The 98623-nt window shown below is 56.2% G+C and carries 84 protein-coding genes (1 of these 84 running past the window's edge); 22 read left to right on the top strand and 62 right to left on the bottom strand.

The genetic code is table 11. From position 1 onward, the window contains the following. Window positions 1–151 precede the first annotated feature (151 nt). The 8 genes from TU81_RS15450 to TU81_RS15415 all read right to left on the bottom strand — a co-directional run bounded on the left by TU81_RS15450 (window position 152) and on the right by TU81_RS15415 (window position 8639). Window positions 152–1003 (bottom strand): urea carboxylase-associated family protein, encoded by an 852-nt coding sequence (locus tag TU81_RS15450; RefSeq protein WP_038982186.1) that lies wholly within the window; start codon window positions 1001–1003, stop codon window positions 152–154. Window positions 1004–1018: 15 nt separating this feature from the next. After that, window positions 1019–1672 (bottom strand): GntR family transcriptional regulator, encoded by a 654-nt coding sequence (locus TU81_RS15445; protein ID WP_048395909.1) that lies wholly within the window; start codon window positions 1670–1672, stop codon window positions 1019–1021. Between the two features lie 74 nt (window positions 1673–1746). Then, on the bottom strand, window positions 1747–3021 hold the full coding sequence (gene fabF, locus TU81_RS15440; protein ID WP_048395907.1) for a beta-ketoacyl-ACP synthase II: 1275 nt from the start codon (window positions 3019–3021) through the stop codon (window positions 1747–1749). A gap of 32 nt (window positions 3022–3053) precedes the next feature. Continuing rightward, complete coding sequence (locus tag TU81_RS15435) at window positions 3054–3848, bottom strand: SDR family NAD(P)-dependent oxidoreductase (RefSeq protein ID WP_038982183.1); 795 nt, start codon at window positions 3846–3848, stop codon at window positions 3054–3056. 207 nt (window positions 3849–4055) lie between these two features. After that, complete coding sequence (locus TU81_RS15430) at window positions 4056–4391, bottom strand: ComEA family DNA-binding protein (RefSeq protein ID WP_048395905.1); 336 nt, start codon at window positions 4389–4391, stop codon at window positions 4056–4058. Between the two features lie 112 nt (window positions 4392–4503). Next, window positions 4504–6498 (bottom strand): polysaccharide biosynthesis protein, encoded by a 1995-nt coding sequence (locus TU81_RS15425; RefSeq protein WP_048395903.1) that lies wholly within the window; start codon window positions 6496–6498, stop codon window positions 4504–4506. Window positions 6499–6606: 108 nt separating this feature from the next. After that, window positions 6607–7629 carry an MraY family glycosyltransferase gene (locus TU81_RS15420; protein ID WP_048395902.1) on the bottom strand — a complete coding sequence of 341 codons (1023 nt, stop codon included), beginning with the start codon at window positions 7627–7629 and terminating at the stop codon, window positions 6607–6609. Further along, entirely contained in the window at window positions 7626–8639 is a 1014-nt protein-coding gene (locus tag TU81_RS15415; RefSeq protein WP_082157852.1) for a UDP-glucose 4-epimerase family protein, read from the bottom strand. Before TU81_RS15415 ends, TU81_RS15420 begins: the two co-directional genes overlap by 4 nt. Window positions 8640–8920: 281 nt before the next feature. On the opposite strand from TU81_RS15415, the gene TU81_RS15410 reads away from it, so the two are divergent. From TU81_RS15410 to TU81_RS15380, 7 genes are all read left to right on the top strand, one after another. After that, window positions 8921–10018 (top strand): DegT/DnrJ/EryC1/StrS family aminotransferase, encoded by a 1098-nt coding sequence (locus tag TU81_RS15410; protein WP_038982179.1) that lies wholly within the window; start codon window positions 8921–8923, stop codon window positions 10016–10018. Continuing rightward, window positions 10015–10962 carry a glycosyltransferase family 2 protein gene (locus TU81_RS15405; protein WP_038982178.1) on the top strand — a complete coding sequence of 316 codons (948 nt, stop codon included), beginning with the start codon at window positions 10015–10017 and terminating at the stop codon, window positions 10960–10962. Before TU81_RS15410 ends, TU81_RS15405 begins: the two co-directional genes overlap by 4 nt. Beyond that, entirely contained in the window at window positions 10955–11908 is a 954-nt protein-coding gene (locus tag TU81_RS31035) for a WxcM-like domain-containing protein (protein WP_048395900.1), read from the top strand. The genes TU81_RS15405 and TU81_RS31035 overlap by 8 nt, the downstream gene beginning before the upstream one ends. Next, window positions 11908–12321: a GtrA family protein gene (locus TU81_RS15395; protein WP_048395898.1), complete on the top strand. Its 414-nt coding sequence runs from the start codon at window positions 11908–11910 to the stop codon at window positions 12319–12321. Before TU81_RS31035 ends, TU81_RS15395 begins: the two co-directional genes overlap by 1 nt. Before the next feature lie 81 nt (window positions 12322–12402). Then, complete coding sequence (locus tag TU81_RS15390) at window positions 12403–14514, top strand: hypothetical protein (protein ID WP_193387883.1); 2112 nt, start codon at window positions 12403–12405, stop codon at window positions 14512–14514. A gap of 89 nt (window positions 14515–14603) precedes the next feature. Further along, window positions 14604–15959 carry a hypothetical protein gene (locus TU81_RS15385; RefSeq protein ID WP_048395893.1) on the top strand — a complete coding sequence of 452 codons (1356 nt, stop codon included), beginning with the start codon at window positions 14604–14606 and terminating at the stop codon, window positions 15957–15959. Window positions 15960–16105: 146 nt separating this feature from the next. After that, window positions 16106–17806, top strand: coding sequence for a hypothetical protein (locus tag TU81_RS15380; RefSeq protein ID WP_048395892.1), 1701 nt, complete (start codon window positions 16106–16108; stop codon window positions 17804–17806). Between the two features lie 507 nt (window positions 17807–18313). Here TU81_RS15380 and TU81_RS15375 read toward each other — a convergent pair. From TU81_RS15375 to mtnA, 25 genes are all read right to left on the bottom strand, one after another. Beyond that, entirely contained in the window at window positions 18314–20350 is a 2037-nt protein-coding gene (locus tag TU81_RS15375) for an acyltransferase family protein (RefSeq protein ID WP_048395891.1), read from the bottom strand. A 711-nt stretch (window positions 20351–21061) separates the two neighbouring features. Beyond that, window positions 21062–22186, bottom strand: a complete 1125-nt coding sequence (locus TU81_RS15370; RefSeq protein WP_048395889.1) for a glycosyltransferase family 4 protein — start codon at window positions 22184–22186, stop codon at window positions 21062–21064. Further along, window positions 22187–22825 (bottom strand): acetyltransferase, encoded by a 639-nt coding sequence (locus TU81_RS29620; protein ID WP_082157851.1) that lies wholly within the window; start codon window positions 22823–22825, stop codon window positions 22187–22189. Continuing rightward, window positions 22822–24444, bottom strand: coding sequence for a glycosyltransferase (locus TU81_RS15365; RefSeq protein ID WP_231983816.1), 1623 nt, complete (start codon window positions 24442–24444; stop codon window positions 22822–22824). Before TU81_RS15365 ends, TU81_RS29620 begins: the two co-directional genes overlap by 4 nt. Window positions 24445–24461: 17 nt before the next feature. Beyond that, entirely contained in the window at window positions 24462–26753 is a 2292-nt protein-coding gene (locus tag TU81_RS15360) for a glycosyltransferase (RefSeq protein ID WP_048395888.1), read from the bottom strand. Beyond that, window positions 26743–27504 (bottom strand): ABC transporter ATP-binding protein, encoded by a 762-nt coding sequence (locus TU81_RS15355; protein ID WP_048395887.1) that lies wholly within the window; start codon window positions 27502–27504, stop codon window positions 26743–26745. Before TU81_RS15355 ends, TU81_RS15360 begins: the two co-directional genes overlap by 11 nt. After that, window positions 27501–28283, bottom strand: coding sequence for an ABC transporter permease (locus TU81_RS15350; RefSeq protein WP_082157849.1), 783 nt, complete (start codon window positions 28281–28283; stop codon window positions 27501–27503). The genes TU81_RS15355 and TU81_RS15350 overlap by 4 nt, the downstream gene beginning before the upstream one ends. A gap of 95 nt (window positions 28284–28378) precedes the next feature. Beyond that, complete coding sequence (locus tag TU81_RS15345) at window positions 28379–29464, bottom strand: DegT/DnrJ/EryC1/StrS family aminotransferase (protein ID WP_048395886.1); 1086 nt, start codon at window positions 29462–29464, stop codon at window positions 28379–28381. Between the two features lie 10 nt (window positions 29465–29474). Next, window positions 29475–30569: a GDP-mannose 4,6-dehydratase gene (gene gmd, locus TU81_RS15340; RefSeq protein ID WP_038982169.1), complete on the bottom strand. Its 1095-nt coding sequence runs from the start codon at window positions 30567–30569 to the stop codon at window positions 29475–29477. 101 nt (window positions 30570–30670) lie between these two features. Continuing rightward, on the bottom strand, window positions 30671–32044 hold the full coding sequence (locus tag TU81_RS15335) for a phosphohexomutase domain-containing protein (protein ID WP_038982168.1): 1374 nt from the start codon (window positions 32042–32044) through the stop codon (window positions 30671–30673). A 150-nt stretch (window positions 32045–32194) separates the two neighbouring features. Beyond that, complete coding sequence (locus TU81_RS15330; RefSeq protein WP_038982167.1) at window positions 32195–33637, bottom strand: mannose-1-phosphate guanylyltransferase/mannose-6-phosphate isomerase; 1443 nt, start codon at window positions 33635–33637, stop codon at window positions 32195–32197. A 378-nt stretch (window positions 33638–34015) separates the two neighbouring features. Next, window positions 34016–34903, bottom strand: a complete 888-nt coding sequence (rfbA, locus tag TU81_RS15325) for a glucose-1-phosphate thymidylyltransferase RfbA (RefSeq protein WP_038982166.1) — start codon at window positions 34901–34903, stop codon at window positions 34016–34018. Continuing rightward, the gene (gene rfbD / locus TU81_RS15320; RefSeq protein WP_038982165.1) at window positions 34900–35793 is read right to left on the bottom strand and encodes a dTDP-4-dehydrorhamnose reductase; all 894 of its coding nucleotides are present in this window, start codon (window positions 35791–35793) and stop codon (window positions 34900–34902) included. The genes rfbA and rfbD overlap by 4 nt, the downstream gene beginning before the upstream one ends. Next, window positions 35790–36866, bottom strand: a complete 1077-nt coding sequence (gene rfbB, locus TU81_RS15315; protein WP_038982164.1) for a dTDP-glucose 4,6-dehydratase — start codon at window positions 36864–36866, stop codon at window positions 35790–35792. The genes rfbD and rfbB overlap by 4 nt, the downstream gene beginning before the upstream one ends. Window positions 36867–37092: 226 nt before the next feature. Beyond that, window positions 37093–37332: a LapA family protein gene (locus tag TU81_RS15310; protein ID WP_038982163.1), complete on the bottom strand. Its 240-nt coding sequence runs from the start codon at window positions 37330–37332 to the stop codon at window positions 37093–37095. A gap of 24 nt (window positions 37333–37356) precedes the next feature. Continuing rightward, window positions 37357–37653, bottom strand: a complete 297-nt coding sequence (ihfB, locus tag TU81_RS15305) for an integration host factor subunit beta (RefSeq protein ID WP_007899751.1) — start codon at window positions 37651–37653, stop codon at window positions 37357–37359. Window positions 37654–37803: 150 nt separating this feature from the next. Then, the gene (locus tag TU81_RS15300) at window positions 37804–38082 is read right to left on the bottom strand and encodes a hypothetical protein (protein WP_038982162.1); all 279 of its coding nucleotides are present in this window, start codon (window positions 38080–38082) and stop codon (window positions 37804–37806) included. A gap of 458 nt (window positions 38083–38540) precedes the next feature. Continuing rightward, window positions 38541–40232 carry a 30S ribosomal protein S1 gene (gene rpsA, locus TU81_RS15295; RefSeq protein WP_030128738.1) on the bottom strand — a complete coding sequence of 564 codons (1692 nt, stop codon included), beginning with the start codon at window positions 40230–40232 and terminating at the stop codon, window positions 38541–38543. Between the two features lie 120 nt (window positions 40233–40352). Next, complete coding sequence (gene cmk / locus TU81_RS15290) at window positions 40353–41042, bottom strand: (d)CMP kinase (protein WP_038982161.1); 690 nt, start codon at window positions 41040–41042, stop codon at window positions 40353–40355. Next, window positions 41039–43246 carry a bifunctional prephenate dehydrogenase/3-phosphoshikimate 1-carboxyvinyltransferase gene (locus tag TU81_RS15285; RefSeq protein ID WP_038982160.1) on the bottom strand — a complete coding sequence of 736 codons (2208 nt, stop codon included), beginning with the start codon at window positions 43244–43246 and terminating at the stop codon, window positions 41039–41041. Before TU81_RS15285 ends, cmk begins: the two co-directional genes overlap by 4 nt. 28 nt (window positions 43247–43274) lie before the next feature. Beyond that, window positions 43275–44387 (bottom strand): histidinol-phosphate transaminase, encoded by a 1113-nt coding sequence (gene hisC / locus TU81_RS15280; RefSeq protein ID WP_048395884.1) that lies wholly within the window; start codon window positions 44385–44387, stop codon window positions 43275–43277. Between the two features lie 12 nt (window positions 44388–44399). Continuing rightward, complete coding sequence (gene pheA, locus TU81_RS15275) at window positions 44400–45494, bottom strand: prephenate dehydratase (RefSeq protein ID WP_007899727.1); 1095 nt, start codon at window positions 45492–45494, stop codon at window positions 44400–44402. Then, complete coding sequence (serC, locus tag TU81_RS15270) at window positions 45494–46579, bottom strand: 3-phosphoserine/phosphohydroxythreonine transaminase (protein WP_038982158.1); 1086 nt, start codon at window positions 46577–46579, stop codon at window positions 45494–45496. Before serC ends, pheA begins: the two co-directional genes overlap by 1 nt. A gap of 279 nt (window positions 46580–46858) precedes the next feature. Next, window positions 46859–49528 (bottom strand): DNA gyrase subunit A, encoded by a 2670-nt coding sequence (gyrA, locus tag TU81_RS15265; RefSeq protein ID WP_038982157.1) that lies wholly within the window; start codon window positions 49526–49528, stop codon window positions 46859–46861. Between the two features lie 426 nt (window positions 49529–49954). Continuing rightward, on the bottom strand, window positions 49955–51031 hold the full coding sequence (mtnA, locus tag TU81_RS15260; RefSeq protein WP_038982156.1) for an S-methyl-5-thioribose-1-phosphate isomerase: 1077 nt from the start codon (window positions 51029–51031) through the stop codon (window positions 49955–49957). 109 nt (window positions 51032–51140) lie between these two features. On the opposite strand from mtnA, the gene TU81_RS15255 reads away from it, so the two are divergent. The 5 genes from TU81_RS15255 to TU81_RS15235 all read left to right on the top strand — a co-directional run bounded on the left by TU81_RS15255 (window position 51141) and on the right by TU81_RS15235 (window position 56067). Continuing rightward, a complete protein-coding gene (locus TU81_RS15255) occupies window positions 51141–52475 on the top strand; it encodes a TRZ/ATZ family hydrolase (RefSeq protein WP_048395882.1) in 1335 nt (444 codons plus the stop codon). Window positions 52476–52532: 57 nt separating this feature from the next. Further along, a complete protein-coding gene (ubiG, locus tag TU81_RS15250) occupies window positions 52533–53231 on the top strand; it encodes a bifunctional 2-polyprenyl-6-hydroxyphenol methylase/3-demethylubiquinol 3-O-methyltransferase UbiG (protein ID WP_038982154.1) in 699 nt (232 codons plus the stop codon). A gap of 4 nt (window positions 53232–53235) precedes the next feature. After that, window positions 53236–53907, top strand: a complete 672-nt coding sequence (gene mupP / locus TU81_RS15245; protein WP_038982153.1) for an N-acetylmuramic acid 6-phosphate phosphatase MupP — start codon at window positions 53236–53238, stop codon at window positions 53905–53907. A gap of 117 nt (window positions 53908–54024) precedes the next feature. Next, a complete protein-coding gene (locus tag TU81_RS15240) occupies window positions 54025–54765 on the top strand; it encodes a YciK family oxidoreductase (RefSeq protein ID WP_007899713.1) in 741 nt (246 codons plus the stop codon). A 375-nt stretch (window positions 54766–55140) separates the two neighbouring features. Further along, the gene (locus TU81_RS15235; protein ID WP_038982152.1) at window positions 55141–56067 is read left to right on the top strand and encodes a GGDEF domain-containing protein; all 927 of its coding nucleotides are present in this window, start codon (window positions 55141–55143) and stop codon (window positions 56065–56067) included. Window positions 56068–56207: 140 nt separating this feature from the next. Here the strand turns inward: TU81_RS15235 and TU81_RS15230 are convergent, their stop codons facing one another. The 7 genes from TU81_RS15230 to TU81_RS15200 all read right to left on the bottom strand — a co-directional run bounded on the left by TU81_RS15230 (window position 56208) and on the right by TU81_RS15200 (window position 64120). After that, a complete protein-coding gene (locus TU81_RS15230) occupies window positions 56208–56969 on the bottom strand; it encodes a TenA family transcriptional regulator (protein ID WP_390176088.1) in 762 nt (253 codons plus the stop codon). Between the two features lie 77 nt (window positions 56970–57046). Continuing rightward, entirely contained in the window at window positions 57047–59506 is a 2460-nt protein-coding gene (locus TU81_RS15225) for an EAL domain-containing protein (RefSeq protein WP_048395878.1), read from the bottom strand. Window positions 59507–59704: 198 nt separating this feature from the next. Beyond that, window positions 59705–61522: an ABC transporter ATP-binding protein gene (locus TU81_RS15220; RefSeq protein ID WP_048395875.1), complete on the bottom strand. Its 1818-nt coding sequence runs from the start codon at window positions 61520–61522 to the stop codon at window positions 59705–59707. Further along, window positions 61515–62117 (bottom strand): DsbA family protein, encoded by a 603-nt coding sequence (locus tag TU81_RS15215; RefSeq protein ID WP_173667543.1) that lies wholly within the window; start codon window positions 62115–62117, stop codon window positions 61515–61517. The genes TU81_RS15220 and TU81_RS15215 overlap by 8 nt, the downstream gene beginning before the upstream one ends. Window positions 62118–62156: 39 nt before the next feature. Continuing rightward, window positions 62157–63098 (bottom strand): oxygen-dependent tRNA uridine(34) hydroxylase TrhO, encoded by a 942-nt coding sequence (gene trhO / locus TU81_RS15210; protein WP_048395873.1) that lies wholly within the window; start codon window positions 63096–63098, stop codon window positions 62157–62159. A 188-nt stretch (window positions 63099–63286) separates the two neighbouring features. Continuing rightward, the gene (locus TU81_RS15205; protein WP_008005913.1) at window positions 63287–63586 is read right to left on the bottom strand and encodes a BolA family protein; all 300 of its coding nucleotides are present in this window, start codon (window positions 63584–63586) and stop codon (window positions 63287–63289) included. Window positions 63587–63598: 12 nt separating this feature from the next. Next, window positions 63599–64120, bottom strand: coding sequence for a DUF2059 domain-containing protein (locus TU81_RS15200; protein ID WP_038982146.1), 522 nt, complete (start codon window positions 64118–64120; stop codon window positions 63599–63601). 192 nt (window positions 64121–64312) lie between these two features. On the opposite strand from TU81_RS15200, the gene TU81_RS15195 reads away from it, so the two are divergent. Further along, complete coding sequence (locus TU81_RS15195; RefSeq protein ID WP_048395872.1) at window positions 64313–65707, top strand: class II fumarate hydratase; 1395 nt, start codon at window positions 64313–64315, stop codon at window positions 65705–65707. Window positions 65708–65837: 130 nt separating this feature from the next. Here the strand turns inward: TU81_RS15195 and TU81_RS15190 are convergent, their stop codons facing one another. Next, window positions 65838–66800 carry a DMT family transporter gene (locus tag TU81_RS15190; RefSeq protein WP_048395870.1) on the bottom strand — a complete coding sequence of 321 codons (963 nt, stop codon included), beginning with the start codon at window positions 66798–66800 and terminating at the stop codon, window positions 65838–65840. 201 nt (window positions 66801–67001) lie between these two features. Here TU81_RS15190 and TU81_RS15185 point away from each other — a divergent pair, with 201 nt between their 5' ends. Further along, the gene (locus tag TU81_RS15185) at window positions 67002–67196 is read left to right on the top strand and encodes a DUF6316 family protein (protein WP_038982143.1); all 195 of its coding nucleotides are present in this window, start codon (window positions 67002–67004) and stop codon (window positions 67194–67196) included. A gap of 128 nt (window positions 67197–67324) precedes the next feature. Here the strand turns inward: TU81_RS15185 and TU81_RS15180 are convergent, their stop codons facing one another. After that, window positions 67325–68509, bottom strand: coding sequence for a thiolase family protein (locus TU81_RS15180; RefSeq protein WP_048395867.1), 1185 nt, complete (start codon window positions 68507–68509; stop codon window positions 67325–67327). Window positions 68510–68614: 105 nt separating this feature from the next. Next, entirely contained in the window at window positions 68615–70138 is a 1524-nt protein-coding gene (gene pap, locus TU81_RS15175; RefSeq protein ID WP_038982141.1) for a polyphosphate:AMP phosphotransferase, read from the bottom strand. 232 nt (window positions 70139–70370) lie between these two features. Between pap and mnmC the strand changes: the two genes are divergently transcribed. The 5 genes from mnmC to TU81_RS15150 all read left to right on the top strand — a co-directional run bounded on the left by mnmC (window position 70371) and on the right by TU81_RS15150 (window position 77719). Continuing rightward, window positions 70371–72353: a bifunctional tRNA (5-methylaminomethyl-2-thiouridine)(34)-methyltransferase MnmD/FAD-dependent 5-carboxymethylaminomethyl-2-thiouridine(34) oxidoreductase MnmC gene (mnmC, locus tag TU81_RS15170; RefSeq protein ID WP_048395865.1), complete on the top strand. Its 1983-nt coding sequence runs from the start codon at window positions 70371–70373 to the stop codon at window positions 72351–72353. A gap of 122 nt (window positions 72354–72475) precedes the next feature. Next, entirely contained in the window at window positions 72476–74248 is a 1773-nt protein-coding gene (locus tag TU81_RS15165) for an N-acetylglutaminylglutamine amidotransferase (RefSeq protein WP_048395863.1), read from the top strand. 3 nt (window positions 74249–74251) lie between these two features. After that, the gene (gene ngg / locus TU81_RS15160; RefSeq protein ID WP_048395862.1) at window positions 74252–75997 is read left to right on the top strand and encodes an N-acetylglutaminylglutamine synthetase; all 1746 of its coding nucleotides are present in this window, start codon (window positions 74252–74254) and stop codon (window positions 75995–75997) included. Between the two features lie 137 nt (window positions 75998–76134). After that, window positions 76135–77325 carry an osmoprotectant NAGGN system M42 family peptidase gene (locus tag TU81_RS15155; protein ID WP_048395858.1) on the top strand — a complete coding sequence of 397 codons (1191 nt, stop codon included), beginning with the start codon at window positions 76135–76137 and terminating at the stop codon, window positions 77323–77325. 166 nt (window positions 77326–77491) lie between these two features. Next, on the top strand, window positions 77492–77719 hold the full coding sequence (locus TU81_RS15150) for a YheU family protein (protein ID WP_003199186.1): 228 nt from the start codon (window positions 77492–77494) through the stop codon (window positions 77717–77719). Between the two features lie 5 nt (window positions 77720–77724). Here the strand turns inward: TU81_RS15150 and csrA are convergent, their stop codons facing one another. The 3 genes from csrA to TU81_RS15135 all read right to left on the bottom strand — a co-directional run bounded on the left by csrA (window position 77725) and on the right by TU81_RS15135 (window position 79276). Then, window positions 77725–77910 (bottom strand): carbon storage regulator CsrA, encoded by a 186-nt coding sequence (gene csrA, locus TU81_RS15145; protein WP_030132007.1) that lies wholly within the window; start codon window positions 77908–77910, stop codon window positions 77725–77727. A gap of 153 nt (window positions 77911–78063) precedes the next feature. Continuing rightward, window positions 78064–78396: a YnfA family protein gene (locus TU81_RS15140; protein WP_048395854.1), complete on the bottom strand. Its 333-nt coding sequence runs from the start codon at window positions 78394–78396 to the stop codon at window positions 78064–78066. 64 nt (window positions 78397–78460) lie between these two features. Next, window positions 78461–79276, bottom strand: a complete 816-nt coding sequence (locus tag TU81_RS15135; RefSeq protein ID WP_038982135.1) for an SDR family oxidoreductase — start codon at window positions 79274–79276, stop codon at window positions 78461–78463. A gap of 292 nt (window positions 79277–79568) precedes the next feature. Between TU81_RS15135 and TU81_RS29615 the strand changes: the two genes are divergently transcribed. Beyond that, complete coding sequence (locus tag TU81_RS29615; protein WP_008012020.1) at window positions 79569–79721, top strand: DUF3309 family protein; 153 nt, start codon at window positions 79569–79571, stop codon at window positions 79719–79721. Between the two features lie 122 nt (window positions 79722–79843). Here TU81_RS29615 and TU81_RS15125 read toward each other — a convergent pair whose 3' ends face one another. From TU81_RS15125 to TU81_RS15080, 10 genes are all read right to left on the bottom strand, one after another. After that, window positions 79844–81940 (bottom strand): LTA synthase family protein, encoded by a 2097-nt coding sequence (locus TU81_RS15125; protein WP_038982134.1) that lies wholly within the window; start codon window positions 81938–81940, stop codon window positions 79844–79846. A 429-nt stretch (window positions 81941–82369) separates the two neighbouring features. Then, on the bottom strand, window positions 82370–82972 hold the full coding sequence (locus TU81_RS15120) for an START domain-containing protein (RefSeq protein ID WP_048395852.1): 603 nt from the start codon (window positions 82970–82972) through the stop codon (window positions 82370–82372). Window positions 82973–83013: 41 nt separating this feature from the next. Then, on the bottom strand, window positions 83014–83268 hold the full coding sequence (locus TU81_RS15115; RefSeq protein WP_019582607.1) for a YkgJ family cysteine cluster protein: 255 nt from the start codon (window positions 83266–83268) through the stop codon (window positions 83014–83016). 157 nt (window positions 83269–83425) lie between these two features. Next, window positions 83426–83893: a hypothetical protein gene (locus tag TU81_RS15110; protein WP_048395850.1), complete on the bottom strand. Its 468-nt coding sequence runs from the start codon at window positions 83891–83893 to the stop codon at window positions 83426–83428. Window positions 83894–83980: 87 nt separating this feature from the next. Continuing rightward, window positions 83981–85420, bottom strand: a complete 1440-nt coding sequence (locus TU81_RS15105) for an aminotransferase-like domain-containing protein (protein WP_007903895.1) — start codon at window positions 85418–85420, stop codon at window positions 83981–83983. A 290-nt stretch (window positions 85421–85710) separates the two neighbouring features. Then, window positions 85711–86523 carry an OmpA family protein gene (locus TU81_RS15100; protein ID WP_038982131.1) on the bottom strand — a complete coding sequence of 271 codons (813 nt, stop codon included), beginning with the start codon at window positions 86521–86523 and terminating at the stop codon, window positions 85711–85713. Then, window positions 86520–86876 (bottom strand): DUF4398 domain-containing protein, encoded by a 357-nt coding sequence (locus TU81_RS15095; protein WP_038982130.1) that lies wholly within the window; start codon window positions 86874–86876, stop codon window positions 86520–86522. The genes TU81_RS15100 and TU81_RS15095 overlap by 4 nt, the downstream gene beginning before the upstream one ends. Window positions 86877–86885: 9 nt before the next feature. Further along, window positions 86886–87722 (bottom strand): substrate-binding periplasmic protein, encoded by an 837-nt coding sequence (locus TU81_RS15090; protein ID WP_048395848.1) that lies wholly within the window; start codon window positions 87720–87722, stop codon window positions 86886–86888. An 85-nt stretch (window positions 87723–87807) separates the two neighbouring features. After that, window positions 87808–88737 carry an electron transfer flavoprotein subunit alpha/FixB family protein gene (locus TU81_RS15085; protein WP_038982128.1) on the bottom strand — a complete coding sequence of 310 codons (930 nt, stop codon included), beginning with the start codon at window positions 88735–88737 and terminating at the stop codon, window positions 87808–87810. Between the two features lie 2 nt (window positions 88738–88739). Further along, window positions 88740–89489 (bottom strand): electron transfer flavoprotein subunit beta/FixA family protein, encoded by a 750-nt coding sequence (locus tag TU81_RS15080; protein WP_003226982.1) that lies wholly within the window; start codon window positions 89487–89489, stop codon window positions 88740–88742. A gap of 547 nt (window positions 89490–90036) precedes the next feature. Between TU81_RS15080 and TU81_RS15075 the strand changes: the two genes are divergently transcribed. Next, entirely contained in the window at window positions 90037–91701 is a 1665-nt protein-coding gene (locus TU81_RS15075) for an electron transfer flavoprotein-ubiquinone oxidoreductase (protein ID WP_007903905.1), read from the top strand. A gap of 186 nt (window positions 91702–91887) precedes the next feature. Here TU81_RS15075 and TU81_RS15070 read toward each other — a convergent pair whose 3' ends face one another. Next, the gene (locus TU81_RS15070; RefSeq protein ID WP_048395845.1) at window positions 91888–92778 is read right to left on the bottom strand and encodes an AraC family transcriptional regulator; all 891 of its coding nucleotides are present in this window, start codon (window positions 92776–92778) and stop codon (window positions 91888–91890) included. 207 nt (window positions 92779–92985) lie between these two features. Here TU81_RS15070 and TU81_RS15065 point away from each other — a divergent pair, with 207 nt between their 5' ends. Beyond that, window positions 92986–94038, top strand: a complete 1053-nt coding sequence (locus TU81_RS15065) for an NAD(P)-dependent alcohol dehydrogenase (RefSeq protein ID WP_048395843.1) — start codon at window positions 92986–92988, stop codon at window positions 94036–94038. Here the strand turns inward: TU81_RS15065 and TU81_RS15060 are convergent, their stop codons facing one another. From TU81_RS15060 to TU81_RS15040, 5 genes are all read right to left on the bottom strand, one after another. Beyond that, a complete protein-coding gene (locus TU81_RS15060; RefSeq protein ID WP_038982125.1) occupies window positions 94039–94842 on the bottom strand; it encodes an IclR family transcriptional regulator in 804 nt (267 codons plus the stop codon). It lies immediately after the preceding gene. Window positions 94843–94902: 60 nt separating this feature from the next. After that, window positions 94903–96213: an MFS transporter gene (locus TU81_RS15055; RefSeq protein WP_038982124.1), complete on the bottom strand. Its 1311-nt coding sequence runs from the start codon at window positions 96211–96213 to the stop codon at window positions 94903–94905. Between the two features lie 171 nt (window positions 96214–96384). Then, entirely contained in the window at window positions 96385–97533 is a 1149-nt protein-coding gene (gene dgoD / locus TU81_RS15050) for a galactonate dehydratase (protein WP_007903915.1), read from the bottom strand. Between the two features lie 47 nt (window positions 97534–97580). Continuing rightward, complete coding sequence (locus TU81_RS15045; protein WP_048395841.1) at window positions 97581–98201, bottom strand: 2-dehydro-3-deoxy-6-phosphogalactonate aldolase; 621 nt, start codon at window positions 98199–98201, stop codon at window positions 97581–97583. Between the two features lie 19 nt (window positions 98202–98220). Then, window positions 98221–98623 carry the 3' portion of a 2-dehydro-3-deoxygalactonokinase gene (locus TU81_RS15040; RefSeq protein WP_048395839.1) on the bottom strand. 590 nt of this gene lie beyond the right edge of the window, so the window shows 403 of its 993 coding nt (coding positions 591–993); its start codon lies beyond the right edge, outside the window — the gene reads right to left on this strand; the stop codon is at window positions 98221–98223.

Raw genomic sequence — 98623 nt, 5'->3', positions numbered from 1 at the left:
GGAATTCATCTCGCATTACAACCATCGCCGTTGCCACTCCGCCTCGAACCACTTGCCGCCTGCGCTGTTCGAGCAACAGGCGGCTTAATACTCCTACGCGATGGTTTAAAAAAACTGAACCACTACACCGAAGGCTGCGATCTTTTTGCTCTTACTTTTCCCAATCCGCCTTGGCAATGTGCAAGCCATGCAGCCCTTTGTAAGCCGCACGCTCCGGCTGGCTCCAGCCTTCAAGCAACGACTCCTCCAACCGATAAATCTCCACCCCAAGCGGACGACACACACTCAGCGGATCCTGCGCATCCGGCCCCCACATGGCCAGCGACAAATCCCCACCCGGGCAGGTCGATAGCGCGCACAGCAAATCAATCTCGGCAAAGAACTCCAGGTAATCGCCCTGCTGCGCCGGGCAGGCTTTCATGAAGTACATGTCATCGTGATTCAGGCCGGTGCACTGGAAAATGTTCAGCACATCATGCACGTCAAACTCGGTCAGGCCATGGGGTAACACTGCGCGAGTCAAATTCGAGTGGCAGTGATGATGGAAGTCCTCACCGGTGAGCATTTTGTTCACATACGGATCGCAGCGCGTCCCCAGCAAGTCGTGCAAACGCCCGCCATGTTCGTCGATACCATACCCGGCCAGGCTATCGTCGGTGATAGTCACCAACGGTCGTAAGAAAGGCAGGTTCGACCAGAGCCGGTCATGGGTGCTGACATGCGCCCCTTGCAACTGCCGGGTCCGCGCTGCCCACAAGCGTTCACGCGGGTCGTGGGCATTCCAGACATTGAAGTCCCCGACTTGCGGGCCGACCGGGGTCGTGACCCTGAACACATGCCCGGCCGGCACATTCCAGGCGCGGCCGGTGCGGATCGGCACTTCGAACTGCTCGATCAGCGTGCGACCCTCTTTCTTGTCCCGGACTCTCTCGTAAAAAGCCGTGTCCACCTGCAAGGCCGAGCCTTTGCTGACTTGATAAGCCGCCGGATAGTCTTTGTACATGGCACAAATCCTCAATCAGTGATGGGAAGAAGGGGCAAGCATCTGCAACAGGAGGTGTTCGGAGTCGTCGAGATAAAGGCTCATGGCGTCCCCGGCCGCGCGCTTATCGCCGTCGGCCAGCAAGTCATGTATCTGCCGGTCACGCGCCAGCCAAGGCGCCTGAAAACGTGATTCATCGGGAGCGGTGCAAAACACCAGGCGCAATTGCGCGACGACGTTGGTGAAGAACTCATCAAACAATGGACTGCGCAGCAATCCGACGATGTGTTGGTGAAATGCCAGGCTGTGGGTGCCGACGGCTCGCCAGTCCTCACGCTCCCGGGCCAACTCGGTGGCTTCCAGGGCTTCGAGCATCCGGTCGGACTGATAATCACGCAGTGGCTGACTGGCGCTGATGGCTTGCAACTCCAGGGTGCGACGGACCTTGAACAGATCGCGCACATCATCGCTCCCCAGCCGACGCACCATCACGCCCTTGTTGCGGACATAAAGGGTCAGTCCTTCCTGCCCCAGACGGTGCAACGCCTCGCGAATTGTATTTCGCGAGGCGTTGTAAGCCGACACCAGATCGTTCTCCACCAACGCCATGCCGGGCAGCAAACGACCGCCGATGATGTCAGCGCGTAACTCCAATGTGATGTGGTCGGCCAGGGACAGTCCGCTGCTCATACTCAACGCCTCTAGATTGTTCAACAATCGTCAGCGAATGAGTAATCACTATTCGTGCCATCACCTGTCGTGAACTAGTCCTCCCAATATTTGAACAACACGCTGGCGTTCACGCCGCCAAATCCGAAGCCGTTGGACATCGCGTACTCGATCGTCATTGGCCGCGCCTGACCATGAACAATGTCCACGCCTTGGGCGGCTGGATCCGGGTTATCGAAGTTGAGCGTGGCCGGCACCACCTGATCGCGGAGCGCCAACAGCGTAAAGATCGCCTCGATCCCGCCTGCGGCACCGAGCAAATGCCCGGTCGCGGACTTGGTCGACGTTACCGCTATCTTGTTGTCCGAGCCGAACAGCGACTTGATGGCCGCCAATTCCCCGAGATCACCAACCGGTGTCGAAGTTGCGTGAGCATTGAGATGCTGCACCTGTGCCGGCGAAATGCCCGCCTGAGCCAACGCCAGCGACATCGCCCGACGCGCACCGCTGCCATCTTCAGGCCCCGCGGTCAGGTGATAAGCATCGGCGCTGGTGCCGTAACCGACCAGCTCGGCCAACGGCTGAGCGCCGCGCGCCAGGGCATGTTCCAGGGATTCGATTACCAAAAGGCCCGAGCCCTCGCCCATCACAAAGCCATCACGCCCACTGTCGAACGGCCGCGAGGCGCGCTCCGGGGTGTCGTTGTAACCGCTGGACAAGGCCCGAGCCGCCGCGAACCCGGCGAGACTAACACGATCGATCGCCGCCTCCGCCCCGCCACACACTGCAATGTCTGCCTCGCCACATCGAATCAGCCGCGCCGCGTCACCAATCGCCTGAACCCCAGCCGCGCACGCCGTTACCGGAGCCCCCAAAGGGCCCTTGAAACCGTGCTCGATCGACACATGGCCCGCCGCAAGATTGACCAGAAACGAAGGAATGGTGAACGGCGACAAACGTCGCGGGCCACGGTTGTCGGTGGTGCGCACCGCATCGGCAATCGCGCCGAAACCACCCACGCCCGAGCCAATAATGGTGGCAGTGCGTTCCTGGGCGTTGGCGTCCTGCGGTTGCCAACCGGCCTGCTCCAGCGCCTGACGCGCCGCCTCCATGGCAAACATAATGAAGCGGTCCATCTTCTTCTGCTCTTTGGGCGGTGTCGCCCGATCCGGATCAAAACCCGCCTCCGGATCTTCCGCCAAGGTTTGCACCGCCCCACCGACCTTGGTGGTCAGATCGGCAACTACCTCATCCGGTAACGCCCGCAACCCGGAACGCCCGGCCAACAGACGCGCCCAAACCGCTTCGACGCCACTACCCAACGGCGACACCAGGCCCATGCCCGTGACCACCACTCGACGATTACTCATAACGCAAATACCTCAAGCCTATTCATGGTGCCTCACTTGTAACGCGTGGCGGCCGTGCTTCTGGACAGATTCGGCGCCATCGCATGACGCGCCGCCATAAAGGCCTCCCACTCGGAGGCATTCGGCAACGAAGGAATGGTGATCAACTCACCCTGGTCCAGACCCGACAACGCCGCGTCGACCATCTCCCCCGCCTCCATGATCATGTCCGCCGGAATCTGGGACGCATCGATACCGGAGCGCTCCAAAATCTCGGTGCGTGTTACACCCGGCAACACCGCTTGAACCTGGACCCCGGTGCCTTCCAGTTCGGCGTTCAACGACTGAGTGAGACTCAACACATAAGCCTTGCTCGCGCTGTACGTCGCATTGAACCGCTCTGGAAACAACGCCACCACCGATGCAATATTGATAATCGTCCCACGACCCGCCTTGGTAAAACTGGCCGCCGCCGCCGAGGCCAGCCGCGTCACCGTGGTGACGTTCAGCTGAATCAACCGCTCCAGCTGATCCATATCCGCGTTGGCAAGCAAACCATCCGCCGCGACACCGGCGTTGTTCAGCAACAGGCTGATACTCGAATCGCTGCGCAGACGCTGCTCAAGCTTCAACACATCATCCTTTTGCGTCAGATCCGCCTTCAGTACCTCCACCTGAACCCCATGCGCGGCGCGCAACTTGCTCGCCGCGGCCTCCAGCCGCTCCAGATCACGGGCAACCAGCAACAAATCAAAACCACGCGCCGCCAACCGCTCCGCGTAAACCGCACCGATGCCGGAAGAAGCACCGGTGACGAGGGCTGTACCTTGGTTCTGGACAGAATTCATGACAATGCTCCTGGAGGATGCATGAGGAAGGCGAAGTGCCTGAATGTCAGAGCGTTTCAGCGAATGACGAATTTATTATAGGCATAATTTTAGCGCTATATGATAGTCGTAATTTTTTGTCTTCTGATGAAAGGCGTCAAATCACCCTCTGCGGCAATATGCAAAAAGGCCGGTCAATGACCGGCCTCTTGGTGTGGATTTATAAGCTTAGTTCACTTCCAGCTTCTCGCGATTCTTGTCCAGAATGGCTTTGCCGATCCCTTTCACTTCCAGCAATTCGTCGACGGACGAAAATGGCCCATTACTCTCACGATAAGCAACAATCGCCTTGGCTTTCGCCTCACCAATCCCGGACAACTCGCGCTGCAGAGTCGGCGCATCAGCCCCATTGAGATCGACCTTACCGGTTTGAGCCTTGGCGGCAACGTCCAGCATCAAGGGTGCCTTGGCAGCCTCCGGCGCCGCTGCCGGGGCGGCAATGGCCGCAATAGAGGCGCTGGTGAGCAGGGCAAAAACCAGAGAGTAGAAATAGCCAGTACGCATAAATGAAGCTCCATGACATCGATTGAGAAAGCAGCTTTTCCGAAGCTGCCTCCTAAACTTAGGTGATGTACTGGAGCTGTCAAAAATGTGTCCGTTACAGGATGTGAAACAATCAGGGCTCGAGACGGCGTTGCTGGTGGATCCAGTCGACAATCTCGCCGTCAGGGGTATAGCCGCTGACCGTTTCGCGCAGAAGCTGGCGCACGCGGGAGTAATCATCTTCCTCGACAGCCAACAACAGCTCAGTCAAACGGCCCTTGAGCACGTCCCAGGACAGATGGTCTTCGTTGGCGGACATGATCATCGGATGTGGTGTAGCAGCGACGTTATCCCCGATCAGCAACTCTTCGTAGAGCTTCTCGCCCGGACGCAGGCCAGTGAACTCAATGGAAATGTCACCGTGCAGGTTCTTCTCCGAGCGGATGCTCAAACCGGACAGGTGAATCATCTTCTCCGCCAGCTCGACGATCTTCACCGGTTCGCCCATGTCCAGGACGAACACATCGCCGCCCTGCCCCATGGAACCGGCCTGGATCACCAGTTGTGCCGCTTCAGGGATAGTCATGAAGTAACGGGTGATCTTCGGGTGCGTGACCGTCAGCGGGCCACCGGATTTGATCTGGCTGTGGAACAACGGAATCACCGAACCGGACGACCCAAGCACATTGCCAAAACGAACCATGGTGAAACGGGTTTTGTTGACCCGGGATACATTCGCCTTGTCGCCAAACAGTACGGGGGCGATTTCACGACTGAGGGCCTGAAGGGTCAACTCCGCCAGACGCTTGGTGCTGCCCATGACGTTGGTCGGACGTACGGCTTTATCGGTTGAGATCAGCACAAAGTTGGCCACACCCGACTGCAAGGCAGCCTGAGCGGTATTCAACGTGCCCATGACATTGTTGAGCACGCCTTCAGCGATATTGTGCTCGACCATCGGCACATGTTTATAAGCGGCCGCGTGATAAACGGTATCTACGCGCCAGGTCTTCATCACATCGAGCAGTTTGTGCGGGTGACGTATGGAGCCGAGGATAGGCAGCAACTTGACCGGTACCGACTCACGGCAGGCGCGCTGCTCCAATTCCGACAAGATGCTGTAGAGGTTGAACTCACTGTGCTCAAACAGCAGAAGCGTGGTCGGGCCAAGGGAGAAGATCTGCCGGCACAGCTCCGAACCGATCGACCCGCCAGCGCCAGTGACCATCACGGTCTTGCCTTTGATACAGCGCTCAAGCAAATCAGCCTGCGCTGGCACGGCGTCACGGCCTAGCAGGTCAGCGATATCCACTTCCTGAATGTCTTCAACCTTGACCCGACCGCTGGCCAGATCGGTGAAGTTCGGAACACTTCGTACGTGAAGCGGGAAACCTTCCAGCAGATTGAGAATTTCCCTGCGTCGCGCGCGGGTGGACGACGGTAGGGCCAGAAGGATTTCCTGTGCACCGGTGACGTCGATCATCTGCTGGATGTGTTTGGGTTTGTAGACCTGGAGGCCAGAGATAGAGCGATCGGCGATGCTGGAGTCGTCGTCGATGAACGCCACAGGGCGCATGACTCGGCCCATGCGAAGTGCTGCAACCAGTTGATTGCCCGCCACGCCTGCACCGTAAATGGCGACCTTGGTTAGGCCATCATCGCGACTGGTGAACGGTACATGCTGGGCGGCTGTGAACCAGTCGCCCATGAAGTACTGGCGCATGCACAAGCGCAGACCGCCGATGATGACGAGGCTTAGCCACCAGTAGTTGAAAACGATGGAGCGTGGCACTACCGTTTCGTGATTGCTGTACCAATAGACAACGACAGCCAGAATAAGCGACGAAAGGCTAACGGCCTTGATAATGGCGATGAGGGCGTCATTACCGAAATAGCGCATGACGGCACGGTACATGCCAAAACGTATGAACAAGGGAATAGCGATAATTGGGGCACAGACGAAGAGCCAAAAATGGACTCTCAAGGGGTTGTACATATCATCCAGGCCCAGACGCACGATAAACGCTAGCCACAGGGCGATCCAGACCAACAGGATGTCTGTAGCGACCTGAATTAACCTTTTTCGACGCCGAGGGAGCCCTACCAGGTACGCTCTGATTTTATCCATAAACCCTTCAAACACCTTAGTCCTCCTCTCTGCAGCCCCTTCACCTGAAACCTCAAAGGCGCGCCGCAATCACTCTAAACCTAATGACAGAGTAGTAGCTGCTTAGTTCTATACCGCTGAATCTTCCTGATTTCCGGCGCGAAATTTTATTGCCAGCACGATCAGTGGCACATAAGCCAAAATGACCCCCAAAGCTCCGTCCAGACCAAAACGTGTCACGCACACGGCTATTGGCAACAGCCAGAACAGATTGATCATGCCAACAGCGATCGTTACCGGTAAATGCTTGCCGAAGCGACGTGAGGCAAATTGGTAGGCATGACTGCGATGCGCTTCATAGACTTTCTCCCCTCTAAACAAACGGCGAAACAGCGTAAATGTCGCATCGACGATGAATACCCCAAGCAAAATCAGCCAGGCCCATAGCATAGGCGCACTCACCCACGCCGCCTGCAGAGAAAGCCCCCCCAGCACCATGCCAAGAAATCCACTGCCGGCGTCGCCCATGAAAATCTTCGCGGGTGGGAAATTCCAATAAAGGAAACCTGCCACAGAAGCGGCGAGCAACAACGGTCCCCAAATCAGGCTGTCCAGCCCTGCCAACCAATAAAGCAGACAAGCTCCCAGGCAGGCACACATCGCCTCTACGCTGGCAATGCCATCGATTCCGTCCATGAAGTTGTAGAGATTGAGTAACCACACCAGATAGAAAGCTGCCAGCACATGACCTGCCCAGCCCATATCGACATACACGCCAAACAGTGCGATTGGAGGCAAACCACCCATCCAGCCCAGCAACCAGACCGCCGCCGCAAAATGCCCCAACAAACGCCAGCGTGCGGCGATATGTCCGTGGTCGTCCATAAAACCAATCAGCGCTATCGAGAGCCCTGCCCCTGCACTCGCGAAAAAGGCAGATGGCGTAATCAGTCCAGCAGCGTACAGAAACATCAACGACACAATAAAAGCCACGACAATTGCTACGCCGCCACCACGCGGTGTTGCAACCACGTGAGAACTACGGGCGTTCGGGACATCCATCAATCTTCGAGAAATCGCGTACTTGCGTAACGCCGCCGTCAGAAAAAAGGAAATACAGACAGCCACCGGAATGAACCACGCATAATTCATTTTTGGCGAGACTCCAGAAAATGCTGCGCGGTCAATTTCAACCCTTCATCCAGACTTGCAGGTGGACGCCAGCCCAGCAGTTCCTTGTTTTTCTGGATATCGACCTGCAATGAGCCGAAAAGCCGTTGAGCTACCGCCCGTCGCCCCAATAAGCCAGCCAGGAACACCAGCAACCCGGCAGGAACGGGTACAAGCCAGGTTTTCGCCCCCAAATAAGTGACAAGGCGTCGCATCAACTGGGTCGTTGAAACATCACTATCATCGCTTACCAGAAAGACCTGATTCGCAGCGCGGGGATGATCGACACACGTATTGATCAGATCAACGACATTTTCCAGTGATACTAGGCTTCGCTGATTGTTCACCGCCCCGAATGGTAGCGGAATACCCTTGATCAACCATCGCATCATTTGCTGAAAGTTCGCACCTACACCTGCACCGTAAATAAGCACCGGACGGATGATTACAACTTCAATGGCTCCATCCTGGGCCAGTTGCATAAGTTGTTGTTCTGCTTCGCACTTGGAAATCGCATATGAATCCGAAGGCAGTGGAATATCATCTGCAGAGAACGCACGTCCTGACGCAGTAGTTTCCCCATTGACTTTGATAGAACTGATAAAGATAAATCTTTTAACGCCAGCCAGTATGGCCTGCCGCGCCAGGTTAAGTGTCCCTTCGACATTGATCGCACGAAATTTTTCCAGCGATTGCGCCGGATCCTCGTGCATGACGTGCACTCGAGCCGCCGAATGCACAATCACATTCACACCGGAAAGAGACTGAGCCCAATTGGTGGCTCGATCTATATTCGATATATAAATTTTTTGTACTACTTCGGGCAACTTGCTATTCAAATTTCTGAGCGGAGCCACAACCGATGTTTCCGGTAACGTGCAGAAATGCTTTACCAGAGCACTTCCCAGAAACCCCGTAGCACCGGTTACAAGTATTTTTTTTGACATTTCAAACCGATTTAAAAAATTGATAGCAATGGAATAATCTATCACGAAAAGACGTCATTTTGAGCGCTGAATTTGTGTGTTACCCCCCAGCCCTCCCTCCGACCGCCAAGCGTCTGGTCCGCAGATGAGGAATTCCACGCTATCGATTCAAGACGAATTTCCATCACACCGGTTGGAGCAAACACCCGGGAGAGATAGAATCCACCCAATTTTGACTAAAAGCTCACTGAGTAGAGCCTAGGCGTCTAGCCAAGATGGCTGGCGTCAGCAAGTGATTCAAAATAAATACTAAATTCAATAGGCTAGGCCTCGAAGGGAGTACATCGATGCAGCAAATCAATAATCTCAGCGCGAAAATCGCCAAATACCGAGATCAGATCGATGCATCCATCCAACGCGTGGTGTCCAGCGGATGGGTTGTGCTGGGTCCGGAGGTCAAACGTTTTGAAGCGTCCTTTGCCCAATACCTGGGCGCTGACCACTGCATAACCGTCGCCAATGGCACCGATGCAATTGAATTGGCCCTCAAGGCTCTGGGTGTTGAAAAAGGTGACGTGGTCGCTACTGTCGCCAACGCCGGCATGTATACCACCACTTCGGTCCTGGCCATTGGTGCCGTACCCACCTTCATGGATGTCGACTTCGATACCCAGGTCGTAACGCTTGCCCAAGTCAAACGTGCCGTTGAGGCAGGCGCCAAAGTCGTCGTCGTCACTCACCTTTATGGTTTGGCTATCCCGGAAATCCAGGAAATCGCCACTTTCTGCGCGGACAACGGCATTGCGCTCCTGGAAGATTGCGCACAAGCACACGGAGCCAGCCTGCATGGCAAACGTGTAGGGACATTCGGGGACGCCTCGAGCTTCAGTTTCTACCCGACAAAAAACCTCGGCGCGCTTGGCGACGGTGGCGCAGTAGTCACCAACTCTGCTGAAATTGCGCAGCGAGTCTCACAATTGCGTCAATACGGCTGGTCTTCCAAATACTGCGTGGAGCTGAGCGGAGCCAGAAACAGCCGCCTGGACGAAATGCAAGCTGCCATTCTCTCCGAGTTCCTGCCCCATCTTGATCAGGGCAATGCCCGACGCAACGAAATTGCCGAACGTTATCGCAATGAAATAAATCAACCTGACATTGTTCATCCGCAAGGGAAAAGCGATGCCTGGGTCGCTCACCTTTATGTGATCAAGAGCCCGAAACGGGACTCCCTGCAGCAACATCTGCGTGGCTTGCAAATCGCTTCCGAGGTCCACTACCCGATTCCTGACTACAAACAACCTGTATTCAAGAACGTGAACGTTGACTGCCACTTGACCAACACCGAGCGTTTGGCAAAAGAGATTTTGACTCTGCCATGCTATCCAGAAATGGAAGAGCATGAAGTCAGCGCAGTGATCAAAGCGGTCAATGGATGGGCTGCATGACGTACTCGATCATCATCCCGGTTTACAAAAACGCAGAATCCATTCCACGCTTGATTCAGGCTCTCCGCGAAATCAACGAGAGCCTGAACAACGAGGTAGAAGCGGTTTTTGTCGTCGATGGCAGCCCGGATGCATCGTTTGAGTTGATTCAAAGAGAACTGCCACACCTGCCGTTTGCCGCGCAGTTAATTGCTCATTCAAGGAATTTCGGCTCTTTCCCGGCCATTCGTACGGGCCTGATGGCAGCAACCGGGGAATATTTCGGCGTCATGGCGGCCGACCTGCAGGAACCACCGGAACTGTTGATCAGCTTCTTCCAGTCGCTGTCGAACGATGAGTGTGATGTGGCCATCGGGACACGTAACGCCCGTAAGGATCCGCTTTTCAGCCGACTGGCCTCTTCAATGTTCTGGGGCCTCTATAGAAAGCTGGTGGTCCACGACATGCCTAAAGGTGGCGTGGATATCTTTGGCTGCAACAACGCCTTCAAAGAGCAGCTTCTGAAACTTGAAGAATCTCGTTCGTCGTTGATCGCATTAATATTCTGGCTCGGTTTCAGAAGAAAATTCGTCGACTACGATCGCCAGGTTCGCCAGGAAGGTAAGTCAGCGTGGACGTTCAAGAAGAAGCTGGAATACATGATGGACAGCGTCTTCGCGTTTACCGACTACCCTATTCGTCTTTTGATCAAAATGGGCGCGATAGGCTCATTGGTCTCAGCGGCAATAGGCCTGATGGTCATCATTGCAAGAATTCACGGCACCATCGCCGTACCAGGGTATGCCGCCACCATGGTCGTGGTCCTGCTGCTGGGCACTTTGAATCTTCTGGGTCTGGGCCTTGTAGGCACCTATGCCTGGCGCGCCTATGAAAACACCAAACAACGACCATTAGCAGTCGTGAGCATGCAATTGAACAATAGGGAGCAAACTGATCATGCCTAACCCGACTATCCATCCTAGTGCTGACGTCAAAAGCTCCAATATCGGTCAAAACACCCGTGTCTGGCAGTACGTTGTTGTTTTTCCCGACGCTGTGATCGGTGCAGATGTGAACATCTGCTCCCATTGCCTGATTGAAAACGATGTCGTTATCGGCGACAGAACGACAATCAAGTCTGGCGTGTATGTCTGGGATGGACTGCGAATTGGCAACGATGTGTTTATTGGTCCGAATGTCACGTTCACCAATGACAAGTTTCCTCGCTCCAAGATTTACCCGGAAACGTTTCTGCCAACGGTGATACACGACAAGGCCTCGATCGGTGGTGGCGCCGTGATCCTCCCAGGAGTCACCATCGGTATTGGTGCAATGGTAGGAGCTGGCGCGGTGGTCACCAAATCCGTGCCTCCGTATGCGATTGTGACAGGGTCACCGGCGCGGATTACCGGATACGTAGAGAATTCAACGGCAAGCGACAACAGCGAAAAACCGAAGCTCGTTGAAAATGCAGAATTGCAAGAAGGGATTACAAGGGTTGGAGTGGGCGAAGTCACCTCACACAGCTTCAAATACGTAGCGGACATGCGGGGCGATTTGTCGGTCGGCGAATTCGAAAAGGAAATCCCTTTTATTCCGAAGCGCTATTTCCTGGTGTTTAACGTACCCAGCCAAAAAACCCGCGGCGAACATGCCCATCACAAATGCCATCAATTTCTTATCTGCGTCAAAGGGAGTTGCGCTGTAGTGGTAGATGACGGTCAAAGCCGCGCAGAAGTAATGCTCGACGCTCCGAACAAAGGTATTTACTTGCCACCCTTGATCTGGGGCATCCAGTATAAATACTCGGAAGATGCTGTCCTGCTGGTATTTACTTCCGACTACTATGATGCGGCTGATTACATTCGGGATTATTCCGACTTTTTGAAAATTACAGGCTCGAAAAACTAGTGAGCATTACCATTTCAAAAGAACATGTACGCCGATGGGTATCGTTCCTGGCAGGAGGTTTTTTAAACACCCTCCTGACCTATGGAATCTATTTATTGCTTAACATGTATATAAGCTATCAAAAATCCTATGTCATCGCTTACATAACCGGAATCGTATTTTCGTACCTGTTTAATGCACAAATTGTTTTCAATGTAAAAAAATCATGGAAAGGCTTGATGGCCTACCCTTTAGTGTATTTACTCCAGTACATATTGGCTGCTTTAATGCTTAGCCTTATGGTAGAGAGATTAGGCATACCTAAAGAAATAGCGCCGCTTTTGATCATTGTCCTGCTTCTGCCTGTAACTTACTTGCTGAGCAAAACAATACTTAAAGCTACACATCAGTCTAAGACAGAAATAGACCAGTAGGACTCAATGACAAATACAACTGAGCAAATCTTATCTCACAGGTATTCCTGGCTGCACTCGTCTGGCGTGACAAAATTCTGGATGGCACAAATCATCCCGGTTGTTTTTTTAGTATTTGCGTTGTGGTTACCCTACGGTTTCTCGCTGATCGGCCTGATAGAAGAGTGGGGATTGCTAGGAGTGTTCACAACTAGTGGACTATTCTTTTTTGCCGATACTTCTAGCCCTCTGGCTGCCCATGCACTTAGACCTTTAACGATTTTCCCTCAGGCACTTGCATACTTTCTTGACCCATACTCATTCAAGTATTGGAACTTATTACTCGCATTATCGCTATGCGTAAAAGGCTCGAGCCTTAGCTATATAACGACTCACCTCACAGGCTCCTTGAAATGGGGAGTGATCGCGGGACTGTTAATCGTAATTTACCCGGCTGACACCATGCAGTTGTCGTTTAGAGCACTCCATATAAATTGGGCGCTTAGTTCGATTCTACTTGGAACCGCTATATTCATAGCTGCTAAAAATTCGACAACGCCAATCGCGTCATATCTAATGGCAGGCCTGTCAGCCATACTATTGCTAGCCGCCTGTGCAATGTATGAAGCTTCACTATTACTGACGGTACTACCATTCCTGATTGTGTTTGCAAGATCCGGCATCAAACTGGCAATATCTCAACTACGCCAACAGATCTGGAAACACCTTATTTGGTTTACCGGCGCGCTCACTTATATTGTTTATGCAATCTATACCGCACCATTAATTAAGAGCTATCAAGGTGCTATAGCTGGCACGAACACAATCAGCACGATCAAACTCTCACTACCAAATCTGTTCTCGATTGGATTGCTGAGGACAACCTTGGGTGGCTGGTATGACGCGTTACAAATTACCACCATCGAATTCAATACATACTGGTACGCATTAAGTGTACTAGCGATAGCAACCATCATAACCCTTGCACTGCTACATAAACTTAAAAGAACAGATATTACAGCTTCACCCTCGCTAATACTTTCCACCCACTTATTGATAGCTGGCATTATCCTGGTTCTTTTAGGCTATGCGCCTTTCTTACTATCTCCTGCTCACCAATCCATAAGCCAGCGTACATTCCTGTTCGCAACGCCTGGTGGTGTATTCGCGACTTTAGCCATACTCATAGCCATAAGCAAAATCAATAAACACCTCGCCACGTGCTGCATGGCCTTTTTGATTTTCATCGGATTTTCAACACAACTATATCAATTCCACCACTATGTTAAGCTCTCAGATAGGCAGCGCAGCATTCTAAAAAACATCGTCGAACAATTTGATGGCGACATCAAGGACAAAACGTTAGTAGTTATTGACAAAACAAACCAACTCAATCACACATGGATGTTTATCAATGGAAACTTCCAAGCCACCCTTAACTATATTTATGGCCATCCATTTAATAAAGTGGAGGTATGCCATGCGTTGGGTAACGAGTGGCAGCAAATCGACAGCCTTGCACGAAAGGGGGAATGCGAAGAGACTGCTACCGAGTGGTTATTTCATTACCCAACACCAGTTAGTGGCCCAGGGATAGAAAAAGGCCCGCAACTAGAAGATAAAAAACTTGTAAAATCACAGACCGCGACCCTCTTAGTAAGCCCAGATGAAGTTACAAAAGTTGATCCACTCCGTACGGACATGTTACGTAGTGACCAAGGGCATACAGGCTCGATCTATCGTGGGTTCATCGACAAACCTAACTATCATAATTCACTAGTAAACTTTACTGACCAGGGATCCAGCGACCATTACTTCTGGAGTTTCGGTGACTGGTGGAGCATGGAGTTACCAACAGCCGGTTCTGGATGGCGCGAAGCCGACTGGGCTGTCAATAAATTTCAGCACAAGTCTTTAGCTTGGAAAAGCAATAAAAATGCTTTCCTCGACTTTAAGTTCTCGCCTTCTGCAGACCGCTATTATTTACAAGGGCTGTTCGATATAATGGTCAGCCCAGAAATAACAACCAGTATGAAAATCGAGTTAAACGGCATTGACATCCCATTAAAATGGACGGACGGAAATAAATTCAAAGCTGAGCTTGTTAAAAGCCAACTTAGAAACGGAATGAACACTATTACATTTATTAGCGACACTGATGAGAAATACTACGGTCTTGCTGGAAAGCTAGATTGGATCGAGATAAAAAAATAAACCCACTCGAAACCAACACATTACTTATCAGCACTAACAAATGACTCTGGGCCTGCGACGCTGGCCCAGAGTAAAATAAAGGATCACCAATGGAAGTACTAGCAAAGCTAGAGAGCAAACCGAATATTTATTCGTTCTGCATAGTATTTTTAACATTACTGATTACCCACCAAATTCTAGGCATTAAAGAGTTCCCCTTTGACTCTAGTACTTATTGGACGCTGAGCACTCCTGCATCTGTAGCGAATTTCCCAGATATCGTTAGGGGTTACGTCTATGCCTACCTGCTGTTTCCAATACATGCTTTAACTGATGCTATAAACGACTCAGGCCGTATTGTTTTCAGGGTCAGCACATCTGCTATCTACGCTTACCTTTTGACAGGCCCTGTGGCAAATTTTTTCCTGCAGTGCTTCGGTGGCCGCCTTACCGTTTCACGCCGGATTTTATTTGCATTACTTACAATTGGCGTTTTTCCAGGACTCTTCCTGTATCCGCTTTCTGACATGCCCGCAGTATTAACCCTTATAATCGCGATAGCATTCGCGGAAAGGGCTAAAGGAAAGTACTGGTTAGCATTCTTATTTTTTTCCGGCGCGGCAGTTAGCGCAGCTTACAATATCAGAACCATTTACATTTTTTCCTTCATCGCCTTGCTGTTTATCATTCCATTTGTATTCCTGCGTAGCAAATCATGGAGCGCTCGCAGACTTGGTATAATTGCGTTTATTTTGGGGGCTTTTATTGTAGCCTTACCACAAATGGCAATTAATAAACGCATCCATGACGTCGCCACCCCTTTAGTTTTCGCTACGGTACAAGGTAAATCCTTGATGGCGACACAATTGTATTGGGGAGTAACAATACAGCGTTATGAAACATATAATGGCGGCGACACTCCCGCACCTAGCCTATACTATAAAGACTCCGCCGGAATTACTTTGCGCTCACTTTATGAATCGCAATTCACCAACGATCCAACTATAGCCGGCTACATTTCATTGGTTGCCAAACACCCAGTACAGTTTATTGGAATCTACGGAAGGCACTTCATTAACGGTATTGATGTTCGTGACGGATTGGTTTACGCCACAAAACCTTCAATAAATAAAAGCATCGTTGCTTTTCTCTGCTTTAGTCTATTTTTTTTCGGCGCTTTGATTTTTTGTACAAGAAAAACCCCCCGTTGGATTGAGATGGCTTATCTGGCCCCGCTACTCATTCCTGTTCTAGCGATAATACCAGGTGCAGTTGAAACCCGATTCTTTATGCCTCTCTATCTGGTTTTGTTTGGATCCGTCGTTACACAGTTCGAATGGCAAGAATTTTCTAAACTGCTCAAAAGGCATTGTTTACCGATCCTTGCCTCTTATGCGTTGCTCGCCGCTTCGTTCCTAGCTGTAACAACTGCTGCCATGGCTTGCGTATCATACACCCTACCCTAATCTTCCAAGCCGGTGGACTTCCGAAAATCTATCGACGGCCTAGCCGCCGTGAACCGCTCCCGTAATTAAGTGGAAACCCTCTACTGAGAGCGCAACGGTTTCTGGTACCATATGGACCTTTTGCGCGCTCACAAGAGATTTCAGGGATGTCCACACCGACTTCGAATAACGATGGCTGCCGCTCCGATGTTGCGCTTCGCGCCGGAATGATTTTACTTGCGGTTGTCACATCCCTTTTGCTTTGCTATCGCATGACGATAGGCGTAGACCTCACGGACGAGTCCTACTACTTGTCCTTTTTGGATGGTTGGCTAAAGACCGGATTTCAGTACAGCAACGCTCTGGGGCTACATCAGACCGCTGAATTGCTGGTATTTCCTTTCGTCAAAGTCTTTGCCGCGGTGCAGCCAAACGAGGAGGGCTTAGCTCTTTTCAACAGATTTATATATCTGGTTGTGAGTCTTATCTCGGGCTTTTGCTTTTTCCGTTTCGCTCGTACTCGCCAAACATTTCCGATCGCAGTGCTTTGCGGTATCGCGGTGACGAGCTTTATCCCTTTCAGTCTTCCTTCTCCGTCGTACAACACCCTGGGCATGCTAAGCATGCTTTGCGCGGTCGCAGCTTATGCGACCTTTGCAGAAACCCAGCAGCCTCGCTGGTTAATAACATCCGCAGCAGCGTGGATGGTGTCCGTGATCGCCTACCCCACGTTCGTAGTCGTTCTGGCAAGCTTTTTGATTGCCATTGCAGTCGTACCTGTTTTAAGGCCTAACTTTCGACGTTATGTTGTGTGGTGCCTTACATTTCAGATCGTCGGACTTGGCCTCTTATTGTCTGCGTACGGCGTGAACCGTTTTATGCAGATCATCGAGTTCACCAATTCATCACTTCAAGTTTCTACCGGGCTTGGAGGAAAATTATCGAAGGCAGCTACCTTACTTGGCGCAAGCGACATCTTCGTAACCTTGTGTCTGGCATCAATCGCCATAGGTATCTTCGCGGGGAGAGGATCACGCCGCTCTCTCCACAGGTGGATTACAGGTACAGTCATTACCGGAATTCTTGTAGCTGCCAGGCTCGCAGGCCCATTTCTTTACGCTACATCGCATGATTACGTGTTCTTACTCGCGATCGCAGGGACAGCCTTCTTTCTTACTGAAGCGATCACCAAAGCTCGCAATGACCACGCAATGACTGCGTATTTTTTCGTAGGGCTCTTCGCTGGCATTGTTACGTCGCTAACCGCCACAAACAGCATCGTTAACTTCGCCATTGGCGGGTTCATCTGTGTCTGCGTGTTTCTTCTCGCCATATTCCCGAAAAGAGAAGTTGAGCGTCTTTCTCACCTAGCGCTCCTCTGTGTCGTCGTCGCTCTTTTTTTAATAAGCAACTTTAACTTCATTTACGGGGAAGTTGTGAATCCGTTAAGTTCGGCACCTGCGAAGCGAATCGAGAATGGGGTCTTTGCCGGCCTGCTTACTACCGAAGATAAAGTCCGGGCTATTAGCCAGACCACTGAGCTTTTAGCAACAATTCCCGGCGATTCAGTCGCAGTGATCGGACGGTTTCCTAGTATCTATTTACTCACTCGAATGCGGCCCAAAACGCTGTCAACATGGGATTTCAGTCAACAAAACGGGGCCACTCCCAAGATCGAGAGTGCAATCTCTAGATTTTATGGACTCGACGCCAACTTACCGTCAGTGGTATTGAACGTCACCGATCCCTGGACGGTTGCTCCGTCAGAGTCCGGCAAGCAGTTGCAGGCGCGTTATGTACAGACCTCCCACATAGATACTGGTCAATGGAAAATCGACGTACTTGTTCGGCCGCCTCTCATGAAATGACTCGGCGCGACGGGGCTCCACAGCCGTTCGAAACTGCCTCGTGACACCTTGGCGGCGATTGAGCGCGACAATACCATTTACGAGCACCGCTTCCCGCTTCGCCTGGAGTGGTGGGTACCTCCACGGTTGTTCGTGCATCCATTCCAACATGAGCAACCGGTTAGAGGCGGCTCCGTGCCGGTAGATATAGATCGACTGGAGCGAGTAATGCGATGATGCGCCCGGCTAATCGGGCCCTGGCGCCTGACGAGGTTGTTGCCCTTGTTGCTCTCCCATCAGTACATCAATCCAGAGCAGATTCGTAGGTTGGAAGCGGATGGCGAGATACTTCTGCTGGGAAGGTTGTTGGAGCAGCAGGGCGTCAAGCGCCCTACGCATGGACCTTGCTTAGGGATTACGAAGCCTTGCTGCCCTAGAACCGCGGAAAAAATGGCAACACGAGAAAGACTTCGTAATCTCACTTTCCATCGGCCTCAAGTACGTACAGCAATTGAGACCTTCATTTACCTAGCGGTCGTTTATACCTAGCTCAGGTGCAATTGCCTTCATTGCGAAACTTGCACCATGGGGAGTGAAATGAACAATATCTAAATAGAACGCTTCACCACTGGATGCAGACTCTCTCATGAGACAACCGTCTTCGTTGCACATCTTTTCAGCAATAGATATATAAAGCGCACCCGACTGTTGAGCCATAGATCGCAGATTTTGCTCCGCAATCTCTGTTCGGCTATCAAGCCCCTCCTGTACTTGAGCGCCATGGCCCATCCCATATTTGGCGTAATCCAATCGCTCCGAAGGGACCCGATGTAGAGGATCACTACTCCACAAATTGAAGGCTATGCGAGACGGCGTATCTTTCCATGCAGGGGACGGCCCCAGGATTATCACCCTGCGCACTCCCGTGCTTTGTATTTGCTTGATCGTAGAAGGCAGAAGCTCCCTGGCATACTCCCCCCACATCCCGGCTAGAATCACCGTGTCGGGCACCAGCTCCCGAACTTTTTCAATCGTCCACTGATTATTGCGGCTGCATGCCAAATTACCTCCCTCGTAACCAATCATTGGGGGGCAGGCCGAGGAAGTAAATTGTGCGAGCCGGAATTGACCGCTGCGATCTGCAAGACCACGCAGACCCGAATAAATGGCAGCTGCCCCTGAATCCCCCCACAATACCCACAACGGTGCAGTCCCTTTATCTATGCACTCTGGGGCGTACTGCGATGCATCCTGCCCTATATCCATAAAGCAAACTCGATTACGCAACGCTGCGCGATAGCCGTCGAGATTGTACTCAGTTGCCCGTTGAATAATTTCGGGATAACGGGATGCGAAACCGCCAGACTTTAATATACACCCTGATATGACGGCTGCCACGAACATGGAAACGCATAGAACGGAGACTTTGAATCGTGTACGCGAGCCTGAACGAAATGGCTTTTCAATATAAAGATAGGTGAGGGTCGCCAGCACAGCACTCGCAACCAATACCCCCAAGCGGGCAGACCAAGGTAAACCTTCCGGGTAGGAGCTTCTTGCAAACGTCAACAACGGCCAGTGCCAGAGATAAAGAGGAAAGCTGATCAACCCTACCGCAATCATCGGACGGCTACTGAGCAACACTCTGTTGACCCATGCACTTGATCCTGCGGCTATTAGCAGGATGGTACCCACGGTCGGAAACAGCGCCCACTTGCCAGGAAATGGAAGCGTGTCTTTAATCCGAAACATTGCATAAACAATGAACAGTAGGCCAATAATTGAAACAGCCGAGCGCACCTTTGCTGAGCCGAAAGTCGACGTAACAACCGCGAAGTACCTGTTGTGTGAAATAGCTTTGGTACCGGAGTCGGATGTAAGACATGCCAACGCAGCTCCGATGATCAGCTCCCAACCGCGAGAGAGCGGAGAGTAAAAGGTCGCGGTTGGGTGCTCATGAATCCCAACCATGTTCATCGCAAAGGATGCCAAACCAATAAGCACTACAATTGGCAGGAGGGGGATCCGCAAACGCCATCCAGCCCACAATAATAGTGGCCAGACAACATAAAATTGCTCTTCAATTCCTAATGACCAGAGATGTAATAGAGGCTTCAACTCTGATGCCTTGTCGAAATATCCTGCCTCGCTCCACAATACAAAATTGGAGACAAAGCTGGCCCCCCCCAAAACATGCTTTGCCAGAAGGGCCAAGTCATCAGCCAGCATCGTATTCCAGCCGAATACCAAGCAACTGGCTAATACGGTCACAAGTGCAGGGAGTATTCGACGTATGCGACGAGAATAAAAGTCAGCAATGGTGAAAGTCCCCTGATACAACGTAGTCAGAATAACCTTGGATATGAGATAACCAGAAATAACAAAGAAAATATCAACGCCTACAAAACCGCCACGCAGCACCGTTGGGAATGCATGAAAAATCAAAACAGCCAGAACAGCAATAGCACGAAGACCATCGATATCAGGTCTGTACCCAATATGTCTTATTGAACCACTGGTAATTTTTGAAGGAGATATTGCGGTTTGAGTCTCACTAATGGTCATCGTTTTTCACCAAAGCACGATCTTGTTCGGTTTTAAGTTGGGCCCATTCCATACTTGAAGTTCGGGCACCGTATAAGGCTCGGCGACGGTTGATTTCGCTCAAAACCGTTGGAATAATATCATGTAACCCGATCATCACGGCAGCGGCTGAACGCCGTTTCGGCATGAATTTTGCCAATAATCGATTTCATCGGCTGTTTTGAAGGTTTGGTACCGATGTAGATTTTCCCATCAACGATCATATTGCCTGCCCAAGTTATATCCTGAAAAGCCGAGTGAGTGTTCCGGGAGTTTCACAGTGTCGTTTTCTCTTCATTGACACACAGTCTTAACCGCGCCATCAAACCACTCAGCACCATTGTCTGCTCTCCGCTGCCGGGACGACACATATCGTCCGCGTAATTCACAATCTTTGCATGCAGACATTTGGCGCACTTGCTTTCATCGAAAAACGAAAAGGCGGGAACAGTGGTGGGTATCAGGCCACAAAAATGAAGTAATTGAGCCGCGAACGACCTCCACACCAGCATGATTTGTCATACCCCCACCTCACGCGCTGATAGGCGGGGTTTAAGGACCAGTTACAGATCATCATTTACGGGGTTGGTTTTCGGCCTGCGGCAACACCCTAGGTCTGCATACATATCCCTTGTCGACAATAACCATCATCAAGCTCCACAACGCCATTGAGTTCACTAACTGACAGCAGGGTTAAGATTTTAGTCGTTTGGAAATCAGCTGGTTATATAATTCTAAATATGAGTCAACCATCGTATCGGCTCGAAATAACTGTTGATATCGCTCTTGGGCGCCTTCTCCAAGCTTAGCAGCCAAAACCGGAGCATCCCACAGCCTACGCATCGCCCCTACTAATGCCCCCACATCCCGCGGAGGAACCACCAAACCTGTTTCCTCATTAATATTTATATAGGTAGTCCCGGTCCCAATTTCGCATGAAATTAGCGGCTTCCCATACATAGCACCCTCAACCAAGGTTACTCCAAATGCCTCAGAACGTAGGTGCGACGGAAAAATAAGGCCGTAACACAGTTGCAGAAGTGCCGCTTTATCCTCGTCAGGCAATCCACCTAAAAACTTCACATTAATAATATGTTCGCGATCACATTTATCTTTTAACTCTTGTTCAAGTGGCCCACAGCCTAAAATCACAACCGGAATTCCAGTTATTTTTGCGGCATCAAGTAAATAATCTAGCCCCTTATAGTAACGAAGTGCTCCTACGAATAGAAAAAATCGTTCTCCAAGAAGAGCTCTCCACGTAGCCACTCGTGTTTCGTCGGCGACGGGGTAAGTCGTGGAATCTATGCCAATCGGAATGACACTGACCTTATTCTTAAACCGATTAAGTACGGAACTAGTTTCCAGGTAGTTAGGCGATGAAGCGACAATCGAGTCCACACTGTTCAAAAAAGCACTCATCAAAGGCGAATATAATTTGAGCAGCCTCTCTTGCTTTACAATATCTGAATGATATGAGACTACAGTAGGAACTTTCACTCCACTAGCGAAATGCACAAGATCCATGAATGGCCAAGGAAAATGGTAATGAACGATATCTACCTGTTTAGATAACTGTTTAAAAGCACTAATGGCACCTAATGAAAAACCCGTAGAAGCTATTTGAATATTCTCATACGCACGATGAACCGTGTGATGAGCGAACACCTCGCTATGTGCGGCTCCCCGCTTACTAAGATAAAGGACCTGAGTGTCGATGCCGTGGCGCACACCACCCTCTGCAAGTTGGAATATAACCTGCTCAATGCCACCCATTGTTTCTGGAAAATAGGTTTTGAAAAAGTGTAGGACTTTCATTTAACGCCGCACTCTTCTTACCGGGACACCTGTGTACACACCGCTTTCGGTCAAATGACGAGGGACACACCCGCCAGCACCAATTGTCACATCACTAACAATAGTTATAGCGTCAATAACAGTTGCGCCAGCGCCTATAAAACCACGTGCCCCGAGAGTGCTGCGCCCGGCAATCGTCGAACCTACAGACACATGACAGAATTCCTCGATAACACACTCATGCTCCACAATCGCTCCGGTATTGATGATACAACCGGTGCCTATCTCGGCCATAGGGCCTATATGTGCGTGGTGTCCGATAAAACTGCCAGCACCTATTACAGAGCCAACCCCAATTGTCGCTCGCGAAGATATTAATGTGGCAATGGGGATAAAGCGACTCTGTAGCCATTGAAATTGCTGAGCGCGTTTGTGATTGTCGCCGGATGCCGGGAATGCAGCCCAATCCGCTCCGAGGTCAAAATCGAACATTTTTTTAACAGGAAATGAACAGAACTCTTCGCCGTCTCGAGCGTTTTCATCAATAAAACATAGTGATTTTACACCGATGGATAGCGCAACATCAGCAACGCTTCTAGCGTGTCCTCCAAAGCCAATAATCAATAATCCATTCGGGACGACTATTGGTTGATTGTTCATTGATGCTGCCCTCCAGAGGAGATCAAATCCAAAACATTGATATGTTCGTCTACCACATCAGTCCAGGTTCGTTGGATAAGCCGCTGATATGTTTCCGATTGTAGTGCCACAAGCTCATCGCGGTGCTCAATGGCCCACTCGATACGATGCGCCATGTCACGCCAGTCATAAGGATCGAAGAACATCTTAGCTTGCAGCTTTTCGTCAACCAGAATTTCTTCCGTGACCGCGATTCTTGCCATTACGACGGGGGTACCCACTGACAAAGCCTCGGTAAAGGTAAAAGGACACCCGCCTTCACTTAAACTTGGATTTACTGCCAAATCAGCCAACTTGTAGCACGCGGCCAACTCCTGGATACTTAATCCGTATAGACATAAAACGTCATTCTGCAAGCCATGCTCAGATATGAATTTTTTGACAACGGAGAACTTATCAGGGTCTCCTGTCAAAATCAATTTATGCGACAAAAATTTATTTCTTAACAAATACTCATACGCCCTCAACAGCATTAGAAGATTTTTATTCGGTCTAAACTGGCTGGCATAAAACAAAAATTTGAAACTGGAATTTTTAAAACCAGACGTATAATGTCTATTACTAGACTTATGCATGGCCGCTGATAGTAATGTCCAGCAATAATGCTTAGAGGTCTCCACCAAATCGGAGAAGCCTCGAGTTGTCACCCACTTGTGCAACATATTAGGCGCATGGTGAATTACAGTAACATCGGTAGGATTTACAGAATATTGGTCAACCAAGGTTTCCCACTTAACCGCTTCGCTATACGTAATGAAATGCTGACCGGTCTGAATGGAACGACGAACAGACTCAAATGTCTGCATGTAACGATCACCGCCTAGTCCTGAAAATTCGACAGGAAAATCTGAAAGCACCACATCAGGAACACACATTAGTCTTGGTGTATTAATCTTGTTAAATGCCGGCCAAAAAGCTGTTGGGCTATACCAAGCTTTAACCTTGCTCTGTCCGTTTATCAGTTTAAGCATTTTTTCGGATTCTATACTTTCCATGCGCTTATAAAGCCGAAAGACAAATGCGTCGTCCTTTGGCTCTTGCACTGCGCCTCCGAACCTGGAAGATAAAACTCTGAAGCGCTTGAAAAACCGAATTAGAATCCATCGTACGATTTTGGGAGCCCTGACTATTCCCAAACCAATCAATACAGCAAATACGACAGGACTAATGACTATGACTGCCGCTAAAGCTACCAATCCCTCGATAAGAAGCCCCAGGACACCAAGGAGGCTTTGTGTAGTGACCAATCGCTGTTCAACATGATTGCTCAAGGAATTCTTTAGCGCAGTCATCCTCTCATTTAACCATCGAACAACTCGAGATTTGTTATTTCTCTTTTTACGTTCAAGGTAAGCTTCGTAAACCCGAAGCACTACAGGCTTCTTCGCTGGACTGATTATTTCAAGTGTTTCCTCAGGAACGCCTTCGCTAGCGAATAATTCAGCAATGCCCTCTCTTGACCAACTCGGACATACTAAGACAAATCTCACGTCTTCTCGTAGCGAAGCACCCTTCACGAAGGCAGCTAGGTATCGACCTAGTCCTTCATGCCTCAAATCCAGACCGGGGGCATATGCCAAGTATATTCCATAGTATTTCATAGACATTCTCTGATTACTTCCCAGTACTTAACACCGAGTTTCTCCACATGCTGTTCGCTTAGACGTGCAACACCTGGTAGCGTAGCGGACCTCGAAAGATGCGTTAACTCCATCTCTTTTAGCTTACGCCCCATCTCTCTATAATCGCTTGAATCCATCCACTCCAGATTCAAAGAAAACTGCTCATCGATTTCACGCATAGCAGGGTAATCGCTACTCAGCGTCGGGACGTTTAAATAAGCTGCTTCAATCGCGCTAAACGTTCCATTATCAATTTTTGCGGTATGCCACAGAAATGCTGCGTTACCAAGGACATACCGGTATTCAAAATCAGGCAGCTCACCAAGAAAATGAACATTCTTTTTGAGTGCTTCGCTTGATTTGACTAATTTTATTGCTCCACGCAAGTGGGCCGCATCGCTTTTTAACAATTTTTTAGTACTGACACCAGTAATATGACAATCCATTTTTCCGTCTAGACTGTCGTAGTAGAAGCCAAGGGCCTTGAAAGCATTTTCATGGTTTTTATGAGCAGCTGCGTTCGTAGTCCACACAAAATATGGCTTAGTATCTGACCGTCGTGTAATCGCACCTAGCTTCTCATCAGAAAAATCTGTGGCTAGCATCGGCAATTTGACAACTCGCTCGTGATCTACCCCTGCATATTGAATTACATCTCTCTTGGTAAACTCCGTCGTCACAATTACTTTTTGCGCCAAACGAACAGCGTCAATGAAGGCGCTATCCCGTATCGTAGAGTTGTCCTCGTAACGCTGTAAGTAGTCGTACACCACAAATAAACATGGCTTCAGCGGTAGCAATGGCGCCGATACCCGATCAGAAACTACTACCCAGGCATCACAATCTAACAATTGCTTAATACCGTCATCAACGCATAGATACTTGTTGTAGGTTGGTTCCCAACCGTCATGCCCAGCATATCTCATTGCACGCCGAGCTCTGGGATGATCCAAACTTTCCCAACAAAACGCTCGCCGCTGAATTTCGGGACTTATATCCTTAAAGTCCTCATCTTGGTAACTATCAGCGCTTTCCAAGTGCAGTAAAATTACGTCTACAGGCTCGCCCCAATCTCTGCTACCAGAGAATATTGCTTGTGCGATGAGTTTCGCGCCTCTAAGGCTTCCACCCCGATACTCGACAGGAACAATTACCGCAATCTTTTTTCTTTTAATAGGAAGCGGGCGTTGCTCTAAACGAATGAGCGCCAAATCCGATATTATCTTGTCCATTCCAACGCGCCATGCATCCACGCAACGATCTGCGTGCATGGGCTCAAGCATCACCGCCTGAGTTTCACGAATTCGTCGAATTAGATCGACATCATCATTCAAGATTCTCCGGATTTTATCCTTAGCTTCAGCGATTGTTTGGCATCTACCCGGTAAACCTATACCTCCCATACGATCTAATATGCCGCCCGACATAAATACAAGAGGCATGCCAACTCTTATAGCTTCATAAGGGTGGTAATGAATATGATTCGGTTCACGAGAATGGTAAAACATAAGCCGACATTCTCGCATGTTTTTATCATGCTCTTCATGCGTCACAAAACCCAGTACATTAGGATCGTCAACTTCAATAGGTTGAGCCCCCCCAACCTTATAGGGGAAATCGCCGAAATCACGCGTAAAATCATTATAGATCTGGCCGTAATAACTGCTTGGACCTATGTCTGGGCAAACGAAAAAGATAACCTTTTCACGCCCTTTCCATATATCATTAATACTGCAGTTACTTAATCCTAGCGGTAAAAAGACTTTGCGTCGCTGAAGATATAAAGGTTCAACATTCGCGAGGTGTTCATATGCAATGCCAAACCAGAGACGGCGCCCTAGTCGTTGAACGGATTGGCTACCATGCATCATGGCCCTGACAACAACCGAATAGTTTACGTCGACAGGTTGACCATATGCTCGCCAAATAGCAGCGCCTTGAAATGATCGGGACACTTCGCTCATAAAACCAAGCGACTGACATATAAAAAAACAGATATCAAAATGCTTATTAGCTATCGCCCAAGCTTCTTTCGTAGGCGATTTATACCAATTTTGGGCATTCAGTATCTCTAGCTCATCGCGTGGCACAGTCAGATTATCGTCTTCGGAATAATCAATGCTTGCCGAACGAAATCCGATTTCCTGAGGAAATGATTTAGGAAGAAATATTTCATTGATGCCCATCGCTTTGAGCATCGGGATCTCAAACTTTCGTGCGGCCCCGTGATTCAGAAGCCACATGACCCGCAATGGTTTATCCGACATTATTCAGTCCATTAATAGATGCATATTCAGCAATGGCCGCTTCAATATTTCCATCAAACATCAATGTACCATGATGGAAAACTAACCCACGGGTACAGATCGATCTCAACGCCCCCAGATCATGAGAAGCAAGAACCAGGATCTCAGCTTGTTCGATCAAACTAGTAATTCGTGCTTTGGCCTTAGCCATGAAGTTGGCATCCCCAGCCCCGATAACCTCGTCAAGCAACAGCACGTCGCCTCCAACGGTCGTAGAGATTGCAAAGGCCAGGCGAACCTGCATTCCAGCAGAGTAGGTCTTTATCGGGTAATCAATGAACTCGCCCAATCCTGCAAACTCAACGATCTCGGCCTCTTTTTCGCGCATGAAGCGCGGCGTCAGGCCGAGTAGCAAGCCGCGGTAGAGGATATTTTCCCGGCCTGTAGCATCGGGCTCAAAACCAAGACTCAAATCGAACAAGGAGCGAACCTGCCCAACCACCTTCAACGTGCCACTGGAGATAGGATAAAGGCCTGCAACAGTCTTGAGAAACGTACTTTTGCCTGCGCCGTTATGCCCTAGCAGGCCAACACGTTCGCCACTGACAATTTCGACACTCACATCTTTTAGTGCATGTATGTCTGCAATCCCAGTGTTTTGCGGACGTTGGCGCAAGAGCCCGGCCATCAAAGACTTTACCGATCTGTCTTTGTAGGCTACTGCCGCGTAGTGAAGATTGACACTACTTAGTGAGATTCGATTGTTTTTCATAGATAAAAAATCACTTTACGCTCAGACTTTTTGCCGACCATGATCGCGATCAAGGCAAAGAGCAACGCGGTGCCCAAGCTGAAAGCATAGTTTTCAAACGTCGGCCATTGGCCCTGCAACAGAGGCGCCCTGATGATTTGGAGGATGTGGTAGATAGGGTTGTAGTCAACTAACGCATGAAGCCCTCCGTTTTGGAACATCTTGGCTTCGAAATACACAGGAGATACGAACCACAGCGCCTGCATCACAAGCCCAAGAGCATGAGGGATGTCCCGGAAACGGGTACTGAAATAGGCAAGGATCGTTGACACCGGCCAGGCAATCATCGCCAAAACCGGAAAAATCGTTAATGTAGCCAGCCAGCTCCACCCAAAGTTTTGCGGCATTATCACCAATACCCATACGTATAACGAAACACTCGCCAGCATGAGCACAATCGAGCTGCCTACCACTGTACGAAGGGTGTATATGGCTAATGGGTGATTACATTGCTTGATATAGGCATCAGCTTGCACAAAGGATAGTGAGCCCCCCACCGTATTGGCGGCGATGTAATCCCAGACAATAATTCCTGATAGTACATAGGGGGCGTACGTCACAATGTCCGCGTTAAATATTTTGCTAAACACCAAGCTTAATAATAGTGTCAACCCGAGCGGCTGGATGATTGACCACATGACGCCAAAAAAAGATCGCCTCCATCGCGAGCGTAGATCTGATAAGGCAAGGTGCACCCAAAAGTAACGGGCCCCCCAAACGCGGGAAAAGTACGAAATCATTACTTCCTCTGGATTTTTAGTTACAACGCCAGCCAATCCTGGCGCTGCACTTGAAGATATCCAGGGTTTGCACTCTTCCCCGGATCACTATTAAATCAGGCAGAAAAGTACGCCCTGATTTCGTCTGCAACCTGCTGCACCTGTTCTCGGCTCAGGGTCGGATAACTCGGAAGGTTCATCCCTCGCGAGCTAAGGTCCTGCGCTACCGGAAAGGTTTCCTCCGTCTTGCAATGCGGCATGTTATGAGCAGGAGCGAACAGAGGGCGTGTCTCAATGCCCTTGTTCTTCAAATGATCACGCAATGCCTGGCGCTGACTCGGATCATCCAACAGCACCGAGCACATCCAGTAGGAGTGACGTGTACCTGGTTGCTCTGCATGCATCTGCAGCGGAAGCCCTTCGAGTGCTTCGCGATACCAGTCCGCAACCTGCCGCTTAAGCGTGATGATCTCGTCTGCACGTTCCAACTGGGCAAGGCCGATTGCTGCGCAGATGTTGGTCATCCGATAGTTGAACGCCAACTCGTCATGCCAGTACTCGCGGGTCTTGGACACACCCTGGCTTTTTAGGTGACAGGCTCTTTCGTGAATGTCCTTGTTTTTGGACACTACCATCCCACCCTCACCGGTGGTAATGGTCTTGTTTCCGAAGAAGCTGAACGTAGCGACATCACCAAAAGTCCCTACATGCTGATCTTTGTACAGAGAGCCAAAGGCTTCTGCACAGTCTTCAATCAGCAGTAGATTGTGCTCTTTACACAGAGCAACGACCTCATCCATGTCACATGCCAGACCGTACAAGTGCACGACCATGACGGCCTTGGTTTTAGGCGTAATGCGGCTTCGGATGTCTGGAACGCTGACGTTCCAGGTATCCGCCAGGGATTCAGCGTAAACGACACTGGCCCCGGTTTGCATGATGGTGTTGACGGACGCCACATAAGTGAGCGTCGGAACAATCACCTCATCGCCAGGCCCAAGCCCCAGAGCAGCCATTGCCAAGTGCAGGGCAACAGTGCCATTGCTCACCGTGGTCGCATGTTCGGCACCGATGTATCGGGCGAACTCGCTCTCAAAGCGGGAGATAAATTCTCCGCGAGAGGAAATCCAGGTCGAATCAAGACACTGGTTTACATATTCCTTTTCGCGTCCGCCCAGAAAAGGCTGATATACCGGTATCATCCCAGCCCCCTTATTCCTGACCCTTGAAGTATTTAAAGCCGTGTTCAGCGACCAGCTTGTCGCGTTTGGCTTCACTCATATCTTCACGCATCATTTCTTCTACCAACTCATTGAAGGAGGTAGTTGGTACCCAGCCTAACTTGGCTTTGGCTTTGCTTGGGTCACCCAACAGCGTCTCAACTTCGGCTGGACGGAAATAACGCGGATCGACGGCAACGATACATTTGTTGGTTGCGACGTCGTAACCTTTCTCGTCTACACCCGTACCTTCCCAACGAATCTTGATATCGATTTCCTTCGCTGCAACCTCAACAAACTCCCGAACCGAATGCTGCTCACCGGTCGCGATCACAAAGTCTTCCGGAGTTTCTTGCTGCAGCATAAGCCATTGCATTTCCACATAATCACGAGCATGACCCCAGTCACGCAGGGCGTCCATATTCCCGAGGTACAGGCAATCTTGCAGATCGACCTTGATACGTGCCAAGGCGCGAGTGATCTTGCGGGTTACGAAGGTTTCACCGCGGATGGGCGATTCGTGGTTAAAGAGAATACCGTTACAGGCATACATGCCATATGACTCACGGTAGTTCACAGTGATCCAGTAGGCGTACATCTTGGCGACGGCATAAGGGGAACGCGGATAGAACGGCGTGGTTTCTTTCTGTGGAATTTCCTGAACCAGACCGTACAGCTCGGATGTGGATGCCTGATAGAACTTGGTCTTTTTCTCAAGACCAGCGATGCGGATTGCTTCTAGGATGCGCAATGTACCCATGGCATCAGTATCAGCAGTATATTCTGGCGATTCGAAGGAAACCGCAACGTGGCTTTGCGCCCCGAGGTTGTAGACTTCATCTGGTTGTACTTCTTGCACGATACGAATCAGGCTACTTGAATCGGTCAGGTCGCCGTAGTGCAGCTTGAGATCATAGCCTTGGTTGTGCGGGTCGTGGTAGAGATGGTCAATACGCTGAGTATTGAACAGGGAGCTACGACGCTTGATACCGTGTACCGAATAACCTTTCTTGAGCAGGAACTCAGCAAGGTAAGCACCATCTTGACCAGTAATACCCGTAATCAACGCTACTTTCTTGTCGCTCATTTTTTCACCAATTTAAATTAATCAATCGAACAGTATGTCTCTATCAGAGAGCCAACTTATTGCTGCCCCTCACCTTCCTTGTGGAAGTGAGAACCGTTTTGTCATTCCATATATCTACTGTTCAGCAGTCCCTCAATTTCTTTGACTTTCAACGCCACAAGCGCTGGATTCCCTCTGCTTTCCACATTCAACCTCAACAGAGGTTCTGTGTTCGAACCCCGGAGATTAAATCGCCAGTCAGGAAACTCCAGACCGACGCCATCGGTTTGATCAAGATGAGGCCCTTGAGGTAAATAATGTGCCAGGACCTCCTCTAGCGCCGCAGATACATCATTCACTCGATAGTTGATTTCACCGCTGCACGGATAGGCGGCAACGCGCTCATCAACAAGCTGGGCTAAGTTTTTTCCCGTCGCAGACATCAATGCGGTTACCAACAGCCAGGGAATCATGCCGCTGTCACAATAGGCGAAATCCCGGAAGTAATGGTGAGCGCTCATCTCACCGCCGTAGATTGCATCCTCCAGACGCATGCGCTCTTTTATGAAGGCGTGGCCGGTCTTGCATTGTACTGAAACACCGCCCGCCAATCGAACCTGATCGATCGTGTTCCAGGTCAACCTTGGGTCATGGATGATCCTGGAGCCGGGGTTTTTCTTGAGCAGCATTTCTGCCAGCAGACCGACCAGGTAATAGCCCTCGATGAAGCGGCCTTCCTGGTCGAAAAAGAAGCAACGATCGAAGTCACCATCCCACGCAATCCCCAAATCGCAGCCGTTTGCCAACAACGCTTGGCGTGTCAGCGTGCGGTTCTCTGGAAGAAGCGGATTGGGTACACCGTTGGGGAAATCGCCATCAGGCTCGGCGTTGATGATCACCCATTCGAATGGCAACTTTTTGACCAATTCCTGCAGCACAGGGCCGGCAGCGCCATTGCCCGGATCAGCAAGTATTTTCAGCGGTTTGAGATCAGCCACATTGACGTAACTCAGAAGATGTTCGATGTAGGCCGTCTTATCCAGCTCGAATCGAACTTCGCCGGGGCCTGCAGCCAAGGCACCCAAATCACCACTTGCCACACGGTCGCGTATGGCATTGAGCCCCGTGTCGCCGCTGATCGGTCGAGATTCAGACTTTACAAGCTTCATCCCGTTGTAACCCTTGGGATTGTGGCTGGCAGTGATCATTACTCCGCCGTCCGCCTTGAACGCGCTGGTTGCAAAGTAGACTTCTTCAGTTCCGCACAAACCGATATCAATGACGTTTGCGCCCGCCTCCAGCAATCCACGCGTCATCGCCTCTGCCAGCATCGGGCTTTCGAGCCGCATATCACGCCCCAGCACAATGCTTTTACCTTGCAATTCGGTAACCATGGCCCGGCCTATCCGGTAAGCCACCTCTGCATTGAGATCGGATGGCACCTGGCCACGAATGTCATAGGCTTTGAAACACTGGGTATTGATCGGGGTATTCATACCGCTCTCTTGCTGAGGTATGTGGAGGCGAGGCCGATTTAACGGCTCTGCACGCTCGCCACGATGGAAATGAATCAGGACCAGGCCGAATGCAAAAAAGCCTGGCCGATGGAAACCTCACCGACCTGACTTAGCAATGCCAAAGTACTGTTAATTATCGACGCGGCCGTAATTATCTTCGAAACGAACGATATCGTCCTCGCCAAGATAGTCGCCACTTTGCACTTCAATCATCACCAGGTCTATGACGCCCGGGTTCATCAAACGGTGCTGATGACCAGCACGAATGAAGGTGGACTCGTTGGTGTTCAACATCAACTCCTGCTGGTCGTTGATGACCTTGGCCATCCCGCTGACGACGATCCAGTGTTCGCTTCTGTGATGGTGCATCTGCAAGGACAACGACGCCTTGGGTTTCACCACAATGCGTTTGATTTTGAAGCGCTCGCCATTTTCCAGGGTTGTGTAGGTCCCCCAAGGGCGATGCACGGTACGATGGAGCAAATGGACCGTATGGCTGGCCGCCTTGAGCTGATTGACGATATGTTTTACGTCTTGGGCATGATCTTTGTGGGCGATCATCACCGCGTCCGGGGTATCGATGACCAGCAAGTCCTCAACCCCAACCAACGCAGTCAGTCGATCTTCACTGTTTACGTAGTTGTTGCGGGAATTGTGGGACAGCACCTCGCCTTCAAAACGGTTGCCGTTTTCATCAGGCTCGGTCAGCTCACTGACGGCATTCCAGGACCCGATGTCACTCCAACCGATATCACAAGGGATGGTCGCTACTTTGGAGGAGCGCTCCATCAATGCGTAATCGATGGAGATGTCCGGAACCTCTGCGAATGCATCAGCGTCGAGTGCCAGGCAACGATATTTGTCAGAGGTAGTGAGGCGCGAACTTTCAATGGTTTTGCTGACAGCTTCCACTACGTCCGGGGCATGCTGACGAAGTTCTTCCAGCAAAGTGCCGACCCGGAAGCAGAACATCCCGGAGTTCCAATAGTAGTTGCCTGCACTGACGTAGCCTTCAGCGGTTTCAAGATTGGGCTTTTCGACGAAGCGCGCAACCTTCAGGCCATCCTTCAGAGGTGCATCTTTCTGCGCTTCGATGTACCCGAACCCTGTTTCAGGATAGGTCGGCTGAATACCAAAGGTTACCAGCCAGCCTTCGGCGGCAAGCGTCACCGCACTGGCTACTGCCGCAGCAAATGCTGTTTCGTCTTTTATCAGGTGGTCTGCCGCCAGCACCAGCATTTGGGCGTCGGGGCCATGAGTGGCTTCCAGTTGAAGCGCGGCGGCAGCAACGGCGGCGGCTGTATTACGTCCGAAAGGCTCAAGGATGAAACCTTGCGAATGTTTGAGCGTGTTGACTGCGCCGTACTCGTCTTCGGTCTTGAACAGGAGTTCCCGGTTGGTCACCGTAAGAACCTCCACAACACCTTCCAGACGCGAAGCACGAAGGAAAGTTTTCTGGATTAGATTCTGGCCATCTGGCAGATCCATGAACGGCTTTGGATGGGCCTCTCGAGAAACGGGCCACAACCGGCTACCCACTCCGCCAGACAAAATTACGGGAATCAGTTCCATGCTCTAAATCCTTAATCCCCTTCTGGCAGACATAACCAGAAAGCGGGGCTCAGTTATAATCCAGTCATTCCTGCATCGTAATCAATGCAAAATATTGCTTGAAGCGAACGCAAGTGAAAGCTTAACTTCAATCCAACACCTATCGGCTCACCTGACCCACTCAATCACTTTTCGCACATCTGCTTTCTTATTCGAGGCAGTCACGGCAACGAATAAGTGCCCGAAAAAATGCTCAGCGAACGGAGCAGTAAATTCTGTCGGCCATTCTACAGGTCGCATCGTAAATTAATAACTCAGGCGCCGACCGGTGAAATAAAATCATTTTAAAAGACATGAACACGCCATCAAAACGGCATCACGCTCCTGCATTGATCAACCTCAGCGGGAATGCGTTTCCAGCAACCTTTCCAAGTATTGACCATAACCAGTCTTTCCGAGACGCTCTGCTTGAGCTGACAACTCGGCGGCGGAAATCCACCCGTTGTTATAGGCAATTTCTTCCAGACAAGCCACCTTCAAGCCTTGACGCTTCTCGATGGTATGCACGAAGTGGCTAGCTTCGAGCAGCGAATCGTGCGTACCGGTATCCAGCCAGGCGAAGCCGCGACGAAGCATTTCGACTTTCAGCGATTTCTGTTCAAGATAAACACGATTTATGTCAGTGATTTCCAGCTCACCACGGGCGGATGGCTTGATATTTTTGGCGATCTCGACAACTTGGTTGTCGTAGAAATATAAGCCGGTCACCGCATAGCTGGACTTTGGATTCAGCGGCTTTTCTTCGATGCTCAACACCTGACCACTTGCGTCGAACTCCACCACGCCAAAGCGTTCCGGGTCAGACACGTGATAACCGAAAATGGTCGCGCCGTGAACCTGACTGCTGGCGGTGCGCAGATGCTCCGCAAACTGACCATAAAAAATATTGTCACCCAGTATCAGACAGCAAGGATCCTGGCCAATGAACTCTTCGCCGATAATGAAGGCTTGTGCCAAGCCGTCCGGACTAGGTTGTTCGGCGTAGGTCAGGTTGATACCGTAAAGAGAGCCATCTCCTAACAGCTTTCTGAAGTTAGGCAAATCCTCAGGCGTGGAGATAATCAGAATTTCACGCATTCCAGCGAGCATCAGCACCGACAGCGGATAAAAGATCATCGGCTTGTCGTAGATCGGCAGCATCTGCTTGGACACGCCGAGGGTCAATGGGTGCAGACGAGTGCCCGAGCCGCCAGCGAGGATGATACCTTTACGATTTGTCGTGGTCATTTATTCAGGACTTCCATAAGCATTCGGGTGACACCACTTTGCCAATCCGGCAAATAAAGAGAAAAATTGTCACGCAGTTTCTGAGTGTTCAACCGGGAATTCAGAGGGCGGCGCGCCGGTGCTGCATAAGCGCTCGCGTCTATCGGATTGATCACCTTGACGGCAAGCTCTTCGCCATTGGCCTTGGCAAAATCGATCACATGGCTGGCATAACCGTGCCAGGACACCTCGCCACTGGCCGCCAGATGATACAGGCCAGCCAGATCAGGACGCTGCAAGACCTGCCGAATGGCCAGCGCCGTCACGTCGGCAATCAAATCTGCACCGGTCGGGGCACCGATTTGGTCGACAATGACGCTCAGGGTGTCGCGATCCTTGGCCAGACGCAGCATAGTCTTGGCAAAATTATTGCCACGAGCGCCATAGACCCAACTGGTGCGGAAGATCAGGTGTTTGCAGCCCGAAGCAGTAATCGCTTGCTCGCCGGCCAGTTTGCTGACGCCGTAGTGATTCAGCGGGGCAACGGGATCTGTCTCTTGCCATGGTGTCAGCCCTTCACCATTGAACACGTAGTCGGTCGAATAGTGAATCAGCCAGGCACCCAGGGATGCAGCCTCTTCAGCCATCACCTGGCTTGCCTGACCATTCACAAGGTCGGCCAAGCGAGTCTCGGACTCAGCCTCATCCACAGCGTTGTAAGCGGCAGCGTTGACAATAATGTCAGGTCTCACCTGACGGATAGTCGTACGCAGTGCGCCAAGGTCAGACAGGTCGCCGCTCAAGCCATCAACCGAGTGACGATCCAGCGCAATCAACTCGCCAAGTGGCGCGAGCGAGCGTTGCAGCTCCCAACCCACCTGGCCGTTTTTTCCCAACAGGAGGATTTTCATGCCTTGTCCGAACGACCCGTGTAGTTCTGGTCGATCCATTGCTGGTAGCTGCCGCTCTTCACGTGAGCCACCCATTCAGTATTGTTGAGATACCACTCGACGGTCTTGCGGATACCGGTTTCAAAAGTTTCTTCCGGCGTCCAACCCAGCTCGCGCTGGATTTTGCTGGCGTCGATGGCGTAGCGCTGGTCGTGGCCCGGGCGATCCTGAACGTAGGTGATCAGGCTGGCATGTGGACGATGAGCGGAATCTGGACGCAGTTCGTCGAGCAGTGCGCAAAGGGTATGCACCACTTCGATGTTTTGCTTCTCGTTATGGCCGCCAATGTTGTAGGTCTCGCCGATCACGCCTTCAGTCACGACTTTGTAGAGCGCGCGGGCGTGGTCTTCGACGTAGAGCCAGTCACGGACCTGGTTGCCTTTGCCATAAACAGGCAGCGGCTTGCCTTCCAGTGCATTGAGAATGATCAGCGGGATCAACTTCTCGGGGAAGTGGCAGGGACCGTAATTATTCGAGCAGTTGGTAACCAGAGTCGGCAGGCCATAGGTGCGGCTCCAGGCGCGAACCAGGTGATCGGAGCTGGCCTTGCTGGCCGAGTACGGCGAGCTTGGTTGATACGGAGTGGTTTCGGTGAAGAGGTCTTCCGGACCTTCGAGGTCTCCGTAGACTTCGTCGGTGGAAATATGGTGGAAGCGGAAGTTGGCTTTACGTGCATCATCCAGTGCCGACCAATAATGGCGTGCAGCTTCCAACAGGGTATAAGTGCCGATGATGTTGGTCTGAATGAATTCAGACGGGCCGGAGATCGAGCGGTCAACGTGGGACTCTGCGGCCAGGTGCATGACGGCATCCGGCTGGTGTTCACGCAGGACGCGGTCCACTTGGTCACGGTCGCAGATGTCGACGCGCTCGAACACGTAGCGCGAGTTCTGGCTAATTTCGGCCAACGACTCAAGATTACCGGCATAAGTCAGTTTATCGACATTAACGACAGAGTCGTTAGTGTTGGAGATGATATGACGAATGACTGCCGAGCCGATAAACCCGGCGCCGCCGGTTACTAGAATTTTCACGCGAAACCATACCCTTGAGTTGCTGACAGGGCCGTCAACCGAGCACTGTCTAATCCATGAATGCAAAAGCCATCAAGTCAGCCGTGGCTTCTGACAGAGTCAGTCCGAACCGATTCAGGAACGCCCTATCGACCAAGCGCAGCATTTTACAGCTTAATGAAGGTTTTACTAATGGATATGGACAAGCCATGGCGCAAATTCGACGCGTACAACGGGTTTATCGCTATCAGACAAGGTGTTTGCGTGAGGCCCTGGACGTACGTCCCAGAAACCAGCCGAGAATCGGACCGATCACCATGCCGATCAGCAGCGCAATCACCATGACCAGCGATACTGGCAACTGCGGGCCCGCCCAGCCCAGGAACAGCAGTGACACGCCTTGCTGGTTCTCAAGTACGAACGCCAGGATCGCGAGAACGAGCAACAGGACAAATACAGCGAGAAGTACGCGCTTGAGGTTACGCATCAGTGGTTCCTTGAAGTGCAGCTGTCAAAGCCCCTCCTCCTCTTCCTCGTTCACGCGATCGCGCAGTTCTTTGCCTGGCTTGAAATGCGGAACGAACTTGCCGTCGAGGCTGACGGACTGACCGGTTTTCGGATTACGGCCTACGCGCGGCGCGCGATAGTGCAGGGAGAAGCTGCCAAACCCACGGATCTCGATTCGATCACCGGTGGCCAGACATTGGGACATTTGCTCAAGCATGGTCTTGATGGCCAGCTCCACATCCTTGGATGAGAGCAGCCCTTGATGGGTGACAATTCGTTCGATCAACTCCGACTTCGTCATATTTTTCCCTTCTTTTTCAAGCAGCTAGGAAAAGCGCTTCAAAGGTTTTAGCATGCCCGGAGAAATTTGAACAGCCCGAGTTTTGACATATCTTTCCCTGCAATGAGGCGCCCGATTTCAGACTATCGGAACATTGCTCAAACCCGGCATTCATCTACAGATAACCAGCATGGTGCGCGTCAGATAACCCGCGGGATTGAAGCCAAAAGGAAATCCATCTTCCTCCTTCGCATCATCGGACCTTACGACGACTTTATAGCCTGCGCCCTTACATTCCCTGGCGGCTCGCTTGTGACACTTTTCCCATCCGGAGCCCAATCCTGAACAATCGATCTCTATACCACTGACTCCGCGCACCGCATGAGTCTTGGCGCTCGTGGTACAGCCCGCCAATGTCAGTACTGCTATCACGACAATGAGCTTGTTCATTCACTTCCTTAATGCCGGGCGCATTGCCCAGCGGTCGTTCACTTCAGACTAAGCCTAGCCTTGAATACACGATTGACCTGTATGAAGTTACAGACAGCTTATGTAGATCATTGGTTTCACGAAAGAAATAAGGCGGCGCCAGCCCTACTGCCAGCCTGCTAAGCGAGCAAACCGCTTTTCGTAGAAGCCAGGCTTGCCGTAATGCCAGTCAGTTAGGCGCGACCCATGTGGGAGCGGGCTTGCCCGCGATGGCGGCGCCTCAGTCAACATCAACATCAACATCAACATCAACATCAACATTGAATGTGCCGGCCTCATCGCGGGCAAGCCCGCTCCCACAGGTTCCGCGCTTAACAGGCTTGCCTCTTAACTGACCGGTATTGCCCCCCTAGGCTCACCAAATCGCAGCCACAAAAAAGGGCGACCGAAGTCGCCCTTTTTCTATGGTCTGACAGAACTTAGTTCTGTTTTTCCATTTGTGCACGCAACAGGTCGCCCAGAGTGGTAGGACCAGCAGCGATGCTATCCGAAGGCTTGTCTTTCAAGCTTTGGATGGCTTCTTTCTCGTCTTCAACGTCTTTCGACTTGATCGAGAGCTGGATTACGCGGCTCTTGCGGTCAACGCTGATGATCTTGGCTTCTACTTCTTCGCCTTCTTTCAGAACGTTACGCGCGTCTTCAACGCGGTCACGGCTGATTTCGGAGGCTTTCAGAGTCGCTTCGATATCGTCGGCCAGAGTGATGATGGCGCCTTTAGCGTCAACTTCCTTCACGATGCCTTTAACGATGGCGCCTTTATCGTTCTCTTGAACGTACTCGGAGAACGGATCGCTTTCCAGTTGCTTGATACCCAGGGAGATGCGCTCGCGCTCTGGGTCAACCGACAGGATAACGGTGTCCAGCTCGTCGCCCTTCTTGAAGCGGCGAACGGCTTCTTCGCCCACTTCGTTCCAGGAGATGTCGGACAGGTGAACCAGACCGTCGATGCCGCCGTCCAGACCAATGAAGATACCGAAATCGGTGATCGACTTGATGGTGCCGGAGATTTTATCGCCCTTGTTGAACTGGCCAGAGAAATCTTCCCATGGGTTAGATTTGCACTGCTTGATGCCGAGGGAGATACGACGACGCTCTTCGTCGATGTCCAGAACCATAACTTCCACTTCGTCGCCGACTTGTACGACTTTCGAAGGGTGGATGTTCTTGTTGGTCCAGTCCATTTCGGAAACGTGTACCAGACCTTCAACGCCTTCTTCCAGCTCAGCGAAGCAGCCGTAGTCGGTCAGGTTGGTTACACGAGCGGTAACGCGAGTGCTTTCTGGGTAACGGGCTTTGATAGCAACCCATGGATCTTCGCCCAGTTGCTTGAGGCCCAGGGAAACACGATTGCGTTCGCGATCGTACTTCAGAACCTTGACATCGATCTCGTCGCCAACGTTGACGATTTCGGAAGGATGCTTGATACGCTTCCAAGCCATGTCGGTAATGTGCAGCAGGCCATCGACGCCACCCAGATCGACGAATGCGCCGTAATCGGTGAGGTTCTTGACGATACCTTTGACTTGTTGGCCTTCCTGCAGGGATTCCAGCAGAGCTTCACGCTCGGCGGAGTTCTCGGCTTCGAGGACGCTGCGACGGGAAACGACAACGTTGTTGCGTTTCTGGTCGAGTTTGATGACCTTGAATTCCAGCTCTTTGCCTTCCAGGTGCGTGGTATCGCGCACTGGACGGACGTCAACCAGAGAACCTGGCAGGAACGCACGGATGCCGTTAACGTCGACAGTGAAGCCGCCTTTAACCTTACCGTTGATAACGCCCTTGACCACTTCTTCGGCTGCGAAGGCTGCTTCCAGAACAATCCAGCATTCAGCGCGCTTGGCTTTTTCACGGGACAGCTTGGTTTCACCAAAGCCGTCTTCAACCGAGTCCAGAGCAACGTGAACTTCGTCACCGACGTTGATGTTCAGTTCGCCAGCGTCGTTGTAGAACTGCTCAAGCGGGATGAGTGCTTCAGACTTCAGGCCAGCGTGAACGGTTACCCAGCGAGCTTGGTAATCGATATCAACGATAACACCGGTGATGATGGAGCCTGCCTGAAGGTTCAGGGTTTTTAGGCTTTCTTCAAAGAGTTCCGCAAAGCTTTCGCTCATTTTAATTCCTGTTGATGAGGGCGAAGAATACGCCCATCTCCACACCCCAGACGGTGTGGGTTAGTTTCATTTAAAAGAAGCCACCGCAGGACTATGACTGGTCCCCTGCGGCCTTCTTGGTCACCCGGCGATATCGCGAATGGCGATCTCGCTCATGATGCGTTCCAGCACCTGATCGATGGATAATTCCGTGGAATCCAGCTGTATGGCGTCAGCCGCCGGTTTGAGCGGGGCTACCGCTCGCTGGGTGTCACGCTCATCGCGTGCACGTATCTCATCTAGCAGACTCGACAGACTAACACCATCGACTTTGCCCTTCAACTGCAAGTATCGACGGCGCGCACGCTCCTCGGCACTGGCGGTCAGGAAAATCTTCAACGGTGCGTCGGGAAATACCACCGTGCCCATGTCGCGACCATCGGCCACCAGACCCGGTGATTCCTGAAAGGCCCGCTGGCGCTGAAGCAGCGCCTCACGAACGGCGGGCAACGCAGCGACTTGCGAGGCGCCCGAGCCGATACTTTCGGTACGAATGACATCGCTGACTTCGTCGCCTTCCAGAATAATGCGCTGCAGTTGACCGTCGGTCGCCGCGATGAATTGCACATCCAGATGAGCGGCAAGCTTTTTGAGCAACTCCTCATTCGTCAGATCGACGCCATGGTTATGCGCCGCGAAAGCCAGCAATCGATAAAGCGCACCGGAATCCAGCAAGTTCCAGCCCAGGCGCTTGGCCAGCATCCCGGCGACCGTGCCCTTGCCAGAGCCGCTTGGCCCATCAATGGTGATGACCGGTGCGATGATTTTCACGACTGAGCCTCTTGTGCAACACGGATACCGACCTGCGCGCACAGCGCGAGGAAGTTCGGGAACGAGGTCGCGACGTTGGCGCAATCATGAATGCGGATGGGGGCAGTGGCGCGCAAAGAAGCCACGCTGAAGGCCATGGCAATCCGGTGATCGCCGTGACCATGCACTTCGCCGCCGCCGATCTGGCCGCCGTCGATGATGATGCCGTCCGGGGTTGGCTCGCACTTGACGCCCAACGCCAGCAGACCATCTGCCATCACCTGGATCCGGTCCGACTCCTTCACGCGCAGCTCTTCGGCGCCACGCAGCACGGTGCGCCCTTCGGCACATGCCGCGGCCACGAACAGCACCGGGAACTCGTCGATAGCCAGTGGGACCAGCGCCTCAGGGATCTCGATACCTTTGAGTTTAGCTGCCCGTACGCGCAGATCCGCTACCGGCTCGCCGCCGACTTCACGCTGGTTTTCCAGGGTGATGTCAGCGCCCATCAGGCGCAGGATGTCGATCACACCGGTGCGGGTCGGGTTGATGCCGACGTGCTCAAGCACCAGCTCCGAACCTTCGGCAATCGACGCGGCCACCAGGAAGAACGCCGACGACGAGATATCGCCCGGCACTTCAATGTGGGTCGCGGTCAGCTTGTGGCCGGACTCGACCGAGGCAGTCGCGCCGTTGACGGTCACCGGGTAGCCGAAGCCGCGCAGCATGCGCTCGGTGTGGTCGCGAGTCGGTGCCGGCTCAGTGACGGTGGTCTTGCCTTCGGCATACAGACCCGCCAGCAACAGGCAGGATTTAACCTGGGCGCTGGCCATCGGCATGGTGTAAGTCAGGCCCTTGAGCTTGTTGCCGCCACGAATGGTCATCGGCGGACGGCCTTCAGCAGCGGTCTCGATCACGGCGCCCATTTCACGCAGCGGATTGGCCACGCGATTCATCGGACGCTTGGACAGCGAGGCGTCGCCGGTCAGCGTGCTGTCGAAGTTCTGCGCAGCCAACAGGCCAGACAGCAGACGCATCGAGGTGCCGGAGTTGCCCAGATAGATCGGGCCCGGCGCAGGCTTCAGGCCATGCAGGCCGACGCCGTGGATGGTCACACGACCGTGGTGCGGGCCTTCGATAACGACACCCATGTCGCGGAAAGCTTGCAGGGTCGCCAGAGCGTCTTCGCCCTCGAGGAAACCTTCCACTTCGGTGACGCCTTCGGCCAGGGAGCCAAGCATGATCGAACGGTGGGAAATCGATTTGTCGCCCGGTACACGAATCCGCCCAGTCAGGCGGCCACCAGGTTGTGCCAGGAAAATCAGATCGTTGGAATTCATAGCGTCCACATAGGCCCGGCGGGCCAGGATTTTACTGAAATGCTCGCGGGCAACCCGGGCGCGAGTGAACACGCCCAACAATTGGTGCCCATCCCCTGCATCGACCGCGTCGCGCAAGGCGTCGAGGTCGCTGCGAAATGTATCGAGTGTGCGCAGGACAGCTTCGCGGTTGGCGAGGAAGATGTCGTGCCACATGACCGGGTCGCTACCGGCGATTCTTGTGAAATCGCGGAAACCGCCCGCAGCGTAACGGAAGATCTCAAGATTTTCATTGCGTTTGGCCAACGAATCGACCAAACCGAACGCCAGCAAGTGCGGCAAATGGCTGGTCGCCGCCAACACTTCGTCGTGACGCTCGACCTGCATGTGCTCGACGTCGGCACCCAGTTCGCGCCACAACCGGTCGACCACTGCCAACGCGGCCGGGTCGGTCTGATCCAGCGGCGTCAGAATAACCTTATGGCGACGGAACAGCTCGGCATTGGAGGCTTCTACCCCGCTCTGCTCGGAACCGGCAATCGGATGCCCCGGCACGAAACGCGCCGGCATGCCACCGAACGCCTCGGTCGCCGCGCGCACCACATTGCCCTTGGCGCTGCCGACGTCGGTCAGAATCGCTTGCCCCAAATCCATGCCCGCCAACAGTGCGAGCAACTTCTCCATGGCCAGGATCGGCACCGCCAGCTGAATCACGTCAGCGCCCTGGCAAGCCGCCGCCAGGTCCTCTTCGCAACGATCCACCACGCCCAACTCGACCGCCAGCTTGCGCGACTGCGGGTCGAGATCGACCCCGACCACTTCGCGGCACAGACCGCTTTCACGCAAGCCTTTGGCAAACGAACCACCGATCAACCCGAGGCCGACCACCACCAGGCGACCGATCATAGGTTGAGCAGATTGCAGTGCAGTGACATCAACCACGAGCCATAACCTTGGTCAGCGCCTCGAGGAAGCGGCTGTTTTCAGACGGCAAACCGATGGTGATACGCAGGTGGTTCGGCATGCCGTAGTTGGCCACCGGACGCACGATCACACCTTCACGCAGCAACCCCTCGAACACTGGAGCCGCAACGCGACCCAGATCGACACAGATGAAGTTGCCTTTGGATGGAATCCAGCTCAACCCCAGGTCGCGGAAACCCGCTTGCAGCTGCTGCATGCCGGACTCGTTCAGGCGACGGCTTTCGGCCAGGTACTCGACGTCTTGCAGCGCTGCACAAGCGGCGACCAGCGCAAGGCTGTTGACGTTGAATGGCTGACGCACGCGATTCAGCACATCGGCGACGATGGCCGAGGACAAGCCGTAACCGACCCGCAGCGACGCCAGGCCATAGGCCTTGGAGAAGGTGCGCGAAACCAGCAGGTTCGGGTAGGCCGCCAGATAGTCCAGGCCGTCGGGCAAGTCGCTGCCTTCGGCGTATTCGATGTAGGCCTCGTCCAGCACCACCAGCACATGGGCCGGTACGTCTTGCAGGAATTCATCCAGCGCTTCGGCGTCGAACCAGGTCCCGGTCGGATTGTTCGGGTTGGCAATGAACACCACGCGAGTATCGGCATCGATCGCGGCCAGCATGGCCGACAGATCATGACCCCAGTCTTTGGCCGGGATCACTTTTGCCTGGGCACCGACGGCCTGGGTCACGATCGGATAGACCGCAAACGCATGCGCGCTGAACACCGCGTTCAGGCCCGGCGCCAGATAGGCGCGCGCCACCAGCTCCAGAATGTCGTTGGAGCCGTTGCCTAGCGTCACCTGGTTCAGCTCGACGCGGCACTGATCGGCCAGCAGGGTCTTGAGCGCAAAACCGTTGCCGTCCGGATAGCGGGTCAGCTCGGTGAGCGCTTCGCGAATCGCTGCCAGCGCCTTGGGACTGGCGCCCAACGGGTTTTCGTTGCTCGCCAGTTTGACGATATTGGCCGGATCGAGATTCAGCTCACGGGCCAGCTCGTCCACGGGCTTGCCCGGAACGTAAGGCGAAAGTTGTTGCACGCCCAGCTGTGCCAGAGCGAGGAAGTTGCCACTCATTTGCTACCGCCCTTAGAGAACTGCTTTCGGGTAGGAACCCAGCACTTTGAGTGCTACTGCTTCCTGACTGATCTTTTCCAGTACACCTTTGACCAGTGGGTCGCGGTGGTGGCCGACGAAGTCGATGAAGAACACGTAGGTCCATTTACCGCTGCGCGACGGACGGGTCTCGATGCGCGTCAGGTCGATGCCGTTGTCGTGGAACGGCACCAGCAGCTCGTGGAGCGCGCCGGGCTTGTTGCTCATGGAGACGATGATCGAGGTCTTGTCGTCGCCGGTCGGCGGTACTTCCTGACTGCCGATCATCAGGAATCGCGTGGAGTTGTCCGGACGATCCTCGATTTTCTCGGCCAGACGGGTCAGCCCGTACAAGCCTGCCGCCATGTCGCCGGCAATCGCTGCCGAGTTCCACTCACCCTTGACCCGTTTGGCCGCTTCGGCGTTGCTCGAAACCGCCACGCGCTCGACATTCGGGTAATGCGCGTCCAGCCACTTGCGGCACTGGGCCAGGGACTGGGCGTGGGAATAGATGCGGCTGATGCTGTCGGTCTTGGTGTTTTCACCGACCAACAGGTGGTGGTGAATCCGCAACTCGACTTCGCCACAGATCACCATGTCGTGCTCGAGGAAGCTGTCGAGGGTGTGGTTGACCGCGCCTTCGGTGGAGTTTTCCACCGGGACCACGCCAAAGTTCACCGCACCGGCAGCGACTTCCCGGAACACTTCGTCGATCGCCGCCATCGGCTTGCTGATCACCGCGTGGCCGAAGTGCTTCATGGCCGCAGCCTGAGTGAAGGTACCTTCAGGGCCGAGGTACGCCACTTTCAGCGGCTGCTCGAGGGCCAGGCACGAGGACATGATTTCGCGGAACAGCCGCGCCATCTCTTCGTTGCCCAGCGGCCCCTGGTTACGCTCCATCACACGCTTGAGCACCTGAGCTTCACGCTCAGGACGATAGAACACCGGCACTTCGCCTTCGGCCAGCGAGGCCATCTTTACTCGCGCAACTTCCTGGGCGCAACGTGCGCGCTCACTGATCAGCTCCAGAACTTTTTCGTCCAGAGCATCAATGCGCAGGCGCAGTGCCTTGAGTTCTTGCTCAGACATTAACCGTGTTCCTTCTCGAACTCTGCCATGTACGAAACCAGCGCGTTGACCGCAACGATATCGACGGCGTTATAGATGGAGGCACGCATGCCGCCCACGGAACGGTGGCCCTTGAGGTTCAGCAGGCCGCGTTCGTCGGCGCCGGCCAGGAACGGCTTGTCGAGACGATCGTCAGCCAGACGGAACGGCACGTTCATCCACGAGCGGTCCGACTTGTTGATCGGGTTGCTGTACAAGCCGCTGGCGTCGATGAAGTCGTACAGCGTGCGCTGCTTCACTTCATTGAGCTTGCCGATGGCTTCGACACCACCCTGCTCTTTCAGCCACTCGAACACCAGACCGGACAAGTACCAGGCCAGGGTTGGCGGGGTGTTGTACATCGAGCCGTTATCGGCCGCGACCTTGTAGTTGAGCATGGTCGGGCAAATGGAACGGGCGTGACCCAGCAGGTCTTCGCGAACGATGTTCACGACGACGCCGCTCGGGCCGATGTTTTTCTGGGCGCCGGCGTAGATCATGCCGAAGCGCGAAACATCCACCGGACGCGAGAGAATGTCCGAGGACATGTCGGCAACCAGCGGTACATCACCGGTTTCCGGGATCCATTGGAATTCCAGGCCGCCAATGGTTTCGTTCGGTGCGTAGTGAACGTAGGCCGCGTCTTTGGACAGGCTCCATTCGTTCTGACCGGGGATAGCGAAATAGTCGTAAGGCTTGGCGGTGGCGGCAACGTTGACGTGGCCGTAGCGCGAGGCTTCTTCGATAGCTTTCTGCGACCAGATACCGGTGTCGATATAGTCGGCGGTGCCGCTTTCCGGCAACAGGTTCAGAGGAATCTGAGCAAATTGCTGGCTCGCGCCACCTTGCAGAAACAGCACTTTATAGTTCGAGGGGATATTCAGCAGATCACGCAGATCCTGCTCGGCCTTGGTGGCAATGGACACGAACTCATCACTGCGATGGCTCATTTCCATGACCGACAGGCCCTTGCCGTGCCAATCAAGGAGTTCACCCTGAGCACGCTTCAGGACAGCTTCGGGAAGCGCCGCAGGACCGGCACAGAAGTTATAGGCTCTCTTGCTCACATCCAATCTCGCTCTGATTTGGTGGTATCACGCAATAAATCTGTGAATCTGTAAATCGGTAGGTGGATCTGTAAACCTGTAGGAGCTGTCGAGCGAAGCGAGGCTGCGATCTTTTCGTTCTGCCCGCCAAGACAAGAGCGACGGCAAGATCAAAAGATCGCAGCCTCGCTTCGCTCGACAGCTCCTACGGTCCTACAGCCCTACATTTAAAACAATTCCATAGTTCCTGAGGGACAAACAACAAGGGGGCGAATCTTCATCCGCCCCCTGCTTGCCCGCTTACTCTTGCGGCTCTTCGTCAGCGGCGGCGTCGAGTTGCTGGTCTTCGGCAACGTCGTCGATCACGACTTCACCGTCAAACACTGCACCCTCTTCACCTTCGAGCCCTTCGCCTTCCAGCTCCTCGCCTTCGACTTCCGATGGCTCTTGAACCCGCTCCAGGCCTACCAGCGTTTCATCGCTGGCCAGCTTGATCAGGGTCACGCCCTGGGTGTTACGACCCAGGCTGGAGACTTCGTCGACACGAGTACGAACCAAAGTACCCTGGTCGGAAATCAGCATGATTTCCTCGCCGTCGAGCACCTGAACCGCGCCGACCAGACGGCCATTACGGTCGTTGCTGACCATGGCGATAACGCCCTGACCGCCACGCTTGTACTCAGGGAACTCGGTGATCGCGGTGCGCTTGCCGAAACCACGCGCCGAAGCGGTGAGGATCTGGCTGCCTTCTTCCGGGATCAGCATGGAGATCAGCTTCTGGCCTTCCGGCAGACGCATACCGCGGACACCGCGAGCGGTACGGCCCATGGCACGAACGTCGGTTTCCTTGAAGCGAGTCACCTTGCCGCCGTCCGAGAACAGCATGACTTCACGCTCGCCATCGGTAATGGCGGCAGAGATCAGTACGTCGCCTTCGTCCAGTTCCAGCGCGATCAGGCCGACGCTGCGTTGACGGCTGAAGGATTCCAGCGGGGTCTTCTTCACGGTGCCTTTAGCAGTGGCCATGAAGATGAAGTGACCTTCGGTATATTCCTCGACCGGCAGCATGGTGGTGATGTATTCATCACTGTCCAGCGGCAGCAGGTTGACCAGCGGACGACCACGGGCAGCGCGGGACGCCTCCGGGATTTCGTAGGTTTTCAGCCAGTACACTTTGCCTTTGCTGGAGAACAGCAGCAGCGTGGTGTGGCTGTTGGCGACCAGCAGGTGAGCGATGTAGTCCTCATCCTTGACGCCAGTGGCCGATTTGCCTTTACCGCCACGACGCTGAGCCTGGTACGCAGCCAATGGCTGGGTCTTGGCGTAGCCACCGTGGGAAATGGTCACGACGCGCTCTTCTTCCGGGATCATGTCGCCCAGGGTCAGGTCGAGACGGGCATCGAGAATCTCGGTGCGACGCACATCGCCGTACTCGGCGCGGATCACTTCCAGCTCTTCGCGGATCACTTCCATCAGGCGCGTGGCGCTGCTGAGGATGCGGATCAGCTCGCCGATCTGGTTGAGGATCTCTTGATACTCGGCCAGCAGCTTTTCGTGTTCCAGACCGGTCAGACGGTGCAGACGCAGTTCCAGAATGGCTTGCGCCTGTTCCGGCGACAGGAAGTACTTGCCCTCGCGCAGACCGTATTGCGGGTCCAGAGTCTCTGGACGGCACGAATCGGCACCGGCACGCTCAACCATCGCAACCACGGCGGAAGATTCCCACGCAGTCTTGATCAGTGCTTCCTTGGCTTCCGACGGCGTTGGCGAGGCCTTGATCAGGGCGATGACCGGGTCGATGTTCGACAAGGCAACCGCTTGACCTTCGAGAATGTGGCCACGTTCACGCGCTTTGCGCAGTTCGAACACGGTACGGCGGGTAACCACTTCGCGACGGTGACGAACGAACGCTTCCAGCAGGTCCTTGAGGTTCAGGATCCGCGGACGGCCGTCGATCAGCGCGACGATGTTGATACCAAACACCGCTTGCAGCTGGGTCTGGGCGTAGAGGTTGTTGAGGATCACCTCAGGCACTTCACCGCGACGCAGCTCGATCACGACGCGCATACCGTCCTTGTCGGACTCGTCGCGCAGCTCGGTGATGCCTTCGAGCTTCTTCTCTTTGACCAGCTCGGCGATCTTCTCGATCAGACGCGCCTTGTTCAGCTGGTAAGGGAGTTCAGTGATGACGATCTGCTGACGACCACCGACCTTGTCGATGTCTTCGATCATCGAGCGGGCACGCATGTAAATGCGCCCGCGACCGGTGCGGTAGGCTTCGATGATGCCGGCGCGACCGTTGATGATCGCGGCGGTCGGGAAGTCCGGACCAGGGATGTATTGCATCAGCTCATCGACGGTCAGTTCCGGGTTGTCGATGAGTGCCAGGCAACCGTCGATGACTTCACCGAGGTTGTGCGGCGGGATGTTCGTCGCCATGCCCACGGCGATACCGCTGGAGCCGTTGACCAGCAGGTTGGGAATACGGGTCGGCATGACCGCCGGGATCATTTCGGTGCCGTCGTAGTTCGGCACCCAGTCCACGGTTTCTTTGTGCAGGTCAGCCAGCAGCTCGTGCGCCAGCTTGGTCATGCGCACTTCGGTGTATCGCATGGCCGCGGCGTTGTCGCCGTCCACCGAACCGAAGTTGCCCTGACCGTCTACCAACAGGTAACGCAGCGAGAATGGCTGCGCCATCCGAACGATGGTGTCGTACACCGCGGTATCACCGTGAGGGTGATACTTACCGATCACGTCACCGACAACACGGGCAGATTTCTTGTACGGCTTGTTGAAGTCGTTGCCCAGCTCGCTCATCGCGAACAGCACACGCCGGTGCACGGGCTTCAAGCCATCGCGCGCATCCGGCAGTGCCCGCCCGACAATCACGCTCATCGCGTAGTCGAGGTAGGACTGCTTCAGCTCGTCTTCGATATTGACCGGGAGGATTTCTTTGGCCAGTTCGCCCATGAGAAGCCTGATTCCTTTTTCTGGTGAAACTTCGTCACATCCATATGGGACGAACGAAGCTCGCCGATGCAGACTGAGTGCCGTGCACCGACTTACGACAAATCAACGAGTTATGCCATGGATCTGCGCAGTAAAGGCAGCCACATCAGGCTACCCTGGAAACCGCCGGATGTTATCACAAGAGCCGCCACGCACCTATCCCCCAGATGCGCATGGAGCATAGTTAGTTGACCGGTGACAGGCTTGAAAGGGACGAGAGGGGCTTAGAGCTGTGTTGAATGGAGAATTCAGGGCAGATTCGGCTTGTTTCATTGATTCTCAGGGCCTAATCGCGGGCAAGCCCGCTCCCACAGAGTTTTGCAGCGTTCACAAAACCTGTGGGAGCGGGCTTGCCCGCGATAGCGATTTATCAGGCGCCAGATATCTTTAATGCAGACGCTTACGGCACATCAACTGCGCCATTTTCGCCGTATCCGGCCGTTCGACGATGCCTTTTTCGGTAACGATCGCGTCGATCAGATCCGCAGGCGTGACGTCGAACACCGGGTTGAACGCATCGACATCCGCCCCCACCCGCTTGCCGCCAACTTCCAGCAACTCGCGGCCGTCGCGCTCTTCAATGGGGATCTCGTCACCACTGGCCAGGTTCATGTCGATGGTCGAACTCGGTGCCACCACCATGAAGCGCACGCCGTGGTGCATGGCGTTGACCGCCAGTTGGTAGGTGCCGATCTTGTTTGCCACATCACCATTGGCGGTAATGCGGTCGGCGCCGACGATCACCCAGGTCACGCCCTTGGTTTTCATGATATGCGCAGCGGCGGAATCGGCATTGAGGGTCACGGGAATGCCTTCATTGGCCAATTCCCATGCGGTCAAACGCGAACCTTGCAGCCACGGACGGGTTTCATCGGCATAGACGCGCTCGACCATACCCTCGATGAAAGCCCCGCGAATCACCCCCAGCGCCGTGCCGAAGCCGCCGGTGGCCAGTGCGCCGGTGTTGCAGTGCGTCAGGATCGCCTGGGCGTTGCCCTGATGCTTGCGGATCAGGTCCACACCCAATTGGGCCATGGTCAGGTTGGCTTCGCGATCACTTTCGTGGATGGCGATGGCTTCGGCTTCCAGCGCCGCCAGAGGGTCTGCGTCTTCCTTGAGGCGGTCCAGGCGGTCACGCATGCGACTCAAGGCCCAGAACAGATTAACCGCTGTTGGACGGGAATCAGCCAGTAACGCGTAATCCTCTTCCCACGCCGCCTGCCAGTCACCGCCCTCGGCAATTCGGGCGCGGGCTGACAGCACCATGGCATACGCCGCACTGATGCCAATCGCTGGCGCGCCGCGCACCACCATCGAACGAATAGCCTCAGCCACACCCGCAGCGCTGGTGTAGGCGATCCAGGTTTCCTCGAACGGCAAAATACGCTGATCCAGCAGATGCAGGGCACCATCACGCCAATCGATGGCCTTCACCTTCTCCGCAGCCAACAGTCGATCGCGCATCCAATTACCCCGCACTCATGAACAAAAGCCGCCGATTATAGCGATCCCCCCGCGAAGGCGCTCGGGTATACTTCGCCATCCTTTACAAAAGCACTGGAACCGACTTTCGATGCCGACCCCCACCGCTGCGCTCGACCTGTTATTGCTGCCGACCTGGCTGGTACCCGTCGAACCGGCTGGTGTGGTCCTTAAAGAGCATGCCCTGGGCATCCGCGACGGTCGTATCGTATTTATCGGCCCGCGCGCAGCAGCCTTGAAGTTTAACGCAACCGAAGTCCGCGAATTGCCGGACATGTTGCTCGCCCCCGGGCTGATCAATGCTCACGGGCATGCGGCAATGACGCTGTTCCGCGGGCTGGCCGATGATCTGCCGCTGATGACCTGGCTGGAAAAGCACATCTGGCCGGCCGAAGCTAAATGGGTAGACGAAGCGTTTGTACGCGACGGCACTGACCTGGCCATTGCCGAGCAGATCAAAGGCGGCATCACCTGTTTCTCCGACATGTATTTCTTCCCGAAGGTCGCCAGCGAACGCGTCCATAACAGCGGCATTCGCGCCCAGATCGCCATTCCGATCCTCGATTTCCCGATTCCAGGCGCCGCCACGGCGGATGAAGCCATTCGTCAGGGCGTTGAATTATTTGGCGATCTCAAACATCACGAGCGGATCAAAATCACTTTTGGGCCCCATGCACCCTACACCGTGGGCGACGAAACCCTGGAAAAAATCCGGGTGATCGCCGAAGAGCTGGACGCCTCGATTCATATGCACGTCCATGAAACCGCTTTCGAAGTGCAGCAGTCGGTCGAGCAGCGTGGCGAACGCCCGCTGGCCCGCCTTGGCCGCCTGGGCCTGCTCGGGCCGCGCCTCCAGGCCGTTCACATGACCCAGATCAGCGATGAAGACCTGGTGCTGCTGGTAGAAAGTAACACCAATGTGATTCATTGCCCGGAGTCGAACCTGAAGCTGGCCAGCGGTTTCTGCCCGGTCGAGCGCTTGTGGCAAGCCGGAGTCAATGTGGCGGTCGGCACCGATGGCGCGGCCAGCAATAATGACCTCGACCTGCTCGGCGAAACCCGCACCGCTGCGTTGCTGGCCAAGGCCGTCGCCGGCTCCGCCACCGCGCTGGACGCCCATCGCGCCCTGCGCATGGCCACGCTCAATGGCGCGCGCGCACTGGGAATCGAAGCAGAGACGGGTTCGCTGGAAGTCGGCAAAGCGGCGGACATCGTCGCATTCGACCTGTCGGGCCTGGCACAGCAACCGGTCTACGACCCGGTTTCTCAACTGATCTACGCCACTGGCCGCGACTGCGTGAAACACCTTTGGGTCGCCGGCAAGCAACTGCTCGACGACCACCGCCTGACCCGTCTGGATGAGGCGCAGCTGTGTGCCACTGCCAAGGCCTGGGGCAGGCGCATCAGCGGCCATACCGAATTGTAAGCACCCTGGACCGAAACCGGGGCAACAGGATTTTTCAAGTTTTAGAGGACTGACACCATGAGCAACGTCGACTACGCCGAAATCGCCAAATTCGAAGCCCTGGCCCATCGCTGGTGGGACCGCGAAAGCGAGTTCAAACCGCTGCACGACATCAACCCGCTGCGGGTCAACTGGATCGACGAGCGCGTCAATCTGGCGGGCAAGAAGGTCCTCGACGTCGGTTGCGGCGGCGGCATCCTCAGCGAAGCCATGGCCCAGCGCGGCGCGACCGTGATGGGTATCGACATGGGCGAAGCGCCGCTGGCGGTCGCTCAACTGCATCAGCTGGAATCCGGCGTGAGCGTCGAGTACCGGCAGATCACCGCCGAAGCCCTGGCTGAAGAAATGCCTGAACAGTTCGACGTAGTTACCTGCCTGGAGATGCTTGAACACGTGCCGGATCCGTCGTCGGTGATCCGCGCCTGTTTCAAAATGGTCAAACCGGGTGGCCAGGTGTTCTTCTCCACCATCAACCGCAACCCGAAGGCCTATCTGTTCGCCATCGTCGGCGCCGAATACATCATGAAGTTGCTGCCGCGCGGCACCCACGACTTCAAGAAATTCATCCGCCCTTCGGAGCTTGGCGCCTGGAGCCGCATGGCCGGCCTGACCGTCAAGGACATCATCGGCCTGACCTACAATCCGTTGACCAAGCATTACAAACTGGCCTCCGACGTGGACGTCAACTACATGATCCAGACCCTGCGCGAGGAGTAAGCCGATGCGTATCAGAGCAGTCCTTTTCGACATGGATGGCACCCTGCTCGACACCGCGCCGGATTTCATCGCCATCTGCCAGGCGATGCGCGCTGACCGTGGTTTGCCGCCGATGAACACTCAATACATTCGCGATGAAATTTCCGGTGGTGCCAAGGCGATGGTCGCTGTGACCTTTTCAATGGACCCGGAGTCGCCGGGGTTCGAGGAACTGCGTCAGGAGTTTCTCGACCGCTATCTCAAGGATTGCGCGGTCCACAGCCATCTGTTCGACGGCATGGCCGAGGTGCTGGAGAAAATCGAAAAGGCCAACCTGATCTGGGGCGTGGTCACCAACAAACCAGTGCGTTTCGCCGAGCCGATCATGCAGCAGCTGGGCCTGGCCGAACGTTCGAAAGTGCTGATTTGCCCTGATCATGTGAAGAACAGCAAACCGGATCCGGAGCCGTTGATCCTGGCGTGCAAGATGCTCGAACTGGACCCGGCCAGCGTGCTGTTTGTAGGCGATGACCTGCGGGACATCGAGTCCGGCCGCGATGCCGGCACCAAAACCTGCGCGGTGACCTACGGTTATATTCACCCGGACGATAACCCGAAGCACTGGGGCGCGGACGTGGTAATCGATCATCCGCTGGCGCTGGTCGAGGTGTTGGATAACGCTTTGTGCAGTTGCTGATTCAAATCAAAAGATCGCAGCCTGCGGCAGCTCCTACAGGAGACCGCGATCGGCGTAGGAGCTGCCGAAGACTGCGATCTTTTTCGGCCCTGTTAACGGATTATGTTGAGGTTTTTTATGTTTGATTATTCCGCCCGTCCTGAATTGCTCAAGGACCGGGTCATCCTGGTCACCGGCGCTGGCCGTGGCATCGGCGCTGCCGCTGCAAAAACCTACGCCGCCCACGGTGCCACCGTGCTGTTGCTGGGCAAGACCGAAGCCAACCTGACTCAGGTCTACGACGAAATCGAAGCAGCCGGCCATCCACAACCGGCCGTGATTCCGTTCAATCTGGAAACCGCGCTGCCTCATCAATACGATGAACTGGCAGCCATGATCGAGACCGAATTCGGCCACCTCGATGGCTTGCTGCACAACGCCTCGATCATCGGTCCCCGGACACCCATCGAGCAGCTGTCCGGTGAGAACTTCATGCGCGTCATGCACGTCAACGTCAACGCCATGTTCATGCTCACCAGCACCCTGCTGCCACTGCTCAAGCTGTCTCAGGACGCCTCGGTGGTATTCACCTCCAGCAGTGTCGGTCGCAAGGGTCGTGCTTACTGGGGCGCGTACGGCGTTTCCAAGTTTGCTACCGAAGGCCTGATGCAAACCCTGGCCGACGAAGTAGACACAGTCGCACCGGTGCGTTCCAACAGCATCAACCCCGGCGCCACCCGAACCAGCATGCGCGCTCAGGCCTACCCCGGCGAAAACCCGCTGAACAACCCGACACCCGAGGAGATCATGCCGGTCTACCTTTACCTGATGGGTCCGGACAGTACCGGCATCAATGGCCAGGCGTTCAACGCTCAGTAACGCCCGTGCGTCGCTTTTCTGCCGCGACGGCTTCCCGACGCGGCACTCAAACCCGATGGTAACTACCCCCGCTACAAGTCAAATAAATGTCATCGCCCTCCGTAATCCCCCTCGTATAACCTTCCAGTATTTTGATTTTTAAAGCTTTTTATTCGACTGAACCGAATGGCACGACTTTCGCTCTAATTTTGTTCAGACACGCCGTGTGAAAGCAGACGAGGCGGAGCTTGAGCCGAGAGGTTACTAATCTTCGGCAAAGCGGACTAAACTCGTGCCAAATGTCCTACGGGACTGATGGACCAGTAATGACGCGCAGCCCAAAGCCGCTCTCACCCAGCCTGTAAGACAGCCTTACTGCTTAGGGGCTCACGCCATATGAAATCACCTTCCCAGACCAACGCAATTGACTTCGACAGTGCCAAATTGCAACGCCTGGGCTTTGGTCAGCAGCCTCCCCTCCTGGAGCGGCCCGTCAGTCTTGCGCAGTTGCGCCAAACGCTGGGCCTGCAACTGCAAACCAGTCTTGAGCCGCAACGCATTCTCGGACTTTTCTTCCGTGAAATTCAGCGCCTTGTGCCACTGGATGCCCTGAGTTACGAGCATCAGCCCAGCGACTTGCGCCTGCAATTCGGCGCGCGGGGTCACCATTCAATCAGCTACAGCCTCAGCCATGAAGGCGAGCAATTGGGTGAGCTGGTGTTCCGTCGCAATCAGCGTTTCAGCGAACAGGAACAGGGCAACCTGGAGTCACTGTTGTCGACCCTGCTCTTCCCCATGCGAAACGCCCTGCTCTACCGAGCGGCAACCCAAAGTGCATTGCGTGATCCGCTGACCGATACCGGCAACCGCATCGCCATGGATCAGACGCTGGAACGGGAAATCGAGATGTCGCGTCGACACTCGCAGCCCCTGTCGCTGCTGATGTTGGACATCGATCACTTCAAACACATCAACGACACCTATGGGCACAGTGCCGGCGATGAAGTGCTGAAGGCCGTCGCAGCCTCGATCAAAAACCAGTTGCGCAACGTCGACATGGTGTTCCGGTTTGGTGGCGAAGAATTCCTGATTCTGCTTTCCAACACCAGTCGGGAAGCTGCAGCCATGGTCGGTGAAAGACTGCGGTTTGCGGCGCAGGCTCAGGACTATGAGGCCGAGGGCAAGATGATCGAGCTGACGGTGAGCATCGGTTGCTCGACGCTGCTGCCCGGCGAGTCTGCCGAGAGTTTGTTGCGACGGGCCGACAGTGCGTTGTATGTGGCCAAGCGCGCGGGGCGTAACCGCCTGGCGATGGCGGGCTGATATTTCAGTAACGCTGCATAACCCATGTGGGAGCGGGCTTGCTCGCGAAAGCGGTCTGACATTCAGCAACTCTGTTGAATGTTAAGCCGTCTTCGCGAGCAAGCCCGCTCCCACATTTGGTTTGCGTTGCTTTCAGAGGATCAGCTTTCGGCCAGCTCCATCCGCTCACGGGCTACCGGGGTTTTCACCGCCAGTTCCAACTGCATGCAACGTTCCAGGAACAGATACATGTAGTCGTAACTTTTGCAGACAGCCTGGCGCAACTCCACTTGCAGTGCTTTGCTCGGGTTCATGCCCGCCAGGGTGCAGATGATTTCCAGCGCTTCCCATGGATGGGCGTCGTCATACTGGGCGTGCATCTTCAACCACTTCATGGCCCGCTTGCGATCTTCCTCGGGGAACGCTGCCGCGTAGACGCCACTGGAACAGACCAGTGCCGACCACTCCCCTGTCGCACCCTCGATGGCGTAGTTGGTGGCGGCGATGGCCACGATCAGCGAATCCGACGAACTGGTGTGCCAGCACCAGTGGCTCAAGGCGTGAAGCTCAGGGGCCACCTGTTGGGCTTGCAGATCTTCCAGGCTGATACCGTGAGCACGACTCCAATGCACCCAGTAATCGGCATGGTTCAATTCGACGCGAATGTTGCGCATCAGCCAGCGACGCGCCATGTCTTCGCCAGGGTGGCGCGCAAAACGGGTCTTGGTCAGGTTCTGTGCCATGTATAAAGCGAACTGTTCGACCACCGGCCAGCCACCGATAAGGTACTGACGCATGGTTTTTGCGCTGAGTTTGTTATCTCGCATGCGTTGATACAGTTCGTGTCCGACAACCCGGCGCTTGCTCTCGCTGCAATCCTGGATCAGTTGCTGAGCCCAGGCGGGGTAACTTGCAGCTTCCATGAGTGGTCCGGTTCTGTTGAATGTGTCGATCACTGTCGCGCTCCTTTTGATTGTGATTTTTTAGATCAACAAGAGTTTCAACGGAACGTGCCCGGCGCCTTGAACAACAAAGGTCGGGGCCGGGCAGGACGACTTTGCAAACTATCCCAGGTAAACAGATGCGGGCGTTCAATCACATACCCTTGAGCGTAATCCACCCCGATCTCCAGCAATGCCTGCTCGATCTGAGGTGTTTCAACGAACTCGGCAATCGTGCGCTTACCCATGACATGACCGATGTGATTGATCACTTCGACCATGGCGCGGTTAATCGGGTCGTCCAGCATATCCTTTACGAAACTCCCGTCGATCTTCAGGAAGTCTACAGGTAAATGTTTCAAGTAAGCGAATGAGGACATACCGGCGCAAAAGTCATCTAGCGAAAAATGACAACCTAAACCTTTGAGTTCATTGATAAATCTAATTGCACTACCCAGATTTGCAATCGCGCTGGTTTCTGTAATTTCAAAACAAATCATTTCGGGTGGAATTGAATATGCAACAAACTGTTCACGAAGGAAGTCCAGAAACGCCTCATCTCCGATAGTAATACCTGACAGATTTATCGCACACATGGCCAACGACTCTTCGCGCTCTTGCGCAATGCATTGGGCAATGACTTTGAAAACGTTCTCCACTACCCAACGATCAATCGACGTCATCAAACCGTAACGCTCGGCGGCCGGAATGAAACTGTCCGGCAGAATCATGCGCCCTGCTTCGTCATGCAGGCGCAGCAGGATTTCGATATGCCCGCGGTCCTGCTCGTCAGCGCCAAGGGGCGCGATTTCCTGGGCGTACAGGCAGAAGCGGTCTTCTTCCAACGCTACGTGCAGGCGCTGCACCCAGGCCATCTCGCCAAAGCGCAGGGACAGTTCCGAGTCGTCGGCGTGATAGACCTGAACCCGGTTGCGGCCCTTTTCCTTGGCCATATAACAAGCCATGTCAGCGGCCCGCAGCGAAGCTTCCAGGGTGGCCGGACTCTGGGCCACATGCACCAGACCGATGCTTACGGTGGTCACGAACGGCCGGCCTTTCCAGACAAAATGCAGGTTCTGCACGGTCTGGCGCAGGCCTTCGGCGATTTTCTCGGCCGCTTCCGGCGCGCAATTTTCCAACAGAATGCCGAACTCGTCGCCACCCAGTCGGGCCAGGGTGTCGCCTTCGCGCAAACCTGATTGCAACAACGCACAGATATGTCGCAACAGCTCGTCGCCCGCCGCATGACCGCAGGTGTCGTTGACCAGTTTGAATTGATCCAGGTCGAGAAACATCAAGGCGTGACGCCCCACCTGGCGCGTAAGGTTATGCAGGGCCTGTTCGAGGCGATATTCGAATTCGCGGCGGTTGGCCAGCCCGGTCAGGGCGTCATGGGTCGCCTGCCAGGACAGATTGGCGATGTACTGCCGCTCCTGAGTCATGTCGTGCAGCACCAGCACGGTGCCGCTGACCTTGCCCGCGTTGCGGATCGGCGCGCCGACCAGAGTGACCGAAACCGTGCTGCCATCCAGGCGCTGGATCAGTTTGGAATGCTCGCTGCCACCGCTGAGCTGACCGCTCAAAATGTGCTCGATCAAGGTAAAACCGTCGGCCTGAGCGTTCTCGTCCAGCAGATTGAACAGCGCAGCCAATGGCAACCCCGCCGCCTGTTCAGCCTTCCAGTGAGTCAAGGCCTCGGCGGCCGGATTCATATAGGCGATCGCGCCCTCGACGTCCGTGGTGATCACCCCATCGCCAATCGATTGCAGAGTGATCTGTGCCCGGTCTTTCTCCAATTGCAAGGCATCGGCGAAGGCATGGCGCTGCTTGAGCAGCTTATGAGTGCGCATCAGGGCCAACACAATCAAACCCAGCGCGGTGGCGAGGTTCGTCACCAACAGCAGCCGGAGAATCACCCGCGAGCCTTCGCCCAAGGCGTCGCTGAACGCTTTGGCGGCAGGCGTCACGCCTTCGTTGATGGTAAAAATCTGCTCCTTCCAGCGCTTGATGTCGGCATCGGTGGCCTGGCTATCGGCAATGCGCTGGCGCATCTCCCGCGCGACGTCATCGAGTTGCACCAGGTACGCGTCACCGACCGTCCAGAGGTCGATGGCTCTTTCAAGGTAGCTGAAGTGGCGGAAATTGAGGTACAGCCAAATCAGGCTGGAGACGTCGTCCGGATGGTTGCCGCCCTTGAGGATCGCAATCCGTGCCGCCTCGATATTCGGAGGCTGATGATCCAGCGCCAGACGCAATTCATGACCACCCTGAGGCACCGCAATCGCGTTCTGGTATTTGAGAAAAATCGTTTCGTCGTGACTGTCGGCGTAGAGATTGAGGTAGTAGATGGCGTCTTTCTGGCCCTTGGACCACAGGCTTTCACCACCGACGTAGCCGCGAACCGCCGAAAGAACGTAAAGGCTGACGCCTCCTAACAATGCCTGAAATAACACGACGGCGATAAAAGGCCAGACGATGCCCAACAACCGAGGGGTTCCGAGAGTCCTTTTTTGCTTCATGAGGTCCCTTGTCTTGACACTGCTCGATCGTCGTCCGGACGAAAACGCTACCGCTAGACTAGGATGGGTTCTCACTCTAGGCAAGCCGGGGAAACTCATGCTCAACAGCAGCATAGTCCCAGCGCTTCAGGGCTGGGCTTCATCCCCATGTGCTCATCCTTGCCGGGGAAAACGCCCTGAGCGTCCTGTGGCACTCATCTAGTGCTGCTGCAAATGCCCATAAAGCTTGGCGTACAACCCACCATCGGCAATCAATTGCTGGTGGTCGCCATCCTCGGCAACTTGCCCACCATCGAACACCAGCACCCGGTCGGCCTGCTTCACGGCCGATAACCGGTGCGCAATGATCAGCGTGGTGCGGTTGCTCAAGAACCGCGCCAGTGCCTGGTGCAGGTTGTATTCGGTGGCTGCGTCCAGGGCGGACGTGGCCTCGTCGAGGATGACCACTTTGGGTTCGGCCAACACCATCCGCGCAATCGCCAGGCGTTGACGCTGCCCGCCGGATAAACGCACACCGGAGCGCCCGACAATACTGTCCAGGCCGTTGGGCAATTCACGCACCGTGTTGTGCAGTTGAGCAATTTCCAATGCCTGCCAGCAGGCTTCGTCGCTGCGTTCGCGGCCCATGGTCAGATTGGCGCGCACGGTGTCGTTGAACAGTGCCGGATGCTGCAAGACCACGGCGACATTTTCGCGCACGGTTTCCAGGCCGATCTCTTCCTGAGTCGAACCACCGAAACGGATGGTGCCGGCCAGCGGCGTGTACAAACCGAGCAGCAACTGCACCAGCGTGCTTTTCCCACCGCCGCTGGCGCCGACAATCGCGACTTTTTCACCGGGGGCAATCGACAGGTTCATTTGGTTCAACACCAACTCGTCGCCGTAGCCGAAACTCAATCCCTGAACTTCGATGCCCACCGTGTCGCGCCCCTGGAACGGGTCGACACTGCCGGTGTATTGCGGCTCGTCGGCACGGGCCAGCAACTCGTTGATTCGCGACAGCGCACCGCCGGCGGCGTAAAAGGCGTACTGCAGGTTGAGCAGTTGTTCCACCGGACCGATCATGAACCACAGGTAGCTGAACACGGCCAGCATCTGGCCGATGGACAGGTCGGAAAACAACACAGTGAGCATGGCCGCCGCACGGAAAATATCGATGCCGAACTGGAACAGCAAACCACTGGCGCGGTTCGATGCATCGGTTTTCCACTGCGAGTTCACGGCGTAATCGCGCACTTCACGCGCTCGCTGGCCAAGCCGGCCGAGGAAAAAACCCTGACGATTACCGGCGCGCACTTCCTGGATGGCATCCAGGGTTTCGGTCAAGGCCTGGGTGAAGCGCGAGGTGCTGTCGTTCTCGAGTTTTTTCAGGTGTTTGACCCGCTTGCCCAACTGCACCGTGGCATAGATCACCAGCGGGTTGAACAGCAGGATCAGCAGCGCGAGTTTCCAGTGCATCCACATCAGGATGGAGGCGGTGCCCACCAGCGTCAGCATGGCCACGAGGAAACGACTGAGGGTTTCGCCGACGAATTTGTCCAGCGTGTCCAGGTCGGTGACCAGGTGCGTAGTCACCGTGCCGCTGCCCAGGCTTTCGTATTCCCCCAGCGAGATGCACTTGAGCCGCTCGATCAACCGCAGCCGAATCCGATACACGATGTCTTTGGCCAGCGCCGCAAACAATTTCGCCTGCACAACGTTGAACAACAACGCGGCACAGCGTAGTGCCAATGTCACCAGCAGCATCAGGCCAATATAGCCCGCGGCTTTCTGCCAGACGTCGGGCAGCGCGTGGTTCATTATTTTCAGCGCAGCGTCGCCGTGGCCCAGCAGCACTTCGTCGACCAGCAATGGCAACAGCAAGGGGATCGGCACGCTGCACAGCGTTGCCAATACCGCGACGCCGTTGGCGATCCACAAGGATTTTTTATGGTGAAGGGCCAGGCGACGGATTTCTGCCCAGCTCAGACGGTCGACACGTGCAGGGGCTGGAACGTCGTCGGGCAGGTCATGCACAGGCAGCGCGCTCCAGCCAGCGGCCGAGCAACGGTGACAACACACTCAAAGGTTGATACCCATTGGTCAGCAACGCCAATTGACCATCACGCTCTGCCAGCAAGGTCGGGAAACCGGCAATGCCCAGGTCCTGGACCCAGGTGAAATCGGCAGCGGTGGCTGCGTGCTGATCGGCACGGTCGAAGGCGGCAGCGAACTCGATGCGCGGCAAACCGGCCTGCTCTGCCAGCTCAACCAACACGCTGGCGTGGGTGACGTCGCGACCTTCGGCGTAGAACGCCTGCTGGATCAACCCGAGCAATTTCCACGCGCAATCCGGTGCCAGGCTGCGCGCCGTCACCAGCGCCCGACACGCCGGCTCGGTGTCGTAGACAAACCCGTCGGGCAGCGCGCCTTCAAACTTGAACGGTTGACCAGTAGCCTCGTGGACCGCCTGCCAGTGCTCAAGGATGTAGCGCCGGGTGGTCGGCTCCAGCGCCGAGCCACTGCCCGTGCGCAAACCGCCGACGACCAGATGCACGTCCACCCCCGCTGCCTGCGCCTGCTCGACCAGCGCGTTGGCCACCGGCGCAAAACCCCAGCACCAGGAACACATCGGGTCCATCACATAGAGCAGGCGACGTGCAGACATGGTTCAAGCCTCGGAAGGAGTTTGCTTGTAGTTGTAACCGATCGGGTGCGGCATGTTGCGCGCCTTGGCCAGTTCGATCTGCTTCTGCCGGTCGATGGCACTGCGACGGGTTTTCTCGCTCAGCTTATCCCAGCAATGCGGGCAACTGATGCCGGCCACATAATGCTCGGATGCACGGTCTTCCACGCTGATGGGCGTACGACAGGCATGACATTGATCGTAGTCGCCTTCGCTGAGGTCGTGGCGCACAGTCACGCGGTTATCGAACACGAAGCAGTCGCCCTGCCATTTGGTTTCTTCCTGCGGTACCTCTTCGAGGTACTTCAGGATGCCGCCCTTGAGGTGATAGACCTCGTCGAAACCCTGACTGAGCATGTAGCTCGAGGCCTTCTCGCAGCGAATACCGCCGGTGCAAAACATCGCGACTTTCTTGTGCACGGCCGGGTCGAAATTGGCTTTGATGTAGTCGGGGAATTCGCGAAAACTGGTGGTCTTCGGATCGATGGCGCCTTCGAAGGTGCCGATCGAGACTTCATAGTCGTTGCGGGTGTCGATCAGCAGTACTTCCGGATCGCTGATCAGTGCGTTCCAGTTCTGTGGATCCACGTAGGTGCCGACACTTTTATTCGGGTCCACGCCTTCGACGCCGAGGGTGACGATTTCTTTCTTGAGTTTGACTTTGGTGCGATAGAACGGCTGATCGTCGCAGTACGACTCTTTGTGGTCGATGTCGTCCATTCGTGGGTCGTTCTTGAGCCAGGCCATCAGCCCGTCGATGCCTTCGCGGCTGCCGGACACGGTGCCGTTGATGCCTTCTTCGGCGATCAGCAGCGTGCCTTTGATGCCGTTGTCGACCATTGCTTGCAGCAGCGGCTCGCGCAGGGTGACGTAATCTTCCAGGGTGACGAACTTATACAGTGCCGCCACGACAATCTGTTGTGTCATGGGTAATTCTCCAGGTGGCTACCCTCGTAAGGGGTGAACCGGATGCGAAAAAAAACGCGCCGGGTGAGCGGCGCGTTGCGGATTCTAGCAAAACCAGCAGCGATTGGCTTTAGATGGCCAAGATCGCAGCCTGCGGCGGCGCCCACAGGCGCGTAGGAGCTGCCGCAGGCTGCGATCTTTCGATCTGCTTAATGTTTGCTGCCGCCAGCACAGGTCGGCGAGGCCGGGGCCGCGTCGATCTGTGCCCATTCTTGCGGCGTGTAGGTATGCAGCGCCAACGCATGGAACTCGCCCATCAGTTCGCCCAAAGTGCCGTACACCTTCTGGTGACGCTTGACGCGATTGAGGCCTTCGAACTGCTGGCTGACCACCACCGCCTTGAAGTGGGTCTGTAACCCACGGCTGTGCATGTGGCTTTCATCCAGCACTTGCAGATGCTCGGGCTGTAGCAGCCCGAGCGTCGATTCGATGCGTTGTTGCATGGTCATCCCGAACTCCGCTTAAGGCTTTTTCTTGGCAGGAGCGGCGCCCTTAGGCTCCAGCTCGGCCGTCATGTCAGCCAGCAGTTTGTTGACCACAGGCACCGCGCTTTCCAGCTTGGCTTGAGTCATCTGGGCCGATTGCTGAGTCAGCTGCGGCATTTTTTCCAGGACTTTCTTGCCCAGTGGCGACTGGTAGAACGCAACCAGATCCTTGAGCTCGGATTCGCTGAAATTGGTGGTGTAAAGCTTGACCATGTCCGGCTTCAGCTTTTTCCAGCCAATGGCTTGATCCAGAGCGGCGTTAGCCTTGGCCTGGTAAGTTTCCAGAACGGCTTTTTTCGATTCAGGGGCTTTGGTCTGTTCAAAGCGCTGAGCGAACATTTGCTGCACTTGCATGTACACCGGAGTGCCCAATTTGTCAGCGTGCGCCAGGGTCAGGAAAGCTTCGGCACTGGCGTTGTGGCTGGCGGTATCGGCAAAAACCTGGCCGCTGGCGCAAACCAGTGCAACCGCGGTACAGATGGCACGAAGACGAGTCATCGAGTTTCCTTTTCTAGCAGGCGAGGCAAAACCTCAAGGGCGTCCATTCTGCACCTAAAAAAGTGTGTCACTCAACCCCAAGCCTTGTCGCGCCTGATTTAGAGGGGTTGAACGGTCAAATTCCAGACTGATGGAACCACAGCCGGCGATCAAGGCCTAAACTGCGCTATCAGACCTACAGGAGTGTGCATGATGAGCCGTATCGAAACCGACAGCCTGGGCCAGGTGGAAGTCCCGGATGACGCTTACTGGGGCGCTCAGACGCAACGCTCGCTGATCAACTTCGCCATCGGCAACGAACGCATGCCGCTGGCGGTGCTACACGCCCTGGCCCTGATCAAGAAAGCCGCGGCGCGCGTCAACGATCGCAATGGCGACCTGCCCGCCGACATCGCCCGGCTGATCGAACAGGCCGCCGACGAAGTGCTCGACGGCGACCATGACGAGCAGTTCCCGCTGGTGGTCTGGCAGACCGGCAGCGGTACCCAAAGCAATATGAACGTCAACGAAGTGATCGCCGGTCGCGCCAACGAACTGGCCGGCAACCCGCGCGGTGGCAAGGCCCCGGTACACCCCAACGATCACGTCAACCGCTCCCAGAGTTCCAACGATTGCTTCCCCACGGCCATGCACATCGCGACGGTTCAGGCGGTGCAGCAGCATTTGCTGCCGGCGATCAGCGAGTTGTCCGGCGGGTTGGCGGAGCTGTCCGCACGGCACATGAAACTGGTCAAGACCGGTCGTACCCATATGATGGACGCCACGCCAATTACCTTCGGCCAGGAACTCTCGGCGTTCATCGCGCAACTGGATTACGCCGAGCGGGCGATCCGCAGCGCGCTACCGGCCGTCTGTGAACTGGCTCAGGGCGGCACTGCGGTCGGCACCGGATTGAACTCGCCCCACGGTTTTGGCGAAGCGATCGCCTCCGAACTGGCCGCCCTCTCCGGCCTGCCGTTCGTTACGGCCCCCAATAAATTTGCCGCCCTGGCCGGCCACGAGCCGTTGGTCACCCTCTCCGGCGCACTGAAAACCCTTGCCGTGACCCTGATGAAAATCGCCAACGACCTGCGCCTGCTGGGCTCCGGGCCGCGAGCGGGGTTTGCCGAAGTGAAACTGCCGGCCAATGAGCCGGGCAGTTCGATCATGCCCGGCAAGGTCAACCCGACTCAGTGCGAAGCGCTGTCGATGCTGGCCTGTCAGGTATTGGGCAATGACGTTGCCATCGGTTTTGCCGCCAGTCAGGGCCACCTGCAATTGAACGTGTTCAAACCGGTGATCATCCACAACCTGCTGCAATCGATCCGCTTGCTGGGCGATGGCTGCAGTAACTTCCAGCAGCATTGCATCGCCGGCCTGGAACCGGATGCGCAAAAAATGGCCGAGCATCTGGAACAAGGTTTGATGCTGGTGACGGCGCTGAACCCGCACATCGGCTACGACAAATCGGCGGAGATTGCCAAGAAGGCTTACAGCGAGGGGCTGACCTTGCGCGAGGCGGCGTTGCAGCTGGGGTATCTGACGGATGAAGAGTTTGATGCCTGGGTGAGGCCGGAGGACATGTTGGAGGCCGGTGCCAAGGGCTGAGTTCTGTAGCGCCCGACAGTCAGTCATCGCGGGCAAGCCCGCTCCCACAGGTTTTGGGTTGCTCACGGATACTGTGATCGACACAAAACCTGTGGGAGCGTGGCTTGCCCGCGATGAACGATAACGAGGTCTACCGTGTGACTGCCATCCGCACCCGTCGAGCCCTGAGCCCGGCCACCAACGATGGCCCCAACGCCACCAACGCCGACCCGAGCACCACCAGCACCGCCCCGCCATAACCCAGGCCATTGATCTGTTCGGCATGCACATACTCCGGCCATAACCACGCGGCCACGGCCACGGCGCCAAAGGTCACCAGCGGCGTGATCGCCAGCGTCGCACTGACCCGTGAGGCTTCCCAATGGGCCAGGGCTTCAGCGAAGGCGCCATAAGCGATCAGCGTGTTCAAACAGCACGCCAGCAGCAGCCAGCCTTGCAGCGGGCTCAGTTGCAGCGCCTCCAGCGGATGCACCCATGGCGTCAGCAACAGCGCGCAAAACAGGTAAATCACCATCATCACCTGCAACGAATTCCACACCGTGAGCAACTGCTTCTGGCCCAAGGCATAGAAGGTCCAGACCGTGGACGCCAGCAGCACCATCAGCACACCGGCGGTGTAATCGGTCAGGGAGGTGAGCAACTCACTCAAGCGCTGATTGAAGAAGAGCGCAAAGCCGATCAGCAGCACCAACAGGCCAATCCCCTGCCCCACGCTAAACCGTTCCTTGAACACGAACAGACTGGCAATCAGCAACATGATCGGGCCCATTTGCACCACCAGTTGCGCGGTGCCGGGGCTGAGCAGGTTCAGGCCCATCAGGTACAGCACGTAGTTGCCGACCAGTCCGAGTACCGCCATCAACACCAGCCAGCCACCGCGCGGGCCGAGGACTTTACGACTCGGCAGGCGTTTGGTCGCCGCCAGATAAATGAACAGGCAACCGCCGGACACCAGCAGGCGAAACCAGGTCACCGTCACCGGGTCCATCACCAGCAGCACTTGCTTGAGCTTGATCGGCAGGATTCCCCACAGCAACGCAGTCAGCAAGGCCAGGCACAGCCCATAAACCCAGCGACCCGATGAAATATGCATGCTGACCCCAAAGCCGATTGGCGAAAACGGTCATTCTAGGCTCAGACCGGGGCGCGACACAGGGACAGTTGCCAACGGGCCGCGAATGAAACTGTGCAGGTCGCACCGTAAAGTTGACGATATGCCGTCGATCAGGTGGCCAGGCGCGACAAGTGGTTCATGCATAAGCTCATTGAAACTGTCATCCGCAGGAGATCGCTCATGTACGGCATGCGCGCCCAAGACAACGCCCCCGCCACCCACTTTCGTTGTGACCGCTTGTGTCGTGTGAATGGAGAGCTGTATTTCACCACACGGGAACTCACTTTGGAGGGGCCGTTTGAAAACCGGGAGGCAGCGGAGCGCGAGATTCACGCGTATATCGAGCGGATGCAGGTCATGAGCATGAGCGAATAAACCGCGCCGCCTGCATTCGCGAGCAAGCCCGCTCCCACATTTAACCGTGTCCAACGTTGGAACTCGGTCAAATGTGGGAGCGGGCTTGCTCGCGAATGCGGTTGATCAGGCTACAAAACACTTAAGGTCTAACGCACCGCCTCAAACAACCCCGTAGCCCCCATCCCGCCCCCCACGCACATGGTGACGATGCCGTAACGCAGGTTGCGCCGCTGCAGCTCACGCACGATGTGCCCGACCTGACGCGAACCGGTCATGCCGAACGGGTGGCCGATGGCAATCGAGCCGCCGTTGACGTTGTATTTGTCGTTGTCGATTTCCAGCCGATCGCGGCTGTACAGGCATTGCGAGGCGAACGCTTCGTTGAGCTCCCACAGATCAATGTCGGTAACCTGCAACCCCTTGGCCTTGAGCAACTTCGGCACCGAAAACACCGGGCCGATGCCCATCTCGTCCGGCTGGCACCCGGCCACGGCAAAACCGCGGAAGAAGGCTTTGGGCTTGAGCCCCAGCGCCAGAGCTTTCTCCAGGCTCATCACCAGGGTCATCGAAGCGCCGTCGGACAGTTGCGACGAGTTGCCGGCGGTCACTGAGCCGTCTTCGGCAAACACCGGTTTCAACCCGGCCAGGCTTTGCAGAGTCGTGTCCGGGCGATTGCAGTCGTCATGATCGACGATGCCGTCGAGGATCTGCACCTGGCCGGTGACCTTGTCCTCAACGCGATACTTCACCGCCATCGGTACGATTTCATCGTTGAACAACCCGGCGGCCTGCGCCAGGGCGGTACGCTGCTGACTTTGTAGAGCGTATAAATCCTGCTCTTGGCGACTGACAACGTAACGACGCGCGACGATCTCGGCGGTCTGGCCCATGGGGAAATAAATACCCGGCACCTGCTCTTTCAGCAGCGGGTTGATCAGGTTGTCGGTGTTGACGCTTTTCATGGTCAGGCTGATCGACTCGACGCCGCCAGCGACAATGATGTCGCTGCACCCCGAAGCAATCTGATTGGCGGCAATGGCGATGGCCTGCAAGCCCGACGAACAGAAGCGGTTAAGGGTCATGCCTCCCGTCCCGATGCCCAGGTGCGACAGCACCGCGACGTTGCGGCCAATGTTGAAGCCCTGGGCGCCTTCGTTGGAGCCGGCGCCGACGATGCAATCCTCGACGCTGGCCGGGTCGACGTCATTGCGCGTGAGCAGCGCGTTGACACAGTGGGCCGCCATGTCGTCCGGGCGGGTCATGTTGAACTTGCCGCGAAAGGACTTGGCCAGGCCGGTCCGTACGCTGTCGACGATCACCACTTCACGCATGGCATACACCTCATTGTTGTTGTCAGTCAGGAGTTGGACCGAGCATAAGTCCACCCTATGACTGACCGCGACAATCATTCACCCCGCGTATGCGTAGCCATCGGTTCAGCGCTTGCGCTTTTGCAGTTTCTTTTCGCGCTTGTCGGACTTTTCAAAGGCCTCTTCCAGCGCCTGGTTAATGGTGCGCAAGACCTTGACCCGTGCCCAGCGCTTGTCGTTGGCTTCCACCAGGGTCCAGGGCGATATCTCGGTGCTGGTTCGATCGACCATATCGCCGACAGCGGCGCGATAGTCGTCCCATTTGTCGCGATTGCGCCAGTCGTCTTCAGTGATTTTGAAGCGCTTGAAGGGGATCTCTTTGCGCTCCTGGAAACGCTCCATCTGAGTCTGTTTGTCGATGGCCAGCCAAAACTTGACCACGATCACTCCGGCATCGGCGATCTGCTCTTCAAAGTCGTTGATCTCGCCATAGGCGCGCATCCAGTCCGCCTTGCTGCAAAAGCCTTCGATGCGCTCCACCAACACCCGGCCATACCAGGAACGGTCGAACACAGTGAATTTTCCCCGGGCCGGAATATGCCGCCAGAACCGCCAGAGATACGGCTGCGCCCGTTCTTCCTCGGTGGGCGCGGCGATCGGCACGATGTCGTACTGGCGCGGGTCGAGCGCCGCGGCCACCCGCCGGATTGCCCCGCCCTTGCCTGCCGCGTCGTTGCCTTCGAACACCGCAATCAACGCGTGGCGACGCATGCGTTTGTCGCGCATCAGCCCGGAAAACCGTGCCTGCTCGGTAATCAGTTGCTCTTCGTAATCGTCCTTGTCCAGCTGCTGGGTCAAGTCCAGGCTGTCGAGCAGATTCACTTGATCGACGCTGGGGAACAAGGGCGCTGCGCTGACTTTGTGCGGGTGAATCCTGGGTCTCTTCAGCGCGCTCTGCAGGCCCTCGAGCAAGATCTTGCCGACCGTCAGGCTCCGATAGCGCGCGTCCACGCCGGCGATCACATGCCACGGCGCATAGTCGCGGCTGGTGCGGCGCAGCACCCGTTCGCCGTACTTCACGAATTTGTCGTAGGTCGCGGATTGTTGCCAGTCCAGCGGGCTAATGCGCCAGCTGTGCAACGGGTCGTCGGCCAGCGCCTTGAGCCGCGCTTTCATTTGTTTTTTGGAGAGGTGAAACCAGAACTTGAAGATCAGCGCGCCTTCGTCACACAGCATCTTCTCCAGCCGTTCGGCCCCGTTGATGCTTTGATCGAGTCGCGGATCCTTGAACAAACCATGAACCCGTCCCTGCAACATCTGGCTATACCAGTTGCCGAAGAAAATCCCCATGCGCCCCTTGGCCGGGAACATCCGCCAGTAGCGCCAGGCCGGCGGTCGCGCCAGTTCTTCGTCGGTCTGCTGGTCGAAGGTGCGGACCTCGATCGAGCGCGGGTCCATCCACTCATTGAGCAACTTGACCGTCTCGCCCTTGCCGGCCCCTTCGATGCCGTTGATCAAAATGATCACCGGAAAGCGCTGTTGCTGGCGAAGTTCGAACTGCGCTTCGAGCAAGGCTTCACGCAACGCTGGCACTTCGGCTTCATAGGTTTCTTTGTCGATGACATGACCGATTTCAGCAGATTCGAACATGGAGCGGCTCCTTCCAGGATTGAGCAAGACTAGCAGCAAAAAAGATCAAAAGATCGCAGCCTTCGGCAGCTCCTACAGGTGTACGTCGATACCATGTAGGAGCTGCCGAAGGCTGCGATCTTTTGCGGTAACCCACCATTTTGAGCAGGCGGTTGGCTCGGTGCCTTGCCATGGATCAAGCGCCACTGCGGCGATCGGCTAGAATGGCCACCTTGCCGTTACCGAGCCTGCCATGAAACCTGTATTGCCCCACGCCCAGCTCGACTGGGACGACCAAGGTCGCCCGCGTTCGCGGGTGTTCGATGATGTGTATTTTTCCGACCTGTCGGGCCTTGAAGAAACCCGCTACGTGTTTCTGGAGCAAAACGTTTTGCGCGACCGCTTCGCCGCCTTGCCGGCGGGTGGTCGACTGGTGATTGGCGAGACCGGTTTCGGCACCGGGCTGAATTTTCTCTGTGCCTGGCAGTTGTTCGAACAGCACGCGGTGGCCGGTGCGCGACTGCATTTTGTCAGCGTCGAAAAATACCCGCTGAGCGCGCCCGATCTGCAACGAGCCTTGGCCTTATGGCCGGAGCTCAAGCCGTTTGCCGATCAATTGCTGGCGCAATACGTGGCGATCCATCAAGGCTTTCAGCGTCTGGTGCTGGACAACGGCCGCGTTACCCTGACCTTGCTGATCGGCGATGCACTTGAGCAGTTGCCGCAACTGGATGCGCAGATCGACGCCTGGTTTCTCGACGGTTTCGCTCCAGCGAGAAACCCCGACATGTGGACCGCCGAATTGTTTGCCGAATTGGCTCGCCTGGCGGCGCCCGGCTCGACCATCAGCACCTTCACCAGCACCGGCTGGGTGCGCCGCCTGCTGAACGCGGCGGGCTTCAAGATGAAGCGCACGCCAGGCATCGGCCACAAGTGGGAAATTCTGCGGGGCACGTTCCTCGGTTGGCCCGAAGAGACCGCTAAACCAGCCGCGACAAAACCATGGTTCGCTCGCCCACAACCGCTGACCGGCGAACGCCGCGCTTTGGTGATCGGCGCCGGTCTGGCCGGTTGCGCCAGTGCCGCCAGCCTCGCCGCGCGGGGTTGGCAAGTGAGTTTGCTGGACCGTCACGAAGCACTGGCGCAGGAAGCCTCGGGCAATCCTCAGGGCGTGCTGTACCTCAAGCTTTCGGCCCATGGCACGGCGTTATCGCAATTGATCGTCAGCGGTTTTGGCTACACCCGACGTCTGCTGGAACAGCTGCAACGTGGTGTCGACTGGGACGATTGCGGGGTCTTGCAACTGGCCTTCAATGCCAAGGAAGCCGAGCGTCAGGCGCAATTGGCCGCGGCCTTTTCACCGAGCCTGGTGCACCTGCTCGATCAATCCCAGGCCCAGGCCCGAGCCGGTATCGAACTGGCGCACGGCGGCTTGTTCTACCCTGAAGGTGGCTGGGTTCATCCGCCCGCGTTGTGCCAGTGGCAAGCGTCCTCCACGAACATCCAGTGGCTGCCCCATTGCGAGGTGCTGGAACTGCGCAAGGTCGATGATCAATGGCAGGCTTGGGATGGTGATGCACTGCTGGCCAGCGCGCCCGTGGTAATTCTGGCCGGCGCCGCCGAGATCAAGCGTTTTCCATACAGCGCCGACCTGCCCCTCAAACGCATTCGCGGGCAAATCACCCGGCTGGCGCAAACCCCTGAAAGCCAGAGCCTGGCGACCGTCGTCTGCGCTGAAGGTTATGTAGCACCCGCACGCCTGGGCGAACACACACTCGGCGCCAGCTTCGATTTCAAAAGCGATGAGCTGACCCCGACCGTCGCCGAACACCTCGGCAACCTGGCGTTGCTCGAGGAAATCTCCACTGATCTGGTCGCCCGTCTGCATGTTCCAGACCTGGACCCGCAACAGCTTGAAGGGCGCGCGGCATTCCGCTGCACCAGCCCCGACTACTTGCCGATCGTCGGACCGTTGGCCGAACAGGCCGCCTTCGCCGAGGCCTATGCCGCGCTGAGCAAAGATGCCCGGCAAGTGCCCGATGTTCCCTGCCCATGGCTCGATGGTTTTTACATCAACAGCGGTCACGGCTCTCGCGGTTTGATCACCGCGCCACTGTCTGGCGAGCTGTTGGCGGCATGGCTAGAAAACGAGCCGTTGCCGCTGCCAAAAACAGTGGCCGAAGCCTGCCATCCCAACCGTTTTGCCTTGCGCCAGTTGATCCGCGGAAAAGCCTGACCCACAGCCTTATAACTTATCGGTCTAAAACTCCAGGGATTCACCTGGGTCAGTTTCTGAGTACCCGCCGTTTTTGGCGGGTATCGATTGACCCTCCCCAACGGAAAAACCGGTAAGGACTTATGTGCGGATTAGCTGGAGAATTACGTTTCGACCATCAACCTGCGGACCTCGCAGCCATTGAACGAATCACCCATCACCTGGCCCCTCGCGGCCCTGATGCGTGGGGCTTCCACAGCCAGGGGCCGATTGCCCTGGGCCATCGGCGCCTGAAAATCATGGACCTGTCGGACGGCTCGGCACAGCCGATGATCGACAACTCACTGGGCCTGTCCCTGGCCTTCAACGGCGCGATCTACAACTTCCCGGAACTGCGCACCGAACTGGAAAGCCTCGGTTACGCCTTCTATTCCGGCGGCGACACCGAAGTGCTGCTCAAGGGTTATCACGCCTGGGGCGAAGCCTTGTTGCCCAAACTCAACGGCATGTTCGCCTTCGCCATTTGGGAGCGCGACGCCAAGCGTTTGTTCATTGCCCGCGACCGTCTCGGCGTGAAGCCGTTGTATCTGTCGCGCACCGGTCAACGCCTGCGCTTTGCCTCGGCCCTGCCAGCATTGCTCAAGGGCGGCGACATCAACCCGATCCTCGACCCGGTGGCGCTCAATCATTATCTGAATTTCCACGCCGTGGTCCCGGCCCCGCGCACCTTGCTGGCGGGCATCGAAAAGCTGCCCCCGGCAAGCTGGATGCGCATCGAAGCAGACGGCACCACCGAGCAGAAAACCTGGTGGACCCTGCCCTACGGCCCAAATGCCGACGAACTGAACCTGACCCTCGAAGACTGGCGCGACCGTGTGCTCGACAGCACCCGTGATGCGGTGGCGATTCGTCAACGGGCGGCCGTGGATGTCGGCGTGCTGCTTTCCGGCGGTGTCGATTCGAGTCTGTTGGTAGGCCTGTTGCGCGAAGTCGGCGTTGAAAACCTGTCGACCTTCTCCATCGGTTTCCAGGATGCCGGCGGCGAGCGCGGTGACGAGTTCCAGTATTCGGACCTGATCGCCAAGCACTACGGCACCCAACATCACCAACTGCGCATCGACGAAAAAGAAATCATCGAGCAACTACCCGCGGCGTTCCGCGCCATGAGCGAGCCAATGGTCAGCCATGACTGCATCGCCTTCTACCTGCTGTCTCGCGAAGTGGCCAAGCACTGCAAGGTGGTGCAAAGCGGCCAAGGCGCGGACGAGTTGTTCGCCGGGTATCACTGGTATCCGCAAGTGGACGGTGCGAGCGATCCGTATGCGGCGTATCGCGATGCGTTTTTCGACCGCAGCTACGCCGACTACTCCGCCACGGTGCAGCCGAAATGGCTGACGGCCAACGACGCGGCCGGCGACTTCGTGAAGGAACATTTCGCTCAGCCCGGTGCCGACGCAGCCGTAGACAAAGCCCTGCGTCTGGACAGCACCGTGATGCTGGTGGATGACCCAGTCAAACGGGTCGACAACATGACCATGGCCTGGGGGCTGGAAGCGCGCACGCCGTTTCTCGACTATCGCCTGGTGGAATTGTCGGCGCGGGTGCCGGGCAAATTCAAACTGCCGGATGGCGGCAAGCAAGTCTTGAAAGAAGCGGCGCGGCTGGTCATTCCGAGTGAAGTGATCGACCGCAAAAAGGGTTACTTCCCGGTCCCCGGCCTCAAGCATTTGCAGGGCGACACGCTGAACTGGGTGCGTGAACTGCTGCTCGATCCGAGTCAGGATCGTGGCCTGTTCAACCCCGCCATGCTCGACCGCCTGCTGACCGATCCGCAAGGTCAACTGACCCCGTTGCGCGGCTCCAAGCTGTGGCAATTGGCAGCTCTGAACCTGTGGCTCAGTGAACAAGGAATCTGATCGATGAAACCTCACGCTACGGCTTATAGCCAACGCTTGTTGCGCGGTCAGGCGCCCTCCTACGAACGCTTGCAGGCGCGCCTGGCCGAAGACGGCAGTGAATTGGGCGCCGCGCCAATCGCGGTGCATTGCGGCTGGGGCCGGTTGCTGATCGGCCATACCTTTCCCGATGCCGCGAGCCTTGCCCTAGAGCTGCTCAATGAGCAGCCCGGTGAGCGGGACATCGCCTTGTACGTTGCCGCGCCCCAGCAAGTGCTGGGGCTGGAGCCGGCCCAACTGTTCCTCGACCCTTCCGACACCTTGCGCCTGTGGTTCAGCGATTATCGTCAGTCCACCCGGGTGTTTCGCGGTTTTCGCATCCGTCGGGCGCAAAGCGAAGCGGACTGGCAGGCCGTCAATCAGCTGTATCAGGCGCGCGGCATGCTGCCGATTGATGCGAGTTTGCTGACGCCTCATCACCAGGGCGGCCCGGTTTACTGGCTGGCCGAAGATGAGGACAGCGGCGCGATCATCGGCAGCGTCATGGGCCTGAATCATCACAAGGCCTTCAACGACCCGGAGAACGGCAGCAGCCTGTGGTGCCTGGCGGTCGATCCACAATGTTCCCGCCCAGGCGTCGGTGAAGTGCTGGTGCGGCACTTGATCGAACACTTCATGAGCCGTGGCCTGAGTTACCTGGACCTGTCTGTGCTGCACAACAACCGTCAGGCGAAAAGCCTTTACGCCAAGCTCGGTTTTCGCAACTTGTCGACCTTCGCCATCAAGCGCAAAAACGGCATCAACCAGCCGTTGTTTCTCGGCCCCGGCCCGGAAGCGGAGTTCAATCCGTATGCGCGAATCATCGTTGAGGAGGCTCATCGGCGCGGCATTGATGTGCAGGTGGATGACGCGCAAGCCGGTCTGTTCACCCTGATTCACGGCGGTCGTCGGGTACGTTGCCGCGAATCCCTGAGCGATCTGACCAGCGCCATCAGCATGACGTTGTGTCAGGACAAAAGCCTGACCCACAAGGTGCTGAAAAACGCCGGTCTAAAACTGCCCGCCCAACAACTGGCGGGGAGCGCGGACGACAACCTGGCATTTCTCGACGAGCACGAACGGGTGGTGGTCAAACCGCTGGACGGTGAACAGGGCCAAGGTGTGGCGGTGGATTTACGCACCATCGAAGAGGTTCAGCAGGCCATCGAAAACGCCCGCGCATTCGACAGTCGAGTGCTGCTGGAAAGCTTTCACGAAGGCCTCGACTTGCGGATTCTGGTGATCGGTTTCGAAGTGGTCGCGGCCGCCATTCGCCGGCCGGCGGAGGTGGTCGGCGACGGTCAGCATTCCATTGGTGCGCTTATCGAGGCCCAGAGCCGTCGCCGTCAGGCGGCGACCAGCGGTGAAAGCAAAATCCCGCAAGACCATGAGACCCAGCGCACCTTGCAGGCGGCGGGTTACGACTACAGCAGCATTCTGCCGGCCGGCGAGCACTTGTTCGTGCGACGCACGGCGAACCTTCATACCGGCGGCATTCTTGAGGACGTCACGGCGATTCTGCATCCGACCTTGGTGGATGCGGCCGTGCGCGCGGCGCGGGCGCTGGATATTCCGATGGTCGGGCTCGACCTGATGGTGCCGGCCGCTGACCAGCCGGAGTATGTGTTTATCGAAGCCAATGAGCGCGCCGGGCTGGCCAACCATGAACCGCAGCCGACGGCCGAGCGGTTTGTGGATTTGTTGTTTCCGCATAGTCAGCCGGCGGCCTAGCCCCCCTGATCGTTCCCACGCTCCGCGTGGGAATGACTCCTCGGACGCTCCGCGTCCGCTTGGGACGCAGAGCGTCCCTGGCTGCATTCCCACGCGGAGCGTGGGAACGATCAGCTCTCACTTCATCAGGAGTTTCCATGACCAGCAAAATTCCCGAACCGGACCTCAATTACCTGCAAAAAGTCCTGCTGGAAATGCTCGCCATTCCCAGCCCCACTGGCTTCACCGATACCATCGTGCGTTACGTCGCCGAGCGTCTTGAAGAGCTGGGCATTCCCTTTGAGATGACTCGTCGCGGCACCATCCGCGCCACCCTCAAGGGCAAGAAAAACAGCCCGGACCGCGCCGTCTCCGCCCATCTGGACACCATTGGCGCAGCGGTTCGCGCGATCAAGGATAACGGCCGCCTGACCCTGGCGCCGGTCGGTTGCTGGTCCAGCCGTTTTGCCGAGGGCAGCCGCGTCAGTCTGTTCACCGACAACGGTGTGATCCGCGGCAGCGTGTTGCCGCTGATGGCTTCCGGGCACGCGTTCAATACTGCCGTGGATGAAATGCCGATCAGTTGGGATCACATCGAATTGCGCCTGGACGCCTACTGCGCGACCCGCGCCGATTGCGATTCGTTGGGGATCAGCGTCGGCGATTTCGTCGCCTTCGACCCGTTGCCGGAGTTCACCGAAAGCGGCCACATCAGCGCCCGCCACCTCGATGACAAGGCCGGCGTTGCCGCCTTGCTGGCGGCGCTGAAAGCGATTGTCGACAGCGGCGAAGAGTTGATGATCGACTGCCATCCGCTGTTCACCATCACCGAAGAAACCGGCAGCGGTGCGGCAGCCGCCCTGCCCTGGGATGTCAGCGAATTCGTCGGCATCGACATCGCGCCGGTCGCGCCCGGCCAGCATTCCAGCGAACATGCGGTGAGTGTGGCAATGCAGGATTCTGGCGGGCCTTATGACTATCACCTGTCGCGCCATCTACTGCGCCTGGCCAGCGACAACGAACTGCCGGCGCGCCGTGACTTGTTCCGCTATTACTTCAGCGATGCGCATTCGGCCGTCACGGCGGGCCACGACATTCGCACCGCCCTGCTGGCCTTCGGTTGCGATGCCACCCACGGTTACGAGCGCACCCACATCGACAGCCTCGCCGCCCTCAGCCGCCTGCTCGGCGCCTACATCCTCAGCCCGCCGGTGTTCGCCAGCGATGCACAACCGGCCAAGGGATCGCTGGACCGGTTCAGTCACCAGATCGAACACGAGACGCAGATGGAAAGCGATACGCGGGTGCCGTCGGTCGATAGCCTCGTCGGACAGCGCACAGATAGCTAAAGCGAACGCAAAATTGTAGGAGCTGCCGCAGGCTGCGATCTTTTGATCTTGATCTGCAGCGATGCATCTGGCGCAAAGATCAAAAGATCGCAGCCTTCGGCAGCTCCTACTGGTGATGCGTTCATAACCGCCGTAGCATCGCGCCATTGTCTAGCCGAGGTGCCTTATGCTGATCCCCCACGACCAACTTGAAGTCGACACCCTGACCCGCCTGATCGAGGATTTCGTGACCCGCGACGGCACGGACAACGGCGATGACACACCGCTGGAAACCCGCGTCTTGCGTGTTCGCCAGGCATTGACCAAGGGACAGGCGCTGATCGTCTTCGATCCGGAAAGCGAGCAATGCCAGTTGATGCTCAAGCACGACGTGCCCAAGCATCTGTTCGACTGAGGCCCTTAACGAGCTTTGGCTTTGGCCTGTTTGATCTGGATGCGCTCATAGACTTCGGCGCGATGTACGTTGACCTGCTGTGGCGCTTCAACACCGAAGCGCACGCTGCTTCCGTTAACGGCGAGAACCCGCACGGTGATGTTGTCACCAATGGAAATCAACTCGCCCACAACGCGACTGAGTACAAGCATGGCATTCATCCTTCAGGGTTTCCGGCCCTTGAAGATGCCCGGCGCGTAGCGGGTGTTCAATGCAACGGCAGCAAAACAGTCTCGCCCTACAGCGCAGGATGCTTCGCCCTGACGGACCCATCCGACAAACCGGTTGAATGAAGGACCGATCCTTCAGGAAGCGGAGAGACGCGGGCCGAACAAGATGACCGTGGCGCCGATCACACACAGCGCCACACCAATCCAGTCCGAGCCCAGTGGACGAATCCGCTCGACCACCGCCAGCCAGCCAATCGACGCAATGATGTAGATGCCCCCGTAGGCGGCATAGGCGCGGCCGGCATAGCTCGCTTCGACCCGGGTCAGCAGCACCGCGAACAAGATCAGGCTGAGCAACGCCGGGATAATCCACCAAGCGCTTCTACCCTGGCGCAACCACATCCAGAAGGCGAAGCAGCCGGCGATTTCGAACAGCGCGGCGAGGAAAAACCACAGGTAATTGATCATGCAGGTGTCTCGTGAGGATGGCCGGTTGCGGCCACCCTAACGACGGTATTGCGCACGGGCAAGTTCAGCCTGCGGATTGTTTGGCCTTGGCGCGCATTTTGTCGGCCATCACGGTCATTTCGTTGTAGAGCACTTGCGGGTCTTTTTGCTTGATCGCCCAGGCCATGCGGCCCTGTTCGTGAGGCAGAATCAAGAATTCGCCGGCGGCGACCTGCTGATAGATGTAATCGGCAATGTCAGCGGCGGTGATCGGCGAACTTTCCAGCAACTTGCCGACCTGGGCTTTCATGGCCGGGGTCGGGCCGCGGAAGGAGTCCAACAAGTTGGTCTGGAAGAACGACGGGCAAACGACATGCACGCTGACTTCCTCGTGGGCCAGTTCGATCAACAGACTCTCGGACAAAGCCACCACACCCGCCTTGGCCACGTTGTAGTTGCTCATGGCCGGACCTTGCATCAGTGCCGCCATCGAGGCGATGTTGATGATCTTGCCTTTGCTTTTCTCCAGCAGCGGCAGGAAGGCCTTGCAGCCCTTGACCACGCCCATCAGGTTGATCGCGATCTGCCAGTCCCAATCCTCCAGCGACAGTTCACTGAAGAACCCGCCCGAGGCCACGCCGGCGTTGTTGACGATGACATCGATGCCGCCGAGTTTCTCTTCGCAGGCTTGGGCGAAGGCCGTCAGCTGGCTGTAGTCACGCACATCGCAGCGCTGGATGAAACCATCACCGCCGGCTTCGCGAACCAGTTTCAGGGTTTCTTGCAAACCGGGTTCACTGACGTCCGACAAGGCCAGCTGCCAGCCTTCACGCGCCCAACGCAGCGCGATTTCGCGACCCAGGCCTGAGCCCGCGCCAGTGATCATCATGCGATTTTGCATAGCAAACAGCCTTGTTGTTCCGGGGAAGATGCACCGAGTGTAGCGAAGGATAATGCGCAACCCACGCTCCATCAGATTGCTGAATGGCCAGCAATGAACCACGGCGCGGTCTGGTTGTTTCAACTTTGAGACGCAGTAAAAGAAATAAACATACTTTCCAAATACATTAAAAAAACCTGGAATTTTTCTTCATATCCATGAGTCGGATTTTGTAAGCAGCTAGGATTAATACAAGTCCAGCTGATGGCTAAACCCTAGGTCAATCCACAACGCTTCCAACAAGGAAACAGACATGGGCACAATTCTTATCGTTATTCTTATCCTGTTGTTGATAGGTGGCTTGCCGGTCTTCCCGCACTCCAGAAGTTGGGGTTACGGCCCGTCCGGTATCATCGGCGTAGTGTTGGTGGTGCTGTTGATCCTGCTGCTACTTGGCAAGATATAAAGGTTTTGCCGGCAAAAAAAAGAGGCCCTGCGAAGGGCCTCTTTTCGTATGCGCCAGCGGTCGGTGATCCGACTTACTGGCGAAGGCACCCTTAAGGACGCCTTCGCCGGCAAGCCTGGCTCCTACAGGTCCGGCTTGCCGTCAACCACACCGGCGGTGTTATCGATCAGGCTTTTTGAGGCCGTCTGGATGAACGACTCGAGCTTCTGCTTGAGCGCCGCTTCGTCCGCCGAAGCCGGGATCACTTCACCTTTCGGGTTGGCGCCCAGTTCATATCGATACAACTTCGGCGGCATCTCTTTGGGCAGTACCAGCACGCGATCCGCAGTGAGCAACGCCACCGTCTGATCGCTGCCCGACGGTTTGATCATGCCAAAGCCCTTGTCGCCTTCCGGCAGGTTCAGCAAGTCGCGACCCCAGCATTGATGAACCACATCGCCACCGACACGGCCCATGATGGTCGGCACGATATCGATCTGAGTGCCCACGGTGTGGTCGACCTGACCGAATTTTTCCTGCACGCCCGGCCCGATCAACAGCATTGGAACGTTGAAGCGACCCAGGTCCATTTGGGTAATTTGCTGTTCATTGCCAAAACCGTGATCGCCGACAACCACGAACAGGGTTTCCTTGAAGTACGGCTCTTTGCGGGCCTGTTCGAAGAATTGACCCAACGCCCAATCGGAGTAGCGCATGGCGGTCAAGTGCTCGTTAAGGCTGCCGCGATCGGTCACAGGCGCAACCGGCAATGGCGTCGGCAAAGCATACGGCGTGTGGTTGGACAGCGTTTGCAGCAAGGCATAGAACGGCTTTTTGTCCTTGCCGTCGCGGGCCTTCAATTCTTCCAGGCCACGGTTGAACATGTCCTGGTCGGACACGCCCCAGGTCGGATCGGAGAACACCGGGTTGACGAAGTCATTACGCCCGATGAAATTGGTCATGCCCTGGTTGCTGAAGAAGCCCGACTGGTTGTCCCAGGCGAAGTCGCCGTTGTAGACGTATACATCGTCGTAGTCACGGGCACTGAGCAACTGCGGCAGGCCGGACAGTTTGTGGCTGCCTTCAGGCGTCTGCATCAGGTATTCGAAACCCGGCAAGTTCGGGAAGCAGGCCATGGTGGCGAACATGCCCTGATGGGTATGGGTGCCGTTGGAGAAGAAACGGTCGAACAACAGGCCTTCTTTCGACAGTTTGTCGAAGTACGGCGTGATTTCACCCGGACGCCCCAGAGCGCCCACCGAGTGACCGGCGAAGCTTTCCATCAGGATCACCACGACGTTCTTGATCGGCAGTGTCTTGTTGGTATCGGGGCTGTAGGTGCGACGCACCGCAGCGGTCTCGGGATCGACCAGCTTGTCGCTCGGGGTCAGCAACATATCGCGCACGGTTTGCTGGGCCACAGGCTGTGGCAGTGTGGCCTTCCAGACATTGTCGCGATGTTCGGACAACCGGCTCTTCGCCGCCGCGACCAGCGACAGCGTGCCATTGAGGCCCAACTGGTTGGCGAAATTGGAGTCGGTGGTGTAAACGTCACCCCAACGCATTGGCGGCCCCTGACGCAGGGTGCCACGAGCGGCGACCACGCAGACCAGCAGACAGACCACGAACACGATGCCACGCGCATACCACGGAGCGACCTGCCGCGTACTAATGCTGCCTCCGCTGAACGGCCCGCGAGGACGCGTGGCGCGGTCGGCGCCCTTGAACGCGAGGGTCAGAATCAACGTGCCCACGGCCCAGGCCAACAGGTAGCGAACCACCGGAAAACCGTACCAGAGCATGCTCATCACGGTTTTCGGGTCTTCTTTCACGTACTGGAAGACCAGGCCGTTGAGGCGCTGGTGGAACTCGCGGTAAAAGTCCATCTCCATCAGGCCGAGGAACAGCGCGATACTCGAGACAACGGTCAGCCACAGCCGAAAGAACCCGCGGGCAGCCATGGCCCGGGCGCTGAACAATGCCAGCAGCAGCGGGATGCAGAGGTAAACCACCAGACGCAAATCGAAACGCAGGCCGTTGGCGAACGCTTCCAGAAAGGTCGAAGCCGGTGTGTCGAGGATCATCGAGCTGTTGTAGACCAACAGCGCTACGCGCAGCAGGCTGAACATGACCATCATGACCAAGGCACACAACAGTGTGTAGGCCAGATGCGATTTGACGGTCGGTTGCAGCAGGCGACTAGAAGCTCGCTGCTGACTCAGGGCGTCCGGGTTTGCCATGTCGTTTTAGGACCCATTGGAAGTTGAAGTTTCAAAAATACAGCGGCGCCTTGCCTGATGCTGGTCGGTTAATCTGTGGGAGCGGGCTTGCGTTTAACTGACCGGCATTAAGTACCTTGCCCTCTGTTGGCCATCCTCGGCCCCGGGGCTTGCGCGATGCGCAAATGTTGCACGATCAACCGCGCCATTACCATTGATTACTGACCGGCAGACCCCGACGGTCGCTTGTAGCGTTCTGGGACAAGAGACCTGGCGCAAAGTTGCGGAGGCGGACTGGTTGGGCGCGGGTGAATTGTCTTGGAGGCTTTGTGAAAATTTCGTTCAACGCATATCCAGAAACAAAATATAGCCCCGCCCTTGGTAAAAAAACGCAAACGCCCCGACCAAATCGGGGCGTTGTCGAACAGGCCATATCAAAAGAGTACGCGGTTACTTCTCGGCGCGTTCTTTCAGGGCTTTTAGGGTATTGAACGGCGCGTCGACCACGAACTTGTTGGCCAACCACGACGGCACGCTGCCGCCGGGTTCGGTATGGGCCTGATAGGTCACTTCGACTTGATCGCCTTTAGGCACGAGCTTCCAGAAACCTTTGACCTGGGCGACCCGTACAAAACCTTTTTCTTCCGGAAGGTACTTCGGCTGTCCTTCCAGCTCGCGGGTCAGGCTGCCATCGGCGCTTTCAACGGTGGTGACATGCAACACGGAGTCGCGAGGAGTGACCGGCCAAGGGGTATTGAACTGGGTGTAGGTCCAGCTCTGGTTACCTTCATGCTTGAGCAGCTTCTGGGTATTGCATTCGTGGATCCAGGCGCAGGCGCCCGGCACGTCTTCCTGCAATGCACGCAGTTTGGCCATGGTGGTCTTCATGACGGTCACGCCACGGTAAGCCTTGTATTGGGAACCGGCCACTTCACTCAAGGACACTTTGATGCCGTCTTCTTCCTTGGCGGTTTTCCACTCTTCGGCCTGGGCCGTGGAGGCCAGTAAAACCGTCAAACCACACAGCACAGCCATACGATGCAGCGAACCCATAGTCTTATTCCTTATTGTTGAAGTTCCGTTCGTTGAATACATCACGCGGCCGTCATTTGCTCCCACCAGCCCAGCAACTTGATCGCTTCATCGCTGCTGCTGCCGCAGACCTCGACATCGGCTTCAAATGCCGAACACACCGCAGGACGTTCCGGCTTGCCAAAAATGCTGCACAGATTATCGGCAGACAGCTGCACACAACGCTCTCCGGCAGCTTTGCCATTGGGCATTCCGGGAATCGGCGAACTGATGGAAGGGGCAATACAACAGGCGCCACAGCCTTCACGGCATCTCATGACGACAAGCTCCTCGCGACGGGTAAAGGGACGGGCACAGAGTAACGGCTAAAACGACTGTTTAAAATTACCTGAGCCCGGGTTTTTTCGCTCAAACGAACGTGACTGAGCAGTCTCCGACAAAGCGTCTGGTCCGCGGGTCACGAATGGGAGGGATTTACTGCTTGAACTCGAATTCCAGCGCCGCGCCTTCAACTTCCCGACGCTCTTCATTGCGCAGTTGCAGCTGCATTTCGTTGCTGAGCAGACGACCGTTGAGCTGGAACGGGCTGCTCTTGTCACCGAACATTTGCGGCAACAGCGCATCGCGTCGGGGTAACGCTACCGTGCCGACCGGCTTCAGTTCTTCGACCATGTCCTTGGGCAGGCTCAAGTCGAGATTTGCCGAAGGGAGCTTGGTTTTCACGACTTCACTGGCCGGTTTCGACTTGGAAGCAATGGGGGAACGCTTTTTGACCGCTGCAGCCTTCTTTTTGACCGGCGCAGCCTTTTTGATCGGTGCCGGTTTTTTTGCGGTTGCGTTGGCTGTCGGTTTTTCCTGAACGGAAGCCGCCATGACGCCTTCCGCGTGACAGGTCATTAACAGGCAGATCAACAACCAGGCGGCAGGAAAAATCGGCTTCATGGACCCAACGGCGTGAACGGCAGAAGGCTATATGCTCGCCTGTTGGAGACGACAAGACAAGCGGGCAGTTCACAACTGCCCGGCAGGTCAAAAACCGCTCGCCGTCTCCTGGCAAAGTTGCGTCGCCAGCAACCCCAATGTCATCAACGCACGCTCGGCCTCGCGGTTCCAGGGGATGCCACAGTTCAGGCGAATGCAGTGATTGAACTGCTCGGTGTTACTGAAAATCAGCCCCGGCGCAATGCTGATGCCCTGCTGCAACGCACGCACATGCAGCTCCTGCGTGTTGACCCGCCCCGGCAGGCTGACCCACAGAATGAAGCCGCCGGTGGGCCGGGTCATCTGCGTGCCTTCCGGGAAGTACTGCTGCACCGCCAGCTGAAAAGCGCTGAGGTTTTTGCGGTACTCCTGACGGATGTAACGCAAATGCCGGTCGTAACCGCCGTTCTCCAGATAGGCCGCGATGCCCATTTGCGTGACGCTGCAGGCCGAATGGGTGCTGAAGGTCTGCAAGCGCTGGATTTCCTGCTGGTACTTGCCGGCAATCATCCAGCCGATGCGCACACCGGGCGACAGGGTTTTGGAGAAGCTGGAGCAATAGATCACCCGATCCAGCCGGTCATAGGCCTTGAGCGATTTAGTGCGGCCCTGCTCGAACATCAGTTCGCCGTAAATATCGTCTTCGACGACCTGGATATCGAAATCCGAGGCCAGGCGCAGCAATTGTTTCTGCCGCTCTTCGGGCATGGTGCCGCCCAGGGGATTGCTCAAACGCGTAGTCAGCACCAACGCCTTGATCGACCACTGGTTGGCCGCCAGTTGCAGGGCTTCGAGGCTCATGCCGGTGGCTGGATCACTGGGGATCTCGATAACTTTCAGCCCCAGCAGGTCGGCCAGTTGCAGCAAACCGTAATAGGTCGGCGACTCGGCCGCGATCAGATCGCCCGGCCGGGTCAACACGCGCAGAGACATCTGCAACGCATCGACGCAGCCGTGGGTAATCACCACTTCCGACGGGTCGACCACCACGCCGGCGTCGCGCATGCGGATCGCCACTTGCCGACGCAACGGCTCGAAGCCGGGGCTGAACATGTAGCTGAACGCCCGCGGGCTATGGAACCGGGTGACTTTGGCCAGTTGCTGATGCAGCGCCCGCACCGGCAGATAGTCGACGCTCGGTACAGCTGCGCCCAACGGAAAGACGCCTTCGCGGCGGGATTCGACCAGGACTTGCTGAATGATGCTGCTGCGGGTGACGAGGCCAGGTCGCTCAACCCGGGCGATATCCGGGGTTGGCGCCGTGAGCGCTGGCGTCTGGTGCACGTAGTAACCGGATTGCGGCCGGGCACGGATCAGCCCCTGATCTTCAAGGTTGGCGTAGGCCTGCAACACCGTTGCATGGCTGACGTTGAGCTGCGAGCTCATCTTGCGCACCGAAGGCACGCGCTCCCCGGGTTGATAGACACCGCGGCGGATGTCTTCGGCCAGTTGCTGAGCAATTCGTTGATAGAGCAAGAGATTGGTCATGACGCAGCACTCGATTTCACGGGCATTTTATTCTTGTGTGAAACAATACCGGAACAGTTTAGAAGTGTACTGGGACAGTTGCCACAATAGTCGACCGTACAGTGCATTGTCAGCAAAAACTGTACTGTTTTATGGAGAGTATTGCGCTGATTGGCAGGCACAAAAAAACCCGGCACTGCTGACAGGCCGGGTTGTAGGAGCTGCGTAGGAGCTGTCGAGTGAAACGAGGCTGCGATCTTTCCAGGCCCACTTCAAGAGCAAGATCAAAAGATCGCAGGCTCCGCCAGCTCCTACCTGGCGGCGCCGAGCTGGCCTTTTTCGTCGGAGAACACAATTTCCACCCGACGGTTCTGCGCACGCCCGCGCTCGGAAGCGTTCACGTCCACCGGGTATTCATCGCCGTAGCCTTCGACTTTGATACGTTTGTCGTCGATGCCCAGGTCCATCAGCACGTCAGCCACCGATTGCGCACGGTCGCGGGACAGTTTGAGGTTTTCCTGTTTACCGCCAGTGCTGTCGGTATAGCCCTCGATCCGCACCACGCGCTTGGGATTGAGCTGCAAGAACTGGACGATCTTCAGCACCACGCGGTTTGCAGAGCTTTTCAGCTCTGCTTCACCGGTATCGAACAGCACATCGCCCAGTGTCATCACCAGACCACGGTCGGTTTGGGTGGTCGCCAGCGCTACAATTTGTTCTTCGAGCCACTTGCCCTGTTGCTGCACGCTGAGCAACTTGGACTCACGCAGGGCCAATTGCAGGCGCTGACGCTCGAGCTCGAGCTTCGCAGCGCGTTCTTCGTTGAGCACTTGATTAGTGTGTTCCCGGGCGATTTCGCTGTAGCGCCGGCTCAGGTAGGCGTAATGCACGACGTCCGAACCGCTGCCCCAGTAGCTGGACAGACGATCGGCGCGGGCCAGCGACTCGCCGGCACGGATCACGTCTTTGGGCGCAATGCGCAGCACGTTGGAGTCTTCCTTGACCTTCTGAAAGTCGGTGCCGGCCTGCTGCAATACGGCTTCGCTGTGTTGACCGGCGCAGCCATAAAGGCTTGCGCAGCCAGCCAGGATCAAGCCGCCGAGTGCTTTGGTCTTGAGGCTCATTGGGCATCTCCCAGTTGCTTGCGCAGGCGAGTGATGCGGGTATTGAGCACGTTCAACTGTTCCTCGCTCTTGAGGGTCAGAACCCGGGCCTCGGCCAGGCGCGCGTCCAGCTCGGCCTGCTCGGCCCGCATGCGCGCATTCTTGAAGGACTGGTCGGCCATGTTGCCCTTGGCACGCTTGAACTTGTCTTCAGCCAGTTTCAGCTCCGGCACTTCGTCGGTGGTAGCACCCACGGCCTTGGCTTGTTCGAGGGCCTGTTCGGTCAGGCGTATTTGTTCATTCGGCGCCGGATCGGCTGCACAACCCGCCAGAGCCAGAACGGCCAGGGCAGCGAAAAGAGGTCGAATACTCACTAAAAATCCCTACTGTTTTGGGGTACTGACAGGTTGTGGCTGCGGTTGTGAGCGTTGCGCTTTCCAACGCTCGATATTGCGCAGCAGCGCAGCTTCCGTCAGTCCGGACGCGGGCAATTCTGTCATCTTTTTGGCCAGCTGTCCGCGCAACCAAGGATCGTTGCAGGCAGAGTTATGGGAAACCGCGAGATACAGGCCAGGTTTGTCGATGGGGTGTGGGTGGGCCATCAAGTCATTGGCCATCCCCAGCGTTTGCACCAGGGCCATGCCCGAGTAGCGTCCGGCGAGGACAAATTCCACCTCATTCAGCAGCAACTTCTGGAAGGCCTGGGTCAGATTGGGCGTGCGCAACAGGGTCAATTGCTGCTCGGCAAAAGTATCAAATGAGGGGGTTATTCGAGCCTTTTCCGACAAGGCGCCGGGATGACCGCGAAGGTCCTGCGCTTCGTTGTAGACCAGTAACGAGTCGTTGCGGGTCCAGACCAGATAATCGTTTTCCAGCAGCGGTGGGTGGATGTAATCCAGATTTTCCAGCTCACTGACCATCAATGGCGCATCGGCCAGCATGTCCATGCGCCCGCTGCGCACTTCGTCCAGGGCCTGGGAGCGTTTGCCGGCGTAAAGCAGCTCGACCTTGATGCCCAACTCCCCCGCCACGTGCTGCAGCAGGTCGGCGCTGGCGCCAACCAGATGTTTGGGGTTTTGCGGGTCTTGCCACAGGTACGGCGGCGCGTCCGGGCTGCCGGTCACCACCAGGCGCTCGCATTTGCCCGCGGCGATGGACAGCCCCGGCAACAGCGTCAGCCCCAGCAGTAATGACCAGCCACACACGCGGCGTAAATCCATGGTGAAACACTCCACTCAAACCCTACAGAAGAACAAAAAAAAGCCCGACCAAAAGGTCGGGCTCTTTATAAGTCAAGCTGCCGGATTAGACCAGCTTCTCGAACTCGGGGATAGCTTCGAACAGGTCTGCCACCAGGCCATAATCGGCCACCTGGAAGATCGGCGCTTCTTCGTCCTTGTTGATCGCAACGATCACTTTGGAGTCTTTCATGCCGGCCAGGTGCTGGATCGCGCCGGAAATACCGACGGCGATGTACAGCTGAGGCGCGACGATCTTGCCGGTCTGACCGACCTGCATGTCGTTGGGTACAAAACCTGCGTCGACCGCGGCGCGGGAAGCACCGACGGCAGCGCCCAGCTTGTCGGCCAGGGCGTACAGGTGTTTGAAGTTGTCGCCGTTCTGCATGCCGCGACCGCCGGAAACGACGATTTTGGCAGCGGTCAGTTCCGGACGATCGGACTTGGCCAGTTCTTCGCCAACGAAGCTCGAAGTGCCAGCGTCGTGAGCAGCCGCAACGGCTTCAACGGCAGCCGAACCACCTTCAGCAGCCACCGGGTCGAAACCGGTGGCACGCACGGTGATCACTTTGACCGCAGCGTTGGACTGTACGGTAGCAATGGCGTTACCGGCGTAGATCGGGCGCTTGAAGGTATCAGCGCTTTCGACCGAGATGATCTCGGAGATCTGGTCAACGTCCAGGCTCGCGGCAACGCGCGGCAGGATGTTTTTGCCGTTGGAAGTGGCGGCGGCCAGGATGTGGCTGTAGCCCTTGCCCAACTCTGCAACCAGTGGAGCAACGTTTTCCGGCAGCTGATGCGCGTAAGCAGCATTGTCAGCAGACAGGACTTTTGCCACGCCAGCGATTTTCGCAGCGGCTTCAGCCACGGCGCCAGCGCCCTGGCCTGCAACCAGAACGTGGATATCACCACCGATTTTGGCGGCAGCCGCCACAGTGTTCAGCGTGGCCGGGGCCAGCACTTTGTTGTCGTGTTCAGCGATTACCAAGATAGTCATGATTAGATTACCTTCGCTTCGTTTTTCAGTTTCTCGACCAGTTCAGCCACCGACTTGACCTTGATACCCGCGCTGCGTGCAGCCGGCGCTTCGACTTTCAGGGTCTTGTTGGTGGAGGCGGTGGAAACGCCCAAAGCGTCCGGAGTCAGCACTTCGAGAGGCTTCTTCTTGGCTTTCATGATGTTTGGCAGAGACGCATAACGCGGCTCGTTCAAACGCAGGTCGGTGGTGACGATGGCCGGCAGTTTCAGGGAAACTGTCTGCGCGCCGCCGTCGATTTCACGGGTCACGGCAACGCTGTCGCCGGACACTTCGACTTTCGAAGCGAAGGTACCCTGACCGTAGCCGCTCAGTGCAGCGAGCATCTGGCCAGTCTGGTTGTTGTCGCTATCGATGGCTTGTTTGCCGAGGATCACCAGCTGAGGCTGTTCCTTGTCGACAACAGCTTTCAACAGTTTGGCAACGGCCAGGGAAGTCAGATCTTCAGCGGATTCGACGAGGATGGCGCGGTCGGCACCCAGAGCCAGCGCGGTGCGCAGTTGCTCTTGAGCGGTGGACGGGCCGATGGAGACGACGACGATTTCAGTCGCAACGCCTTTCTCTTTCAGACGTACGGCTTCTTCCACTGCGATTTCGCAGAACGGGTTCATCGACATCTTGACGTTAGCGAGGTCGACGCCGGAATTGTCCGCCTTGACACGAACCTTGACGTTGTAATCCACAACGCGTTTGACAGCTACAAGAACCTTCATGGATTCCTCGTTACTCTCCGGTGAAAAGAAAGTCGCCTAGGCGAACCTGGCGGTTGATGCTCATCGGCGCAAGGGCACCTCTAAAAACGCTGGCAGGTGTATCGGGTGAACTCTGCTCACGAGGCTGATAACCGTTCGTCAGTGGTGACCGACAAGTCATTCATAATCGCGGCGTGTAAACTGCGCATAAAACCTGCGCGACGCATCACCTTGTACTGCCATCGCCCTGTCTTTAGAGGTGCTCTTGAAACCAACAGTCAGCCTACGGCGAGCGCAAAACCGACCGTATCTTGACCGGAACGCCTATTCCGGTCAATACGGCAAAATAGCCGTTCATAAGCCGCGTGACTTTGATTTCTCTGGCTTTGAGCCCATTCAAACAAACGTTTGTATTGGACGCTAGGAGTGGTGTAGATATAATGCGCCACCTAGAGAGAAAGGTGGTTCATCGATTGTCCTCTCCCCTGCATTGTGGGGGAATTCATGGATGCGACACCAAACCTCCAATTAGAAAAAAAACTGTTGAGCCTTGAGTAGGAGATAGCCTGTGGAACGCGAATACATGGAATTCGACGTGGTCATCGTCGGTGCCGGCCCCGCTGGTCTTTCCGCCGCCTGCCGCTTGAAGCAGAAGGCCGCCGAAGCCGGTAAGGAAATCAGCGTCTGCGTGGTCGAAAAAGGCTCCGAAGTCGGCGCTCACATCCTGTCTGGTGCCGTGTTCGAACCACGCGCCCTGAACGAATTGTTCCCGGACTGGAAAGAACTCGGCGCACCGCTGAATACGCCAGTCACACGCGATGACATCTTCGTTCTGAAAAACGCCGACAGCGCGCAGAAGATTCCTGACCTCTTTGTGCCCAAGACCATGCACAACGAAGGCAACTACATCATCTCCCTGGGCAATCTGTGCCGCTGGCTGGCTCAGCAGGCAGAGAACCTGGGCGTGGAAATCTACCCGGGCTTCGCTGCCCAGGAAGCACTGTTCGACGAGAACGGCGTGGTTCGCGGGATCATCACCGGCGATCTGGGCGTTGACCGCGAAGGCAATCCGAAAGAAGGTCTGTACACCCCGGGCATGGAACTGCGTGCCAAGTACACGCTGTTCGCCGAAGGTTGCCGCGGCCATATCGGCAAGCAGCTGATCAAGCGCTTCAACCTCGACAGCGAAGCCGACGCCCAGCATTACGGCATCGGCCTGAAAGAAATCTGGGAAATCGACCCGGCCAAGCACCAGCCAGGCCTGGTGGTCCACACCGCCGGTTGGCCGCTGGATATCATGGGCACCGAGAACACTGGCGGCTCGTTCCTCTATCACCTGGAAAACAACCAGGTGGTGGTCGGCCTGATCGTCGATCTTTCCTACAGCAACACCTTCCTGTCGCCGTTCGACGAGTTCCAGCGCCTCAAGCATCACCCGGTGCTCAAGCAATACCTGGAAGGCGGCAAGCGCATCAGCTACGGCGCACGTGCTATCTCCAAAGGCGGCCTGAACTCGCTGCCGAAAATGGTCTTCAAGGGCGGCGCGTTGATCGGTTGCGACCTCGGCACGTTGAACTTCGCCAAGATCAAAGGCAGCCACACCGCGATGAAGTCCGGCATGCTCGCCGCTGACGCCGTGGCCGACGCGCTGTTTGCTGAAAAGGACGGCACCGAAGAACTGACCACTTACGTCGACGCCTTCAAGAAGAGCTGGCTCTATGACGAACTGTTCGCCAGCCGCAACTTCGGCCCGGCGATTCACAAGTTCGGCGCCATCGTCGGCGGCGGCTTCAACTGGCTCGACCAGAACATCTTCGGCGGCAAACTGCCGTTCACCCTGCACGACACCAAGCCGGATTACGCTTGCCTGAAACTGGCGGCCGACTGCAAGAAGATCGACTACCCGAAACCGGACGGCAAGATCAGCTTCGACAAACTCAGCTCGGTGTTCATCTCGGGTACCAACCACGAAGAAGAGCAGCCTTGCCACTTGAAGCTGGCCGACGCGAGCATTCCGATCGCCAAGAACCTGCCGATGTACGATGAACCTGCCCAGCGTTACTGCCCGGCCGGCGTGTATGAAGTGGTGACCCAGGAAGACGGCGAGAAGCGCTTCCAGATCAACGCCCAGAACTGCGTTCACTGCAAGACCTGCGACATCAAGGACCCTGCACAGAACATCACCTGGGTGGCGCCGGAAGGCTCTGGCGGCCCGACTTACCCGAACATGTAAGTCGAATCGCTGAACAACAAAGGCTCCCGAAATGGGGGCCTTTTTGTTGCCCGAAATTCAAGCGTCAACACAAAACCAATGTGGGAGCGGGCTTGCTCGCGAAGGCGGTTTATCATCCAACATTGATCTCGACTGATACACCGCTTTCGCGAGCAAGCCCGCTCCCACAAGGGGATTCGAGGTGTATCAAGCAGCCCGCTCATCCCCGGGATTACGTTCAAAGTAGCGCTTGTACTCGCGGCTGAACTGCGACGTGCTCTGATACCCCACTCGATGCGCCACCTGGGCCACGCCCAAGCCTTCGCCCAGTAACAACTGCTGAGCCCTGAGCAAGCGCAAACGCTTCAAATACTGCACCGGCGACAACAAGGTGCAGCGTTTGAAATGCTCATGAAACGTCGACGCGCTCATGTTCGCGCAACTGGCCAGGGTCTCGACGTTCAGCGGCTCAGTGTAATGCGCATGCAGATGACTCAGCGACGCCGCGATCCGCGCGAACTGACCCTGTTGTTCCACCAGCGCTCGCAACACATCGGCTTGCGGTCCCCGCAACGCCACGAACAATAATTCACGCAAACGCGCCGGGCCCATGATCTGGCATTCCAGCGGATCGTGCAGGCAGCGCAACAACCGTTCCACACAACCGCGCATGGCATCGTCGAGGACTGCCGAGGTCATGGACTCGGGCGTCTGTGCGGGAACCGTGCGCCCCGGCGACAGCCCCATGGCCAATACCAACTCACCGAGCATTACCCGGTCAATGGCGATGGACACGCCTAGCATCGGGCCATCTGGCGCCGAAAACGTCTCGCATTCGAAGGGTACCGGCAACGCCTGAATCAGGTAATGCCCAGTGCCATATTCGAGAATACGCGGGCCCAGATGCGCCAACTTGCCGCCCTGGGCGATGATGACCAGGCTTGGCTCGTAGATTTGCGGGCCGCGGGAAACATCGCAACTGGCCCGCATAAGCTGCACGCCCGACAACGCGGTAGGCGCAAAGCCATCGCGGTTGATCAGCGGCTGGATCAACGAAACCAGGGTGGCATTGGCGTCGAGATGACGGGTCAACAACATAGGGGAGCTCTTCACAAAAGAAGTCACAAAAAAGTCGCGAAAAAAGGGATGAAAACATCATCGCAGGTCTGAACGCCAATGCGACCAATCAACGGTGTAAGCCGGAGGATTAGGCATGACACCCGGAGGAATCGCCATGGCCGGTAACCCGTGCGGCGCCCAGAATTGCTCGCCTCACTGGTCACTGCTTTTTTTAAGAGGTTCACCATGTACACCGCCATCGGATACGCCGCTCAGTCACCCTCCACTCCCCTCGCCCCGATGAAATTCGAACGCCGCAGCCCACGGGCCGACGATGTTGCGATCGACATTCTCTACTGCGGCGTCTGCCATTCCGACATCCATCAGGCACGCAACGAGTGGGGCATTGCAGTTTACCCACTGATGCCCGGCCATGAGATCGTCGGAAAAGTAACCGCCGTCGGTGCGAATGTTACCCAACACAAAGTCGGCGATCTGGTCGGCGTCGGCTGCATGGTTGACTCGTGCCGTCACTGCGAAGCCTGCCAAGCGGATCTGGAGCAATACTGCCTCGAAGGTCCGACCTTGACCTACGCCACCCCGGACCGGGTCGATGGCAGCAACACCATGGGCGGATACTCCGACAGCATCGTGGTCAGCGAGCACTTTGTCGTGCGTATCCCGGAGAAACTCGACCCGGCCAGCGCCGCGCCGATTCTGTGCGCCGGCATCACCACCTACTCGCCGCTCAAGCACTACGGGGTCAAGGCCGGCGACAAGGTCGGGATTCTCGGCATGGGTGGCCTCGGCCACATGGGCATCAAGTTCGCCAAGGCGATGGGCGCTGAAGTGACGTTGTTCACCCGCTCGGCGAGCAAGGCTGAAGAAGGTCGTCGTCAAGGCGCAGACCACGTGATCGTGTCCACCGACGCAGAACAGATGAAAGCCGCCGCAGGACATTTCGACTTCCTGCTGGACACCATTCCGGTGCAGCACGACCTCAATCCCTACCTCGATACGCTGCGTTTCGACGGCGTACACATTCTGGTGGGCTTGATTGAACCGATCGATCCACCGGTTCACGCCGCCAAACTGGTATTGGGTCGTCGCGTGTTGGCCGGCTCGCTGATCGGCGGCATCGCCGAAACCCAGGAAGTGCTGGATTTCTGCGCCGAGCACGGCATCACCTGCGACATCGAAATGCTCGACATCCGCCAGATCAACGAGGCTTACACCCGCATGATTGCCGGTGACGTGAAGTACCGCTTCGTGATCGATATGGCGACGCTGAAAGTCTGATCAGACTTTCGCGCCGAGTTCAGCAGAAAGCCGGGCTGTGACCCCTTTGATCAGGGGAATCAGCTCGGCCATTTTTTCCAATGGCATGTACGGCACGGTGCTAGCGATGCTGATACCGGCGACGATGCGCTTGCTGGCATCGCGGATCGGCGCTGCCACGCAGCGGATCGACGGTTCGTTGTCTTCCAGATCGAACGCGTACCCGCCGGCCACGTACTCGATCATGCGCTGCTGAAACTGCTCCCAGGATTGCTCCGGGTGCTGCGGCCAGAACTGATTTTTCCCACCCACCGGCAAGCTGATTTCGTACAGCCGTTGCCATTCTTCCTGCGTGTCATCGAGCATCAGCGCCTTACCGATCCCGGTACGCGCCAATGGCATGCGATGACCGACTCGCGAACGCATTTCCGGACCGTTGCGCCCGGGATTCTTGTGCAGGTACAGCACCTCGTCGCCCTCACGAATCGCCAAGTGAATGGTGTCGCCGGTCAACGCCGACAACTCATCCAGATACGGCCCCGCCAGCGTCACCAGTGGCAACTCTTCACGCGCCTGGAAACCCAGCTCGATCAGTTTCGGCCCCAGCAGATAACCGACTTGCGGCACCACCCGCAGGTAACGCTCGTCCACCAGGCAACTGGCCAGACGATGAGTGGTGCTGCGCGTCGTGCCGATCAGCCGGGCGATTTCCTTGAGATCGCGGGCGCCACTGGCCACGGCCTGAACCACACCCAGGCCACGAAGCAATGTCTGGGTGCCAGTCGGCGCGGCGTCCTTGGCGATTTTTGGGGCGTCTTCCTGCATATCCAGCCTTTACCGTTGGGCGAGTGAACGGGCGGCATTATGGTCGCCCGATGGCCGCGACTACAACTTGATACGCTCGACCTTGCCCACCAGCAACACGTAGGAAAGCGCACCCAACAACGCCAGAACCGAGATATAGGTAATCGCCGGGGCAAACGAATCACCGGAAGCGAGAAAACCGATGACGATGGGCGTGGTAATCGCCGCCAGGTTACCGATGAAATTGAACACCCCACCGGTCAATCCAAGCAAGCGCGCCGGGGCCAGGGTCGACACCAGCGACCAAGTGATCGAAGCCAGACCGTTGCCGAAAAAGGCCAATGCGAGGAAGGCAATCACCAGCGGCGTCGACTCGACGAAGTTGGCGCCGATGATCGAGGTGGAAATCAGCAGGCCGCCAATGATCGGCAACTTGCGGGCGAAACCCACCGTGTAGCCGCGACGGATCAAAAAGTCCGAGAAGAACCCCGAGCACAGCACGCCGACGAAGGCCGCCAGAAACGGTAGCGACGCCAGCAAGCCAGACTTGATGAAGTCCATGCCGCGATATTTCACCAGGTAGGTCGGGAACCACGTCAGAAAAAACCACAACGTCGAATTGAGGCAGAACTGACCGAGGTAAATGCCCCACAACTTGCGTTTGCTCAGGACAATCCCAAGGTCGATCCAGCTGAATTTAGCCTTGGTCTTCGCGGCTTCAGCCTGGATATCCACCAGCCCGCCGCCTTCGCGGATCAGCTCGATTTCAGCGTCATTGGCGCCTTTGAAATCCCGTGGCTCGCGATACACCGCGTACCAGATCACCGCCCAAATAATGCCCACCGCGCCGGTGCTGACAAACACCATGTGCCAGCCATATTGGTGTTGCAACCACGCGAGTACCGGCGTGAGAAACGCCAGCCCGACGAACTGCCCGGAGGTGTAGAAACCAATGGCCGTGGCGCGTTCGCGCTCGGGGAACCAGGTCGTCACCACGCGGCTGTTGATCGGATACGCCGGCGCCTCCAGGGCACCGACGGCCATGCGCAGCACAAACAGCGCGATGAAACTGGCAGCGAAGCCGAGCATCACCGTGGCCACCGACCACAGCAGCAATGCGACGCTATACAGGATGCGCGGCGGCACCCGGTCCACTAGCCAGCCGCCGGGGATCTGCATGGCGGCGTAGGTCCAGCCGAACGCGGAAAAGATCAGCCCGACATGGATCGGATCGATGCCCAGATCGCTGGTCAGCGCCGGGGCGGCAATGGACAGGTTGCTACGGTCCAGGTAGTTGATCACCACGGTGATGAACAACAGGACCATGATGAAAAACCGCTTGCGGCTCGGCGTCACCAACGACGCCTGCCCGGTGAGGGTTTGCGGTTGCATGGGGGGTGCCTCTTCTTATGTTTATTGAGGTCAATTTGAAGACTTGCGCTGTTCCCTGTGGGAGCGGGCTTGCCCGCGATGGCGGCAGCACATTCGGCATTAATGTGACTGACAGGACGCTATCGCGGGCAAGCCCGCTCCCACAGGGATTTGTGTTGACTCAGGAGGGACTCACCACTCAGCAAAGCTGCCATCGGCATGGCGCCAGATCGGGTTGCGCCAGCGGTGGCCGACGGCGGCGCGTTCGATCACGTATTCCTCATTGATCTCAATGCCCAGGCCCGGGCCGTTGGGAATTTTCACGAAGCCTTTGTCGTAGTCGAACACCCGCGGATCTTTTACATAATCGAGCAGGTCATTGCTCTCGTTGTAATGAATGCCCAGGCTCTGCTCCTGGATAAATGCGTTGTAGCAAACCGCGTCCAGTTGCAGGCACGCCGCCAGGGCAATCGGGCCCAACGGGCAATGCAGCGCCAGTGCCACGTCGTAGGCTTCAGCCATGTTGGCGATCTTGCGGGTTTCGGTGATGCCGCCCGCGTGGGAGGCATCCGGCTGGATGATGTCGACGTAGCCTTCGCTGAGCACCCGCTTGAAGTCCCAACGCGAGAACAACCGCTCGCCGAGGGCGATCGGCGTGCTGGTCAGCGGCGCCAGTTCTTTCAGCGCTTCGTAGTTTTCGCTGAGCACTGGCTCTTCGATGAACATCAGTTTGTACGGGTCGAGTTCCTTCATCAGCACCTTGGCCATGGGCTTGTGTACCCGACCATGGAAGTCCACGCCGATGCCGACATTCGGGCCGACCGCATCGCGTACGGCGGCGACGTTGGCCAAGGCCAGGTCGACCTTCTCGAAGGAATCGAGGAATTGCAGTTCTTCGGTGCCGTTCATTTTTACCGCCGTGAAACCACGGCTGACCGCTTCTTTCGCAGCGCGAGCGGTGTCCGCTGGGCGATCACCACCGATCCACGAATAAACGCGAATCTTGTCCCGCACCTGGCCACCCAACAGATCGCTGACCGACACACCCAGCGCCTTGCCCTTGATGTCCCACAACGCCTGGTCGATGCCGGCCAGGGCGCTCATGTGGATCGCGCCGCCACGGTAGAAGCCGCCACGGTAGAGCACGGTCCAGATGTCTTCGATGTTGCGTGGGTCTTTGCCGATCAGGTAGTCGGACAATTCCTCAACCGCAGCAGCGACGGTGTGCGCGCGGCCTTCGACCACGGGCTCACCCCAACCGGTCACACCCTCGTCGGTTTCGACCTTGAGGAAGCACCAGCGCGGCGGAACGATGAAGGTGGTGAGTTTGGTGATTTTCATCTCTATTGTCTCTCTTGTAGATGTAGCGCTCACAGCGCCAAAAAGTCTTAACGCAAAGCATTCCAGGCAGCGACATACGCCTTGGCGCGCACCGCTACTTCGTCAGCCGTCATGCCCGGTTTGAACAACCCGGACCCGAGACCGAAACCTTTGACGCCGGCCTCGACAAACACCTGCATGTTGTCCGGCGTAATCCCGCCCACCGGTACCAGCACCGTCCCTGCCGGCAACACCGCCAGCCAGGCTTTCACAACGGCAGGGCCCATTTGTTCGGCCGGGAACATCTTCAGCACATCCGCCCCTTCGGCCAGCGCCGCAAAGGCTTCGGTCGGCGTCGCCACACCCGGCGACAGGAACAGCCCCGCCGCTTTCGCCGCACGCAACACCTTGGCATCGCTGTGAGGCATGACGATCACCTGGCCGCCCGCCGCTTTCACGTGCTCGACCTGTTCCGGCGTCAACACCGTGCCCGCACCGATCAGGCAATCGGCGGGTAAGGTACTGCGCAGGATGCGGATACTTTCGTACGGTTCGGGGGAATTAAGCGGCACTTCGATGACACGAAATCCGGCCGAGTACAGGACTTCGCCGACGGCTGCCGCTTCTTGCGGACGCAGGCCACGCAGGATCGCGATCAGACCGTTTTGTGCCAGTGCTTGCTTGAGCATGTCAGACCTCCAGTCAGGTTTAACGGGATGGGGGTGTCGTGATCAGTCCGGCGGCGACCGCCAACTGCCACAACCCGCGTTCGGTGGCTTGTTCGGCCAGGGTCACCCGGGCAAAACCGCAAGCGTCGAGCGCCCGGCTGTAGCGGGCGCAGAGTTGGGCGTTTCCGATGAGGATGATCGAGGGCAGGTGCACGCTGTTGCGCCGGCGCCGCTGAACATTGGCCAGGGCCGACAGTTCATGGCCGATCAATAGACCGGACAGATAGTCCGGCTGAGCGACGGCGCTGAGTTCACCGGTCAGCCCTAGGCTGCGGGCACTGAACAACGTCGACAGCGGTCCGAACTCGCCGTCCGCCGACAGGGCCACCCGCACGCCACGATCAAACGCTTCGCCATCGAAGGACGCGCCGCGCTGCTGAGTG

Source organism: Pseudomonas lini, from assembly GCF_001042905.1.
Taxonomy (GTDB): domain Bacteria; phylum Pseudomonadota; class Gammaproteobacteria; order Pseudomonadales; family Pseudomonadaceae; genus Aquipseudomonas; species Aquipseudomonas lini.
The sequence above is the reverse complement of the archived record's forward strand: the minus strand, read 5'-3'. Positions and strand labels throughout refer to the sequence as shown.

Excerpts from the sequence above, each read along its gene's own strand:
- csrA (WP_030132007.1), bottom strand. The coding sequence starts at position 77,910 with ATGCTTGTACTCAGTCGCGTTGTGGGCGAGTTGATTTCCATTGGTGAC.
- TU81_RS31035 (WP_048395900.1), top strand. The coding sequence starts at position 10,955 with ATGCCTAACCCGACTATCCATCCTAGTGCTGACGTCAAAAGCTCCAAT.
- TU81_RS15435 (WP_038982183.1), bottom strand. The coding sequence starts at position 3,848 with ATGAATTCTGTCCAGAACCAAGGTACAGCCCTCGTCACCGGTGCTTCT.
- TU81_RS15255 (WP_048395882.1), top strand. The coding sequence starts at position 51,141 with ATGCCGACCCCCACCGCTGCGCTCGACCTGTTATTGCTGCCGACCTGG.
- TU81_RS15445 (WP_048395909.1), bottom strand. The coding sequence starts at position 1,672 with ATGAGCAGCGGACTGTCCCTGGCCGACCACATCACATTGGAGTTACGC.
- TU81_RS15450 (WP_038982186.1), bottom strand. The coding sequence starts at position 1,003 with ATGTACAAAGACTATCCGGCGGCTTATCAAGTCAGCAAAGGCTCGGCC.
- gmd (WP_038982169.1), bottom strand. The coding sequence starts at position 30,569 with ATGAGCGACAAGAAAGTAGCGTTGATTACGGGTATTACTGGTCAAGAT.
- TU81_RS15390 (WP_193387883.1), top strand. The coding sequence starts at position 12,403 with ATGGCACAAATCATCCCGGTTGTTTTTTTAGTATTTGCGTTGTGGTTA.
- TU81_RS15090 (WP_048395848.1), bottom strand. The coding sequence starts at position 87,722 with ATGGATTTACGCCGCGTGTGTGGCTGGTCATTACTGCTGGGGCTGACG.
- TU81_RS15310 (WP_038982163.1), bottom strand. The coding sequence starts at position 37,332 with ATGCGTAACCTCAAGCGCGTACTTCTCGCTGTATTTGTCCTGTTGCTC.
- TU81_RS15135 (WP_038982135.1), bottom strand. The coding sequence starts at position 79,276 with ATGCAAAATCGCATGATGATCACTGGCGCGGGCTCAGGCCTGGGTCGC.
- TU81_RS15085 (WP_038982128.1), bottom strand. The coding sequence starts at position 88,737 with ATGACTATCTTGGTAATCGCTGAACACGACAACAAAGTGCTGGCCCCG.
- TU81_RS15380 (WP_048395892.1), top strand. The coding sequence starts at position 16,106 with ATGTCCACACCGACTTCGAATAACGATGGCTGCCGCTCCGATGTTGCG.
- TU81_RS15190 (WP_048395870.1), bottom strand. The coding sequence starts at position 66,800 with ATGCATATTTCATCGGGTCGCTGGGTTTATGGGCTGTGCCTGGCCTTG.
- TU81_RS15140 (WP_048395854.1), bottom strand. The coding sequence starts at position 78,396 with ATGATCAATTACCTGTGGTTTTTCCTCGCCGCGCTGTTCGAAATCGCC.
- TU81_RS15065 (WP_048395843.1), top strand. The coding sequence starts at position 92,986 with ATGTACACCGCCATCGGATACGCCGCTCAGTCACCCTCCACTCCCCTC.
- TU81_RS15080 (WP_003226982.1), bottom strand. The coding sequence starts at position 89,489 with ATGAAGGTTCTTGTAGCTGTCAAACGCGTTGTGGATTACAACGTCAAG.
- TU81_RS15215 (WP_173667543.1), bottom strand. The coding sequence starts at position 62,117 with ATGTGTTCCTGGTGCTGGGGTTTTGCGCCGGTGGCCAACGCGCTGGTC.
- rfbA (WP_038982166.1), bottom strand. The coding sequence starts at position 34,903 with ATGACCACGACAAATCGTAAAGGTATCATCCTCGCTGGCGGCTCGGGC.
- TU81_RS15235 (WP_038982152.1), top strand. The coding sequence starts at position 55,141 with ATGAAATCACCTTCCCAGACCAACGCAATTGACTTCGACAGTGCCAAA.
- rpsA (WP_030128738.1), bottom strand. The coding sequence starts at position 40,232 with ATGAGCGAAAGCTTTGCGGAACTCTTTGAAGAAAGCCTAAAAACCCTG.
- ngg (WP_048395862.1), top strand. The coding sequence starts at position 74,252 with ATGAAACCTCACGCTACGGCTTATAGCCAACGCTTGTTGCGCGGTCAG.
- TU81_RS15405 (WP_038982178.1), top strand. The coding sequence starts at position 10,015 with ATGACGTACTCGATCATCATCCCGGTTTACAAAAACGCAGAATCCATT.
- mtnA (WP_038982156.1), bottom strand. The coding sequence starts at position 51,031 with ATGCGCGATCGACTGTTGGCTGCGGAGAAGGTGAAGGCCATCGATTGG.
- TU81_RS15240 (WP_007899713.1), top strand. The coding sequence starts at position 54,025 with ATGTTTGATTATTCCGCCCGTCCTGAATTGCTCAAGGACCGGGTCATC.
- trhO (WP_048395873.1), bottom strand. The coding sequence starts at position 63,098 with ATGACACAACAGATTGTCGTGGCGGCACTGTATAAGTTCGTCACCCTG.
- mupP (WP_038982153.1), top strand. The coding sequence starts at position 53,236 with ATGCGTATCAGAGCAGTCCTTTTCGACATGGATGGCACCCTGCTCGAC.
- TU81_RS15045 (WP_048395841.1), bottom strand. The coding sequence starts at position 98,201 with ATGCTCAAGCAAGCACTGGCACAAAACGGTCTGATCGCGATCCTGCGT.
- TU81_RS15330 (WP_038982167.1), bottom strand. The coding sequence starts at position 33,637 with ATGGAACTGATTCCCGTAATTTTGTCTGGCGGAGTGGGTAGCCGGTTG.
- TU81_RS15195 (WP_048395872.1), top strand. The coding sequence starts at position 64,313 with ATGAGCCGTATCGAAACCGACAGCCTGGGCCAGGTGGAAGTCCCGGAT.
- TU81_RS15200 (WP_038982146.1), bottom strand. The coding sequence starts at position 64,120 with ATGACTCGTCTTCGTGCCATCTGTACCGCGGTTGCACTGGTTTGCGCC.
- TU81_RS15300 (WP_038982162.1), bottom strand. The coding sequence starts at position 38,082 with ATGAACAAGCTCATTGTCGTGATAGCAGTACTGACATTGGCGGGCTGT.
- TU81_RS15055 (WP_038982124.1), bottom strand. The coding sequence starts at position 96,213 with ATGCAACCGCAAACCCTCACCGGGCAGGCGTCGTTGGTGACGCCGAGC.
- mnmC (WP_048395865.1), top strand. The coding sequence starts at position 70,371 with ATGAAACCTGTATTGCCCCACGCCCAGCTCGACTGGGACGACCAAGGT.
- TU81_RS15375 (WP_048395891.1), bottom strand. The coding sequence starts at position 20,350 with ATGACCATTAGTGAGACTCAAACCGCAATATCTCCTTCAAAAATTACC.
- TU81_RS15230 (WP_390176088.1), bottom strand. The coding sequence starts at position 56,969 with ATGGAAGCTGCAAGTTACCCCGCCTGGGCTCAGCAACTGATCCAGGAT.
- TU81_RS15115 (WP_019582607.1), bottom strand. The coding sequence starts at position 83,268 with ATGAGATGCCGTGAAGGCTGTGGCGCCTGTTGTATTGCCCCTTCCATC.
- TU81_RS15105 (WP_007903895.1), bottom strand. The coding sequence starts at position 85,420 with ATGACCAATCTCTTGCTCTATCAACGAATTGCTCAGCAACTGGCCGAA.
- TU81_RS15070 (WP_048395845.1), bottom strand. The coding sequence starts at position 92,778 with ATGTTGTTGACCCGTCATCTCGACGCCAATGCCACCCTGGTTTCGTTG.
- TU81_RS15385 (WP_048395893.1), top strand. The coding sequence starts at position 14,604 with ATGGAAGTACTAGCAAAGCTAGAGAGCAAACCGAATATTTATTCGTTC.
- dgoD (WP_007903915.1), bottom strand. The coding sequence starts at position 97,533 with ATGAAAATCACCAAACTCACCACCTTCATCGTTCCGCCGCGCTGGTGC.
- TU81_RS15155 (WP_048395858.1), top strand. The coding sequence starts at position 76,135 with ATGACCAGCAAAATTCCCGAACCGGACCTCAATTACCTGCAAAAAGTC.
- TU81_RS15355 (WP_048395887.1), bottom strand. The coding sequence starts at position 27,504 with ATGAAAAACAATCGAATCTCACTAAGTAGTGTCAATCTTCACTACGCG.
- TU81_RS15370 (WP_048395889.1), bottom strand. The coding sequence starts at position 22,186 with ATGAAAGTCCTACACTTTTTCAAAACCTATTTTCCAGAAACAATGGGT.
- TU81_RS15350 (WP_082157849.1), bottom strand. The coding sequence starts at position 28,283 with ATGATTTCGTACTTTTCCCGCGTTTGGGGGGCCCGTTACTTTTGGGTG.
- TU81_RS15360 (WP_048395888.1), bottom strand. The coding sequence starts at position 26,753 with ATGTCGGATAAACCATTGCGGGTCATGTGGCTTCTGAATCACGGGGCC.
- TU81_RS15425 (WP_048395903.1), bottom strand. The coding sequence starts at position 6,498 with ATGGATAAAATCAGAGCGTACCTGGTAGGGCTCCCTCGGCGTCGAAAA.
- hisC (WP_048395884.1), bottom strand. The coding sequence starts at position 44,387 with ATGAGTGGCAACTTCCTCGCTCTGGCACAGCTGGGCGTGCAACAACTT.
- TU81_RS15060 (WP_038982125.1), bottom strand. The coding sequence starts at position 94,842 with ATGCAGGAAGACGCCCCAAAAATCGCCAAGGACGCCGCGCCGACTGGC.
- TU81_RS15100 (WP_038982131.1), bottom strand. The coding sequence starts at position 86,523 with ATGAGCCTCAAGACCAAAGCACTCGGCGGCTTGATCCTGGCTGGCTGC.
- pap (WP_038982141.1), bottom strand. The coding sequence starts at position 70,138 with ATGTTCGAATCTGCTGAAATCGGTCATGTCATCGACAAAGAAACCTAT.
- TU81_RS15430 (WP_048395905.1), bottom strand. The coding sequence starts at position 4,391 with ATGCGTACTGGCTATTTCTACTCTCTGGTTTTTGCCCTGCTCACCAGC.
- TU81_RS29615 (WP_008012020.1), top strand. The coding sequence starts at position 79,569 with ATGGGCACAATTCTTATCGTTATTCTTATCCTGTTGTTGATAGGTGGC.
- TU81_RS15420 (WP_048395902.1), bottom strand. The coding sequence starts at position 7,629 with ATGAATTATGCGTGGTTCATTCCGGTGGCTGTCTGTATTTCCTTTTTT.
- pheA (WP_007899727.1), bottom strand. The coding sequence starts at position 45,494 with ATGTCTGAGCAAGAACTCAAGGCACTGCGCCTGCGCATTGATGCTCTG.
- ihfB (WP_007899751.1), bottom strand. The coding sequence starts at position 37,653 with ATGACGAAGTCGGAGTTGATCGAACGAATTGTCACCCATCAAGGGCTG.
- TU81_RS29620 (WP_082157851.1), bottom strand. The coding sequence starts at position 22,825 with ATGAACAATCAACCAATAGTCGTCCCGAATGGATTATTGATTATTGGC.
- ubiG (WP_038982154.1), top strand. The coding sequence starts at position 52,533 with ATGAGCAACGTCGACTACGCCGAAATCGCCAAATTCGAAGCCCTGGCC.
- TU81_RS15410 (WP_038982179.1), top strand. The coding sequence starts at position 8,921 with ATGCAGCAAATCAATAATCTCAGCGCGAAAATCGCCAAATACCGAGAT.
- gyrA (WP_038982157.1), bottom strand. The coding sequence starts at position 49,528 with ATGGGCGAACTGGCCAAAGAAATCCTCCCGGTCAATATCGAAGACGAG.
- TU81_RS15345 (WP_048395886.1), bottom strand. The coding sequence starts at position 29,464 with ATGATACCGGTATATCAGCCTTTTCTGGGCGGACGCGAAAAGGAATAT.
- TU81_RS15180 (WP_048395867.1), bottom strand. The coding sequence starts at position 68,509 with ATGCGTGAAGTGGTGATCGTCGACAGCGTACGGACCGGCCTGGCCAAG.
- TU81_RS15335 (WP_038982168.1), bottom strand. The coding sequence starts at position 32,044 with ATGAATACCCCGATCAATACCCAGTGTTTCAAAGCCTATGACATTCGT.
- TU81_RS15165 (WP_048395863.1), top strand. The coding sequence starts at position 72,476 with ATGTGCGGATTAGCTGGAGAATTACGTTTCGACCATCAACCTGCGGAC.
- fabF (WP_048395907.1), bottom strand. The coding sequence starts at position 3,021 with ATGAGTAATCGTCGAGTGGTGGTCACGGGCATGGGCCTGGTGTCGCCG.
- TU81_RS15185 (WP_038982143.1), top strand. The coding sequence starts at position 67,002 with ATGTACGGCATGCGCGCCCAAGACAACGCCCCCGCCACCCACTTTCGT.
- rfbD (WP_038982165.1), bottom strand. The coding sequence starts at position 35,793 with ATGAAAATCCTCCTGTTGGGAAAAAACGGCCAGGTGGGTTGGGAGCTG.
- TU81_RS15150 (WP_003199186.1), top strand. The coding sequence starts at position 77,492 with ATGCTGATCCCCCACGACCAACTTGAAGTCGACACCCTGACCCGCCTG.
- TU81_RS15110 (WP_048395850.1), bottom strand. The coding sequence starts at position 83,893 with ATGAAGCCGATTTTTCCTGCCGCCTGGTTGTTGATCTGCCTGTTAATG.
- TU81_RS15205 (WP_008005913.1), bottom strand. The coding sequence starts at position 63,586 with ATGACCATGCAACAACGCATCGAATCGACGCTCGGGCTGCTACAGCCC.
- TU81_RS15225 (WP_048395878.1), bottom strand. The coding sequence starts at position 59,506 with ATGAAGCAAAAAAGGACTCTCGGAACCCCTCGGTTGTTGGGCATCGTC.
- TU81_RS15120 (WP_048395852.1), bottom strand. The coding sequence starts at position 82,972 with ATGGGTTCGCTGCATCGTATGGCTGTGCTGTGTGGTTTGACGGTTTTA.
- TU81_RS15125 (WP_038982134.1), bottom strand. The coding sequence starts at position 81,940 with ATGGCAAACCCGGACGCCCTGAGTCAGCAGCGAGCTTCTAGTCGCCTG.
- TU81_RS15285 (WP_038982160.1), bottom strand. The coding sequence starts at position 43,246 with ATGATCGGTCGCCTGGTGGTGGTCGGCCTCGGGTTGATCGGTGGTTCG.